Origin of the sequence: Pseudomonas sp. MUP55, from assembly GCF_034043515.1 — a bacterium.
Taxonomy (GTDB): Bacteria; Pseudomonadota; Gammaproteobacteria; order Pseudomonadales; family Pseudomonadaceae; genus Aquipseudomonas.
Map to the genome: position 1 here is coordinate 918,202 of NZ_CP138214.1, position 115,343 is coordinate 1,033,544.

Annotated in this window: 97 protein-coding genes, 5 tRNA genes and 7 pseudogenes (2 of these 109 only partly in view); 49 read left to right on the forward strand and 60 right to left on the reverse strand. The window is 58.7% G+C overall.

From position 1 onward, the window contains the following. On the forward strand, positions 1 to 317 hold the 3' portion of the coding sequence (locus SC318_RS03970; protein WP_320431187.1) for an FKBP-type peptidyl-prolyl cis-trans isomerase. The gene continues 124 nt to the left of window position 1, outside the view; the window shows 317 of its 441 coding nt (coding positions 125–441); its start codon lies off the left edge, out of view; the stop codon is at positions 315 to 317. A gap of 100 nt (positions 318 to 417) precedes the next feature. Then, entirely contained in the window at positions 418 to 1,365 is a 948-nt protein-coding gene (gene ispH, locus SC318_RS03975; protein WP_320429740.1) for a 4-hydroxy-3-methylbut-2-enyl diphosphate reductase, read from the forward strand. A 19-nt stretch (positions 1,366 to 1,384) separates the two neighbouring features. On the opposite strand, the pseudogene SC318_RS03980 reads toward ispH, so the two are convergent. Beyond that, a pseudogene (locus SC318_RS03980) lies at positions 1,385 to 1,900 on the reverse strand (GspH/FimT family pseudopilin); the annotation flags it as partial. Positions 1,901 to 2,103: 203 nt separating this feature from the next. Between SC318_RS03980 and pilV the strand changes: the two are divergent. The 5 genes from pilV (at position 2,104) to thiO (ending at position 5,413) form a co-directional block, all read left to right on the forward strand. Further along, a complete protein-coding gene (pilV, locus tag SC318_RS03985; protein ID WP_320429741.1) occupies positions 2,104 to 2,589 on the forward strand; it encodes a type IV pilus modification protein PilV in 486 nt (161 codons plus the stop codon). Then, positions 2,586 to 3,293: a PilW family protein gene (locus SC318_RS03990; RefSeq protein WP_320429742.1), complete on the forward strand. Its 708-nt coding sequence runs from the start codon at positions 2,586 to 2,588 to the stop codon at positions 3,291 to 3,293. Before pilV ends, SC318_RS03990 begins: the two co-directional genes overlap by 4 nt. Before the next feature lie 4 nt (positions 3,294 to 3,297). Beyond that, positions 3,298 to 3,828: a pilus assembly PilX family protein gene (locus tag SC318_RS03995; protein ID WP_320429743.1), complete on the forward strand. Its 531-nt coding sequence runs from the start codon at positions 3,298 to 3,300 to the stop codon at positions 3,826 to 3,828. An 11-nt stretch (positions 3,829 to 3,839) separates the two neighbouring features. Beyond that, entirely contained in the window at positions 3,840 to 4,241 is a 402-nt protein-coding gene (locus tag SC318_RS04000) for a type IV pilin protein (RefSeq protein ID WP_320429744.1), read from the forward strand. A 62-nt stretch (positions 4,242 to 4,303) separates the two neighbouring features. Further along, complete coding sequence (thiO, locus tag SC318_RS04005; RefSeq protein WP_320429745.1) at positions 4,304 to 5,413, forward strand: glycine oxidase ThiO; 1,110 nt, start codon at positions 4,304 to 4,306, stop codon at positions 5,411 to 5,413. Here the strand turns inward: thiO and SC318_RS04010 are convergent. Together SC318_RS04010 and SC318_RS04015 are read right to left on the reverse strand one after the other, a co-directional pair. Beyond that, complete coding sequence (locus tag SC318_RS04010; RefSeq protein ID WP_124385069.1) at positions 5,400 to 5,633, reverse strand: PP0621 family protein; 234 nt, start codon at positions 5,631 to 5,633, stop codon at positions 5,400 to 5,402. The two genes, thiO and SC318_RS04010, sit on opposite strands and share 14 nt — an antisense overlap. Before the next feature lie 126 nt (positions 5,634 to 5,759). Then, positions 5,760 to 6,785 carry an outer membrane protein assembly factor BamD gene (locus tag SC318_RS04015; protein WP_124356980.1) on the reverse strand — a complete coding sequence of 342 codons (1,026 nt, stop codon included), beginning with the start codon at positions 6,783 to 6,785 and terminating at the stop codon, positions 5,760 to 5,762. 149 nt (positions 6,786 to 6,934) lie between these two features. On the opposite strand from SC318_RS04015, the gene rluD reads away from it, so the two are divergent. The 7 genes from rluD (at position 6,935) to SC318_RS04050 (ending at position 12,125) form a co-directional block, all read left to right on the forward strand. Then, the gene (rluD, locus tag SC318_RS04020; RefSeq protein WP_003188422.1) at positions 6,935 to 7,897 is read left to right on the forward strand and encodes a 23S rRNA pseudouridine(1911/1915/1917) synthase RluD; all 963 of its coding nucleotides are present in this window, start codon (positions 6,935 to 6,937) and stop codon (positions 7,895 to 7,897) included. Further along, positions 7,894 to 8,619: a peptidoglycan editing factor PgeF gene (gene pgeF / locus SC318_RS04025; protein WP_320429747.1), complete on the forward strand. Its 726-nt coding sequence runs from the start codon at positions 7,894 to 7,896 to the stop codon at positions 8,617 to 8,619. Before rluD ends, pgeF begins: the two co-directional genes overlap by 4 nt. A gap of 131 nt (positions 8,620 to 8,750) precedes the next feature. Continuing rightward, positions 8,751 to 11,315 (forward strand): ATP-dependent chaperone ClpB, encoded by a 2,565-nt coding sequence (clpB, locus tag SC318_RS04030; RefSeq protein ID WP_320429748.1) that lies wholly within the window; start codon positions 8,751 to 8,753, stop codon positions 11,313 to 11,315. 302 nt (positions 11,316 to 11,617) lie between these two features. After that, positions 11,618 to 11,693: transfer RNA gene (locus SC318_RS04035), tRNA-Asn, on the forward strand. A gap of 9 nt (positions 11,694 to 11,702) precedes the next feature. After that, positions 11,703 to 11,779: transfer RNA gene (locus tag SC318_RS04040), tRNA-Pro, on the forward strand. 5 nt (positions 11,780 to 11,784) lie between these two features. Next, positions 11,785 to 11,860, forward strand: a tRNA-Lys gene (locus SC318_RS04045). Between the two features lie 188 nt (positions 11,861 to 12,048). Then, positions 12,049 to 12,125, forward strand: a tRNA-Pro gene (locus SC318_RS04050). 169 nt (positions 12,126 to 12,294) lie between these two features. On the opposite strand, the gene xerC is transcribed toward SC318_RS04050, so the two are convergent. Both xerC and mobH read right to left on the reverse strand, forming a co-directional pair. Continuing rightward, positions 12,295 to 13,614, reverse strand: coding sequence for a site-specific integrase (gene xerC, locus SC318_RS04055; RefSeq protein ID WP_320429749.1), 1,320 nt, complete (start codon positions 13,612 to 13,614; stop codon positions 12,295 to 12,297). Further along, a complete protein-coding gene (mobH, locus tag SC318_RS04060; RefSeq protein WP_320429750.1) occupies positions 13,611 to 15,497 on the reverse strand; it encodes a MobH family relaxase in 1,887 nt (628 codons plus the stop codon). Before mobH ends, xerC begins: the two co-directional genes overlap by 4 nt. Before the next feature lie 205 nt (positions 15,498 to 15,702). Between mobH and SC318_RS04065 the strand changes: the two genes are divergently transcribed. Together SC318_RS04065 and SC318_RS04070 are read left to right on the forward strand one after the other, a co-directional pair. Then, the gene (locus tag SC318_RS04065) at positions 15,703 to 16,191 is read left to right on the forward strand and encodes a hypothetical protein (RefSeq protein WP_320429751.1); all 489 of its coding nucleotides are present in this window, start codon (positions 15,703 to 15,705) and stop codon (positions 16,189 to 16,191) included. Positions 16,192 to 16,429: 238 nt separating this feature from the next. Continuing rightward, entirely contained in the window at positions 16,430 to 16,774 is a 345-nt protein-coding gene (locus SC318_RS04070) for a DUF3742 family protein (protein ID WP_122365620.1), read from the forward strand. A gap of 43 nt (positions 16,775 to 16,817) precedes the next feature. On the opposite strand, the gene SC318_RS04075 is transcribed toward SC318_RS04070, so the two are convergent. Genes SC318_RS04075 through SC318_RS04095 form a run of 5 tightly spaced genes read right to left on the reverse strand, consistent with a single transcriptional unit; the run spans position 16,818 to position 21,487 of the window. Then, positions 16,818 to 18,353, reverse strand: coding sequence for a conjugal transfer protein TraG N-terminal domain-containing protein (locus SC318_RS04075; RefSeq protein ID WP_320429752.1), 1,536 nt, complete (start codon positions 18,351 to 18,353; stop codon positions 16,818 to 16,820). Continuing rightward, on the reverse strand, positions 18,350 to 18,730 hold the full coding sequence (locus SC318_RS04080; RefSeq protein ID WP_320429753.1) for a hypothetical protein: 381 nt from the start codon (positions 18,728 to 18,730) through the stop codon (positions 18,350 to 18,352). The genes SC318_RS04075 and SC318_RS04080 overlap by 4 nt, the downstream gene beginning before the upstream one ends. Before the next feature lie 8 nt (positions 18,731 to 18,738). After that, positions 18,739 to 20,100 (reverse strand): integrating conjugative element protein, encoded by a 1,362-nt coding sequence (locus SC318_RS04085; RefSeq protein WP_024073345.1) that lies wholly within the window; start codon positions 20,098 to 20,100, stop codon positions 18,739 to 18,741. Between the two features lie 20 nt (positions 20,101 to 20,120). Continuing rightward, positions 20,121 to 21,062 (reverse strand): TIGR03756 family integrating conjugative element protein, encoded by a 942-nt coding sequence (locus SC318_RS04090; RefSeq protein ID WP_320429754.1) that lies wholly within the window; start codon positions 21,060 to 21,062, stop codon positions 20,121 to 20,123. Then, the gene (locus SC318_RS04095) at positions 21,059 to 21,487 is read right to left on the reverse strand and encodes a TIGR03757 family integrating conjugative element protein (protein ID WP_320429755.1); all 429 of its coding nucleotides are present in this window, start codon (positions 21,485 to 21,487) and stop codon (positions 21,059 to 21,061) included. The genes SC318_RS04090 and SC318_RS04095 overlap by 4 nt, the downstream gene beginning before the upstream one ends. A 208-nt stretch (positions 21,488 to 21,695) precedes the next feature. On the opposite strand from SC318_RS04095, the gene SC318_RS04100 reads away from it, so the two are divergent. From SC318_RS04100 to SC318_RS04135, 8 genes and pseudogenes are all read left to right on the forward strand, one after another. After that, a complete protein-coding gene (locus SC318_RS04100) occupies positions 21,696 to 22,124 on the forward strand; it encodes a LexA family protein (protein WP_320429756.1) in 429 nt (142 codons plus the stop codon). Next, positions 22,114 to 23,412, forward strand: a complete 1,299-nt coding sequence (umuC, locus tag SC318_RS04105) for a translesion error-prone DNA polymerase V subunit UmuC (RefSeq protein WP_320429757.1) — start codon at positions 22,114 to 22,116, stop codon at positions 23,410 to 23,412. The genes SC318_RS04100 and umuC overlap by 11 nt, the downstream gene beginning before the upstream one ends. Positions 23,413 to 23,438: 26 nt before the next feature. Beyond that, positions 23,439 to 24,080 (forward strand): annotated as a pseudogene (locus SC318_RS04110) (SOS response-associated peptidase). 52 nt (positions 24,081 to 24,132) lie between these two features. Next, complete coding sequence (locus SC318_RS04115) at positions 24,133 to 24,369, forward strand: hypothetical protein (protein WP_320429758.1); 237 nt, start codon at positions 24,133 to 24,135, stop codon at positions 24,367 to 24,369. A gap of 127 nt (positions 24,370 to 24,496) precedes the next feature. Further along, a complete protein-coding gene (locus tag SC318_RS04120; RefSeq protein ID WP_320429759.1) occupies positions 24,497 to 24,793 on the forward strand; it encodes a hypothetical protein in 297 nt (98 codons plus the stop codon). A 15-nt stretch (positions 24,794 to 24,808) separates the two neighbouring features. Next, the gene (locus SC318_RS04125; RefSeq protein ID WP_320429760.1) at positions 24,809 to 25,099 is read left to right on the forward strand and encodes a helix-turn-helix domain-containing protein; all 291 of its coding nucleotides are present in this window, start codon (positions 24,809 to 24,811) and stop codon (positions 25,097 to 25,099) included. A 234-nt stretch (positions 25,100 to 25,333) separates the two neighbouring features. Next, positions 25,334 to 26,146 (forward strand): isocitrate lyase/PEP mutase family protein, encoded by an 813-nt coding sequence (locus tag SC318_RS04130; RefSeq protein ID WP_320429761.1) that lies wholly within the window; start codon positions 25,334 to 25,336, stop codon positions 26,144 to 26,146. A 109-nt stretch (positions 26,147 to 26,255) separates the two neighbouring features. Then, positions 26,256 to 27,347, forward strand: a complete 1,092-nt coding sequence (locus SC318_RS04135; RefSeq protein ID WP_320429762.1) for a bifunctional transcriptional activator/DNA repair enzyme AdaA — start codon at positions 26,256 to 26,258, stop codon at positions 27,345 to 27,347. A gap of 103 nt (positions 27,348 to 27,450) precedes the next feature. Here SC318_RS04135 and tnpC read toward each other — a convergent pair whose 3' ends face one another. The 23 genes and pseudogenes from tnpC to SC318_RS04245 form a co-directional block, all read right to left on the reverse strand. Next, positions 27,451 to 29,076 (reverse strand): IS66 family transposase, encoded by a 1,626-nt coding sequence (gene tnpC, locus SC318_RS04140; RefSeq protein ID WP_320429763.1) that lies wholly within the window; start codon positions 29,074 to 29,076, stop codon positions 27,451 to 27,453. A gap of 61 nt (positions 29,077 to 29,137) precedes the next feature. Beyond that, a complete protein-coding gene (tnpB, locus tag SC318_RS04145) occupies positions 29,138 to 29,473 on the reverse strand; it encodes an IS66 family insertion sequence element accessory protein TnpB (RefSeq protein ID WP_320429764.1) in 336 nt (111 codons plus the stop codon). Continuing rightward, positions 29,470 to 29,802, reverse strand: coding sequence for an IS66-like element accessory protein TnpA (gene tnpA, locus SC318_RS04150; protein WP_015372091.1), 333 nt, complete (start codon positions 29,800 to 29,802; stop codon positions 29,470 to 29,472). The genes tnpB and tnpA overlap by 4 nt, the downstream gene beginning before the upstream one ends. Before the next feature lie 267 nt (positions 29,803 to 30,069). Further along, positions 30,070 to 31,698 (reverse strand): methyl-accepting chemotaxis protein, encoded by a 1,629-nt coding sequence (locus tag SC318_RS04155; RefSeq protein ID WP_320431188.1) that lies wholly within the window; start codon positions 31,696 to 31,698, stop codon positions 30,070 to 30,072. A gap of 126 nt (positions 31,699 to 31,824) precedes the next feature. Continuing rightward, positions 31,825 to 33,450, reverse strand: a complete 1,626-nt coding sequence (locus SC318_RS04160) for a methyl-accepting chemotaxis protein (RefSeq protein WP_320429765.1) — start codon at positions 33,448 to 33,450, stop codon at positions 31,825 to 31,827. Between the two features lie 125 nt (positions 33,451 to 33,575). Further along, positions 33,576 to 34,010, reverse strand: a complete 435-nt coding sequence (locus SC318_RS04165; RefSeq protein ID WP_320429766.1) for a hypothetical protein — start codon at positions 34,008 to 34,010, stop codon at positions 33,576 to 33,578. 38 nt (positions 34,011 to 34,048) lie between these two features. Then, the gene (locus tag SC318_RS04170) at positions 34,049 to 35,023 is read right to left on the reverse strand and encodes a helix-turn-helix domain-containing protein (protein ID WP_320429767.1); all 975 of its coding nucleotides are present in this window, start codon (positions 35,021 to 35,023) and stop codon (positions 34,049 to 34,051) included. Positions 35,024 to 36,353: 1,330 nt separating this feature from the next. After that, positions 36,354 to 39,424 (reverse strand): annotated as a pseudogene (locus SC318_RS04175) (efflux RND transporter permease subunit). After that, positions 39,421 to 40,521: an efflux RND transporter periplasmic adaptor subunit gene (locus tag SC318_RS04180; protein WP_320429768.1), complete on the reverse strand. Its 1,101-nt coding sequence runs from the start codon at positions 40,519 to 40,521 to the stop codon at positions 39,421 to 39,423. The pseudogene SC318_RS04175 and the gene SC318_RS04180 overlap by 4 nt, the downstream one beginning before the upstream one ends. A 76-nt stretch (positions 40,522 to 40,597) precedes the next feature. After that, entirely contained in the window at positions 40,598 to 41,212 is a 615-nt protein-coding gene (locus SC318_RS04185; protein WP_320429769.1) for a TetR/AcrR family transcriptional regulator, read from the reverse strand. 972 nt (positions 41,213 to 42,184) lie between these two features. Next, positions 42,185 to 42,940, reverse strand: a complete 756-nt coding sequence (locus tag SC318_RS26965) for a methyl-accepting chemotaxis protein (protein ID WP_413817632.1) — start codon at positions 42,938 to 42,940, stop codon at positions 42,185 to 42,187. A 102-nt stretch (positions 42,941 to 43,042) separates the two neighbouring features. Beyond that, a pseudogene (locus SC318_RS26970) lies at positions 43,043 to 44,323 on the reverse strand (HAMP domain-containing protein); the annotation flags it as partial. A gap of 1,397 nt (positions 44,324 to 45,720) precedes the next feature. Next, a pseudogene (locus tag SC318_RS04195) lies at positions 45,721 to 46,206 on the reverse strand (methyl-accepting chemotaxis protein); the annotation flags it as partial. Beyond that, positions 46,205 to 47,734 (reverse strand): annotated as a pseudogene (gene traD / locus SC318_RS04200) (type IV conjugative transfer system coupling protein TraD); the annotation flags it as partial. The pseudogenes traD and SC318_RS04195, both read right to left, overlap by 2 nt. Positions 47,735 to 47,737: 3 nt before the next feature. Continuing rightward, on the reverse strand, positions 47,738 to 48,148 hold the full coding sequence (locus tag SC318_RS04205) for an HNH endonuclease (RefSeq protein ID WP_320429771.1): 411 nt from the start codon (positions 48,146 to 48,148) through the stop codon (positions 47,738 to 47,740). Next, a complete protein-coding gene (locus SC318_RS04210; RefSeq protein WP_024073354.1) occupies positions 48,108 to 48,392 on the reverse strand; it encodes a hypothetical protein in 285 nt (94 codons plus the stop codon). Before SC318_RS04210 ends, SC318_RS04205 begins: the two co-directional genes overlap by 41 nt. Before the next feature lie 7 nt (positions 48,393 to 48,399). After that, entirely contained in the window at positions 48,400 to 48,699 is a 300-nt protein-coding gene (locus SC318_RS04215; protein ID WP_413817601.1) for an integrating conjugative element protein, read from the reverse strand. Beyond that, positions 48,617 to 48,844, reverse strand: a complete 228-nt coding sequence (locus tag SC318_RS04220) for a DUF2786 domain-containing protein (protein WP_413817602.1) — start codon at positions 48,842 to 48,844, stop codon at positions 48,617 to 48,619. The genes SC318_RS04215 and SC318_RS04220 overlap by 83 nt, the downstream gene beginning before the upstream one ends. Next, the gene (locus SC318_RS04225) at positions 48,841 to 49,599 is read right to left on the reverse strand and encodes a hypothetical protein (protein ID WP_320429772.1); all 759 of its coding nucleotides are present in this window, start codon (positions 49,597 to 49,599) and stop codon (positions 48,841 to 48,843) included. Before SC318_RS04225 ends, SC318_RS04220 begins: the two co-directional genes overlap by 4 nt. 1 nt (position 49,600) lies before the next feature. Beyond that, positions 49,601 to 49,948, reverse strand: a pseudogene (locus SC318_RS04230) (ParA family protein); the annotation flags it as partial. Between the two features lie 224 nt (positions 49,949 to 50,172). Then, positions 50,173 to 51,471 (reverse strand): NAD(P)/FAD-dependent oxidoreductase, encoded by a 1,299-nt coding sequence (locus tag SC318_RS04235; RefSeq protein WP_320429773.1) that lies wholly within the window; start codon positions 51,469 to 51,471, stop codon positions 50,173 to 50,175. 60 nt (positions 51,472 to 51,531) lie between these two features. After that, positions 51,532 to 51,705 carry a DUF3094 family protein gene (locus SC318_RS04240; protein WP_044286631.1) on the reverse strand — a complete coding sequence of 58 codons (174 nt, stop codon included), beginning with the start codon at positions 51,703 to 51,705 and terminating at the stop codon, positions 51,532 to 51,534. 53 nt (positions 51,706 to 51,758) lie between these two features. After that, complete coding sequence (locus SC318_RS04245) at positions 51,759 to 52,388, reverse strand: DUF1780 domain-containing protein (RefSeq protein ID WP_016971624.1); 630 nt, start codon at positions 52,386 to 52,388, stop codon at positions 51,759 to 51,761. A 216-nt stretch (positions 52,389 to 52,604) separates the two neighbouring features. Between SC318_RS04245 and SC318_RS04250 the strand changes: the two genes are divergently transcribed. After that, positions 52,605 to 53,276, forward strand: coding sequence for an energy-coupling factor ABC transporter permease (locus tag SC318_RS04250; protein ID WP_413817604.1), 672 nt, complete (start codon positions 52,605 to 52,607; stop codon positions 53,274 to 53,276). A 63-nt stretch (positions 53,277 to 53,339) separates the two neighbouring features. Beyond that, the gene (locus tag SC318_RS04255) at positions 53,340 to 53,555 is read left to right on the forward strand and encodes a hypothetical protein (protein ID WP_003171680.1); all 216 of its coding nucleotides are present in this window, start codon (positions 53,340 to 53,342) and stop codon (positions 53,553 to 53,555) included. Here the strand turns inward: SC318_RS04255 and yacG are convergent. The 4 genes from yacG to SC318_RS04275 are packed head-to-tail and all read right to left on the reverse strand — an operon-like array spanning position 53,552 to position 56,440. Next, positions 53,552 to 53,752, reverse strand: coding sequence for a DNA gyrase inhibitor YacG (gene yacG, locus SC318_RS04260; protein WP_065887991.1), 201 nt, complete (start codon positions 53,750 to 53,752; stop codon positions 53,552 to 53,554). The two genes, SC318_RS04255 and yacG, sit on opposite strands and share 4 nt — an antisense overlap. Beyond that, the gene (gene coaE, locus SC318_RS04265; protein WP_320429779.1) at positions 53,749 to 54,372 is read right to left on the reverse strand and encodes a dephospho-CoA kinase; all 624 of its coding nucleotides are present in this window, start codon (positions 54,370 to 54,372) and stop codon (positions 53,749 to 53,751) included. Before coaE ends, yacG begins: the two co-directional genes overlap by 4 nt. Beyond that, a complete protein-coding gene (locus tag SC318_RS04270; protein ID WP_320429780.1) occupies positions 54,372 to 55,235 on the reverse strand; it encodes a prepilin peptidase in 864 nt (287 codons plus the stop codon). The genes coaE and SC318_RS04270 overlap by 1 nt, the downstream gene beginning before the upstream one ends. Next, positions 55,232 to 56,440, reverse strand: coding sequence for a type II secretion system F family protein (locus SC318_RS04275; protein ID WP_320429781.1), 1,209 nt, complete (start codon positions 56,438 to 56,440; stop codon positions 55,232 to 55,234). The genes SC318_RS04270 and SC318_RS04275 overlap by 4 nt, the downstream gene beginning before the upstream one ends. A gap of 198 nt (positions 56,441 to 56,638) precedes the next feature. Between SC318_RS04275 and SC318_RS04280 the strand changes: the two genes are divergently transcribed. The 3 genes from SC318_RS04280 (at position 56,639) to SC318_RS04290 (ending at position 57,670) form a co-directional block, all read left to right on the forward strand. Next, entirely contained in the window at positions 56,639 to 57,052 is a 414-nt protein-coding gene (locus SC318_RS04280; RefSeq protein WP_320431189.1) for a pilin, read from the forward strand. A 63-nt stretch (positions 57,053 to 57,115) separates the two neighbouring features. Next, positions 57,116 to 57,191, forward strand: a tRNA-Thr gene (locus SC318_RS04285). A gap of 173 nt (positions 57,192 to 57,364) precedes the next feature. Then, positions 57,365 to 57,670 (forward strand): DUF6388 family protein, encoded by a 306-nt coding sequence (locus tag SC318_RS04290; protein ID WP_320429783.1) that lies wholly within the window; start codon positions 57,365 to 57,367, stop codon positions 57,668 to 57,670. An 80-nt stretch (positions 57,671 to 57,750) separates the two neighbouring features. Here SC318_RS04290 and nadC read toward each other — a convergent pair whose 3' ends face one another. Then, positions 57,751 to 58,599, reverse strand: coding sequence for a carboxylating nicotinate-nucleotide diphosphorylase (nadC, locus tag SC318_RS04295; protein WP_320429785.1), 849 nt, complete (start codon positions 58,597 to 58,599; stop codon positions 57,751 to 57,753). 246 nt (positions 58,600 to 58,845) lie between these two features. Here nadC and SC318_RS04300 point away from each other — a divergent pair, with 246 nt between their 5' ends. The 5 genes from SC318_RS04300 to SC318_RS04320 all read left to right on the forward strand — a co-directional run bounded on the left by SC318_RS04300 (position 58,846) and on the right by SC318_RS04320 (position 65,190). Beyond that, positions 58,846 to 61,002 (forward strand): DUF1631 domain-containing protein, encoded by a 2,157-nt coding sequence (locus SC318_RS04300; RefSeq protein WP_320429786.1) that lies wholly within the window; start codon positions 58,846 to 58,848, stop codon positions 61,000 to 61,002. Positions 61,003 to 61,063: 61 nt separating this feature from the next. After that, a complete protein-coding gene (gene ampD, locus SC318_RS04305) occupies positions 61,064 to 61,627 on the forward strand; it encodes a 1,6-anhydro-N-acetylmuramyl-L-alanine amidase AmpD (RefSeq protein ID WP_320429787.1) in 564 nt (187 codons plus the stop codon). Further along, positions 61,624 to 62,460 carry a regulatory signaling modulator protein AmpE gene (ampE, locus tag SC318_RS04310; protein ID WP_320429788.1) on the forward strand — a complete coding sequence of 279 codons (837 nt, stop codon included), beginning with the start codon at positions 61,624 to 61,626 and terminating at the stop codon, positions 62,458 to 62,460. Before ampD ends, ampE begins: the two co-directional genes overlap by 4 nt. A gap of 1,471 nt (positions 62,461 to 63,931) precedes the next feature. Next, a complete protein-coding gene (locus SC318_RS26975; protein WP_413817633.1) occupies positions 63,932 to 64,636 on the forward strand; it encodes a methyl-accepting chemotaxis protein in 705 nt (234 codons plus the stop codon). Between the two features lie 125 nt (positions 64,637 to 64,761). Further along, positions 64,762 to 65,190 (forward strand): hypothetical protein, encoded by a 429-nt coding sequence (locus tag SC318_RS04320; RefSeq protein ID WP_320429791.1) that lies wholly within the window; start codon positions 64,762 to 64,764, stop codon positions 65,188 to 65,190. On the opposite strand, the gene SC318_RS04325 is transcribed toward SC318_RS04320, so the two are convergent. Then, the gene (locus SC318_RS04325; RefSeq protein WP_320429792.1) at positions 65,137 to 65,913 is read right to left on the reverse strand and encodes a TatD family hydrolase; all 777 of its coding nucleotides are present in this window, start codon (positions 65,911 to 65,913) and stop codon (positions 65,137 to 65,139) included. The two genes, SC318_RS04320 and SC318_RS04325, sit on opposite strands and share 54 nt — an antisense overlap. Before the next feature lie 2 nt (positions 65,914 to 65,915). Then, the gene (gene cra / locus SC318_RS04330; RefSeq protein ID WP_320429793.1) at positions 65,916 to 66,911 is read right to left on the reverse strand and encodes a catabolite repressor/activator; all 996 of its coding nucleotides are present in this window, start codon (positions 66,909 to 66,911) and stop codon (positions 65,916 to 65,918) included. 294 nt (positions 66,912 to 67,205) lie between these two features. Between cra and ptsP the strand changes: the two genes are divergently transcribed. The 4 genes from ptsP (at position 67,206) to SC318_RS04350 (ending at position 74,443) form a co-directional block, all read left to right on the forward strand. Beyond that, entirely contained in the window at positions 67,206 to 70,064 is a 2,859-nt protein-coding gene (gene ptsP, locus SC318_RS04335; RefSeq protein ID WP_320429794.1) for a phosphoenolpyruvate--protein phosphotransferase, read from the forward strand. Further along, positions 70,065 to 70,985, forward strand: a complete 921-nt coding sequence (gene pfkB, locus SC318_RS04340) for a 1-phosphofructokinase (RefSeq protein ID WP_320429795.1) — start codon at positions 70,065 to 70,067, stop codon at positions 70,983 to 70,985. A gap of 11 nt (positions 70,986 to 70,996) precedes the next feature. After that, positions 70,997 to 72,709 carry a PTS fructose-like transporter subunit IIB gene (locus SC318_RS04345; protein ID WP_320429796.1) on the forward strand — a complete coding sequence of 571 codons (1,713 nt, stop codon included), beginning with the start codon at positions 70,997 to 70,999 and terminating at the stop codon, positions 72,707 to 72,709. Positions 72,710 to 72,901: 192 nt separating this feature from the next. Beyond that, the gene (locus SC318_RS04350; RefSeq protein WP_320429797.1) at positions 72,902 to 74,443 is read left to right on the forward strand and encodes an alkaline phosphatase D family protein; all 1,542 of its coding nucleotides are present in this window, start codon (positions 72,902 to 72,904) and stop codon (positions 74,441 to 74,443) included. 72 nt (positions 74,444 to 74,515) lie between these two features. Here SC318_RS04350 and SC318_RS04355 read toward each other — a convergent pair whose 3' ends face one another. Further along, a complete protein-coding gene (locus SC318_RS04355) occupies positions 74,516 to 77,041 on the reverse strand; it encodes a PepSY domain-containing protein (RefSeq protein WP_320429798.1) in 2,526 nt (841 codons plus the stop codon). Between the two features lie 132 nt (positions 77,042 to 77,173). Further along, positions 77,174 to 79,459 carry a TonB-dependent receptor gene (locus SC318_RS04360; RefSeq protein ID WP_320429799.1) on the reverse strand — a complete coding sequence of 762 codons (2,286 nt, stop codon included), beginning with the start codon at positions 79,457 to 79,459 and terminating at the stop codon, positions 77,174 to 77,176. Between the two features lie 206 nt (positions 79,460 to 79,665). Between SC318_RS04360 and SC318_RS04365 the strand changes: the two genes are divergently transcribed. Both SC318_RS04365 and SC318_RS04370 read left to right on the forward strand, forming a co-directional pair. Next, positions 79,666 to 80,346: a Fe2+-dependent dioxygenase gene (locus SC318_RS04365; RefSeq protein WP_320429800.1), complete on the forward strand. Its 681-nt coding sequence runs from the start codon at positions 79,666 to 79,668 to the stop codon at positions 80,344 to 80,346. A gap of 1 nt (position 80,347) precedes the next feature. Next, positions 80,348 to 81,097, forward strand: a complete 750-nt coding sequence (locus tag SC318_RS04370; protein ID WP_320429801.1) for a tetratricopeptide repeat protein — start codon at positions 80,348 to 80,350, stop codon at positions 81,095 to 81,097. Between the two features lie 70 nt (positions 81,098 to 81,167). Here the strand turns inward: SC318_RS04370 and SC318_RS04375 are convergent, their stop codons facing one another. The 5 genes from SC318_RS04375 to SC318_RS04395 all read right to left on the reverse strand — a co-directional run bounded on the left by SC318_RS04375 (position 81,168) and on the right by SC318_RS04395 (position 86,257). Beyond that, positions 81,168 to 82,331 carry a type III PLP-dependent enzyme gene (locus SC318_RS04375; RefSeq protein ID WP_014716890.1) on the reverse strand — a complete coding sequence of 388 codons (1,164 nt, stop codon included), beginning with the start codon at positions 82,329 to 82,331 and terminating at the stop codon, positions 81,168 to 81,170. Positions 82,332 to 82,805: 474 nt separating this feature from the next. Then, the gene (locus SC318_RS04380; protein WP_005784718.1) at positions 82,806 to 83,963 is read right to left on the reverse strand and encodes an osmoprotectant ABC transporter ATP-binding protein OsmV; all 1,158 of its coding nucleotides are present in this window, start codon (positions 83,961 to 83,963) and stop codon (positions 82,806 to 82,808) included. Further along, positions 83,960 to 84,613 (reverse strand): ABC transporter permease, encoded by a 654-nt coding sequence (locus SC318_RS04385; protein WP_034102123.1) that lies wholly within the window; start codon positions 84,611 to 84,613, stop codon positions 83,960 to 83,962. Before SC318_RS04385 ends, SC318_RS04380 begins: the two co-directional genes overlap by 4 nt. 11 nt (positions 84,614 to 84,624) lie before the next feature. Beyond that, complete coding sequence (locus tag SC318_RS04390; RefSeq protein ID WP_320429803.1) at positions 84,625 to 85,521, reverse strand: glycine betaine ABC transporter substrate-binding protein; 897 nt, start codon at positions 85,519 to 85,521, stop codon at positions 84,625 to 84,627. Positions 85,522 to 85,540: 19 nt separating this feature from the next. Then, complete coding sequence (locus tag SC318_RS04395; RefSeq protein WP_124385112.1) at positions 85,541 to 86,257, reverse strand: ABC transporter permease; 717 nt, start codon at positions 86,255 to 86,257, stop codon at positions 85,541 to 85,543. Between the two features lie 331 nt (positions 86,258 to 86,588). On the opposite strand from SC318_RS04395, the gene SC318_RS04400 reads away from it, so the two are divergent. Beyond that, entirely contained in the window at positions 86,589 to 88,172 is a 1,584-nt protein-coding gene (locus SC318_RS04400) for a peptide chain release factor 3 (RefSeq protein ID WP_320429804.1), read from the forward strand. A gap of 212 nt (positions 88,173 to 88,384) precedes the next feature. After that, the gene (locus SC318_RS04405; protein WP_306491591.1) at positions 88,385 to 88,630 is read left to right on the forward strand and encodes a hypothetical protein; all 246 of its coding nucleotides are present in this window, start codon (positions 88,385 to 88,387) and stop codon (positions 88,628 to 88,630) included. Positions 88,631 to 88,824: 194 nt separating this feature from the next. On the opposite strand, the gene SC318_RS04410 is transcribed toward SC318_RS04405, so the two are convergent. The 11 genes from SC318_RS04410 to SC318_RS04460 form a co-directional block, all read right to left on the reverse strand. Next, positions 88,825 to 89,796, reverse strand: a complete 972-nt coding sequence (locus SC318_RS04410) for a peptide ABC transporter ATP-binding protein (RefSeq protein WP_124361269.1) — start codon at positions 89,794 to 89,796, stop codon at positions 88,825 to 88,827. Next, positions 89,796 to 90,764, reverse strand: coding sequence for an ABC transporter ATP-binding protein (locus tag SC318_RS04415; RefSeq protein WP_320429805.1), 969 nt, complete (start codon positions 90,762 to 90,764; stop codon positions 89,796 to 89,798). The genes SC318_RS04410 and SC318_RS04415 overlap by 1 nt, the downstream gene beginning before the upstream one ends. A gap of 10 nt (positions 90,765 to 90,774) precedes the next feature. Continuing rightward, positions 90,775 to 91,686 (reverse strand): ABC transporter permease subunit, encoded by a 912-nt coding sequence (locus SC318_RS04420; protein ID WP_320429806.1) that lies wholly within the window; start codon positions 91,684 to 91,686, stop codon positions 90,775 to 90,777. A 10-nt stretch (positions 91,687 to 91,696) separates the two neighbouring features. Next, on the reverse strand, positions 91,697 to 92,707 hold the full coding sequence (locus SC318_RS04425) for an ABC transporter permease subunit (RefSeq protein WP_124385119.1): 1,011 nt from the start codon (positions 92,705 to 92,707) through the stop codon (positions 91,697 to 91,699). Positions 92,708 to 92,782: 75 nt separating this feature from the next. Then, the gene (locus tag SC318_RS04430) at positions 92,783 to 94,381 is read right to left on the reverse strand and encodes an ABC transporter substrate-binding protein (protein WP_320429807.1); all 1,599 of its coding nucleotides are present in this window, start codon (positions 94,379 to 94,381) and stop codon (positions 92,783 to 92,785) included. Between the two features lie 80 nt (positions 94,382 to 94,461). After that, on the reverse strand, positions 94,462 to 95,856 hold the full coding sequence (locus tag SC318_RS04435) for an OprD family outer membrane porin (RefSeq protein WP_320429808.1): 1,395 nt from the start codon (positions 95,854 to 95,856) through the stop codon (positions 94,462 to 94,464). A gap of 173 nt (positions 95,857 to 96,029) precedes the next feature. Then, positions 96,030 to 97,634: an ABC transporter substrate-binding protein gene (locus tag SC318_RS04440; RefSeq protein WP_320429810.1), complete on the reverse strand. Its 1,605-nt coding sequence runs from the start codon at positions 97,632 to 97,634 to the stop codon at positions 96,030 to 96,032. 306 nt (positions 97,635 to 97,940) lie between these two features. After that, the gene (locus tag SC318_RS04445; RefSeq protein ID WP_306491597.1) at positions 97,941 to 99,569 is read right to left on the reverse strand and encodes an ABC transporter substrate-binding protein; all 1,629 of its coding nucleotides are present in this window, start codon (positions 99,567 to 99,569) and stop codon (positions 97,941 to 97,943) included. 258 nt (positions 99,570 to 99,827) lie between these two features. Further along, positions 99,828 to 101,429: an ABC transporter substrate-binding protein gene (locus tag SC318_RS04450; RefSeq protein ID WP_320429811.1), complete on the reverse strand. Its 1,602-nt coding sequence runs from the start codon at positions 101,427 to 101,429 to the stop codon at positions 99,828 to 99,830. A 96-nt stretch (positions 101,430 to 101,525) separates the two neighbouring features. After that, complete coding sequence (locus tag SC318_RS04455; protein ID WP_320429812.1) at positions 101,526 to 104,957, reverse strand: dermonecrotic toxin domain-containing protein; 3,432 nt, start codon at positions 104,955 to 104,957, stop codon at positions 101,526 to 101,528. 162 nt (positions 104,958 to 105,119) lie between these two features. Next, positions 105,120 to 105,833: an SIMPL domain-containing protein gene (locus SC318_RS04460; protein WP_320429813.1), complete on the reverse strand. Its 714-nt coding sequence runs from the start codon at positions 105,831 to 105,833 to the stop codon at positions 105,120 to 105,122. Positions 105,834 to 106,074: 241 nt separating this feature from the next. Here SC318_RS04460 and SC318_RS04465 point away from each other — a divergent pair, with 241 nt between their 5' ends. The 3 genes from SC318_RS04465 to SC318_RS04475 all read left to right on the forward strand — a co-directional run bounded on the left by SC318_RS04465 (position 106,075) and on the right by SC318_RS04475 (position 109,714). After that, positions 106,075 to 107,337: an ATP-binding protein gene (locus tag SC318_RS04465; RefSeq protein ID WP_057724530.1), complete on the forward strand. Its 1,263-nt coding sequence runs from the start codon at positions 106,075 to 106,077 to the stop codon at positions 107,335 to 107,337. Then, positions 107,330 to 107,890 (forward strand): response regulator transcription factor, encoded by a 561-nt coding sequence (locus SC318_RS04470; RefSeq protein WP_003171731.1) that lies wholly within the window; start codon positions 107,330 to 107,332, stop codon positions 107,888 to 107,890. Before SC318_RS04465 ends, SC318_RS04470 begins: the two co-directional genes overlap by 8 nt. 99 nt (positions 107,891 to 107,989) lie before the next feature. Further along, the gene (locus SC318_RS04475; RefSeq protein ID WP_320429817.1) at positions 107,990 to 109,714 is read left to right on the forward strand and encodes an ABC transporter ATP-binding protein/permease; all 1,725 of its coding nucleotides are present in this window, start codon (positions 107,990 to 107,992) and stop codon (positions 109,712 to 109,714) included. 196 nt (positions 109,715 to 109,910) lie between these two features. On the opposite strand, the gene SC318_RS04480 is transcribed toward SC318_RS04475, so the two are convergent. After that, positions 109,911 to 110,348 carry a Z-ring associated ZapG family protein gene (locus SC318_RS04480; RefSeq protein WP_003171734.1) on the reverse strand — a complete coding sequence of 146 codons (438 nt, stop codon included), beginning with the start codon at positions 110,346 to 110,348 and terminating at the stop codon, positions 109,911 to 109,913. A gap of 146 nt (positions 110,349 to 110,494) precedes the next feature. On the opposite strand from SC318_RS04480, the gene SC318_RS04485 reads away from it, so the two are divergent. From SC318_RS04485 to zapE, 3 genes are all read left to right on the forward strand, one after another. Continuing rightward, positions 110,495 to 111,124: an alpha/beta hydrolase gene (locus SC318_RS04485; RefSeq protein ID WP_320429818.1), complete on the forward strand. Its 630-nt coding sequence runs from the start codon at positions 110,495 to 110,497 to the stop codon at positions 111,122 to 111,124. Positions 111,125 to 111,148: 24 nt separating this feature from the next. Beyond that, entirely contained in the window at positions 111,149 to 112,504 is a 1,356-nt protein-coding gene (locus SC318_RS04490) for a tryptophan--tRNA ligase (RefSeq protein ID WP_320429819.1), read from the forward strand. A gap of 79 nt (positions 112,505 to 112,583) precedes the next feature. Continuing rightward, positions 112,584 to 113,678, forward strand: a complete 1,095-nt coding sequence (gene zapE / locus SC318_RS04495; protein ID WP_320429820.1) for a cell division protein ZapE — start codon at positions 112,584 to 112,586, stop codon at positions 113,676 to 113,678. 125 nt (positions 113,679 to 113,803) lie between these two features. On the opposite strand, the gene SC318_RS04500 is transcribed toward zapE, so the two are convergent. Then, complete coding sequence (locus SC318_RS04500) at positions 113,804 to 114,724, reverse strand: GlxA family transcriptional regulator (protein WP_175538057.1); 921 nt, start codon at positions 114,722 to 114,724, stop codon at positions 113,804 to 113,806. 220 nt (positions 114,725 to 114,944) lie between these two features. Between SC318_RS04500 and SC318_RS04505 the strand changes: the two genes are divergently transcribed. Next, positions 114,945 to 115,343: the 5' portion of an acyl-CoA dehydrogenase family protein gene (locus SC318_RS04505; RefSeq protein ID WP_320429821.1), read on the forward strand. The gene runs 738 nt beyond the window's last position; only the first 399 of its 1,137 coding nucleotides appear in the window; the start codon lies at positions 114,945 to 114,947; the stop codon falls past the right edge of the window.

Here is a 115,343-nt window from a genome sequence, read left to right on the forward strand (position 1 = left end):
GCAACCTGCTGCCGGGTTTTGAGGCGGCTTTGTTTGGGTTCAAGGCCGGGGATAAGCGCAACCTGCAGATCCTGCCGGAAAATGCCTTTGGCCAGCCAAATCCGCAGAACGTGCAGATCATTGCGCGCTCGCAATTCGAAGGCATGGACCTGTCGGAAGGCCTGCTGGTGATTTTCAATGATGCGGCAAATACCGAATTGCCCGGCGTGGTCAAAGCCTTCGATGACACACAAGTGACCATCGACTTCAACCACCCGTTGGCCGGTAAGACACTGACCTTTGACGTCGAGATCATCAGCGTCAAGGCGCTGGTCTAAAATGTGGGAGGGGGCGATCCCCCTCCCACCTTTGATCCCCATTGTCCCTTCGGTCAGCAACAAACCTGACCCTAAGTGGCTGCAAGACACGAGGCACAGCATGCAAATCAAACTCGCCAATCCCCGTGGCTTCTGTGCCGGTGTGGACCGGGCGATCGAAATCGTCAACCGCGCCCTGGAAGTCTTCGGGCCGCCGATTTACGTGCGCCATGAAGTGGTTCACAACAAGTTCGTGGTTGAAGACCTGCGCGCGCGCGGCGCCATCTTCGTCGAAGAACTCGACCAGGTGCCCGATGATGTCATCGTCATCTTCAGCGCCCACGGTGTTTCCCAGGCTGTACGCACCGAAGCGGCCGGCCGCGGCCTGAAAGTCTTCGACGCTACCTGCCCGCTGGTGACCAAGGTGCATATCGAAGTGGCGCGCTACAGCCGTGATGGCCGTGAATGCATCCTGATCGGCCACGCCGGCCATCCGGAAGTCGAAGGCACCATGGGCCAGTACGACGCCAGCAATGGCGGCGCCATCTACCTGGTGGAAGACGAAAAAGACGTCGCCAACTTGCAGGTTCAAAACCCCGAGCGCTTGGCCTTCGTGACCCAGACCACCTTGTCCATGGACGACACCAGTCGCGTTATCGATGCCCTGCGCACACGGTTCCCGGCCATTGGCGGCCCACGTAAGGACGACATCTGCTACGCCACGCAAAACCGCCAGGACGCCGTCAAGCAACTGGCCGATGAGTGTGATGTGGTGCTGGTAGTCGGCAGCCCCAACAGCTCCAACTCCAACCGCTTGCGTGAACTGGCCGAGCGCATGGCGACGCCGGCGTACCTGATCGACGGCGCCGAGGACATGCAGCGCAGCTGGTTCGACGGTGTCGAGCGCATCGGCATCACCGCCGGCGCTTCGGCCCCGGAAGTGCTGGTGCGTGGGGTGATCCAGCAATTGCACGCCTGGGGTGCCATTGGGGCCGATGAATTGGCGGGCCGGGAAGAAAACATTACCTTTTCCATGCCCAAGGAGTTGCGGGTTCGCTCGCTGCTCTGAATCCCGGCGGGTTGGATCAGCCTCGGCATAACGCCTGCTCAGCTTTCTCGCTGCGCAGGCTGATACGCCCGCTGGGCGCCAGCACTACCTGATACAGGCTCTGTGCCTGCTTCGTGTCGCACACGTGCACGGTGCCGGCACGAAATCCCCCGCCGGCAAACACCGGCTCTCCCAGACCGCTGAAACGAACCTGGCTGCTGACCGGGCCATTTCCGGCCACCGGTACACGCCCGCTGTCCTGTCGCTCCAGCAGCACGGTATTGTCCTCATCCAGATGGCCGCGCCCGCTAAGGTCCAATATCACCCGCCAGCCATGACTCCAGTTTTCATCCAATGCATGGATGACCACCGCACGATTGCGTGCGATCGCTTCGGCGCGTGCGTAACGCAGCCCTTCGGCCAGTGACAGGGCCACACTTTGTCGCTGCTGCGACTCCAGCAAACCCTTGAAGTTGGGTATGGCCAGTTGTGCCAGCAAAGCCGTCACGATCAGCCCCAACAGTAGTTCGATCAGGGTAAATCCCCGTTGTGTCATGTGCGCTCCCATCCGTGGATGCCAGTGATCTCAAGTGACAGGCATAGGTATAGCGCTTGGTTTCTGGGGCTGAATGATGGCCTTTGCGTCCAATGTATTTCCCTTTGTTCCGATTGCAGCGCCGTTTAAAAACCGGCGCTAGTCTTGGGCTGCACACAGGGTTTCCCTGTTTTCCACGACCTTCGACAGGGACGACGACGGTAATGCTTTTACGCCGAAATACCTTTTCTCTACGCGTTTCCCGCCGACGCCAATCCGGCATGACACTGGTCGAAGTGCTGGTAGCGGTGTTGGTCCTGGCGCTTGGGATGCTGGGCGCCGCGGCGATCCAGCTCAACGCCCTGAAGTACACCGACAGCGCACGGATGACCAGCCAAGCCAGTTTCATTGCCTACGACATGCTCGACCGTATTCGCGCCAACGCCGGCGCCGATTACGCCTGGGGTCGAACCGAGCGGGCTCAGCCCAGCACTTCGACAGCCAGCGTGCGTGACCTGGACCTGCATGACTTCGAAGCCAACATCATGGGTTTTGCCGGCAAGGACGCCAAGGGTGCCGTAGCGGTCAGCGGTGACGAGGTCACTATCAGCATCAGTTGGGAGGATGCCAGGAGCGCGAGCAGCCCCGGTGCCCGGGAGACCTTCACCCTGACCAGTCGAGTTGCCAATGGGCGAGGGACGTCGCAATGATCCGCCCGGCGCGGGGTTTCGGTCTGGTGGAGTTGCTGCTGGCATTGGCCATCGGGCTTGTCGTGGTGCTGGGTGCAAGCCAGGTGCTGATCAGTTCGCGATTGACCCAGGCCAGTCAGCAGGCGGCCATGGTGCTGCAGGATGATGCGCGGTTCGTCCTGAGCAAGATGACTCAGGATATTCGCCAGGCCGGCATGCTGGGGTGTTTGGCTACCGCCTATATCCACAACGCCCCGGCGGCTTTTGATCGGCCGATCAGTTGGGAGGTATCGGCAGGCGCGAAAGCCCTGACACTGGTGACCGCCCACGCCGGCCACGGTGCTGGCAAACCTGACTGGACGGTGGTGTCCGACTGCAAGGAGGCCGCCCAGGCTTACACCGCAACAGCGCCTGCGACCGCGCCTGGCCAGATTCGTTTTGCCATACGCGAGCTTACCTATACCTACGAAACGGGCCAGTTGAAGATCAGCACGCCCTCGGCACCGGCCAAGGCGGTACTGATGGATAACGTACGGGCATTTGACCTCAGCTTTGGCGTGGCAGCCAGGCCTGGGTCGACGGACGTGGTGGGTTATGAGAGCCACCCGGCCGATCCATCGTTGATCCGCAGCGTGCGCCTGCACATGACCCTGCAAGACCCGACCGGTCGCGTGAAGGATCAGGCTTACAGCGTCGTGGCGGCTTTGCGCAACCGGCTGGAGTAGGACGATGACCATAGTTGTAAGTAGCCAGATGCGGCAGACGGGAATGGTGCTGCTGATCAGCTTGGTATTTTTGCTGATGTTGTCGTTGCTGGGGCTGTCATCGATGCAAGGCGCAATCTCGCAGCAGAAGGCCGCCAGCAGCCTGTGGCAGCGTATCCAATCGTTCCAGGCTGCCGAAAGCGGCCTGCGGCTAGGGGAGGCAGCGGTGCGCAGGGGCGGGCATGCGCTGCCGATTTGTCACTCGGTCATCGCTTGCGCGCCGCCCGATGAAGCGTTTTCGTTGGTGGGCGCCGGGCCCAATCCGGTTTCGGGAGTGACTTGGGTGGCGTTCAAGAGTGGGGTATATGGCGTTCAGTCCCTGGGAGAGGGTATGGGCCAGGCGCATTTGCCGCCGCATGCCCCAGCCACGCTTTTTCGGGTGACGGCCGTCGGGCTGGATGGCCAATCGCGCACGGTGCTGGAGACCGTGTACGCGCGGGTGGAGGAGGGCGGCGGCGAAAGGTTTCGGCGCGTCTTGTGGCGGCAACTTCAATAAGGAGCAACTGAATGGGCATGGATAGCCAGGGTTTTACCCTGATCGAGTTATTGATCGCCGTGGCGATCATTGCGCTGCTGGGCGGCATTGCTTACCCCGTCTACACCAGCCAGGTGAAAAAGGTGTATCGGGTGCAGATCGTCGCGCTGCTGACCGAGCAGGCTCAGCATCTGCAGCGCTATTACACGCGCAACGGCAGTTTTATTGATGCAGGCGGCGTCAGTACGGGCAATGATCACTATAGAATCAGCGCAGTATTGAACCCCCAGGATTTTGCCCTGCTCGCCACGCCTGCCACCGACTCAGTCATGGCGAGCGACGCGTGCGGCCAATTCCGCTTGTCCAGCTCCGGTATGCGAAGCAATCCGGGTGCTGCGCCGCAGATGCCGCTCAAGGCATGCTGGGGGCAGTGATGAGAGTGCTGGATGAATGGGCGCCGGGTGCGCTTCTCCCTTTTTATCGGCTGGATCAAATGATGGCAAAGCAACAGCGAGTAGTGATTGTCGGCGGCGGCGTAATAGGCTTGTTGACGGCATACAACCTGGCAAACCGGGGGCGGGCGGTCACCTTGCTGGAGCGCGCCGGGCTTGGTCAGGAATCGTCCTGGGCTGGCGGTGGGATTGTTTCGCCGCTGTATCCGTGGCGCTACAGCGCGGCGGTGACGGCCTTGGCCCACTGGTCCCAGGATTTCTACCCGCAACTGGCGCAACGGCTGTTCGCCGCCACCGGTGTTGACCCGGAGGTGCACACCACGGGCCTGTATTGGCTCGATCTGGATGACGAGGCCGACGCTCTCGCCTGGGCTGCGCGTGAGGGGCGGCCCTTGAGCAAAGTGGACGTTTCTGCGGCCCATGATGCGGTTCCGGTGCTGGGCAGCGGTTATTCGCGGGCGATCTACATGGCCAACGTGGCCAATGTGCGCAATCCGCGTCTGGTCAAATCACTCAAGGCGGCGTTGTCGGCGCTGCCCGATGTGACGATTCACGAGCAGTGCGAAGTCGATGGATTTATTTTGCAAGGCGACACCGTGGTAGGCGTGAATACGGCTGTTGGCGCCATGCTGGGCGATCAGGTGGTGCTCGCAGCGGGCGCCTGGAGTGGGGAGTTGCTGGGAAAACTGGGTTTGGCGCTGCCCGTGGAGCCGGTCAAGGGCCAGATGATCCTCTACAAGTGTGCGTCTGACTTCCTGTCGAGCATGGTCCTGGCAAAAGGGCGCTATGCGATACCGCGGCGTGATGGGCACATTCTGATCGGCAGCACCCTGGAGCATGAAGGGTTCGATAAAACGCCGACCGACACCGCGCTGGAAAGTCTCAAGGCGTCTGCGGTGGAGCTGTTGCCCGCCCTGGCGGACGCCGAGGTGGTGGGGCACTGGGCCGGGTTGCGGCCCGGCTCGCCGGAAGGCATCCCTTATATCGGCGAGGTGCCGGGCTTTAAGGGCCTGTGGCTCAATTGCGGGCATTACCGCAATGGCCTGGTGCTTGCTCCGGCATCCTGCCAGTTGTTTGCCGACTTGCTGCTGGGGCAGGCACCGATCATCGATCCGGCACCTTACGCCCCCGCCGGTCGACTCAACGCTGAATAGACTTGGGCCCTTGCTGCAGGTGCGCCTGGGTGCAATACCAGGCCTGGCCCGAGCTCAGCGCACGATCCTGCGGCACGTGCACGCCGCAGTGGGCGCAGCGCACCATCAATGCGGCATCTGGCTCGCCGGTGCGGCGTTGGCTGGCAGCAGGGCTTTTAAATTTGCGCCAGAGCCATACCGCGGCGGCAATGACGGCGATCCAGAACAATAGACGAAGCATGATGGGCAGTTTCTCGATAAGGAATGCGCCAGTTTAGCCAAGGTCGTCATGGGCGCACAGCGCAATAAATACTCGCCCATGAAAAAGGGAGCTCCTGAGAGCTCCCTTTTGCGTTGCGTCGAACGATCAGTCGAACACACCGAAGGTCATGTAGCTGAACCACGAGCGGTCCTGGTTGTTGCCCAGGGCTTGCGGCTCTTCTTCTTCGATCACGTCGCCGTTTTCGTCGTGCGGTTTGAGGTCCGAAGGGATCGCGTCCTTGGCGTCCTGGTACTGCTTGATCACGTCCTGGTTGGCACGTGTTTCACCTGGCGGCAGCGGTGGACGGGACTCGATCAGGCCCAGCGTGTACTTGCTCAGCCACGAACGGTTGTCGGCTTCGTCAACCTGAGGCACGAACTGGCCGTCTTTCAGGCTTGGGTGGTCCGGGTAGTTGAGCTTCAGGGTTTCCAGGCTGGTGCTCGCCAGTTCGTCCAGGTGCAAGCGCTGGTAAGCCTCGGTCATCACGGCCAGGCCGTCACCCACCGAAGGGGTTTCCTGGAAGTTTTCCACCACGTAGCGGCCACGGTTGGCGGCGGCCACGTATGCCTGACGGGTCAGGTAGTAGTGGGCCACGTGGATCTCGTAGGAGGCCAGCAGGTTGCGCAGGTAGATCATGCGCTGCTTGGCGTCCGGCGCGTAGCGGCTGTTCGGGTAGCGGCTGGTCAGCTGGGCGAACTCGTTGTAGGAGTCGCGAGCGGCACCCGGGTCACGCTTGGTCATGTCCAGCGGCAGGAAGCGCGCCAGCAGGCCAACGTCCTGGTCGAACGAGGTCAGACCCTTCATGTAGTAGGCGTAGTCCACGTTCGGGTGCTGCGGGTGCAGACGGATGAAACGCTCGGCGGCGGACTTGGCAGCTTCCGGCTCGGCGTTCTTGTAGTTGGCGTAGATCAGCTCGAGCTGGGCCTGGTCGGCATAGCGTCCGAACGGATAGCGCGACTCCAGGGCCTTCAGCTTCGCTGTGGCGCTGGTGTAGCTATTATTGTCCAGGTCTGTCTGAGCTTGCTGGTACAGCTCGACTTCGCTCAGGTTTTCGTCGACGACGTCCTTTGTTGACGAGCAAGCAGCAGTCATGGCGAGGATGGCGATCAGCAGCAGGTGTTTCACTTGCATGGCGGCTTGCGTCCCTATGACGGCCGCTGTCTTGGGCGGGGCCGTCCTGTTATGATGAGCGCCCCGTTGAAAGCCTCGGGGCAAAAGACGCCGTATTTAACCACAAGCGCGCAGCCGAAACCAAAGGCTGTGCCACGCCTAGTCTGAGCATGTCCGATAAAATTGAACTTCGCGCAGAGGTGCCGTCCGAATTGGGCGGCCAACGCCTCGATCAAGTCGCCGCACAATTATTCGCTGAGCACTCGCGCTCGCGCCTTTCCGCCTGGATCAAAGACGGCCGCCTGACTGTGGATGGAGCGGTTATCCGCCCGCGAGACATAGTCCATGGCGGTGCGATTCTTGAGCTGACTGCCGAGCAGGAAGCCCAGGGAGAATGGGTCGCCCAGGACATCGAGCTGGATATCGTCTATGAAGACGACGACATCCTGGTCATCAACAAACCCGCAGGCCTGGTGGTTCACCCGGCTGCCGGGCATGCTGATGGCACCTTGCTCAATGCCTTGCTGCACCACGTGCCAGACATCATCAATGTGCCGCGTTGCGGCATCGTGCACCGTCTGGACAAGGACACCACCGGCTTGATGGTGGTGGCCAAGACCATTCAGGCGCAGACGCAGCTTGTTACTCAATTGCAGAGTCGCAGCGTCAGCCGGATCTACGAATGCATCGTGATCGGTGTAGTGGTGGCGGGGGGCAAGATCAACGCCCCCATCGGTCGCCACGGCCAGCAGCGCCAGCGCATGGCGGTGATGGAGGGCGGCAAGCAGGCCGTCAGCCACTATCGCGTGCTGGAGCGTTTCCGTTCCCACACTCACGTGCGGGTCAAGCTGGAAACCGGTCGTACTCACCAGATCCGCGTGCACATGGCCCACATCAACTTCCCGTTGGTCGGCGATCCGGCCTACGGTGGCCGCTTCCGCATTCCGCCGGCGGCCAGCCAGACCATGGTTGAATCGCTCAAGACGTTCCCGCGCCAGGCGCTGCATGCACGCTTCCTGGAACTGGATCATCCGACGAGCGGTAAGCGCATGAGCTGGGAATCGCCGCTTCCGGATGATCTGGTCTGGTTGTTGTCGCTGCTCAAGCAGGATCGCGAGGCGTTTGTCGGATGAATGACTGGCTGATTCCGGACTGGCCCGCGCCGTCTCGGGTCAAGGCCTGCGTCACCACCCGCGCGGGCGGCGTCAGTGTGGCGCCGTTCGACAGCCTCAACCTGGGCGATCATGTCGAGGACAGCCTTGAGGCCGTTCTGGAAAATCGTCGTCGCCTTACCGATGCCTTCGATATTCAGCCGGCCTGGTTGCGCCAAGTCCACGGGGTCAGCGTGGTCGAGGCCGATCCGGGCCGTATTGCCGAAGCCGATGGCGCCTGGACCAGCACGCCGGGCATCGCCTGCACATCGATGACGGCTGACTGCCTGCCTGCATTGTTCTGCAATCGAGCGGGCACCCGCGTTGCGGCGGCTCATGCCGGTTGGCGTGGGCTGGCGGCCGGCGTGCTGGAGGCCGCTTTTGAGAGCCTTGAGAGCGACCCCGCCGACGTTCTGGTCTGGCTCGGCCCGGCCATTGGCCCGCAAGCCTTTGAAGTCGGCCCCGAGGTGCGTGAAGCCTTCATGCAGCAACTGCCGGCGACTGCCCAAGCCTTCGTTCCCGGTCGCAATCCCGGCAAGTTCATGGCCGACATCTATCAGCTCGCCCGCCTGCGCCTTGCCGTGCGGGGCATTAGCGCTGTCTATGGTGGCGGTTTTTGCACCGTGACCGACCCGCGCTTCTTTTCTTACCGCCGCAGCCCGCGTACGGGCCGATTCGCCTCCCTTATCTGGCTTGAACGCTAGACTGTCCTGACCTGTATCAACCCACAGCTGCTTGAATCCCGCAAAATCCACCCCATCTATAAGGGTATCTGGCAGGTTTCTTCATTCAGGATGTGTTTACAGCTCCGGCCTGCTCAAAAGGAAGGTGACTAATGCGTATTGATCGTTTAACCAGCAAATTGCAGTTGGCCTTATCGGATTCCCAGTCCCTGGCGGTCGGCCTTGACCACCCGGCGATTGAACCGGCGCACTTGATGCAAGCGCTCCTGGAGCAACAAGGTGGTTCTATCAAGCCCTTGTTGATGCAGGTGGGCTTTGACGTCAACAGCCTGCGCAAAGAGTTGAGCAAAGAGCTCGACCAACTGCCGAAAATCCAAAACCCCACCGGCGACGTAAATATGTCGCAGGACCTGGCACGCCTGCTGAACCAGGCAGACCGCCTGGCCCAGCAGAAAGGTGACCAGTTCATTTCCAGCGAGCTGGTGCTGCTTGCCGCGATGGACGACAACAGCAAGCTCGGCAAATTGTTGCTTGGCCAGGGCGTGAGCAAGAAAGCCCTGGAAAACGCCATCAACAATCTGCGCGGCGGCGAGGCGGTTAATGACCCCAATCACGAGGAGTCGCGCCAAGCCCTGGATAAGTACACCGTCGACCTGACCAAGCGTGCCGAAGAGGGCAAGCTTGACCCGGTGATCGGTCGTGACGATGAAATTCGTCGCACCATCCAGGTGCTTCAGCGTCGCACCAAGAACAACCCGGTACTGATCGGTGAGCCTGGCGTGGGTAAAACCGCCATCGCCGAGGGCCTGGCCCAGCGCATCATCAATGGTGAAGTGCCGGACGGCCTCAAAGGCAAGCGCCTGCTGTCCCTGGACATGGGGTCGTTGATTGCCGGCGCCAAGTTCCGTGGCGAGTTCGAAGAACGTCTGAAATCCCTGCTTAATGAATTGTCCAAGCAGGAAGGGCAGATCATTCTGTTTATCGACGAACTGCACACCATGGTCGGCGCGGGTAAGGGCGAGGGCTCCATGGATGCGGGCAACATGCTCAAGCCTGCCCTGGCGCGAGGCGAGTTGCATTGCGTCGGTGCCACCACGCTCAACGAATACCGTCAGTACATCGAAAAGGATGCGGCGCTTGAGCGGCGTTTCCAGAAAGTGCTGGTGGAAGAACCGAGCGAAGAGGACACCATTGCCATCCTGCGTGGCCTGAAAGAACGCTATGAGGTTCACCATAAAGTCGCGATCACCGACGGCGCGATCATTGCGGCGGCCAAGTTGAGCCATCGCTATATCACTGACCGGCAGTTGCCCGACAAGGCCATCGACTTGATCGACGAAGCGGCCAGCCGCATTCGCATGGAGATCGATTCCAAGCCGGAAGTGCTCGACCGCCTGGATCGCCGCCTGATTCAACTGAAAGTCGAATCCCAGGCGCTGAAGAAAGAAGAAGACGAGGCAGCGAAGAAGCGCCTGGAAAAACTCCAGGAAGAAATCGTACGCCTGGAGCGGGAGTATTCGGACCTCGAGGAAATCTGGACCTCGGAAAAAGCTGAAGTGCAGGGTTCTGCGCAGATCCAGCAGAAAATCGAGCAATCCCGCCAGGAACTGGAAGCTGCCCGCCGCAAAGGCGACCTGAGCCGCATGGCCGAGTTGCAGTACGGGGTCATCCCGGACCTGGAACGTAGCCTGCAGATGGTCGACCAGCATGGGCACAGCGAGAACCAGTTGCTGCGCAGCAAGGTGACCGAGGAAGAAATTGCCGAGGTGGTCTCCAAGTGGACCGGTATTCCCGTGTCGAAAATGCTCGAAGGCGAGCGCGACAAGCTGTTGAAGATGGAAAGCCTGTTGCACCAGCGCGTTATTGGCCAGGAAGAGGCCGTGGTGGCGGTGTCCAACGCGGTGCGGCGTTCGCGCGCCGGGCTGTCCGACCCGAATCGCCCGAGTGGTTCGTTCATGTTCCTCGGCCCGACCGGCGTAGGTAAGACCGAGCTGTGCAAGGCCTTGGCTGAATTCCTCTTTGATACTGAAGAGGCGATGGTGCGCATCGACATGTCCGAGTTCATGGAGAAACACTCGGTGGCTCGCCTGATCGGTGCACCACCAGGCTATGTGGGCTACGAGGAGGGTGGTTACCTGACCGAAGCCGTGCGGCGCAAGCCTTACTCGGTGATCTTGCTCGATGAGGTCGAGAAGGCGCACCCGGATGTGTTCAACATCCTGCTGCAAGTGCTGGAGGATGGCCGTCTGACCGACAGCCACGGCCGTACGGTGGATTTTCGCAACACCGTGATCGTGATGACCTCCAACCTGGGCTCGGCGCAGATCCAGGAACTGGTGGGTGATCGCGAGGCCCAGCGCGCAGCGGTGATGGACGCGCTGACCACGCACTTCCGGCCGGAATTTATCAACCGGGTGGATGAAGTGGTGATCTTCGAGCCTCTGGCGCGGGATCAGATCGCCGGTATCACCGAGATCCAGCTGGGACGCCTGCGTGCACGTCTGGCCGAGCGCGAACTGGCGCTGGACCTGAGCAGCGAGGCGTTGGACAAGCTGATCGCGGTGGGTTACGACCCGGTGTATGGCGCACGGCCGTTGAAACGTGCGATCCAGCGCTGGATCGAAAACCCGCTGGCGCAGCTGATCCTGTCGGGCAGCTTCATGCCGGGCACCAGCGTCGAGGCAACCGTGGAGAACGACGAAATCGTCTTCCACTAAGCCCGGCTGGCACTGCTATAAGAGGGGGCCCCGCATTGCGGGGCCTTTTTTTTCGATAGGGCGTTGAACTGTAAGGCAAAGGCTTGTAAAGTGCGCCCCGCAGCAACGTCAGCCCACGGGTTTCTTCTCCCCAAGAAGAAATCAGAAAGAAGCGCAAATCATTGTCTTAAAAGCAATTTAAAGGGTTGACAGGGGTTTTTAAGATTGTAGAATAGCGCGCCTCAGAGACGCTAACGTAGCGATACGGACAGGGTCGAAGAGAAGGTTGTACGCAGTAGAAGTTGTACTTTGAAATATGTAGTTCCGTGATAGCTCAGTCGGTAGAGCAAATGACTGTTAATCATTGGGTCCCAGGTTCGAGTCCTGGTCACGGAGCCAATTTCAAACCGGGGTATAGCGCAGTCCGGTAGCGCGCCTGCTTTGGGAGCAGGATGTCGGGAGTTCGAATCCCCCTACCCCGACCATATTTGGGTCGTTAGCTCAGTTGGTAGAGCAGTTGGCTTTTAACCAATTGGTCGTAGGTTCGAATCCCACACGACCCACCATTTTTGAGACCAGTTAGCGCTGGAATCAAATCTTAGAATCAGAGGTTCTAGCTCTGATAGAGGCGGTTTTACGGTTTTGGAAAGTGTTACAGCACTTAGATATCGCCGTAGACATGCAGCCGTCTGAGGCGAACAGTAGTTTCGGTTCGTCATGATGTCAATGTGCATCGGTTTTGCGATGTGCATTCCGGGGTATAGCGCAGTCCGGTAGCGCGCCTGCTTTGGGAGCAGGATGTCGGGAGTTCGAATCCCCCTACCCCGACCATATTTAATGAAAAAAGGCGCCTTTATGGCGCCTTTTTTTGTGTTTCGAACAAAGTCTTACCGTTCGTCTGAAAAAATCTGAGTCTCGACATGGTGCTTTATTCCGGGCAAGCGAAAGCCTCTGGCCAACCAGAATTCCCTACAGCCAGTGCGCTTCGATTATGAGCGTACTAGGGCGATGCTCGAGAAAATGATGAGCTTCGCATTGAATGCTCAGTTGAGGTGCGTTTCCTGAAGGTGCCGACACCAAGCCCGCTCGCCATTAGCGTCAATAGTAAACTCTGCTCTACTTGATCTACCGGTGGGTCCATGGAGCATGTCATTGACTCGCGATGCAGTTGCGCAGATGCGAGCTCGAGAGCTCTCTGTAGCGCGCTTCGGCCAGTCGACTTGGTCGGCCGGTCAATACTGACCTCTGTGCTGCTAGATTGTTGTGGAGCTGGCAGCTTCTTGGGCTCTGGTTGAGCGGTTTCCTGTGAGTGCACACCTATCTTGGCGGGTAAGGGGGCAGAGGGTGTGCCACTTGGATCAACCCGTCTCACTCGGCTTAGAGCGCCCTGAGCCAGGCTTCGCTCATGCAGAACAGCACGCATATGGTCGTAGTCCGCCTCTATGTAATTCATCGTTGTCGCTAGATTCGAGTGATTCAGCAGGCTTTTCGTGAGATGAATGTTTCGCTCAGGCTGCTTCATCAAGTCTGTTGCTAATGTGTGCCTGAAGCGGTGAGGGGTCATGCGCACGCCGATCTTATCGGTGAGCTTGCCGTACATTGACTCCACCTGGTCAATGTTCATTTCCTTGCCATAGAAGTGACGAGAGAATCTGTTGACGTTGAACAGCTGATCGTCTGGTGAAAAACCGATTTTTTCGGCCTCCCCCAGGATCCTGGATAAGTGTGGAGCGAGTCCTTCCATAATGGGGAGGAAAAACTCCCGATGAGTCTTCTCTGTTTCACCGCGGACCAAGATCATCTGGCTGTCCCAGTCGATATCTTTGTAGCGCAGGCACAGCAGGGCATTCAGACGTATGCCTGTGTAATAAAACATCTCGAAGACGCTGAGCCAGAACCAGGCTGGTGTGATCTGGCTACGTTCATGCGTACAACGTTCTTGGCCTACAAGGGATATGAGCCAGTTGCGTGCTCGTTGGATGGCGTCTCCATTGATTATCTTGCTGGCTCGCTTTGGTGGGATAACGCTGGTTTTCTTGAATGGGTTGATCGTGGTATGGGTCATCAGGCCGTGTTCTATGGCATAGCCCCAAACAGTTCGAAGGTGATTTGAATAGGTGTTCCAGCTGCGTTTGGATAATCCGTTCTCAAGGACTTTTTTTCGCCATGTCAGAACCGCACGATGATCGATCTCCTCAACTGAGGCCGTTCGGAAATGCTTGAGTAGTGCTTTGGTCGAGGCACGATAGATCTTTGCACTGGCAGGCCGCAGATCATGGGCAAAGATGTATTCCTCCGTCAGATTCGAGGGCGTCGTCATTGTGGCGGCTCCGTTGCTTCTGACTTCAAGGACAGGCTGATATTGTCGAAAGGGACCTCAGAGAAGATTGTTCGCGGGTCTAGTAGTAAGTACCCCTTGAGCTGCTTGGATTTTCGAGGTCCAACAACGTCACAGGTCCAAATATTCAAACTCTTATGCGTTTTTCGATGAAGTTTCTGTTTCTCGAAACTACGTTGAACCAGCTGCCAGGCGCTGACTTGCTGTACTTTGGCTTGCTGTTCGATATGGGGGAATTCAAGGACGTAGCGTTTGAAAATTCCAGGCGTTACCAGCATAGCGGTCCCTGCTACGGTATGAACCAGCGCTTTGGTATCGTTGATAATGATGGTCCGGGATGCGATGCCTTTCTTAAGCCATTCAACAAATCCCTGACCGATCTCGGTGTTATTGCTAGGCATCGGAGTGACTTCTTCGATTATTGCTAAAGGCGCACCTCCTTGATTGGAGGTTTGGGAAGGCTGGATTTCATCCAGTTTCGGAGGCGCGGTATGTGCCGCTGAGACCGCTTTGTTTTTGGTGTCTTCTGATGGCTCATTGATGTTACCAAGGAGCGCCAGTAGCTCGTCAAATTCATCGGTACTGCTCGAGGAATGCTGAGGTAGTTCGAACGGTGATGGCTGTGCCGGTGCTAAAGGCGCCGGCACATGGCTGGATTGAATTTCCGAAGGCGACTTTTTGGCCGGTGTGGCGACGGTATTTTCAGCTGCAGAGTCTTCTACCGGGTTGCCAGCTTCTACCTCAAGAATCCCAGCGTAAGCTGTGGGCCGATCACTTGGATCATTCCAGATCAGTGCCGGTGAGAGCTTCAGCAGGGTGAAGGTGTTTCGCCAGCCACGACCATTGTCTATCGTGGCTTTCCAGATTGCTTTGTCTTGGGCATTGGTTTGGATTACCCCCTGATCTTGCAGCATGTTGAAAAAAGGCGCATTCGAACTGGGTACACCTTCAACGCCTTGGGTCAGCAAATAGGCTCGCAATTGATCAGCAATAGGCTTGCTAACCAGCCAAAGAGCATCCTGTGTCAGCCATCCATCTGACGGTCCATCGGGTTGATTCAGTTTGAATGTATCTCGGACCAGGTGACGCAACCCATCTGCTAATTGACGCTGCAAAGACTGTTTGGGCGCGGACAGCGCGCGGGCTGGATTTCCACCGAGTTCCTGTGCGACGGACGCCTGATCGGCCTTGACCACGATCTCTCCCAAAATGCCGGCATGTTCGTACTGACCAGCCAAAATGAAGATTAATTGCGACCACACTTCGGGGAAATTACTGAGCCAATCTAAGATTTCTGAGGAGAGGATCTGCGCGTAGATCAGTGCGGCAGCGGCTCCGTGAAGTTGGTAGTTGCGTCCTTTCACGTAGCGGAATCGATAGGGACGATCGATTGGGCCGTGCCACGGGTGCCAGGTTTTACCTCCTGCCAGCTCGACGTGCACGTCGACGGCGATCTTGCCGAGGTCGTGTATCAGAGCGCCGTAAGCCGCGGCGGCAGTCCAGGCCTCAGCCTGTGCGGATTGAGACTCCGGCGGTGCGCCTATAGGAAGCAGGTAGCTCTGTCGAATTTTCAAGGCATAGGCGACGATTTCAAGCCCGTGATCCAGCATGCCGCCAGGGTGTGCATGATGGTGGTTTTGCGAAGCAGGGAGCTGCTGGACCAACTCCGCGTAGCGCTCAAGTGGACGCCTATAGAGCTCGACAAACTGTGAGCGAGATAACGATGCGCGCTGCCAAATGTTCTCCAGTAGTTTCTGACGGCGCGGCGATGCCAGTAGTGCATGGCTAGAGGCCGGCTGTATAAAACCGTTAGGGGAGGGGCTTTGGGCGGGTAGCGCTTTATTGCGGCGGAAAATAGAGAACATCGCCTGCTCCGTAAATGATTCATGGGGCAGGCTTTTCTCCTATCAAAGGGGGGGCGAGCAAGGGGAAAGGATCACTGGTGGTCTCGGGTATTTCTTTTGGCGAAGAGCCATCTTTCTATGGTGGTGACGGAGAAAGGAATGCAGAATTATCGTCGTTTCGGTCTAAGGGCACGGTGCCGCAGATCGACCATGTGAGGAAAAAATGATGGTTTCACTTCGCTACGCTACGAAATCAACCTCAGATAATGTTTGGGCACTTTGTGATTTGATACGTGACAATAAGTGTGATGAGATCATTCTTTTTGCTAGCGTAGGGAATGATCTTGATGATGAGGAAGCAAGGTGGGACAACAACCTTCCTTTGGTTGTCGCCTTAGCTAAATATATTATTCCTCACGTTGATAGCGTCTTGGTGGTTTTTGATGGAGTGTTTCTAACCGCTGCGCGTTCCGCTCGTTATGGTGAAGTACGTGAACTGCTGGATGTAGCTATTGCGTCTGACAAGGTTTATTACTCTGGGCAGAGAGCCCCACTTACTAGCGAAATGACTCCTGACGAGGCTGTTTCAACTCTTATTAATTTAGGTTCTATCCAACCGTTGACGGTTGAGTCCAGAGCTGAATACTTTTCTTTGCTTAGTAATTTTACAGAAGACGAGTTAGTTGAAATTTATTCGACTCGGGAGATGCGTTGATGAGATTGGACCTTTTTCCCGCTGAAAGCGGCCCTTTCGGGTAAGGCTTTTACCCTTGTGAACCATTCCATTCGCTTCTACAGAACCCTTTACCTTTTGGGCCATTTCTGCAGCGAAAATGGGACGGCGCTAGGTGCCAAGGGTAACGGCCGTTTGTCTCATGATCTTGCGGCAGAGAAAAAACGGTATTATAAGTAATGTCATATCGCCCCTAGGTGGGGTTAGAAGGAGACGCACCATGACCACGCAGACCTCTCAGGGAGTAGCAAGTCGCTTAGGCTATGGCCTGGGTCAGGCTGTGCGCCTCGTTTGGTGCAGTCAGAGCCGCACGTTGCGTTGGGTCAAGCGTCTGGCGGTGGCGTTGGTGCTGTTGTATTTTTCAGTGGGGATGTTTCATTGGATTGCCAGTGTATTCATGGGTGTCCTGGCCACAGTGCTGATTTTACTAGCAATCGTGAAAGGGGATTTTTCTATCCTAGAAGGTCAGCCTGGGGCCGTTGAGTCGGAAGATGGCTTCCGATACGGCCTATCTGGTTATGGTCAATATTCGAACGGTGCACGGATTGACTCTGATGATGAATAGTTGAGGATGCCGCTAACACATCCTCACTAACTTGACCAATCTTCTAAGGTTTTTTGCTTGAAATGTCACCCAGGGCCTGTTTCGCTAGGCCACCTCCTTGGGAGCCAGCTTTTTGAACCCCGTCTGTACCTGTTTGTAGCCCGCCCAGTACCGAGCCTGCCTTAACTCCCGCCCAACCTAGGGCGCCCATCCAAAACACTGGCAGAATAATGAACATTGCTCCCATCACGAAGTTTAAAATTGCATCCTGAGTGGCAGTGTTCAATCCCATTACAGGATCAAATGAAAGATATGGTGATCCTGCTCCATACAATGCGTCGAGTATTGTGCTGTCTACCCATCTTGCTAGTTGAAACCAGAAGTCCACGAAGATCAGGGCAAAAAACATCACGGTCAAGGTCATAGCAACTTGAAGTTGGTAAGCTCCGACTATTAATACCAACGGAATGCAGATCACCATCGCCATTTTCAAAAAAGCCATGACCATCGGTAGCGCTTGGCGAACCATGTCCATCGCTGGGAAATAGGCCATAGTTCCTAATGCAACTCCCAGAGTCCCTGCTGCCCGGGCTGCTCCATTCCACACGGTTCCGTTGATTTGCCCCCCGTAATCCGTATAAACATCCCCTTTCACCTGGTTCGACGGCGAGACCAGTTGCCGAACAAGCGAGTCAGTCACATCTTCCGGGGATAGCCACTTTGCCCATCCGAGCATTTTCGTCATGAGGTCCGGCGACACTTGAGCCTTGATACGATCCCGCAGTCCCACTCCGCTATCCGACCACCATTGTTTGCAAGTTGGATAGCCTCCACCTCCACTCACTTGTGGTAAACCCACATCGCGAGATGAGCTATAGGGCCATGAGGCCCTTGGAGTTTTGGAGTAGTCCGTGTCGTAATATCCCGAGGTGTTCAATAAATAGTGCGAACCAATCCAGCTGAGTTCTTTTGCAAAACGAGGGTCATTCCCTTGCGCTCCCAATTCGGGTTGGCGCATGAATAATCTGGCACGGGAGGGTCCATAGCAATCGTGCGTAAAGTCGCCAATTTCCTGAGCCAATAGCGGGTTGTTGATCTTGGTGTTGCTAACTTCCATGCGTACTTGCCGTAGATCAGTCCCGCAGGGAATTGCTGCTACAGCGCCACTGGTTAATCCCTTTGATAATGCATGCATTAATGCCCACCACATTGGCATCTGGGCACTCTTTCCTGCCAGTGAGCTGAATGTTGTGTTCCAGCCTGTGTCTGTGGGTTTAGGTAAGTTGTATTGACATTGCTGAGCTCTACTCTGGTCAAATGCCAAGGTATCAAAACTCACATTGACGGCTGGTACAGCGAAGAATGCGACTACGATGTAGCCAACGTAGATATTGGTTTCGATACGTGCCAGTGAGAGAACGCCTTTGTTGCCCTCATCGGCCCCCTCACCACGGACTTTCAGCCACTCTCGAATAACGATGATGCAGAAGGGGAGGGCGAATAGACCGGTATCTGAAATCATCGCCCAGATACCATTGTTGATGATCCAACCGACCAACGTCAGGTAGTACTCTAAATAGTCATTGGTGTAGAGCGTCACAGAACACCCCCTGCCTGATACAGCACCTTGCTCAGTTCAACCATCAGAAATAATAAGATCACCATTATCTCGATCTTCAACAGGCCTTTGCGCCGTTTCGAGCGTTCTGAGTTCGATAACCGTGCCTTGAATTTGAACCAGGCAACGGTCAGTGCGATATAAAGCATTAGGCGCCAGGTAAAGAGCGGCCAATATTGGTCGGTGCGCCAGGCTTGCCATTGCTCGGAGCTGTCGAACATGTTCATCAGGACAGCGCTGAGTAGGACTACGAGGGCGGCAGTCGCGAGCAAAACACCCAGAACAAGCAGAATGCTCCTCCCGGTTCGTCGAACCAGCGAACGGTTGGGAGCGGCGACAGGCTCCTGTATTTCGGTCATGGCCTTTCTCACTGTTTGTTCTGGGCGGGTGACTGCAACTGGTCCAATCGATTCGTTTCTGGGGCTCCCGGGGAAACGCCACGAGAGTCTTCTGCCCGTGCTTTGCTGCGTTCAATGATGGTCAGAGGCGAGTTCTTCGCGAGCTGCTGACGCATGTCCAGTTCCATTTTGAGGTTGCCGATCTCCTGTTGCAGCGAGGAGCTCTGCTGGCCGACTGCCTGGACGGCGAGGTCATTAGCCGCGACGTTCGGTTCCCGACTGCCTGCCATCAAGGTGCGCTGTAGGGTCAGAGCTTTCTCCAACACATCGGACAACGCGACTTCGGAGGCAAGCCGGCGAGCGAGTACGTCCTGGTCGCGCTCATCCTTGAGTGCTGCTACAACGCCTCGGGTGATGGGTAACGAGTTGCTGCTCGCTGCTTCCAGGTTTTCTAGCGACAGCGTTTTGCTTCCGCTCAGCAGTTCCTGCAGGGCCTTCAGCTTGGTGTCGTATGTTTCCTGGATCAGCGGCGTGAGGCCGACGCCTGCGGCTGTCACCGTTTTAGGGCAACTGTCACAGGTCTGCTGTTGTTGTTCACCCAGGACACGATTGGCAAAGGTGGTGGCTTCCTGGGGCGATGACCAGACATTACACACCATGCCGTTGTTGCAGTTCGCTTTACTGATGGATGCGGTGTCGCCGGCCGCGCGCTTGTTCAGAAGGTTGTAGCCAGCCTTGGTGACGTCGCCTACGATACGAATTGGCTTCTGACCGGAACCACCTGCTCTATCACCACCAACCCAAGTGACGCCATCGTTTCCACCTTTCTTTTCGACTTGTTCCACCGCCGATACTGCGTCTGTGTTGGATGTTAGCGCCTGACTCATAGCCTGACCTTCAGCAAGCTTGCCCCAGCCCATTTGGTTACCGGCGATATCCGCCATCTTTTCGCCAATGGCGCGGCAGGTGCCTTTGGAGCGGTCGAAGTCCAGGCGGGCCTGCAAAATGCCGTTGGTGATGAGGTTGTATAGCGCCGGGTTCGCACGTTGAAGAATCAGTGCCGGCAGCGAAGCCACGGCGCTGGTGGCGCTCTGTACCACCGAGCTCATGATGTTTTTGAAGCCGGAAGTGGCACCATTCAATTGGTTTTCAAGGGTTGTGCTCAGGCTCATGTTTCCGCAGATTAGATTGGTATTCCAACCGCCTCCCACAGAAATACTATCCATGTTACCTGCGCTCCCCATGGTGACTGCGTTGCCGCCGCCAATGCTATACAGCACGTTGTCCCCAATGACGCTTCCGGAGGATGAGACGTTGATTGGATCAGCAGAGAGCGCTATTGCACTGCTGAGGCTGCAGGCGAGCCCTATCGCCAAGGTAGTGAGTTTCATGCTTTGCTCCGATCGCTGTTTCATTGGAAGTCCGTACTGCCGAGGAAGGTCTGTCCACGACGCTGGCAACACGAATAAGGGCGCCAGAGTGCCCAGGCGTAGCCGCCATCCTGCGCATCGATGTTCGGACCGATGGTGGGAAAGGTTGCGCAAGTCGGGTTGAGGACTGGGGTTAGCTCTTGCCACTTACCAGTGGAGGCGTCACCTTCGCGTAGTGGCCCTGCGGGCCAGTAACCGGGGTAGGGAAGGGCGAGCATCGGCAAGTAGACATGGACCTGGCCTGGGCGGGTAACCACGTCGCCGGCACGCTGCGCAATAACTGCGCCCGTTTTGTAGTCGTCAGTCTGGTTAAGGAAGCCGCTACGCGGGTAGACGTTCCCCCAGCTGCTTGCTGAGAGCAGGCTACCGACTTCGCGCATGCCCGGAATGAGTGCTTCGGGGTATACGGATTCCGGGACGCCGTATCGCCAAGCAATGGGGTCAAGGGTGCTTAGAAAGTAAGGCACAAGCGGTAAGGTTGCGCCTTTGCATACATAGCCCGAGGCGCTGGCAAACTGACTCAACGCCGCACCACCCGGATGGCCGATGACATCGGCTTCCTTAAATTTGATGATGTTGTTCTCGGCAACGTGATTGGTAGTGCCGTCGTTGCCCGCTTGGGCCATCGGATTCGGGGTGCCAAGAGGTGACATCTCTATCCAAGGGTTCATCCCGGTATTCGCATATGCAGACACCACAGCGTCCGGTACGTAGTGACGAACCTTGGTCGAGGTTTTGACTTTGCATCCGAATGGCGTGCAGAGCAGCCAATAGCAGATGCCGACCACTTTGTACTCCAGGCAGGTTAGTGACAGGGTCGAGGCAATAATCGCTGCCGAGTTGATCGCAGCCGATGCACTGAATGACAGGCTGAAAGTGATAGCCAGCGACAAAGGCCGGATCGCAAAACGTGAGCGTCTCATCGTGAAAGGCTCCGCGCTCGTTCAATCAACGCGACGGCTTTAGCTACGTCAGGCTCGCCGTACACGACGTAGCGCCGATCTACGACCACGGCTGGGAGTTTTTCGACTCGCAGGCTCCAGGCGTCTGTGACGCCCTGCTGGGCTTGGGCCAGCTCGTTTTGCAGATGCTTCCCTGCAGGGCTGACCAGGTAGCGTTGAATGGCCGCTTCTGCCTGGCGTGGATCGGCGGGTAGTTGGTTGGAAAGTTGTTCTTCAAGGCGCTGCTGATCATCCAGGAAGATGACGCGAGCGCCAGAAGGTGCGGATACTGGATGTGCTCGGTTTGTAATGACCCACGTCTCCGCGTGGGACGCAGTGGACAAGAGCAGTAGCAGTGAAAACAGCCAGCGCCGCGTTTCGCTAAGGTGGGCAAGGATCTGGAGCATGGCACCGTACCTGATATGGATTCAGGTACAGAAGACCGGATGGCTGTCTTGAGCGCAGTAAGAAATAGGAATTTGGAAGCTTTGGGTATTTGAGAGCGACGAGTTCGTGTGGGTTGGATTAGAGATGGCACTTGGTCGGCTCAAATTGACGACGCAGTGAGTACGCAGTTAACTGGCTATCCATACAGTAACTATTCAGGCCAAGTTTATGAGCGCGACCCTTCTTGGTCCCATCGCTGGCGGTGGTCATTCCCTGCCGATGTACTCCAATCCTGTCTCGGCTGGATTTCCATCGCCGGCGGCTGATCATCTGGAAAAGTTGATTTCGCTGGATGAGCTTTTTGAAATCCGTGCACCACACGTTTACCTAGCTAAGATCCAGGGCGACAGTATGCAAGGGATCGGCATTTTCAGCGGTGACCTGGTGATTGTTGACCGAAGCAAAACGGCCCGTCATGGCGATATCGTTATTGCGGCGCTCAATGCCGAGTGCGTGTGCAAGCGTCTGCACTATCGAGATGGCCAAGTGATTTTGATGGCTGAAAATCCTAAGTATCCCCCCAGGTACGTAATGGAAGGCGACGAGCTTGTGATATGGGGTGTGGTCAACTACAGCGTGCGCGACCATGAACGTTAAGGTCGACCTCAACCCCGCCTTGCCAATTTTCGCGCTCGCGGATTGCAACAGCTTCTACGCCAGTTGCGAGCGTGTCTTCCGACCGGACCTGGCGAGCACGCCCATCGTGGTATTGAGTAACAACGATGGTTGCGTAATCGCACGCAGCTATGACGCGAAACCTTTCGTCAAAATGGGCGCGCCCTATTTCCAGATCAAGGACACGTTGCGACGTCACGGCATCATGGCCTTCAGCAGCAACTACGCGCTGTACGGGCAAATGTCCGAAAGAGTAATGACGCTGATTGAATCGATGGTGAGCGACAGCGAGGTCTATTCCATCGATGAAATATTCTGCGACCTGACCGGTATGCCCGTCGACCTCACAGAATTTGGGCGAAAGATCCGTGCCAAGGTCCTAAAGCACACCGGTATCCCGGTGGGTGTGGGCATTGCCCACACCAAAACCCTGGCAAAACTGGCCAATCACACGGCAAAACGCCTGCAGGCGCAAACCGGCGGTGTCGTGGATTTGTGCGATCCGTTCAAACGCGACTGGGTGTTGCGCAACACCGCCGTAGAAGAGGTCTGGGGCATCGGTCGACGCATGACAGCGCACATGCAGGCCTTGGGCATCCGCACGGCCATGGACTTGGCCAAGGCGGATCCGCTCCTACTCGGCCGCAAATTCAGCGTCGTCCTTGAGAAAACCGTGCGCGAGCTCGCCGGCACTTCGTGCCTGGCCCTGGAAGAGGCGCCGCCGGCCAAGCAGGAGATCTGCTGCAGCAGAATGTTCGGCATGCGCCTGGAGACGATCGAGCCGATAAAAGAGGCGGTGGCCACCTACGCGCAGCGGGCTTCGGAGAAGTTGCGGGCTCAGCATTCACTGTGCAAAAAGATCCGCGTGAGCATCCGTACCGGCATGTTTAACCCCGATGAGGCTCGTTACGCTAACGGCGTGGTCGTGGAGCTACCCTACCCTACCAATGACGTGCGTTTGATCACCAAGGCCGCGACACAGGCGGTGGAACGCCTGTTCCGCCCTGGGTTCCGATACAGCAAGGCTGAGATTTTGTTGATGGACCTTCGTCAACCAGGTGAATTCACCGACGACCTGTTCGCGCACACGCAGCCAGCTGCAGCGGACAAGGTGATGAACGTTCTCGATGAAATCAACAACCGGTGGGGCCGCGGAACGCTGCGCGCTGCAGCGGTGCCGGCGGCGCCGGCCTGGGCGATGCGTCGTGAGTTGATGAGCCCGAACTACACCACCAGGCTTGATCAGCTCTGGATGGTAAATGCCAATTGAGGCGTCAGAATTGAAGGAGTTTCAAAATGTGCAGTCATTACGAAGCACCGGCGCCGCAGCGGGTAGCTGACACCTTCGGCGTTGAACCCTATGAACAGGGCAAGCTGGATCTGTGGCCAGGCTACATCGGGCCCTTCATCCGCCGCGCGGAACACGTCGACCTCGAGGCAGAGTCGCCGGCGCCGAATGAAGTACTCGCCGGTTCGTTCGGCCTGGTCCCTTCCTAGAGCCAAGACACCAAAATCGCACGGAAAACCTACAATTGCCGATCGGAGACAGCGAGTGCTAAGCGGTCTTTTCGCACCGCTTGGCGTCAGTCCCGCCATTGCATTATTCCTGCAGTAGCGATCTATGAGCCTGACTGGCGAACGGGAAAATCCATTCCCACGCGCATAGTTCGGTCGGATGGTGAATTGATGGGAATCGCCGGCCTGTGGGAGAAATGGCACGAACCTGGTACCGACAGGATCCTGCACAGTTTTACGATGCTCACGATCAATGCCGATGACCATCCTTTCATGCGTAACTACCATAAACCCGAAGACGAAAAGCGCATGGTAGTTATCCTGCCCAAGGGGCTGTATGCCGATTGGTTGAGAGCCTCGGCCAGCGATAGCATGGAGTTCATGCGTCAGTACCCGGCAGACCGCATGGCAGTCGCCATGTGAGGCTATACCGCTGCCTACGCTAACCTGAACTGACAAAAACGAGAGTGATTGAATGACCAAAGATGAACTGCGACAACAGCTGCAGGAGCAGTTTGAGCAGCACTTGCAAGCAAACCCCGACGCGGTGACGCTGTATGCGCCAGAGTCGGAACCCGAAACCAAGCCGTGGAAAAAGCATGGATCATTATTCGCAAGGTCATTTGGACGCCTGGGGCCTAGATTGGCAACTGGGCAAGTTGTTGGTTTGCCGGCACTGCGGTATGAAGCAAATGTTCACCACTCCGACTAATCCATTTCCTGGACACAAGTCGGGCTGCGAGGGCAAGCGCGCCAGTAAATACCCATTGCTGGAATTGGCTGAGATTCTTCGCGCGCTACCACCACCTCCCGACCAGCACTGATCAACGGAAAAATCAATGAGCATTCTTAGCATACGGCTACAGAAGGTTGGTGGTGTAGGTCCGACAGCGGCGGCACTGATCATGGCCATAGCTATTGGTGTTGCTACGATTTTGCTTACCCGTTTTGGGCTCAACATCCAAGCAACACAGTTTGCATTATCGCTTTGCGCTGGCTGGGCATTACCAGGTGCCTATGGTGCATCGCTGAAAGAGCACGGCTTGAAGCGCCTGTGGCTTTCGGTCTTGCTCGTAGTGGCACTTTTCTTTTCATCGACCCCCATTCGGTACCTGCTATTGGGTTTCATTGGATAAGTCGAGGATATGTCGATGCCGACCATTGCAGTAAGGCTCAAAAGTGAACGCAAGCGGCTGGAACTCACGCAAGCTGAAATGGCTGAACGTTGCGGCATATCACGGGAGATTTGGTGTCGGTACGAGCACGGTAAGGGGCTTCCAGGTAGCGAAGTGCTGCAAGCCTTCTTGAAGGCGGGAGGCAACGTTCACTTTGTCTTATCAGGAGAATCACCTGCGGAGGAAACGTTGTTGATCGAGCGTTTCAGGGCATGTCCAAAAGTGCTGCAAGACGCCATCTTGCGGGCATTGAAAACAGAACACTGAATTGCAGGAAAACCGTAAGCGTCCGGGGAAGTCATCTACCCATCCCTGCGGTGGCTGAATGTGTACGGCAACGTCTTTCAGCAGTCTTTTGAGAAGGTATTCAGCCCTCCCTAGCCCGCAAAAGCTATATTCGCTAGCTCTTAAATCACTGTCGATTTCTCGGTGGAGACGTCGGTGTAGTCAGCTTACGATAGCGCGCTCTGCATCTGTCTTTTCTCACCGGGGTACCACTGAATGACGCCACTAAGTGCGGTTTTTCGCAACCTTCACCAAGATAATTTGTTGGTACTCGCCAACGTGAGCGATGCTGGCAGCGCACGTATTGTCGAGAGCGTAGGGAGTAAGGCTGTCGCGACCAGCAGCGCCGCCGTTGCTTGGGCACATGGATACCAAGATGGCAATCAACTTCCCCTAAAATTGCTGACTACTACAGTTGAGTCAATGGTTCGAGTGCTTACAGTCCCCCTCACGGTCGATGTCGAAGGGGGCTATTCCGATGACCTTGAGTCGGTTGCTAAAGTTATTGACTGCGTAGTTAGCACTGGAGCCGTAGGCATAAACATTGAGGACGGAACAGGCAGCACCGATCTGATTTTGCGAAAAATCGAAATGGCAAAGAAGGTAGCAAACAAGCATGGAATCGACCTGTTCGTGAACGTACGAACTGACGTTTATCTGCGATGTTTAGTAGAACCAGCGCGACAATTGGCAGAGACCCTCTTCCGTGCATCGCTGTTCGAGCAAGCAGGTGCAGACGGCATTTTTGCGGCTGGAATGGTTGAGGAAAACGACATTGCTACACTGTGCGAGGCAACGCGGCTACCTGTCAACCTGCTTGCCTGGAACGGCCAGCCCAGTATGGATCAATTGAAGAGTCTAGGCGTCAACCGGCTAAGCGCCGGATCCAGCATCGCTGAGTTCTTATACGGTGCCAACAAGGCGATAGCAACGAGCTTCTTGCGAACGGGGAAGCTTTTCGAGTATCCATTGGACGCATATACCTACAGCGACCTGAATAGCCTTATGGCAGCAAAAAAAAACACCTAGGCGAAAAGTAACCTTCGCTCTATCAATCTGTGATTCGCATGAAAATCGCCGCTGTTTCCCGCACCTCGAAAGCGATTTTCACTCCCATTCGAGGACGAGGCTACGGTCTATGAGATCTTACAATCACGCTCTTCCGCCCAGAAGCGAGATGGTGAATGCGATGCTATGCAGCGACACCGCCTATGAGGGCGTTTTTTTCACTGCTGTCAAAACTACAGGTATTTTTTGCCGCCCTACATGTAGTGCACGTAAGCCAAAGCCCGAAAATGTAGAGTTTTTTTCGCAGGCTGACAAAGCGATGGCAGCAGGTTATCGGCCTTGCTTACGATGCAAGCCATTGGATCTCGCGGCTTCCGCGCCAGATTGGGTCAAGGGGCTGCTAGCTTCTATATCTGCATCACCTAACGCTCGCTGGACTGATGCTGAACTAACTACGCGTGGTATCGATCCACTACGCTTACGCAGGTGGTTCAAACAAAATTTTGGCATGACTTTTCACGCATGGATGCGTTCTAGAAGGCTCGGTGTCGCCCTAGGCCGGATCTCTTCGGGCGAAACGCTGGATAACACAGCATTTGACTTAGGGTACGAGTCATTGAGTGGCTTTAGAGATGCTTTCAAAAAAACATTTCAAATTCCCCCTGGTAAGGCAGCTGAAACGCCGCTCCTGCTTTATCGCCATCTGACTACACCGTTGGGCCCAATGATTGCCATGGCAGAGGAACGAGGTTTGGTACTCCTCGAGTTTCTTGACCGCCCGGCCCTAACCGCTGAATTAAACGAATTGCGTGGGCGGCATGGGTATTCAATCGCGCCTGGCGAGCATCTCTTCATCAAGCAGATCGAAGTTCAACTAAAACTTTATTTTGATGGGAAGCTAAAAAGGTTTTCAGTACCGCTCCATATGCCAGGCAGCTCTTTTGACAGGCTTGTGTGGGCAGAGCTTCTAAAAATCGACTATGGAACCATTTCAACCTACGGTGCCATCGCTAGGGGCATTGGTAAGCCAGGTGCAAGCCAAGCAGTGGGCAATGCAAATGGACACAATCGCTTATCTATTGTTGTCCCCTGTCACCGTGTCATAGCGACAAATGGTTCACTCGCCGGATATGGCGGAGGACAGCCCCGGAAAGAGTTTTTACTGCGTTTGGAGAAGACTGCTTTGCAAATGACTCAACAGAACGAATTTCTGTTGAATTAGTTGCTAATAAAAATATACGCAGACACAACGACTCTCAGCGCGTCCTTTTTAAAGATCCGAGGGCACTTATTGGCTAGCTGAACCAACGATATGTGTCCGCGCATCACGCCTTGCGTAATTCCACTGGCTGCCACTTATGCGGCAACAACTGATCAATCTCACTCGCCCGCTGTGTCGGTAGGCGCGTCAGAACATCCTTTAAATAGGCGTATTGGTCATGACCATTCAGCCGTGCTGACTGGATCAGGCTCATAATCGCCGCAGCTCGTTTGCCGCTGCGCAACGACCCTGCAAAGAGCCAGTTCTTGCGTCCAAGCGCCCAAGGCCGGATCTGGTTCTCTGCCCAGTTGTTGTCTATGGGTACGGCCCCGTCATCAAGGTAGCGCGACAGCGCTGCCCAGCGTTTCAGGCTGTAATCGAGTGCTCTGCTGATGGCTGAGCCTTCGGGCACGAGGTCACGCTGGGCGATCATCCAGGCGTGCAGCATGTTCATCACAGGTACAGCTTTTTCTTGCCGTATTCTGCGCCTTAAATCCGGCTCCAGGTCGCGGACTTCACTTTCAATTTCGTACAGCAACTGGATATAGCGCAGGGCTTGCTCGGCGAGCGTGCTTTTATTCGTAGCGTGCAGTTCGAAGAACTTGCGCCGTGCATGAGCCATGCAGCCGATCTCGGTCACGCCGAGTTCAAAGCTGGCCTTGTAGCCGCCAAAATCGTCGCAGACCAGCTTGCCCCTCCAGTCTTGCAGGAAGTTGCGAGCATGCTCTCCGGCGCGGCTGGGGCTGAAGTCGTAAACCACCGCTGCCACATCTGAGAACTGGGTGGTGGCATAGGCCCAAACATAGGAGCGGTGGGTTTTCTTCGTTCCCGGCATGAGCATCTGCACCGGTGTTTCATCGGCATGAATAACCTGCTGCCCGAGTACCACGTCGCGCAGCGCATCAACCAGCGGCTGCAACTGAACCCCGGTCACGCCAACCCATTGAGCCAAGGTTGAGCGTGGAATCGCCAGGCCCGCTCGGCCAAAGATCGATTCTTGACGGTAAAGCGGCAGGTGGTCGGCAAACTTGGCAATCATTACGTGGGCCAGCAGGCCCGCAGTCGGGATGCCCTTATCAATAACCTGCGCCGGAACAGGTGCCTGGATCAGCGTTTCGCAGTCATCGCAGACCCATTTGCCACGCACATGGCGTTCAACGGTAAATACGCCGGGCGTGTAGTCCAGCTTCTCGCTGACGTCCTCGCCGATGCGCTTGAGGGCACAGCCACATGGGCAGTGAGTGTTGTCCGGTTTGTGATGGATCAGCGTGCGTGGAAATTCAGCCGGTAATGCGGTGCGCTTGGGCTTCTGATTTTTCTCGGCTGGAGTTATCACTGCCTGCAAGCTTTGAAGCTCTGCTTCAATCGCTGCAATATCGGTATCGATCAGGTCATCGAGCAAACTGGCCTGCTCGGGATTCATCTGCTCGCTGCGTTTGGCAAACTTCAAACGCTTGAGTTGCGCGATCTCGTGGGTCAGTTTCTCGATCAGCGTTTGATCACGTTTGATCTTCTTGCCCATCGTCTCAACGGTTTTACCCATCGTCTCAACTTGTTGGTCGAGCGTTTCTACCGTCTTGCCCAGCGTGTCGACCTGGTGGTCGAGTGTCTCGACACGCTGTATCAACTGCGCCGCCAAGGCGCGCAGTTGTTCAGGGGTCAAGTGATCAAGATTGGGTAGCGAAGTCATGGGGCCGATTTTGCCAAAGCAGGCAATTCCCGGCGATAGACCGATAGGCTAATGGCAGCCGTTAAAGCAGTGTGATCGGGCCTCCAGAACCTGCGCGTTGCCATGGCAGACCCAGCACTAATGCCTGAAGTTGCTCGGTATTCAGCTCCATCTCAGAACCGTGGCGAATGCCTGGCCAGTGGAACTTGCCTTGGTTTAATCGGCGCGCCGCTAGCCATATTCCGAAGCCGTCATGCACCATCACTTTCATGCGATTGGCGCGGCGGTTGGCGAACAGATAAGCACAGTGCGGCTGCGCCGCACCGAACACGGCGATCACCCTGGCTAATACCGTCTCGGTACCGGCGCGCATGTCCATCGGCTCGGCGGCGAGCCAGATGGAGTCGATGCGAATCATCGCAGGAGGTCTCGAAGAAAGGTCGCGCAGGCAGCAGCATTTTCAGTGGGCCAGTTCACTTTGACGGTGCCACGCGGGTGCTGTATCTCAACGCAGATGTTCGATGATGACGGATGGGATTTTGCGCCAGCCAGCGACACGGGTAATGGAATAAATGCAGGTTGCAGCGCTGTGCTTTTCTGCGATTGCAGCCGAATCCATTTGTGGACGAGGTTTGCGTTGAGGTTATGGCTGAGTGCGATGCTGGCAATCGAAGCACCGGGCTGAGCACACTCTTGAATGACTTGGGCTTTGAAGGACTTGGAATAAGAACGGCGTGTTGGCTGCATGAAATACCCGCTTAAAAGGCTAGAACTGGTGCCCACTTAAATTTAAGTGCACACCATGTCTTGGCTTTGCGGGGCTGGGTAGATGACTTGGCCGGACGCATACGGAAAACCTATGGCCATCTATGAAGAAATGCAGTCTCAGCTCCAGGAACTTGTTGACCTGGTGAAGCTTGACGAACAGTACACCGCAGCAGTTGCCTACGGCGCTGAAAAATGTGTTGGACAGTAGGAGTAGTAAGGCACTACCCCTATTGGATTTGCTAGCGATCAAATTTTGAAGCGGGCAACTACCTCGTTAAGTTGCAGCGCCAGCGTGGCGAGTTCTGCGGTTGCGACGGAGGTCTGTTTTGACCCGTCAGAGCTTTGATTTGATAGTCCCCGGATGCGGACAAGGTTAGTATCAACCTCTCGTGCAACCTGTGCTTGCTGCTCGGCTGCTGTGGCAATAAGAACATTGCTATCATTAATGAGGCCTACCAAATGAGCAATTTCGCGCAGAGCTTCCCCAGCAGCACTGGCACACTCGACAGAAATGGCAGCTTGCTGAGATGTATGCTGCATGGCGAGAACAGCGCTACGACTTCCGCGTTGGATGCTGTCGATCATATGATCAATTTCCTGTGTCGACTGTTGCGTCCGTTGAGCTAAAGCCCTGACCTCGTCAGCAACGACGGCAAAGCCTCGCCCAGCATCACCTGCACGAGCAGCCTCAATTGCGGCATTCAAGGCAAGCAGATTGGTTTGATCAGCGATGGACCGGATCACCTCCAATATCGCGCCGATGCTCGTCGCGTGGTCGGCGAGCGTTTGGACTTCTAACGATGAACTCTGCACTCGGCTCAGCATATCGTTAACCGCCGTGATGGTCTGGTCGACACGTGCTCTCCCATCCTCAGTCGATAGTTTAGTGTTCTGGGCGGCCCCCGATGCGCGGACGGCATTACCCGCTACCTCATCTACGGCCGCACTCATCTGCGTGACTGCAGTCGCGGCCATCTCAACCTCGCTGTTTTGCTGGTGCAATCCCCGAGCGGCATCGTCAGTGACCGCTTGGACCTCTTCACCTGCCGCAGCGAGCTGGTATGAAGATTGCGCTATCTGACCAACGATTTCTCGTAAGTTTGTTTGCATTTGCTTAAGTGCGTCAATGAGCTGCGCGGGCTCATCACTACCTGAAGTGACTATTTCTCCTACAAGATCGTTTGCCGCGATTCGCCTGGCTATCGCGACTGATTGTTGCAGAGGTTGCGTTATGCTCCTAGTGAAACGCCAGGCAAGCAGAACAGTCGCGAGTATGGAAACGGCGATGAAAATAGAAACGATTTTCACAGTTTGGCTATAAGTTGCCGCTGCTCTTTGTCCGGCGCTCGCCGCATTTTTCTCGTTCAGACTACGCAGATTTTTGAGAGCCAGGTTTACGTCGTCACCCGCCGGGCTTAACTCGCTGTTACTGAAACTTATGGAAGCCTCAATCTGATTCGATTTAATAAGATCTACAACCTTATCCTGAGCATCCCAGTAACGTTGCATAGTTGACTTTAACACGTCGAAACTAGCTTGCTCTTCGGGGGTGTTCATTAGTCCATCTAGTTGGCGAGTTGCATCATTAGCGGTTTTTCGGGCCGAAATAATTGTTTTAAGTGCGCCCTCCTTGCGTGATTCCGACTCCAGTGGGTTTCGCAATCGTGCATTGCTAGTGCGGACCTCGTTGAATGAAAGGGCAGTGATGCCGAGCCGCGTGACGCTGGGCAAGATGATATTTTCAACGTATTGCTCTGCCTCATTTAGTTGAGAGGCTTGGCGCAGGCTAGCAAGGCCCAAAAAGATAATCAAGACGCAAAAAATGCCGAAGCAAATCATTGCACGCGATGCAATGCTAAATTTTCTTAAGTGCATGATATTCCCATAAGGTTCAGCTGCAACGTTAGGAACGCTGTCGCCTTTCATTGTTGGATTTGACACAACGATGTTCTTATCAAAGGCCTCCTTGCTCTTCTAGATAAAAACTATTATCCCGATTTGCTAGATCCTGAACCTTTTGACCATTTGGCTTAGGTCTAGAGCTAGGCGCGCTAACTCCTGACTAGAGGCGAATGTCTGGCTGGCCGCTGCGGACGTTTGCACTGATAGATTCCGGATGTTTATGAGGTTACGGTCAACTTCGCGCGCGACCGTTGCCTGCTGCTCGGCCGCGCTGGCGATCACCAGGTTGCGTTGAGAAATTTCAGCGACGCTTAGCGTGATACTCTCAATTGACTCGCCTGCCGCTTTAGCCACCTCAAGTGTGAGCAATCCTCGATTGCTGCTGTTATTCATGGCCGCGACTGCTTCAGCGCTGCCATGTTGAATTGTACTGACCATCGCTTCAATCTCCTGTGTAGATTTTTGCGTGCGGTGAGCAAGGGCTCTAACCTCGTCGGCCACCACCGCGAAACCCCGGCCGGCTTCACCAGCCCTGGCAGCTTCAATGGCGGCGTTGAGAGCCAACAAGTTGGTTTGCTCAGCAATACCTCGAATGACATCCAATACTTTTCCAATGTCATTCGTCTGCTCAGCCAATAGACGCACATGGCTGGACGACTCTGTCACGTCGTGGCTCATTTGTGCGATTGCCGAAATGGTTTCACTCACACGCTGTTGACCTTCCGTGGCCGAGAAGGCCGATCTTTTCGACGCTTCAGCCGTGTCGACTGCATTTCCTGCAACTTCCTCCACCGCAGCTGTCATTTGATTAACAGCCGTCGCCGCCATGTCAATCTCAACGTTTTGTTGGAGCATGCCGCGAGAGCCCTCATCTGTGACAGCTGTGAGTTCTCCTGAGGCTGACGCTAACTGAGTTGCAGAGTTGGAGATATGGACGATCGTGTCACGAAGTGTAATTTGCATAGTGCTTAATGCGCGTTGTAATTTTGAGACTTCGTCGTTTCCATCCACGACAATAGGGTTTCTTAAGTCACTCGCAGCCACCAGCTCGGCTGCTTTGACTGCCCGATCGAGTGGCTGCACAATGCTGCGCGTCAGTACAGTCGCTAGCAATATTGTCAATAAGGTAACGATAATCAGTACTCCAACAACGACGTCTCTTCCATCTTCATATATGCCTTGTGAGTCTCCAACGCTCTCGGCGGCACCTTTTCGATTGAACTCTATAAGGCTGCTCAGAAGGGGGTCAACTTGGTCAGAGTACAGCTTAAGTTCGCCGTTAATTAGATTGGATACTTGTAGCTCATCTCTGGCTAAGGAGGCAGTACGCAATTTATCGAGGCCGGCAATATACTCTAGAATTTTGTCTCGGAGGGGGTCAAATAGCGTTTTTTCATCGGAATCAAATATTGTGACGTTATAACTCTCTAGCAACTCTTTAGCCCGCTTGCTCAGCGCATCAATTCGAAGATTGGCTTTCTCAATGTCGGCTGCGCTGCGGTTAATAAATGTGTAATAGGACATTGTGCGAAAGCGTGCCATAGTATCAGCAAGCTCCCCTAGGATCAGCGTGCTTGAAAGGCGATACTTGCTAATTGAGATCGTATTTTCATTCAAACCTGACATTTGCCTTAGGCTCATAGCGCCCAAAATCATCACCAATAATGCGATCAAGCAGAAGCTGACTGTGGAGCGCAAAGCAATGCTGTATTTTCGAATGTACATAGGTGCTGTCTCGGCGAACGTTAGTTGAGTTGCTTAATACTGCAAAGTAGCTGAGGCTGAGCAGGTAAAGTTTTAGCTGATAAGACCAATTGCGGTGATACTGTTTTCAGCAATTAATTGCTGTGCTACTGTCTCAGCTCCGACAAGCTCTTGTTAATAATTAGAAAAATTTTGCAAATCGCAATGTCGTCTTCCTGACTTAACGCTTCGGTTTTGCTTAGTTTCGTTGCTGTCTGCATTACGTTTTCAATCAGTGCAAGGCCCGAAGCTATCATGTTCAGTTTCAACTCAATTAATGCAGAAAGCAACTTTGTCATCTCTTTATGTAGTATGCTCTGCATTAGACCGAAATCTACAACCCCAGCGCTCGCGACGGGCGCTAGGGAAGTGTTGATAAGGGCCCCTATTTCCTCGCTGACCTCATCGAGTTCATTAATGCCTATTTTAATTGACCTTACCTGGCTCAAAAGCTTGTGCGCCAGCATTTCTGTACTTAGAATCAAGTTCTTGCGATCATTTTTCTTATGCAAAGTAATATCCCACCATCCGTGATTTGACATGTAAATCATCACTAGTGCAGCTGTATTTTACAGATACGCTAGCTTCGCCGTAGTAACGAGTTTCTAAATGTATCTATCGGCTGCTCATGATGCCTTGCACTGTAATAACGAGTGAACAAGTAATAGCTGTTAAAGCCGCACTCTTTGGCTACGAACTTTATGTTGTCTTGATACTGCCCCGAAATCAAAAGCTGTCGCGCATGCTGCAGCCTAATGTCACGCAGGTATGCCATAGGCGTGATATTTTTGAACGTTTTGAATCCTAGCTGTAACGACCTGATGCTTATTCCTGCGCAGCCCGCGAGTTGAGCTACGGTGATATTTTCTTTGTAGTTATTATCGATGTAGTTTGCTACTTGTCGAATGCAATAAGGACTTGGCCGTAAAGTCTGACTTTGATCATGTATTACATTGGAATAGTTGTTTTCTAAATTGTAGAGCGTGTAGCTGATCAAAGATTCCTTTAGGTGCGACAGGATTCTGCCGGATGTAGAAGGTGCATCTTTCGATATGTCTAGTAAACATTTTGCTATGCTGGTTAGGCAAGTCGCCACGTTTGTGGTGGCGGAGGGATTGTTGAAGAATATTCGCGATTTTGGTGGTTCTCCCAGGATTAACGCAAGATATCTATGCATATCTAAATGATCAATATATAAGGTGGTGTAATTCACGTTTTCAGAATACTCCGCAGAAACAACCTCCCTTTGATCACCGAGAAACACCAAATTCTCTTTAGACTGAAATGTACTTTTATTAGTTTTCCATGTGATGTGACCTACATGAGGTATCGTAATCAAGAACCCATCTTGCTCGCCTTTCGTCTCATAACCCCAGCCGCTAGGGCTTGATGATGTGCTTGCAAATGATGCTCCAAGCAGGCATATCTTTGATGAATACTCAAGTTTTCCACTTGGCCCGGCTGTCACTTTCAAATTGCAGCAATAACTATCGAAGTGCTCATCTGCCGCGTTTTGGTCTTTTACAAAAACAGATGAGTAATAGAAATCAGTCATCACTGTTATTCCATTTATACGCTTTATAGCGCGCTTTTATAAATCAGTTTGCTTTTAAGTGTCAAACTATTTGGCGAAATGTAATGCTGCATTAAAAGAAAACGAATTGATATTGAAATTGCGCAATTAATATTCGCTGGTTACATTTTTTCACTTGTGAATCCCTTGCTAGACGGTTTATTGCAGTGTTGCGTAGACCTGAACCGCTGTTGATATTTCTGGATCCCATTCTGGCTTCTGGGATTGTCGCGCAGTAATGGGCCTGCGTACTGCCTGCCCTGTTCAGGTAGCGGGCATCAACGACTCGGACATTCCCACGGTTAAAGTCAATGACTTGTGCTGCGCGGATGAAAATTTGATGAAGTCTGATAAATATTCGTTTTTGCATGTATTGGCGCCAGTACCGCTACGGCGCTGGGAAGCTTGTTCTACCGGCGATTTTTTTTCTAAGCCCACGGAGGTTTATTGGTATGCCACAAGAGAGCACGACTTTGTGAGATTTTTGGTCCAGTGATTGCGTGCTGCATTAAAAGATAGAGCTCGGTGTTGTGTTGGGCCAACATCTTTTGATGGCCTGGCGTCAGCAATGTAGACTGCTAGCGTAGGGCATTCCTGAGGTCCTGGGGTTGCAACGCGGTTGTTTTCTAATGAATCCCTGTTTCATGTTGTTGGATGAAATGCTACACGGTGGCACCAGCTAGTGCGGCTACGGCAAATACACGTAAGCCCACGGTTAGGGCGAATGCACCGGGATTTGCCACGAGTCGGGCCGGCGTGATGACTGGCGAATTCTTTGATTACGAAATGGTAGAACGCTCAAGCACAACGCATGCATCGGATCAATGCCTTGAGCAGTCCCTCAGATCCATAGCACGGACGCTGAGGGACCTAGTCGAATTGACGATGAGGTTCACACGCTCAAGACTCACTTATCAATGGAGGCGGGGAAGGGCACCGTTCGAGTTGGCACAGGTCGGGCTTCAGACCTGGTCTTCCGAGCAAGACAACGCACGCTTTCTCAAAGGCAAGCGGACCGCCTCCCGTATGCTTGTTCAGAGTTCAGTTCTGAACAGCCTGCGTACGACTGAAATCACCGTCCATTGCACGCAAACCAGGAGTCAGGATTTTCATGTGTGGTCGGCGGGTTTATATGACTTGAGTAAGCGATTGGATCACTAGAACCGTTTTCCTGTGACAGCTTCACGCTTAGAACAGCCGAGGGCCCAGCGGAGTCAAAATTAACTGTTTGAGTCTGCTATTGCGCGGCGGCAGCGTTGTGGTCTCTGGAGCCTGGTGCAGCTCGATCACTGCTTACCTTTAAGGCTTCCGATTATGTACTAGACGCATTCGTCGGGCGAATTCTGAACCAAATCGCGTACATGGCCGGCAGGAAGATCAGGGTTATGACGGTTCCTCCTAGAGTACCGCCTATCAACGTGTAGGCCAGGGTGCCCCAGAACACTGAATGGGTCAGCGGGATGAATGCCAGGATCGCCGCCATTGCCGTCAGCAAGACTGGCCGTGCCCGGTGCACCGTGGCCTCGACTACAGCGTGAAACGGATCAAGACCCTGCTTTTCGTTGTGGTCGATCTGTCCGATCAGGATCAAGGTATTGCGCATCAAAATGCCGGACAGAGCGATCAGCCCGACCAGGGCATTGATGCCGAAAGGTTGGTTGAACAACAGCAAGGCTGGCACCACACCGACCAGACCGAGCGGTGCTGTTAGGAAAACCATCACCATCGCCGACATGGACCGTACCTGGAGAATGATGATCAGCAGCGTGACGGCAACCATGATCGGAAACAGCGGCAGTAACGCCACGGTGGCCTTTGCCGACTCCTCGATAGAGCCTGCCTGCTCGATCCGGTACCCGTCTGGAAGGCTGGCGATGATGGGCTGCAACTCTTTCGCGATTGCAGAAGAAACATCAGGCGGCTGCAAGTCTTCTGCAATATCGCCGCGCACCGTAATGGTTGGCACGCGGTCACGTCGCCGGAGGACGGGATCTTCCATGCGCACACTGACCTCACCTATCTGAGAAAGCGGGATACGCTGACCTGCCGACCCCACCAGCGTGAAGCCCTCGATCTTTGCAGGATCGAGCCGGATACCGCCTGCTGCCCGGCCCATCACCTGCACCGAACGAATATTTTCACGGACAGCGGTGATGGGCACACCCGAGAGTAAAAACTGCAACTGCCCCGCAACTGCGCTGGACGTCAGCCCGACGGCCTGCAACCGGTCCTGTTCCAGCGAGAAATGCAGCGTCGGCACCCGTGGTCCCCAATCGGTATTGACCGTACGCATCATCGGGCTTTCCTGCATGACGGTCTGCACTTGCCCCGCGATCTCACGCAATGTATCCGGATCCGGTCCCGACACGCGGTAGGCGACAGGAAAGGGTGAATAAGGACCGAAGACGAGCTGAGTGGCGCGAACGCGCGCTTCAGGTGCGAGTCCGTCGGCGACCGCTTCCCGAATACGCGACTTGAGCGCTTCGCGCGCCTCCTGGCTGTCCGTGAGCACGACAATCTTCGCAAACGATGGATCCGGCAACTCCGGGGCCATTGCCAGGTAAAACCGCGGCGAACCCTGGCCGATATAGGACGTTATGATTTTCGCGTCATTCTGGCGCTGGAGCCAGGTTTCGATTTTCGCCGTTGTTGCACGGGTCTGTTCAATCGAGGTGCCATAGGGCATTTGTACCTCGATCAAGACCTCAGGCCGATCAGAGGTCGGGAAGAACTGCTTTTTGACCAGCCCCATACCCACAATGGCCACGGCAAACAGCAAGATCACGCCGGTCGCCACCCACCATTTGTGCCCGATCACGCGGGTCAAAACCCGCCGAAAACGGTTGTAATGCCGCGTGTCATAGATCGCCGCGTGCCCCCCTTCTACAGGTTTGATCGCGGGCAGCATCTTCACCCCCAGATAAGGCGTGAAGACCACCGCGACGAACCAGGAGGCAATCAGAGCAATGCCTACGATCCAAAACATGTTGCTGGTGTATTCGCCGGCCGTTGACTGTGCGAAACCGTTGGGCATAAAGCCAACCGCCGTGACTAACGTGCCGGCCAGCATGGGCGCTGCAGTGTGGCTCCAGGCGTACGCCGATGCCTTGATGCGGTCGTAGCCCTCTTCCATTTTCACCACCATCATCTCGATAGCGATGATCGCGTCATCCACCAGCAGACCAGCGCCAGAATCAGTGAGCCCAGGGTAATCCGGTCAAAATTCTTGCCCGAGGCTTCCATGACCACAAACACGATCGCCAGTGTGAGCGGCACTGCGGCGGCCACCACGACACCCACGCGCCACCCCATACTGAGGAAGCACACCAGCATCACCACCAGCAGCGCGACGAAGAATTTGATCATGAACTCGTCAACGGCCGAGCTGATGTTCACGGATTGGTCGGTGACCTTTGAAAGCCCCATCCCCAGAGGCATGCCTTGGTTGATTTTGGTCGTTTCGGCATCCAGCGCCTTGCCAAGGTCCAGCCCGTTCCAGCCATCGCGCATGACGATGCCCAGCAACAAGGCAGGCTCACCCTGATTGCGGACCATAAAGGTGGCGGGGTCCTCATACCCACGCTCAACGGTCGCCACGTCCGACAGCTTCAAGGTTCGAGCCTTCAGGACAATCGGGGTATTGCGGATATTTTCAAGCGTGTCGAAAGCCCCCTCCAGACGCAGAAGCACCTGGGGCCCGCTGGTTTCGATTGAACCGGCAGGGGTCAAGGCGTTCTGGCTGTTCAGTGCGGCGAAAAAATCCTGGGGAGCAATACCCAACGTCGCCAGGCGCTCATGGGAGAACGACACGAAAATGCGCTCGGTCTGCTCGCCGATAATGTTGATCTTTTTGACGCCCGGTACATGCAGCAGACGCTGGCGCAGGGATTCTGCGTCGCGCACCAATAAACGTTGGGGCTCGCCTTTGGCTTTGAGCGCAAACAACGCGAAAGTCACGTCCGAGAACTCATCGTTGACCATCGGGCCTATAACGCCGGCAGGCAACGTTTTGGCCGCATCGCTCAGTTTTTTACGCGCTTGATAGAACTCTTCCTGCACCTCGGAGGGCGGGGTTTTGTCCAACAGGGAAACCAGGGTGAACGCCATGCCTGGGCGGGTGTACGTCTCGCTGCGGTCATACCATTTTAATTCCTGCAGGCGTTTTTCAAGGGGCTCGGCCACTTGGTCCTGCATCTCTTGCGCGGTCGCACCCGGCCATAGAGAGATGACAGTCATCTGCTTGACGGTGAACGGCGGGTCTTCCGCCCGACCCAGTTTGAAAAAAGAAAGCGTCCCCGCGACGCCGATCAACAGAATGAGGAACAGCGTAATGGACCGTTCGCGAACGGCCAGAGCAGAAAGATTGAAACGGGACGCGCTCATGGTCGCTCCCCGCTGATACCGTTACCAGGCTGCTGGACCCGCACTTGCTCACCTTCGTGGAGTAAATGCGCTCCCAGGGCAACGATCTGTTCGCCCGGCTTGACGCCGCCACTCACCGTCGCCGCGTCATCGCTCAAACCCAGCAGTTGAACCGCACGCCATGAGACGGTCGCCGGCGTTCCCGCAACCACCCAAACGCCAGGGCCCTTGCCCGGGTCGTAAATGGCTGCCATGGGAACCGCGAGCGCAGGCTGGGCAGCCTTGCCGTCCGAGAGACGCAGCGTAACGGTAGATCCCAGCGGCGCGTTGGCGTCGTCAAGCACATACCGTGCTTCGAACGTACGCGTGAGCGGATCGGCTGCGTCAGACAGCAGTCTGAGCTTCGCAGGAATGACCTTCGCATCGCTGCCGTAGAATTTGGCCTGGGCCATGTCGCCCAGGACGGGCCGCACTGTTTCGGGCAAGTGGATAATGGCCTCGCGAGGCCCCGCCTTTGCCAGCCTCACGACAGGCTGACCTGAGCTCACAACTTGCCCGGGCTCTGCCAGCGTTTCTATCACCACACCGTCAGCGTCGGCCAGCAACGTGGCGTAGCCCGTAGCATTGCGGGCGACATTGGCCTGGGCTTGCGCGGCATTGAGTTCCGCCTTGGACGTGTCGGCCAGGGCCTTAATCCTGTCGTATGCCGACGCGGAGATCGCGCCAGCGGCAACGAGATTTCGATTACGTGCTTCGTCATCTGCCGCTTGTTTAGCGCGTGCAGCGGCGGCGGCAACCGCCTGGATTTGGGCCTGAGCCTGAAGACCAAGGTCAATGGGGTCCAGACGCATCAGGGTCTGCCCGAGCTTTACTTCCTGCCCCGTGTCAACCAGACGCTCCGATACCTTTCCCGACACACGAAAGCCCAAATCGCTCTGAACGCGAGCGACAACTACACCGGTAAACGACCGCGACGCCCCGTTGGCGCTCGCAACAATGGCGGCCCTTACCAAGGGTGGCTGTATTCGCGGATCGCGTTCGCTCGACGACTCATCACACGCAGTCAAAACGAACGGAAACAGGCAAATAGCAACGGCTGCATATCTAAAGCGGCGCATGGGACCCCTGACTCGTATCAAGTGGACAGGGAACCAATTCTCTGCACTGTGACCAAATTAGTCAATGGTCACAAAATCATGGCGCCAGGCTTCTCAGTATCAGCGCGGACAGATGCACGGGGGCTGTGGTGACAATGTCCAGGTTGTATTGCAACTGGACCGGGCTGATGTAAGGACGCATCACCAGATGGATCGCCTGAACGGCGTCATCCAACGGGGTCTTGCGTTCGAACTCCCCGGACTGTCGCCCTTCCAGAACAATGTCTCGAACCAACCTTGCGAGGCGCTCGTCGTGTGCCACAGCAGAGGGCCACTGTTCGCGCCCCGCCACCGCGGCGATGTCATAGAGCTTTCGGTCATGAAAAAACAGATCACTGCCGGCCTCTACAATCGCGCGAAACATACGTCGCAGCTTCTCGGAGGCCGTTGGCGCATCCGAAATCGCCGACTCTACGACGGCCATGATCATCGCCAGCCGATTAGCGCAAATCACTTCACCGATAGCCTGTTTGGAGTCAAAGAATTTGTAGATATAGGCTTTGGAGAACCCAATGGCTTTGGCCAGATCGGAGACAGTAGTCTTCTCATAGCCGTAGTGACCAAAGTGCTGAGTGGCCGCTTCCACGACTTGGTCACGTACGCTGTGGTCGGAGGGTCCGCGATGGGGTGTAGTTTTCAATTGATTAGTCATATTTCCAGCCTAGTCCACAAGCCCTGATTGACAACGAGTGACCATATCATGATGTTGTCACGGCTGATCGTAGATCAGGGAACATTCAATGCGCACGCTCTCCACTACACACTGGTCATGAATACCAGCCACTGGCGAGCAGCGCAGAGGGCCCGGATTGTTTGAGTCCACAAGCACCGATCAAAGACCGTTACCCGACGCAACCCGGCATCGAAACCAATATCAAAGTGGTTTCTTCAGGCAATGTCGTTTGGTGGGAGGGTTTCGGTGTTCCTTTGCTCAGCGATCTGGTTACGCAGGCGCTTTCAAAAAATCTCACCTGGCTAAATCCGACGCACTACTCACCCAAGCACGGGCACAGCTCGGATTTGCGACAGCGGCGCTTCTGCCTTCGGGGCGGCGGTCGCCTAGGGGTCTGGAATTTCGGGTTTTGGGGTCACGGCTGGACAAGTATGAAAACTGACGGCCTCTAAGAAACCAATCGCTCAAGTCCAAGCGGTCCCCAAGATCGTCGCACTCTTGGAGAGTAAACCATCTGACAGTGACTAAGTGGCTGACCGATGGATCAAGGCTTAGGCTGTGGTTGATTCGTACATCGGCGCGGTTCAGGCGAGGTCAACGAAACCAGATCGCCAATAGCTTGGTGAGGCATGCTCTTGCCTGTTGTCCGTGGTCAGCCTACTAAGCAACGGCGACAGTCCGAAGCTTATTCGCGACTGGTTTGGGATCTTTTGCGATTAATCATCGGCCTGGGAATTGCTAGTTTACGCCAAGCCTCTCAGTTGAACGAAGCAGAGCAATACATGGAAGATAATATCTCTGGCCAGCATCACGAGACTCGATATCGCGAGGCTTTCGTTCAACGAGGAATGAGTTACACCTGGATCAGGTTTGAGTATCCGCGAAGAAGGGCTGCCCCATAGCGTGAGTAGGTGCTATAGGGATTCTCTCACAGTCGCCCTTTGTGGTTATTCAAACTTTGAACTGATCCATGAGTTTCATCTGCTGGTTAGCCAGGGCATTGAGCTGGCTACTTACAGCCGCCGACTCGGTGGCCTGGCCGGTAAGGGTTTCGGTCACGGTGCGGATCGCCGAGACGTTACGATTGACCTCTTCCGCCACCGCGCTTTGTTCTTCGGCGGCGCTTGCGATCTGCAGGTTCATGTCGCTGATTACCGTTACAGCGTCGCTGATCTTGCTCAAGGCCTTTACCGCTTCGTGGATCTGCCCGGCATTGCTTTGCGCTTGTTGCTGGCTGGAATGCATGGTCGCCACCACGCCCCGGGTGCCATTCTGGATACGTTCGATGACTAACCGAATTTCCTCTACCGAATCCTGGGTGCGTTTGGCCAAGTTGCGCACCTCATCGGCCACCACTGCAAAACCGCGTCCGCTTTCGCCGGCACGTGCCGCTTCGATCGCCGCGTTCAGCGCCAACAAGTTGGTCTGTTCGGCAATGCTGAGGATCACTTCCAGGACTGATCCGATCTGCTCGCTATTTACAGCCAATTCCTCGACTTCACCGACAGCCTTGGTGACTTCCCGGGCAAGCGAGGTGATATCTCGGGTGCTTTGTTCGATAATCGACATGCCTTCACGTGCCGACCGATCCGCGCCGCGTGCCGCGCTGGCAGCATTGGATGCGCTGTTTGCGACGTCATGGGCGGTTGCGCTCATTTCATTGGACGCGGTGGCCACCTGATCTATCTCGCGAAACTGCACCTGCATCCCTTCGCTGGTCTGGCGCGCAATGGCCGAAGACTGATCTGCCGTACCCCGCGCTTCGGTGATGCTTTGTTTGATCTGCGAGATGGTAGGTTGCAGTTTGTCGAGGAAGCGATTGAACCAGCCCACGAGTTCGCCCAATTCATCCTTTTTTGTGTATGCAAGGCGCTGAGTGAGGTCCCCGTCGCCGCTGGCTATGCCCTTAAGCATGGCGGCTACGCTGTTGATCGGACGTGTCACGCCCGTTGCGGTGAGCCAAATCAGAAGCAGTCCGATTAGGCCGGCGGCTGCGCCAACCAATAGCGCTTTGAGGGTGCCGCTGGCTTGAGCTGCGTCGAGCACGGCTTGAAGCTTTACGCTGTCGGAGAGCATCTCGTGTTTGGGCAGTTTGATGATTACGCCCCAGGCTTTGGCATCAGCAATAGGCTTGACTGGGTAAACCGCGCTCACAGTATCGTCCTGTTCGCGGTTGACGTAGATGCCACTGGCGAGCAACTGCACGATCTCCTTGCCTTGTTCGCCGATGGTGTCGATTAGGTTTTTCCCAACCTTGGCTGGCTCGCCACTGTAAGCCGCAATAAGGCCCTTGCTGGAAACGATTTCCAGCTGCGCCGCACCTTCGAACAACTCTTTTTGCGCGGCGTCCGCGGTTGCTTGCAGGGTGTTGAGGGCGATATCAACACCAACTGCGCCTATGAATCTACCATCCACGATCAACGGCAAGGAGATTGTGGTCATGATAACCGGTGTGCCGGTCGCGGTGTCTTCGTAAGGTTCCAGTAAGCAGACGCTTCGGGTGTCTCGGGGGCAAGTGTACCAAATGTTGTACGGCGTTCCGCTAAGGTTGAGTGCGGTCTTGTTCAGGTCTTCGTCAGGCAGGATGGTGTTTAAAGCCCCATTGCCAGGGCGGGTCCAATAGCTAGCAAAGCGGCCATTTTCATTGGATGCACGGGCCTTGTCATTGACGAACTCGCTGTCGTTGTCGCCGAGGCCATCGGGCTCGAGTACCAGCCAGATACCAAACACTTCGCTGTTGCGTTCGAAGGTGTTTTTTAGGCTCTGGTTGAGTTCTTCACGCAGGGCTCCGGCATCCAGTGAGCGCTTGGTGGCTAAGTTGTGCAGGTCTTTAACCTGAGCGGCAAAGGCCGTTATCAGAGTAAGATTTTCACTAGCGGTTTTCTGCAGCAGGAGGGCTTGCTCGGCTGCTTTGGCTTGCAACAGGTTGTGCACGTTGCTGGTGAGCATCCGCGAGCTTGAGTCGCCGACCAGCCTGTTGTTCTGATTGGCTTCGTAGAGGTTGATGCTGATGATCAACGCTATTACGCCCAGCAGACATAACCCAGACAGCAGTACGATTTTCAGGCGTATCGATAGGGTGTCGAACATAGGTTCACTCACTTATGGGAGTCTAGAAATGCATGCACTGAAAGGCCGAGTCCATTCCCCCTTTGTGACCTACATCGGCGCAATCGGCCAACTGGTGAAATATAAGCGACGAGCGGTAGTGAAAGCTCCAGCAAGCGTGGTAGGGGCGTCCTCTATTCGTAAGCGTCTCCAGAAGGCACCTTGTCCAGGCTGAAGTATCCAGTCCTCTGGAAGGTGGTCGCATCTTCATGAGTAACTGTTGTTGGAGCCACTCCAGTTGCGCATCGACTTCATCGAAACAGTATTTAGCTTTCCAGCTTCGCGGAGGCCAGCTTGAGGCCCAAGTCTGCCTTTTACATGTCAAACTGGAAGTGCCGGCTAAGGCTTATCAATGAGAAAAACGTGTGGTGAATCTTTTTGATTCCAAGAAAATAATACTAAATGCCATAAGCCCGGCGCTTTCCTCGAAGTGTCAATAAGTCCTTTAGCGCCGGACGCCTCAAGGCGATCACGAACTGCGCACGAGCTCGGCACTGCACCTGCTGCTAACACGTCCTGCCATGGAGCGATGGATTCTTCGATGTGAACTCCCAACGACTTCAAAGCTGACGAATCACGTAGATCAAAAATGTGTTTTCCAACAACACGCACATAGACAATCTCGAGCTGAGCATTGCGGCACGCTTGTGAGATTGCATCGCGGCATCTACACCTTCTCGCGATGAGCTCAAGTACAGCGTAGGTTGATTGCTGCGTCAGTAGCGCCCAGCCGTTCTAGAACCGCAAAGCGCGGAGGTCCGGTAGTTAGGATCTACAGCGCGATAGAAAACCCCATTAACTTCGGCGAACATCGTGCGGACCTTTCCTGCCACGAATTGCCAGACCATTGTGGCAATCCATAAGCATCGCTTTGCGTAAAACCTCGGCTCACCCAATGGTCTGCGTGTGCTAACTGTGATGTGCGATAGCCGTTTAAAAGACAGAATCCAGCGATGAGAAACGTTTGTGCTCTGGGGTAGGCCAAGGCGACGCTGGATCTCGAAACCGTCTCGGCCATCCTGGATGAAGCAGGCTTCATCTAGGATGTGAATGCGCTGTTTGAGAAAAGGCCGTTTTCACTCAAGCTGAATCGGCCGAGCGTGCCTACGTGATTTGAGTCCCTCTGAGCTGCACGCCGAGGTCCATCAGCGTCGCGCATGGGACCTTGTGCCTGTGCAGCCACGACGGTCGACATGTCTGTCTACAAGCGATGGTGATGCCTTACTCGGGCGAGAGCGGATGTGTCGACCGGATTCCTGTTAAATAGGCTCCGGACATTCCAACAGTCCGGGGGCGCATTTTTGTTCATTTCATTCTGGAGAATGCGTCCGTTCCGGCAGGATCCGCATCGGTTAATCAGGAGCACCCTCGGGCACAAATCAAACGCGGAATCGACGAATCTGCTCGTTGAGCTGCACCGCCAGTTCAGAAAGCTGCTGGCTAGCCGCTCGTGTCTGCTCCGCACCGGCGGCAGTTTGCACCGAGAGATCTCGGATTCGCACAAGGTTACGGTCAACTTCCCGAGCCACCATGGCCTGCTCCTCGGCAGCGCTCGCGATTACCAGATTTCGTTCATCAATGCCCGATACTGATTGGGCAATCGCAGCTAGGGCAGTACTGGCCGACTGAGCCTGCTCCCGTGTGTGCCGAGCCTGGTCAGCACTGGTCACCAGGGCATCCACCGTCTGGACGGTGCCCTGCTGAATGCTGCCAATCATACTTTCGATTTCGCGGGTGCTCTCACCGGTGCGGTGAGCCAGGGCTCGAACTTCGTCGGCAACCACCGCAAAACCTCGACCTGCGTCGCCTGCGCGTGCTGCCTCGATTGCAGCGTTGAGAGCCAACAAGTTGGTCTGCTCGGCGACCCGCAACTGACACCAGGTCGCTGAACATCGAGTTGCCCACCGCTGCAGCTACCTCTGTATCAGATAAAGCGTCCAGGCCGACATAGACCACTGCCCGTTTGCGGATGATCTGCATCCAGTCAAAGATTGGACGTGGGTCCTCAAGATCCATGTAGTCGGGAGATAGCAGCTCTGCAATCCGGCCTGTGGTCAGTTTTTCCAGCAATGGCAGAAGGCTGGCCACGATTTTGTCGAAATAGGTTTTGTCATAGCGTACGGCTGATCGCAGACCCTCCATCACTGGGTCGGAGATGCGTTGCTGAGTGAGGTACATGTCCAGTGCCACCACGCGTAGCGGTCGATCCTTCATGGCGAAACTGAGGTTCTTACGATCGATCTTTCCTTCCAGCTCAACGATGGTTTGCCAGGCTTTGGGATCATTTTCAGCAAAGTGCTTCTGCGCATACTCGATAAACAGCGCGTCAATGTTTGTCACATGCTTGAGGATCTGTTCATAGTCAGGCCGACGTCCCAGTGCCACGAGGGCGCGCGCGATGATGTTGACGAAACGCCAGGCGAATTCCCGGAATGCCGCGGAATTGCCTTCCCCCGAAAGTTGGCCGGCTATGCGGGTGGCAACCTCCGAGATCCGACCAAACCGGCCGACGGCGTTGTAGCGAGCGGAGTGATCGGGCCAGCCTAGGTGGAACACGTAGAATTCCTCCAGTCGGTTTGCGCGCTTGCATTCGATGTACATGCGCTTCAGGAGGTCTGCGTCGCCTTTAGGATCGAAGACAATCACCACTTCGCGGTCCAGGTCCATTTCTACATTGCGCTGGCTTCGATGAACGGGTTGCACGCGGCGCCCCATATGAACGCGGCGCCGGGGGCTACGGCGGGTACGCCTGATGTCTTGGGTGATAAACAACTCTGCCAGGCGGGTTTTTCCAACACGAGTAGTCCCCAATACAAGGGAGTGTCCAACCCGCTCACCCAGTGGCAGGCTGACATCCGCTTCGTTCGGCTCTATGCCGTGTAAGCGCGGTAGCCCCCCGACTGGAGGAAGTGGACGCGCCGGGTTAAATGGCACATCCCACGAGGTAGCCTTTGACAGCAATTTGAGTGGAAAGGGCGCGAACTCCAAACGCTCCTCAATTCTGCGAGCAAAGGTATAGATAGACGTGGGCTCGACATACTCGGCGTACTTTGGGAGGTAAGTCTCCATCAACCGCTGAGTATGTTTTTGGGTCCAGCGAAAGCCTTTACCGATGAATAGCCGCTCATTGCTGACCGGCATGTCTTTGCTGGTCATGGTGTAGTGGGGTAGGCGCCGAATATTGCGCCGGTAACGCAGCACCACCAACGCTTGTTTGAGGCGGACGAACCCTAGACCCAGAAAGCCTGTACCGGCAACCATGCCGAATAAAGGCGTCAGAGCAACCGCCCAGGGCGCGAAAATACAGAGCAACGCCGCAGCGGCACATACGCAAACTGTGTACAGCTCAACAGCAGGGCGTAGTAACGACTCAATGGTGTAGGAGGTGGCCATGGATCACTTCCTATGAGTGAAAGGGGACAGTGGCCCCACTGTTTCGAAATGGAAAACGACTGGCTTGCCTGTCTCAGCGATCAGCCCATAGGACTTGGCCAGGCGGTATATGGGGTGGTAGCTGTTGAGGGAGTCGACGTGTCCAGCAATGCGCTCTCGCCAGACTTCTAGTGGCATCGCTGCCTTGCTCAAATTACACGGCACGCACGCGGGCATCATGTTGCTGATGGCGTGGTTCTCTGGCCGCCCCAAAATGATGGCACCGGAGTACTTGCCGTCCACCCTCTCTGGTTCTCGCCATACTGCTTCCTTGTGGTCCGCATGCCACCGGTCACCCAACAGCACACCGCAGTATGCGCAATGGCCCGCGAATTTAGCGTGAAGCTCGCAGCGTTGCTTCTTGGTCAGCTTCATGGGGCCGGGATCCTCCTTTCATGCGTGATGATGAATTGGCCAACTCTTGCCTCGCTTGCTCAACTGCCTCGGGCAGGCGTTCTTTTAGCCGCTGACATAGCTCCACCTCGTCACCAGGTACGCGGGCGATGACGGTGCCGCCATAGAGCTTGGCGACATAGGTGACCTGTTCAAAAAGCAGTTGGCCTGCTCGTGGGTCATCTGGTTGCTTGATGACCAAGGTGATGTGCGTAAGAGAGGCCATACCCTGGTTACTGCTGGATCGTTGTGGCAGTGATCAACAGGGGGTAATGCTGGACTCCCAGGCGCTGTGCCAGATCATTTGATGGTGCCGGGACCAACTGTAGATTTCCTGCCCATCGTTGGATTTCGGCAAACCGCTCGGCGCTTGCCACGTTAACCACAAGGCCAACTGCCTGCAGTTGCTGTAACTGATCGCGGCGCTGTGATAACCACTTTCTGGATTTTTCATCGTCGCCTACAAGAAACAATGGTTGCAGGCCAGGTGCATCGATTACCCACAATGGATTCTTCGATTGTATGGGCAGCAACTTCGGTGTGTTCCAAGTTGTACTGCTTCATCAAATGGCGAGCTTGACGAAGTGCAATTTCCACTTCGTTTGGGGCAGCGCCTTGTGACTTGGCCAGCGCCATGAGTTTGGCGACCTTGCTGAGGACTTTTTGCTTGTCCATCATTCACCCCCTTCCTGTTGAAGACGGGGGGAGAGCGCCTCAGACCACAGGCGAAGTGTTTCTTCCTCATCAGCAGATAGGTGAGTCCGGGCAAGACAGTCCGCAACCTTCTGTTTCAAGGCATCAAGACGGTCTTGAACACTTGAGCCATCGTCGTAAGCAATCTCTTGCTCAACAGTTTGCACAACGTCATTACGCAGAGAGAGAACCGTGCTTATCCAAAAGGCACTTGGGCTGGTCCAGCCAATAAGCTTTCGAGTTCTGGCAGGCGACAGGTAATCACGGAGCCTGAGATTGAACTCCCTAGGTGAATAACCATTCCTGAAAACGTCTGCGCGATTGAGCGTCAGCGCTGTTTTAAGAATATCTAGGAGAGGGTCCAAAGCCGTTGACTCAGGAACAAAAGGTTCTAGATATGTTTCAGCTACCAGGCGTTTGGCTTCGGCATATCGACTTTGCTGACGGCGTTTGGCTTGGCTTTCGTCGCGGCCGCGCTTTTCCTTCGCGTGCTTTATGTTCGAGTTCACTGACTCGATTAGCTTCGCGGCGTCTTGCAAAAGCTGAATCTGTTCAACGCTCAACTGGGCGCCAATCCGACCGGGTAGATGGCAACCGCTTGTCAGGGCTCTGATTTCTCGTGCGGTTCCACTGAGCTTGGCTTGCAAGCTGCGCAATTGCTGAGCGCTGTAGTACTTGCCAACCTCTAGGATGAGATCTGCAGTAATACTGCGGGCGTCGGTAATGGAGGGCTTCGCCATTTCAACGACCCTCCCTCACCAAGTTGGCTACCTTTTCCTCGGTCATGGCCTCGAAGCGGTCACGCCATTCTGGGAAAAGCTCAATGGCCAAACGGCGGATGACGACTAGGGCTGCCGGGGATATTCGGTTTGAAGGCTGTCGGTATTCCAGGCGGTGTACTGGGACGCCCAGGGAAGAACCGCTACGAAACACCACTGCGCTGGGGACGACGCTATCCAGAACGTTGATTTCGTCATTGTCCTGGAAAATTTCCCGTACCGACTGCTCGATCATTTGCGCGTCGGTGGTTTGGTCGAGATTGTTGACGACGATCCGCACGGGAGGGATTTTCATGCCTAGGCGCCCATAGCGCGCCTGCTTTGGGAGCAGGATGTCGGGAGTTCGAATCCCCCTACCCCGACCATATTAAAAATCCTCGTATCGAAAGATACGGGGATTTTTTTTGCCTGCAGAAATTCCCAAAGCACCACCAAACAAATGTAGGAGGGGGCTTGCCCCCGATAGCAATGTGTCAGCCACTCATCACCTGGCTGACCCACCGTCATCGGGAGCAAGCCCCCTCCCACCATTTTTTAGTGCAGTTTCAGGCGCGGCTCGGTACCACGTCCGATCTTGCTGCCCAGCATCAGCATCGCCGTGCGGAAAACGCCATACAGCGCCATCTGGTGCATACGGTACAGCGATACGTAGAACATCCGCGCCAACCAGCCTTCCAGCATCACACTGCCGGTCAGGTTGCCCATCAAGTTACCCACAGCCGAAAAACGCGACAGCGAGATCAGCGAGCCGTAGTCGGTGTACTTGTAGGCCGGCAGCTCCTTGCCTTCGATCCGCAGCTTCAGCGATTTGGCGAGCAATGAGGCCTGCTGGTGAGCGGCTTGCGCACGTGGTGGCACATTACGGTCAGTGCCCGGTTGCGGGCAGGCGGCGCAGTCGCCAAAGGCAAAGATGTTTTCGTCGCGGGTGGTCTGCAGCGTCGGCAGCACCTGCAGCTGGTTGATGCGGTTGGTTTCCAGGCCGTCGATGTCCTTGAGAAAGCCCGGTGCGCGAATCCCGGCGGCCCACACTTTGAGGCTGGCCGGGATCACTTGGCCGCTGCTGGTGATCAGCGCATCGGCGGTCACTTCGCTGACGGCCGAGTTGGTCAGCACGGTCACGCCGAGCTTCTCCAGGGTTTTATGCACAGGCCCGCCGATCCGCTCCGGCAGCGCGGGCAATACCCGTGGGCCGGCTTCGATCAGGGTGATGTGCATGTTTTCCGGCTTGATACGGTCCAGGCCGTATGCGGCCAACTCATGGGCGGCGTTATGCAGTTCAGCGGCCAGTTCCACGCCGGTAGCGCCAGCGCCGACGATGGCGACGCTGATCTGCTCAATCGTGTCGGTTTGCCCGGCGTGAGCGCGCAGGTAATGGTTGAGCAACTGCTGATGGAAGCGCTCGGCTTGTTTGCGGGTGTCGAGGAACAGGCAATGCTGCGCCGCGCCCTCGGTGCCGAAATCGTTCGTGGTGCTGCCCACTGCAATTACCAGGCTGTCATAGCCCAGTACGCGCGCAGGCACCAGTTCGCGGCCTTCTTCATCGAGGGTGGCGGCCAGTTGGATTTTTTTCTGCTCGCGGTCGAGCCCGCTCATACGCCCCAGTTGGAACTCGAAGTGGTTCCATTTCGCCTGGGCGACGTAGTTGAGTTCGTCTTCCGAAGAGTTCAGCGAACCGGCTGCTACTTCGTGCAGCAGCGGTTTCCAGATATGCGTCAGGTTGGCGTCCACCAGCGTGATGCTGGCTTTGCCGCGTTTGCCCAGGGTCTTACCCAGGCGGGTCGCTAGCTCCAGACCGCCGGCACCGCCGCCGACGACAATAATACGATGGGTCATGGGAGTATCTCGCAAGGCTAAAAGAAATCGGAGCAGTTACCCCCGCGAGCGCCAGGCAGCTCATAGCGTCAGGTAACTCAAAAGGCGGCTCAGCAGACCAAGCCCGATCACCACCACCAGCACCACACCCAGGAGCAGCCAGGGCCTGAAAGGCTTGCGCTCGACTCTGTGTTGGGAGAGTTGCAGATACTCTTCGACATGCTGTTGGTCATCGGGGTTCAGGCGGCTGGTCATAAAGGCCTCGTCAGGTAGACGTTGCAAAAGGGCGCCACGTTACAGCGTGGGCATCACAGGCTGATGCCCACGTCGAACACTATGCTGCGGCCCAGGTTGTTGCGCAAGAAATCCGGCGCGTCCGGGTGTGCGAACAGTACCCGCGCAAAAGTCGGCCCCACCAGCGACAGTGAGCGCCAGCCCTGGCGCAGATATTCGGTGGGCGGTGGAAAGTGGCTGTTGAGGTCCAGCACTTCGCGCTTGAGGCTGGTGAAGGCGATGAGGTCCAGCTCACCCAGCTCTATTCCGCGCTCTTTGTAGTTGTGCGCTTTTTTGCGCAGTGTCGGTGCCAGGCGCAACAGGAACTCATGGGCGGGGATGCGCCTTGGCTTGGCTTCGCGTCGCACCAGTTGGCTCAGGGAGAAGGCGCTGCGCCTGCGCAGCAGCTCGTCGCGCCATTCGTCGTTCAGGCGACGGCCTTCGTCCAGAACAAAGAACACTTCAAAGCTGGCGTCGCGAAACAGCACGTCGGGCGGCTCCTGGCCGGCGGCGTGGAACTCTTCGGCGCGATAGGGCACGTTCAAGCCTTGCAACAGGCGCTGGCAGACCCAACGCTCACGCTCCCATTTGCGGGCATTGGACAGGAACGCGTTGGCTTGTTCGGCTGCTACGGTGAGCAGGCGCAAATAATCTGAGTCATCCATAGGCGTAGCTTAGCGTTCAAATGATGACCGCAGGAAGACTTGCTGCGGTTCCAGCCTTGCAACAGGCTACGCTGCAACTTGGACCTTGGCGATGTAGTCTCGAGTATCCACCAGCGACTCCGGGAACGAGGCGTTTATGTACAGAATCAACGCAACCAGCCCCATCACGGGCTGCGAGGCGGCGAGGCAGGTGAAGCGGTGATCGGCGCGCAGGTCATGACATCACCCACCCTGGGCACTGGCTGGCTGTTGTACGTCCCAGTGCTGGTGTGGGCGATCTTGCGCGCGCCTTGGGTCGAGTTGTTTGCCGACCGACGGCGCCAGCATTTGCTGTTCGGTACCGTGTTCGCGCTGTTCATGTTGTGGCTGGTGCGGCGGGATTTCGATACCGGCGTGTCTTACCACTTTGTCGGCATGACCGCCGTAACGCTGCTGCTGGACTGGCCGCTGGCAATCGTCGGAGGGTTTGCCGCGCAGTGGGGGTTGGTTTGGCTGGGGCGCCAGGACCTTGCTGCTGTGGGCGTCAACGGTCTGCTGCTGGTCGTGCTGCCGGTGCTGGTAACCGAGACCTGCGCGGTACTGGTAGAACGGGCGCAGCCGCGCAACCCCTTCGTGTACATCTTCTGCTCCGGTTTTTTTGCTGCCGCTTTGTCGGCGTTACTGTGCCTGCTCGCCGGCCTGGGGCTGCTGTGGTTCGATGGGCGATTCGCAATGCCGGAATGGCTTGAGGACTTCGTAGGTTACCTATGGCTGATCATCTTTCCCGAAGCCTTTATCAACGGCATGGTGATCAGTGCCCTGGTGGTGTTCTGCCCGGAATGGCTGGAGACGTTCAACCGCACCCGCTACCTTTCGGCACCGTGGAAGGACGACGATTCGCAGCGTTGATCCAGGTCAAAAAGCGGATGACCCCACAGGCCCATGCTCTGCGAAATTTCAGGAGCGTGAATCATGAGTGTGTACGAATGGGCACGGCAGGAACTGCGCAGAAGCCAGGATGCAGCACAGGAAATCGGTTTTGATCCGGGCCTGACCCTGCGCGCCATGCTCAGCGCGGTGGTGCAGCAGAGCAAGGGTGTGCGCAGCTTTGAAGACCTGGCCGACGAGTTGCAATACCTTGCTGAAAACCTCGACGACCAGCAGGAGTACGCCTTTATGCGGCCTTAGTGGCGCGGCGGCAGGTCTTCGGAAAACAACTCGTCTTCGGCATCCGGCGCTACTGGAATTTTGTGTTCTTCAGCGGCCCAGGCGCCCAGGTCGATGAGCTTGCAACGGTCCGAGCAGAACGGCCGGTTGAGGTTGTCGGGTTTCCATTCCACGGGTGCACCGCAGGTTGGGCAATCGACGGTCAAGGGTTGGCTCATGTTCGGCCTCCACGCAAAGTAAGGTAAAAGTGGTGCAGTCGCTCGACCTCGCTGTGCAACCAGGCAAGGTCCTGGTCATTGACCAGTACGTCATCGGCATGGTTCAGGCGGTCTTCGCGGCTCGACTGAGCCTTGAGAATGGCCTGTACCTGTTGCTCGCTGATGCCGTCGCGCTGCAGGGTACGCTGAATCTGCAGCGATTGGGGCACGTCGATCACCAGGATGCGCTGGGTCATGCTGTACTGGCCGGACTCGATCAGCAGCGGTGACACCAGAATCGCGTAAGGCGACCGGGCGCGTGCCAGGTGGTCGCGAATCTCTTCGGCGATCAGCGGGTGCAACAAGCCTTCCAGCCAGAGACGTTCCTGAGGGACTTCAAAGATCAGTTTGCGCAACGCGGCGCGGTCCAGCTGGCCGTCCGGCTGCAGCACGCCGCCGCCGAAATGCTCGGCAATGCGCGCCAGCGCCGGTCGACCGGGCTCGACCACCCAGCGGGCGGCATGATCGGCGTCCACCAGGTCGACACCCAGGCGAGTGAAGTGCTCGGCCGCAGCGCTTTTACCGCTGCCGATACCGCCCGTGAGGCCTAGGATCCAGGGTGTTGCAACAGGAGTGGTCATCAGAAACCGACAGACTGCAAATAGAAGTCGGTTATTTGACCACCCCAGAGCAAAGCAATCCAGCCGGCAATTGCCAGGCAAGGCCCGAATGGCATCGGTGTGGACACTCGCGTCTTGCGCCAGCGCATCAGCAGCAACCCGGCGAACACGCCAAGCAGTGACGCCATCAGCAGCGTCAACGGCAGTATCTGCCAGCCACCCCAGGCGCCCAGCAGTGCCAGAAGCTTGAAGTCTCCGTGACCCATGCCGTCCTTGCCAGTGATCAGCTTGAACAGCCAGAACACGCTCCACAGGCTCATGTAGCCAGACACCGCCCCCCATAACGCATCGGGCAATGTCGCCAGCAGGCCCATGCTGTTGACGATAAGCCCCAGCCATAACAGCGGCAGCACGATGACATCCGGCAGCAGCTGGTGGTCCATATCGATCAGGCTCATGCCCAGCAACCCGCAACTGAGCAGCATCACCGCGCCCGCCTGCCAACTGAAACCGAAGTGCCAGGCGACGATGGCGCAGACCAGCGCGCATGCCAGTTCGGTGACCGGGTAACGTGCGTTGATGGTCCCATGGCAGTGGGCGCAACGCCCCTTGAGCATCAGGTAGCTGAGCAGCGGAATGTTTTCCCAGGGGCGAATCCGCTGGTCGCAGCATGGGCATCTGGAGCCGGGACGCATCAGGTTGTACACAGGCCCCGCTGGCTCGGGGGGCAGGTCGAGGATCTCATGGGCCTGGGCGCGCCATTCGCGCTCGAGCATTTTGGGCAGGCGCCACACCAGCACATTCAGAAAGCTGCCAACGATCAGGCCCAGCACCAGCGCCAGGCCAATAAACGCCCAGGGCTGCTCGTCCAATAGCGCGTTCAAAATGCCGAACCTAATTGAAATACCGGCAGGTACATGGCGATCACCAGTGCACCGACGATGCTCCCCAATACGACCATGATCAGCGGCTCCATCAGACTGGTGAGGTTATCGACAAGGGTTTCTACGTCAGCCTCGTAATGGTTCGCGACCTTTTCCAGCATGTGCTCCAGCGTGCCGGACTCTTCGCCGATCGCCGTCATCTGGATCGCCATGCCTGGAAACAGTCCGCTGCTGGCCATGGACTGATTCAACTGCATGCCTGTGGATACATCGTGGCGCATATGTTCGATTGCCTGTCTGAAGGGGCCATTACCGACGGCACCGGCCACTGAGCCCAGTGCCTGTACCAGGGGGACACCTGCTGCAAAGGTGGTTGAAAGCGTGCGGGCGAAGCGGGCGACGGCAGCTTTATTCGACAGTTTGCCTGCCAGGGGAGCTTTCAACAAACCCGCCTCCAGAGCGTGGCGAAAACCCGGCGAAACACGGTAGGCATGACGCAGCCCGCCTAGTCCCGCACCCAGGCTCAGCGCCAGCACCCACCAGGCGCGTTGCAGGAAGTCGGAGAGGGCGATGACCCCCAAGGTAAAGCCGGGCAATTGGCTGCCGACCCCGGCAAACAGGGTCTGGAACTGCGGCACCACCTGCATCAACAACACTGCGCTGACTAGGCTGGCCACCACCAGCACTGCAATAGGGTAAGTCATGGCCTTCTTGATTCTGGTCTTGAGCCGTTGGCTTTTTTCCAGCTGAATGGCCACGCGCTCCAGCAGTGTTTCCAGAGCGCCGGCCTGTTCACCCGCGGCGATCAGGTTGCAGTAAAGGTCATCGAAATAACGGGGGAATTGGCGCAGCGTGCTGGCCAGGCTATTGCCGGCGGCGACCCGTTGTTTCAAACCCTTGATCAGTTCACGCAGTTGCCGGTTTTCGGCACCTTCACCGATGATATCGAAGGCTTGCAACAGCGGGATGCCCGCTTTCAACAGCGTCGCCAACTGGCGGGTGAAAAGGGCGATGTCAGCGTCCAGTATCGGCGGAACCAGGCTTGGCAGGCCTGACGATTTCTTGCGCACCCGCTCGGGGCAGATCCCTTGCTGGCGCAGTTGTGCCTTGACCCGTGCAAGGTCATGCCCCGTGGTTTGTCCGCACACCCTGCGGCCTTTGCGGTTGATGCCTTGCCAAGTATAGATCGTTGAGGTGTCGTTCATATCGCGTTCGCACAGGCCGGTTGGGAATTGATAGCTTAGTCAGGCGGCGGATGCGGGCAGGCGGGTGTTGAGCGATAAAATGTCAGATTGTGCGTCTTGTATGCGATTGGCCGCGCAGGGATGAGTACACTGGCGCCGCTGTACAACACGGGGCGCAGGACGCGCCTTGTCATGGTTCTATTCTGGAGAGTGAAAGTGATGCATCAGAAAGGCTTTACCTTGATCGAATTGTTGATCGTCGTGGCAATCATCGGCATTTTGGCCACGATTGGCCTGCCCATGTACACCAAGCACCAGGCCAAGGCCAAGTTCACCGCGGGGTTGGCTGAAATCAGCGCGTTGAAGGCCGGCTACGAGGACGTCATCAACCAGGGCACCGCGCCCAGGCTCGATCTGATCGGCGGCAACAGCCCCACCGCCAACTGCAAAATCGATGTGACAGGAGACGTCGCCACGGGCAGCGGCTCCATCAGCTGTGAAATCCTCGATGCGCCTGCGCCCGTGCTGGGCAAGACCATCACCTTGACGCGCAGCGCCACCAGCGGCTGGACCTGTGCTACCACGGTCGATGCCCAATACGTCGCCAAAGGTTGTGGCGCCAACGGCGCGTGACGCTATCGGGCGGTGAGCGAGCTGGTTGCCGCATGCCCGATGCGGTGCTAGCTTTAGCCCACCGCCCGTGTAGCTCAGCCGGTAGAGCAGCGCACTCGTAACGCGAAGGTCGCAGGTTCGATTCCTGTCTCGGGCACCAAGGCAACACTGTTTCAAAGGCCTGTTTCAAAGGCCTGTTTCAAAGGCACTGTTTTCAGATGATCCCAGAATGGTTCTGAAGGCCAGACGAGCCGGCATTCGCGCCTGCTCTTTTGTATCTGCGCAACCTTGATGACCCAGATGCATCCCCATTCCTCGATCTAAGAGAACGACATGACCACGACTGAGATGACCCAGGAAGTTCGGCACCAAGCAGCCCTCGACAAATACCTCGAGGCAACGCCGCAGCTTAAAGAAGAGATCAAGGACCTGAGCGCTGACGACCAGCGCGACCAGATTCAGTGGGCATTCGAGGACGAGGCGGAGAGCCAGAATCTCCAGCCTTGGGAACTGACCCTCAAGTACACCTCCACACCGGAAGAATTCGAAACCGCACGCCTGGCCTTGCACAAGGAGGCCGCCGAAGTGCTGGGTGTCGAATGGGAAGAGTACTGCGAGATGAACAATCTTGTAGTCTGAAAGCAGCTGTTAGCTGCAAGTTCCAAGCTGCAAGGGGCGCGCAACCCACTTGCAGCTTGAGGCTCGACGCTTGCAGCTTTTCAAATACTCAACCGCATCGACAAATCCACGGCCTTCACATCCTTGGTCATCGCGCCGATGGAGATGTAGTCCACGCCGGTCTCGGCGATGGGCAGCAGGGTGCTTTCATTGATCCCGCCGCTGGCTTCCAGCTTGGCCTTGCCCGCGTTCAGCCGCACCGCTTCGCGCATGTCTTCCAGGCTCAATTCATCGAGCATGATGATGTCGGCACCCGCCGCCAATGCTTCGCGCAACTCTTGCAGGCTTTCCACTTCGATTTCCACCGGTTTGCCCGGGGCGATCTTGTGGGCGGTGTTGATTGCCTGGGCAATGCCCCCGCATGCGGCGATATGGTTTTCCTTGATCAGGAACGCGTCATACAACCCGATGCGATGGTTGTGGCAACCGCCGCAGGTGACTGCGTATTTCTGTGCCAAGCGCAGGCCCGGCAGTGTCTTGCGGGTGTCCAGCAGCTTGACCTGAGTGCTGTCGACGAAATCCGCCAGGTACTGCGCGCGGGTGGCGACGCCTGACAGCATCTGCAGGAAATTCAGCGCACTGCGTTCACCGGTAAGCAGCGAACGCGCCGGTCCCTCGAGGTGAAACAGCGGCTGGTTGGGACTGACGCGTTCCCCATCGGCCACCTGCCAATGCACGGCGACGCGCGGGTCCAGTTGGCGGAACACCGCATCCACCCAGGCGGTACCGGCGATAACCGCCGTATCGCGGGTAATGATCGTGGCCTTGGCCAGCCGTTCGGCCGGGATCAACTGTGCGGTGATGTCACCGCTACCGATGTCTTCCAACAGGGCGCGGCGCACGTTGGCTTCGATTTCGGCGGTGAGATCGGCAAGACGCAGGTTCGGCATAACAGGCTCCACAGACAAAGTGCCGCGATTATAGGGGCTGTGTGCATCTGAACCCAGACGCCTCGCTCATTTATCGCGCGGGGGCAGAGTTTGCTGGCGCAACCCCCCTCATTTGCCAGATAATCTCGCGCCTTGCAATTGGCGTCATAGCTTTGACGTCCTGATGGTGACCGGGTATTCGCAGCGCCCAGATGGCCTGCTTGCGGTCAATGCCCATCTCAACACCCGCCGTTTCAGGAGGCCAGGATGCACAATGACGGGAAGGTGGTGCCTATCAAGCAGGCACAGGCCACGCCATCGCCGCTCGCACGCCTACCAGTGGTGGTTTTGCAGGTGCGCGACAAAGCGGCGCAGCAGTTGCAACAGGGGTTGCAGGAACTGTTCGATAACGCCGACGACACCCTGTTCGAAATGGCCGACAAGGCCCGTAGCACCGTCGACCAGCATATTTTCTTCGAGGCCATGCGTGACCTGCGCCTCAAGCGCAAGAACTTCGAGCGCGTGTTCATGGAACAACTGTTTGCCGCCTTCGCCAATCTGGGCCTGGCCCATAGCGACGAGTTGCATCCGGTGCCGGTGGTGTCCTATGAGGTGCCTTGCAGTACGCAGGCCGATGAGCGGGAAAAGGCCGTGGCTCTGGAAGCGATGCTCGGTCGGGTGCAGCACCGTGACGGTCTGGCACTTGGGCAATTGAACATGCGGTTGAGCGAAGTGTTGGGCCGGCACATGAACGATCAGCAAAACCCACTGGGCCCCGCGTTGCTTTGCCGGTTTTTTCTGCAGGCGGGCCGCAGCCTGGGGGTGGAGATCCGGGTCAAGCTGATCATGCTCAAGCTGTTTGAAAAGTACGTACTCAGCGATGCCGACCAGCTCTATGGCGAAGCCAATCAACTGCTGATCGCGACCGGGGTGCTGCCTGAACTCAAGAGTGTGCCGTCCCGTCGTGCGGGTGGGCGCGCGGCGCGCGAGCTTGAGCGCCAGGCCCATCCGGCGGCGGCCGAACCGGCGTGCGACGAAAGCGGTCAGCAAGCCTTTGCCGCGTTGCAGGCATTGCTCGTCGCGGTGCGCGGCAGCGTCGCGCCGACCCTTGAAGCCAGCGCCCAACCGCAACCCATCTCTACCCGGGACCTGCTGCGCCTGCTTTCGCATTTGCAGCAATACGTCCCGGAGCCTGAGGCCGAGGACGATTTCGACCTGCGCAACCAACTGGAACAGCTGCTGACCCGGGTCAGCGTCAAGAGCGGCAAGTCGCGGGTGGTGGAGACGGCAGACGAGGACGTGATCAACCTCGTCGCCCTGCTTTTTGAGTTCATCCTCAATGACCGCAGTGTGTCTGACGCCTTCAAAGCCCTGATTGCCCGCTTGCAGATCCCGATATTGAAAGTCGCCGTGCTGGACAAGAGCCTGTTCAGTTGCCCCGGGCATCCGGCTCGACGCCTGCTCAACGAAATCGCCAGCGCCGGCATGGCTTGCAGCCCACAGAGTGACCACCAGCAGGACTGCCTGTACCTGCATATCGAACAGGTTATCCAGCGCCTGTTGAATGAGTTCGGTGAAGATCCGGCCATTTTTTCGCAACTCCTGGCGCAATTCAGCGCATTCATCAACGAAGAGCGCCAGCGCAGTGAGTTGCTCGAACGGCACACCCGTGATGTCGAGGAAGGCCGTCTGCGTACTGATGTGGCCCGCCAGCGTGTGGCCCAGGTGCTCAACCGACGATTGCTGGGCAAAGCCTTGCCGCCGTTCGTGGTGCAATTCGTGCAACACACCTGGAGCCAGGTACTGCTGCTGGCCCATCTCAAGCACGGCGAACAATCGGTGCAATGGCAGACTGGGCTGCGCACCCTGGATGAATTGATCTGGAGCGTCGGCCTGCATGAAGACACCGAGGCGGGCCGGCATTTGCTGGAGCAGTTGCCGGGGCTGCTCAAGGCGTTGCGCGACGGGTTGGCCAGTGCCGCGTTCGATCCTTTCAGCACCCGCGAATTCTTTTTGCGCTTGCAGGCCGTGCATGTCCAGACAAGCGAAGGCGACGGGGGCGATGGGCTGATTGAAGTCCGCGAGCCGTTAGTTCTCAGCGCCAGCTTGTCGGGCGCGCTCGAAGACCTGCCGCAGGATGACCCGGACGTGCGCAAGGTTCATCAGTTGCGGATCGGCGGTTGGGTGGAGTTCCAGCAGGACGAACACACGGCGCTGCGGTGCAAGCTTACGGCGATCATGGCGCCTGCCCATCGCTACATTTTTGTCAGCCGCACGGGGCTCAAGGTTCTGGAGAAAACCGCCGGCCAATTGGCCATGGCGTTCAAGCAGGGCGCCCTGCGCCATGTGGACGAGGGGTTGCTGTTCGACCGTGCGCTGGCTGCTGTGGTGGGCAACCTGCGTCAACTCAATCACGGCAAGTGATCGCAACCGCAGGGCGGAACGCGGCATACTGGTAACACTTCGTCTCACTCAAGGAGCCTGTATGCAGTTGGACCCCGTCAGCGGTTGGTTCGAGGGCATCCGCCATTGCCCTTCGCCCAACTTCAACGAGCGCCCGGCAGGCGAGATATCGCTGTTGGTGGTACATAACATCAGCTTGCCACCGGCGCAGTTCGCCACCGGCAAAGTCCAGGCGTTTTTCCAGAATCGCCTGGATGTTTCGGAACACCCCTACTTTGAAGGGATTGCCAGCCTACGGGTGTCTGCGCATTTTCTGATTGAGCGCGACGGCACGATCACGCAATTTGTGGCCTGCCAGGACCGGGCCTGGCATGCAGGTGTGTCCAGCTTCGACGGGCGCGAAGTGTGCAATGACTTCTCACTGGGGATCGAGCTGGAAGGCACGGACGAGTTGCCGTTCACCGATGCCCAGTACGAGGCGCTGATTGACCTTACCCGTCAATTGCTCGCCGCCTACCCGGCGATCACCCCCCAACGCATCTGCGGTCACAGCGACATCGCCCCAGGCCGCAAGACCGACCCGGGCCCGGCTTTTGATTGGAAGCGCTTTCGCAGCGCGCTGCAGGATGGAGGACACACACAATGAGTTTCCTGGTGCTGGTACTGGCGGTGTGGATCGAGAAGTTCTCGGCCCTGCGTCAGCGGTTGCAGCGTGACGGCGGGTGGCTGCGAGAGCTCGCCAAGCTTGAGTCGAGCCCGCGCATGGGCAAGCGGCCCTGGCTGATCCTGTTGATACTGGTGGCACTGCCCGTGGCGTTGCTGGGCTTGTTGCTGCTGGTACTGGAGCCGGTGGCCTATGGTTTGCTGGCACTGCCGGTGCACTTGCTGGTGGTGATTTACAGCCTGGGCCGTGGCGATCTGCTGGCAGGGCTGGGACCGTTTCGTGACGCCTGGCGCCGTGGCGATCTGCAAGCCGCCGAGCACGTGGCCGAACGTGACCTGAAGCTGGGTGCCGACAGCGGCGAACAACTGCTGGAACGTGTTCAAGGCCATCTGTTGTGGCAGGCGTACCAGAGCTTTTTTGCAGTGATTTTCTGGTATTTCCTGCTCGGTCCAGTGGCCGCTCTGGCCTACCGCCTGCTGGCGCTGGCCAGCGAACACAGCCAGAACCCCCTGGTGTCCGAGCGCGCCACGCAATTGCGGCATGCCTTTGACTGGCTACCGGTGCGCCTGCTGGCGGCGAGCTTTGCCCTGGTGGGTAACTTCGTCGCGGTCAGCCGGGTGATGCTCCACGAATTGCTGAGCTGGGATATCAGCGCTGCGCAGTTGGTGGAGAAAGTCGGCCTGGCCGCCGCGGAGATACCGCCGCCAGTGGTGGGCGCGGAGGGCATTGTCAGTCTCGATCGCTTGTGGGAGCTGCTGCTGCGCGCGGCGGTGCTGTGGTACGCCGGGTTTGCGATCTGGACCGTGTTGCCCTGAGCACTTCGGCAGGGGCCACACCCCTGCCGTTAACCTTACGTTACAAAACTCCCTTTCAAATTGAGCTATACAGGCGGAGCGCCAAATAGTGGCTATCTGCCGCCGCCCTGCGCCTCAATAAAAATAAAAGAAAGGGAGATCGCCCGTGAAGAGCTTGCTCTATCCCGCTGTCGCGCTGATGAATCGCCTGAGTTTCGGCATGAAGTTCAGCCTGATCAGCGTGCTGTTCCTGCTGCCGATGCTGGCGACCAACTATTTTCTGGTGCGTGACGCCTGGGCTGAGTTCCAGGGCACCCGCATCGAACTGCAAAGCCTGGATCTGCTCGGCAGCAGCCTGGTGGTGCGGCGCGAGCTGGAAGCGCTGAATAACCAGGTGCAGATCAATGCGACCCTCGGCCAGTCGGGCAAGGCCGGCGACCTTGAAGCCAGGATCGGCGCCCTGGAGCAGAACGTGCTCAGCCGCGTGCAAGGGCTCAGCGCGATGACTACCCAGCCCGAGCAGGTGGCGGCCTTCGACACCAAGCGCGACGAACTGATCGCCGCGTTCAAGGCTCAGCAGCAGGAAACCTCACTGCTCAACAAAAGCGCGTTGATCGGCAAGTTGCTCAACCAGGCCCAGATACTCAGCCAGATCATCGCCAGTCAGTCCGGCTTGAGCCGTGACTCGCAGAGCGACCTGCGCCAGCTCAGCGACCTGATCACCGCCGTCACTCCACAGGTCACTCAGCTGTTGGGGGAGGGCCGTGCGATGGGCGCGTATTCCCTGGGGCAGGGCTTTATCAATTCTTCCTCCAGCACACGGTTTGACGAACTGTTACAACAGCTGGAAAAACTCCAGGGCGAATATGCCTTGAAACTGCAGGATGCGCTCGGCGCCAGCCATGCCGCGCAGGCGGCACTCGACAGCGCGGCGCAGGCCAGCCGGACCAGCCTCAAGCAGGGCGCAGAGGTGTTCGAAGAACAGGTGGTGGTGGCTGAGACCCTGGACACACCCTGGCAGGGCTTCTACGACACCGTCAGCCAACTGATGGCCAAAACCTATCAACTCGACGACGCCACCCTGACATTCCTCAAGCAGCAACTGGAGCAACGCCTGGCCCAAAAGCGCCTGCACATGGTGCTGCTGGTCACGGCGCTGGCCGCGGTGTTTGCCCTGATTTTCTATCTGTATGCCGGCTTCTACGCCTCCACGCGCAGCACCTTGCGCAGCCTCGGGGCGATGATGGACAAGGTGGCCGCTGGCGATATGACGGTCAGCTTCGTTGCCCAAAGCCGCGATGAGCTGGGTGATCTGGGCCAGGTATTCAATGGGACTGTAGCCAGGATCCACGACCTGATCGAACGCGTCGGGCACACCGTCTCCCAGGTCGAACTGCAAGCCGGGCAAGTTCAGGCTGTTTCAGCACAGAGCAATCAGGCGGTGTCCGGCCAGCGCAGCCAGATCGAGCAAGTGGCGACGGCGATGAACCAGATGTCGTCCACCGCCCAGGAGGTCGCGCGCAGCGCCGCGGCCGCCGTCAGCAGTGCCCGCAGTGTCAACGACGAAACGGTCAGCGGCCGTGGGCTGGTGCAGTCCCAGCAGGGCAGCATCGCGCGCCTGGCCTCGGAAATCGATGAATCGGTGCGCGTGATCAACCAGCTCGCTGCCGACAGCCAGTCCATCAGCGGCGTATTGGAAGTCATCAAGAGCATCGCCGAGCAAACCAACTTGCTGGCCCTGAACGCGGCGATCGAGGCCGCGCGTGCCGGTGAGCAGGGGCGTGGATTTGCCGTGGTGGCCGATGAGGTGCGCACCCTGGCTCGGCGTACCCAGCATTCCACCGAAGAAATCGAACAGATGATCGGTCGCTTGCACAGTGGCGTCGGCGCAGCGGTAAAGGCCATGGGCGCCAGTCATGACATGGCCAATGGCACGGTAGGGCAGTCGGAAAAAGTCCAGCAGGCCCTGGAGAACATCCTGGGTGCGGTAGGCATGATCGTCGATCAGAACCAGCAGATCGCCGCCGCCGTGGAGCAGCAGACGGCCGTCGCCCATGAGATCGATCAGAACATCGTCGCCATCAATCGTGCGGGTGAACATGCGGCGCAGGGTGCCGACCAGACCGAAGCGGCCAGCCATCAGTTGTCGCAGCAGGTCAGGGAATTGAAGCAGCTGATTGGCGCGTTTCGCGTGTAGGAATTATCGTTCGGATAGGATCCGGTTCGGCGTGGTGTTTGTCCTGATTTCGCAGGCGGCCTTTCAATGCACCGTGGATAGGCGACAATTTTGTCACCTGGTCACGGTCTCAAGGAGGCACGGCGATGGCCGCTGTAATCGGCATCAAAGGGCATTGCGCCCAGTGCGACATGACGTTTGAACTCAAGCCCTGGCAACTGAACGCCATTGCCATCGATGAACCCTTTGTCTGTACGTATTGCCATGCCTGCCTGCAGCTGTGTTGCCAGAAACAGCTGCGTCAATTCCGCGCCCTGGACCATTGGGCGTTGGTGCGGCCAAGCATGATCATGCTGACCTGCGCGACCCTGCTGGGGGCGCTGCTGGCTGAGTGGCTGGGGCTGATCAGTGTGATCGGGCAGTTCAATATTTCGCTGATGACGCTGCTGATCCACTTTCTGGTGCTGCGCTACACCCGTCATCGGCAAAAGATGACATTGAATCTGCAAGCCGTCAGCCGGCTACCACTGGAACAACTCGCACGCGTTGCGTGTGCTCGCCTCAGCCAGCCGTGAAGCACTGATGTCCATCCGCTCGGCCAGGGCGGCGCAGATAGCCGGCAAGTGCTGCGGGCTGTTGCGCTGGCCCGGGTACATGGCCGGGGCCATATCCGGCGCGTCGGTTTCCAGCACCACGGCGTCCAACGGTAATTGGGGCAGCACCTTGTGCATGCGCAGCGCCTGCGGCCAGGTGGCGGCGCCGCCCAGGCCCAGCTTGAAGCCAAGCCTGATGTACTCGAAAGCTTCCTCCCGGCTGCCGGCGAACGCATGGATGATGCCGCCCCGCGGCACCCGAATGCGCTTGAGCGTGGAGATCACCGCCGCGTGGCTGCGGCGTACGTGAAGCAAGGCCGGTAGCTGGAAATCCACTGCGAGTTGCAACTGAGCCTCGAACAGCGCTTGCTGGCGTTCACGGTCCAGGTGCTGCACAAAGTAATCCAGGCCGATTTCGCCCACGGCGCACAGTTGTCGGTGGCCATGCAGGCGCGTCAGCCAGTCGCCCAACTCCAGCAAATCGGCGGGGCGGTGCTCATCGAGATACACCGGGTGCAGGCCGAAGGCGGCGAACAAGCCTTTATCCGCCGTCACTAAATCCCACAATCGTTGCCAATTGCGCTGATAAACACCGAGCACCACCATGCGCCGCACACCGAGTTCACGGCTGTGGGCGAGGACCTGCGCACGATCACTGTCGAAGTCGGCAAAGTCCAGGTGCGTGTGGGTGTCGATCAGCTCCACGCTCAGGCCTCGTGAATGCGCTGCTTGAAGGTTCGGCTGATCCCGTGCACGCCGGGCTGGTAGTGTTCTTCTTCGATGGCGGCCAGGGCCAGGCGCAGCGCGGTCTCGGCGATCAGTTGATGCTGCTGGGCCATGGCATTGACCGGCAGCGGCAGGAAGTCCAGCAACTGGGTATCGCCGAAGGTGCCCAGGCGCAGGGGACGCGACTTGAGAGGGAAGTCGTGCAGCGCGTCGAACACGCCTTGCAGCAGCACGTAGGAAGTGGTCACCAGCGCGTCAGGCAAGTGCCCCAAGCGCTGCAGTAATTGCTCCATCAGCTGTCGGCCGCACTCTCGGCTGAAGGCTTCGCCCTGTTCGATGATCACCTCACCGGTGAAACCATCCAGGGCTTCACGGAACCCCGCGGCACGTTCCTGGCTGATGCTCAGCTCCGGGCGTGCGCCGATCAGTGCGATTTGCTTGGGCAGCGGTTGCAGCAGGCTGCTGGTGAGTTGCTGGCAGGCCTGGCGGTCGTCGCTGACCACCGAACAGAACTGGCTGGGCTCCATGACCCGGTCGATGGCGATCACCGGCAAGCCTTTGGCTTGCAGCTCGCGATAGCTGTCGTCGCTGTCCGGCAGGCAGCTGGCGACAAACAGCGCATCGCAACGCCGCGCGCGGAACAGTTGCAGCAGCTGGCGCTCGCTGTCGGCCTCATCATCGGAGCTGGCGATCAGCAATTGGTAACCGCGCGCCCGCGCCCCTTGTTCGAGCAATTTGGCAATCCGTGCGTAACTGGGGTTTTCCAGATCCGGCAGGATAAAGCCCAGGGTGCGCGTGTGCCGGCTGCGCAAGCCGGCGGCTTGTGGGTTAGGCGTAAAACCATGGGCTTGAACCACGGCCCGCACGCGCTCCACCGTCGCGTGACTGATGCGCTGTTGTTCGGCCTTGCCATTGATGACATAGCTGGCGGTGGTTACGGACACACCGGCCAGGCGTGCGATATCACTGAGTTTCAAACCGGGTTTTCCTTGTTTTTTAGAGCGTGCCCCGACATTTTGTCCAATCCTAACCGATTCCAGCCTGCGACCAATGTGCCACAGCAGGCGCCGAGTGGCCCTTCAAGCTTGCGCAATTACCGCGTAATCTGCCATAAATTCTAGATTAAACGTTTCAGCAAGCGTATTTTTACGATGTTCGCCGCTGAGTGGCTACTGCCAATTGACTGCTCAGTCAGTTGTTTTCGAACACCGCTAAGCTGATTTATTCAAAACAATACCTAGTGCGCACCTCGCACTAACTAGGAGAACGGCATGCTCGAGCTCACTGTAGAGCAGATATCCATGGGCCAGGTGGCGGTGGATAAATCTGCTGCCTTGCACCTGCTCGCTGACAAACTGGTGGCCGATGGGCTGGTCGCCGACGGCTATCTCAGTGGCTTGCAAGCCCGCGAAGCCCAAGGCTCGACCTTTCTCGGCCAAGGCATCGCCATTCCACACGGCACCCCGGAAACCCGCGACCAGGTATTTTCCACCGGCGTGCGCCTGCTGCAATTTCCCGAAGGTGTGGACTGGGGCGACGGCCAGGTGGTGTACCTGGCGATCGGCATCGCCGCCAAATCCGACGAACACCTGCGCCTGCTGCAACTGCTGACCCGCGCCCTGGGTGAAACCGACCTCGGCCAGGCGCTGCGCCGTGCCGGTACCGCCGAGGCCTTGCTCAAACTGCTGCAGGGCGCGCCGCAGGAGCTGGCCCTGGATGCGCAGATGATCAGCCTGGGTGTGTCGGCCGATGATTTCGAGGAACTTGTGTGGCGCGGCGCGCGCCTGTTGCGCCAGGCCGATTGTGTAAGCAACGGGTTTGCTGCGGTGTTGCAGCAAGTCGATGCGCTGCCCCTGGGCGATGGCCTGTGGTGGCTGCACAGCGAGCAGACGGTCAAGCGTCCGGGCCTGGCGTTCGTCACGCCGGACAAACCCATGCGCTATCTGGGCCAGCCGCTCAATGGCCTGTTCTGCCTGGCCAGCCTGGGCGAAGCGCATCAGGCGTTGCTTGAGCGCCTGTGCGCCTTGCTAATCGAAGGGCGCGGCCAGGAATTGGGCCGCGCCACCAGCAGTCGCGCAGTGCTTGAAGTACTGGGTGGCGAACTGCCGCCTGATTGGCCCAGCGCCCGCATCACCCTGGCCAACGCCCACGGTCTGCATGCGCGCCCGGCGAAGATCCTCGCCCAACTGGCCAAGGGCTTTGACGGCGATATCCGCGTACGTATTGTCGACGGCCCGGTCGGCGCAGTGTCGGTGAAAAGCCTGAGCAAACTGTTGAGCCTCGGCGCACGACGCGGCCAGGTGCTGGAGTTTATCGCCGAGCCGACCATCGCTGGCGATGCGCTGCCTGCCCTGTTGGCTGCGGTTGAAGAAGGCCTGGGCGAAGCGGTCGAGCCGTTGCCGACGGTAAGCGCCCAGCCTGCCAGCGTCGATATCGAACCGGTGATCAGCGCGCCGCCGCCGGGCAGCCAGATCCAGGCGATTGCCGCCGCGCCAGGGATCGCCATCGGCCCCGCGCACATCCAGGTGCAACAGGTCTTCGACTACCCCTTGCGCGGCGAGTCCTGCGCCGTCGAGCGCCAGCGCCTGCACAGCGCGCTGGGTGAGGTACGTCGCGACATCGAAGGCCTGATCGCACGCAGCACCTCCAAGGCCATCCGCGAAATTTTCATCACCCACCAGGAAATGCTCGACGACCCGGAACTCACCGACGAAGTCGACACCCGCCTCAAGCAGGGCGAAAGCGCTGAAGCCGCCTGGATGAGCGTGATCGAAGCCGCCGCCAGGCAGCAGGAGTCGTTGCAGGATGCCTTGCTCGCCGAGCGCGCTGCCGACCTGCGCGACATTGGTCGTCGTGTATTGGCGCAACTGTGTGGCGTCGACACCGCTCAGGAGCCCGATGAACCTTACATTCTGGTGATGGACGAAGTCGGCCCGTCGGACGTCGCACGCCTGGACCCGGCTCGCGTCGCCGGGATCCTCACGGCCCGTGGCGGCGCCACGGCCCACAGCGCCATCGTCGCGCGTGCCCTCGGCATTCCGGCATTGGTTGGTGCCGGGGCAGGGGTGTTACTGCTCGACGCCGGCACGCCGTTGTTGCTCGACGGCCAGCGCGGGCGCTTGCACGTCGACCCCGACGCCGCCACCCTGCAACGCGCCACGGTCGAGCGCGACACCCGCGAACAACGCCTGCAAGCCGCGTCAGCGCAACGCCACGAACCGGCGCTGACCCGCGACGGCCATGCCGTGGAAGTGTTCGCCAACATCGGTGAAAGCGCAGGCGTTGCCGCTGCGGTGGAGCAGGGCGCCGAGGGCATCGGCCTGCTGCGCACTGAACTGATTTTCATGGCCCACCCGCAAGCGCCGGACGAAGCGACCCAGGAAGCCGAATACCGCCGCGTGCTCGACGGCCTCGACGGGCGGCCGCTGGTGGTGCGCACCCTCGATGTGGGCGGCGACAAACCGCTGCCGTATTGGCCGATTGCCGAAGAAGAAAACCCCTTCCTCGGGGTGCGCGGCATTCGCCTGACCCTGCAACGCCCGCACATCATGGAAGCGCAATTGCGCGCACTGCTGCGTTCGGCCGATAACCGCCCGTTGCGCATCATGTTCCCCATGGTCGGCAGCGTGGATGAATGGCGCGCCGCCCGCGACATGACCGAGCGCCTGCGCCTGGAAATCCCGGTGGCGGACCTGCAATTGGGGATCATGATCGAAGTGCCGTCGGCCGCGCTGCTGGCGCCGGTACTTGCCAGGGAGGTCGACTTTTTCAGCGTCGGCACCAACGACCTGACCCAGTACACCCTGGCCATCGACCGTGGTCACCCGACATTGTCGGCCCAGGCCGATGGCCTGCATCCGGCCGTGCTGCAGCTGATCGACATCACCGTGCGCGCCGCCCATGCCCATGGCAAATGGGTCGGTGTGTGCGGCGAGTTGGCGGCCGATCCGCTGGCGGTGCCGGTGCTGGTCGGCCTGGGGGTGGATGAGTTGAGCGTGTCGGCGCGCAGCATCCCCGAAGTGAAGGCGCGGGTGCGTGAGTTCAGTCTGAGCCAGGCCCAGGGCCTGGCGCAAAAAGCACTGGCGGTGGGTTCTCCCGCCGAGGTGCGTGCTTTAGTGGAGGCCGTGTAAATGGCAAGGATTTTGACCCTGACGCTGAACCCGGCGTTGGACCTCACGGTACGCTTGGCGCGCCTGGAACCCGGCGACGTCAACCGCAGCGAAACCCTGCTCACCCATGCCGCCGGCAAGGGCGTGAACGTGGCGCAGGTGTTGGCGGACCTCGGCCATCAGGTGAGTGTCGGCGGCTTTCTCGGCGCGGATAACCCCCAGGCGTTCGAGGCGCTGATCGCCAGCCGCCAGTTTGGCAACGCCTTCATCCACGTGCCGGGCGAAACCCGCAGCAACATCAAGATCGCCGAGCAGGATGGCCGGGTGACCGACATCAATGCACCGGGGCCGCTGGTGAGCGAGCAGGCGCAAGATGCGCTGCTCCAATTGATCAGCGCCATTGGGGGCGAATTCGACGCGGTGGTGGTCGCCGGCAGCCTGCCGCGCGGCGTCAGCCCGCAGTGGTTTCAGCATCTGCTCGAACTGTTGAAACGCCTGGGTCTGAAAGTGGCCCTCGACACCAGTGGCGAAGCACTGCGCGCCGGTTTGAAGGCCGGCCCCTGGATGGTCAAACCCAATACGCAGGAACTCGCCGAAGCGCTGGACAACGCCCCGGATGCCATCCGCCAGTTGCATCAACAGGGTGTGGAACATGTGGTGGTCTCCGACGGCGCAGCAGGCGTGACCTGGTACCGCTCGGGTACGGCCCTGCATGCCACGCCGCCGACGGTGACGGTTGCCAGCACCGTAGGCGCCGGCGATTCATTGCTGGCCGGCATGCTGCACGGCTTGCTCAGTGGCGACACGCCCGAACAGACCCTGCGCCGCGCCACGGCGATTGCCGCGATGGCGGTGACGCAAATCGGTTTTGGCATCAGCGATGACGCGCAGTTGACGCGCCTCGAAAGCGGCGTCGATGTGCGCCCGCTGACAGAACAATAAGAGGGTTTGTGATGAAATTAGCCATTGTTACCGCATGCCCGAACGGCATGGTCACCAGTGTGCTGTGCGCCCGCTTGCTGGACGCCGCGGCGCAGCGTCAGGGCTGGAGCACCAGTGTTGAAGTGGTGGATGTGCAACGCCCGCAGAGCCAGCTGTCCCAGGCGACCATCGATGACGCCGAGTGGGTGTTGCTGGTCAGCAGCACGCCGGTGGATATGCAGCGCTTTGTTGGCAAGCGTGTATTCCAGAGCACCCCCGCTCAGGCGTTGGCGGATGTCGACGCGGTGTTGCGCCGGGGCGCCGAAGAGGCGCAAGTCCAGGTGGCGAGCCAGGCAACTGCCCAGCAGGCGCCGCGCATTGTTGCCATTACGGCTTGCCCTACCGGCGTGGCCCACACGTTCATGGCCGCCGAGGCCTTGCAGCAGACCGCCAAGCGCCTGGGCTATGACTTGCAGGTCGAGACCCAGGGCTCGGTCGGTGCGCGTACGCCGTTGAGCCCGGAGGCCATCGCCAACGCCGACGTGGTGCTGCTGGCGGCAGACATCGAAGTGGCCACCGAACGCTTCGCCGGCAAGAAAATTTATCGTTGTGGCACCGGCATCGCCCTCAAGCAATCCGAAGCCACGCTGAACAATGCGCTGGCCGAGGGCGCGGTGGAAAACGCGGCCAGCGGTGCGGTGGCCAAGTCGGAAAAAACCGGGGTGTACAAACACCTGCTCACCGGGGTGTCGTTCATGCTGCCGATGGTGGTGGCGGGCGGCTTGTTGATCGCCTTGTCCTTCGTGTTCGGCATCCATGCCTTCGAGGAAAAGGGCACCTTGGCGGCGGCGCTGAAAACCGTCGGCGACCAGGCCTTCATGCTGATGGTGCCGCTGCTGGCGGGCTATATCGCGTACTCGATTGCCGACCGTCCTGGCCTGGCGCCGGGCATGATCGGCGGCTTGCTCGCGGGCACACTGGGGGCCGGTTTCATTGGCGGGATCTTCGCCGGTTTCCTGGCCGGCTACAGCGTCAAGCTGATCTCACGCGCGGTGCGATTGCCGCAAAGCCTGGAAGCCCTCAAGCCGATCCTGATCATTCCGTTGCTGGCGAGTCTGTTCACCGGCCTTGCGATGATCTACCTGGTGGGCCCTCCGGTGGCGCGGCTGCTGACGGGGCTGACGGATTTTCTCAGCACCATGGGCACCACCAACGCGGTGCTGTTGGGCATCCTGTTGGGCGGCATGATGTGTGTCGACCTGGGCGGGCCGATCAATAAGGCGGCGTATGCGTTTTCCGTCGGGCTGCTGGCAGCGTCGAGCGGTGCGCCGATGGCCGCGACCATGGCGGCCGGCATGGTGCCGCCGATCGGCATGGGCATCGCCACCTTCCTGGCCCGGCGCAAGTTCGCCCAGACTGAACGCGAAGCCGGCAAGGCCGCGATGATTCTCGGGCTGTGCTTCATTTCCGAAGGTGCCATTCCGTTTGCGGCCAAGGACCCATTGCGGGTGATCCCGGCCAGCATTGCCGGGGGTGCGCTGACGGGGGCGCTGTCGATGTACTTCGGTTGCAAACTGGCTGCGCCTCACGGTGGGTTGTTTGTGCTGGTGATTCCGAATGCGATGAACCATGCGCTGCTGTACCTGCTGGCGATTGTGGCCGGCAGTGTGCTGACCGGGTTGGTGTATGCGCTGATCAAGCGTCCGGAAGCGGCGGAACTGAAGGTCACTGCTGCCACTGTTTGATGAGGTTTGAAAATGTGGGAGGGGGCTTGCCCCCGATAGCGGTGTGTCAGCTACCCATAGGCTGGCTGATACACCGCCATCGGGGGCAAGCCCCCTCCCACATTTGATCTTTGGTGTTTGTTGGGTCGGTGTCATAACTGTTTCATCGCCGCATGCTTAAGTGGCCCTTTTGATACTCAAGAGGGCACCCGCATGAGCCACTTCGACCTCGGCCGTCGCCGTGTAATGCAAGCTGTCGGCGCCGGCCTGCTGCTGCCGGGCCTGGCGCCGGCGGTGATTGCCTCGGTCAAGGACCGCCCGCAGCTCACCGACGGTGTGCAGTCCGGCGACCTGCTGGGCGACCGGGCGATGATCTGGAGCCGCAGCGACCGCCCGGCGCGGATGGTGGTGGAGTGGGACACCCGCAGTGTGTTCAGCAACCCGCGCCGATTCGTCTCGCCCCTGGCCGATAACCGCAGTGATTTCACGGCCCGCGTCGAACTCACCGGGCTGCCCGCCGACCAAGCGATTTTCTATCGTGTGCATTTCGAAGACGCCCAGACCGGCATCGCCAGCGAGCCATGGTTCGGCCACCTGCGCAGCGTGCCGCAACAGCGTCGCGACATTCGCTTTGTGTGGAGTGGCGACACCGTCGGCCAGGGCTTCGGCATCAACCCGGACATCGGCGGCATGCGCATCTATGAGGCCATGCGCCTGCGCCTGCCGGACTTCTTTATCCACAGTGGCGACACCATCTACGCCGACGGCCCGGTGCCGGCGCAACTGACCACCGAGGGCGGGCGCATCTGGCGCAATATCACCACCGAAGCCAAGAGCAAGGTCGCCGAAACCCTCGATGAGTATCGTGGCAACTACCGTTACAACCTGCTGGACGAAAACGTGCGGCGCTTCAATGCCGAGGTGCCGCAGATCTGGCAGTGGGACGACCACGAGGTGATCAATAACTGGTCATCGAGCAAACAGTTGGACGAGCGTTACCAGACCCGCGACATCAATACCCTGGTCGGCCGGGCACGCCAGGCCTGGTTGGAATATTCGCCGATGCGCCGACAAAGCGCCGACGGAGGCGGGCGGATTTATCGCAAGCTCAGCTATGGGCCGCTGCTGGATGTGTTCGTGCTGGACATGCGCAGCTATCGCGGGCCTAACGACGACAACCTGGGCGGCGAAAAACCCTTCCTTGGACGCGAGCAACTGGACTGGCTCAAGCGCGAACTCAAGGCCTCCCAGGCGCAGTGGAAGGTGGTCGCGGCCGACATGCCGATCGGGCTGGGTGTGCCGGACGGTGAGGTCAGCCCTGGCGTGCCACGCTGGGAAGCCATCGCCAACGGCGACCCCGGCGCGGCCCAGGGGCGTGAGCTGGAAATCGCCGAGCTGCTGGGGTTCCTGCGGGTGCACAAGGTGCGTAACCATGTGTGGCTGACCGCTGACGTGCACTATTGCGCCGCGCATCACTACCACCCGGATCGGGCGGCGTTCCAGGATTTCGAACCGTTCTGGGAGTTTGTCGCGGGGCCCTTGAATGCCGGCAGCTTCGGGCCCAATTCGCTGGACAAGACCTTTGGGCCGCAGGTGATGTTCGAGAAAGCGCCGCCTGCGCAAAACACCTCGCCGTTTGCCGGGTTTCAGTTTTTTGGCGAGGTGCAGATTGATGGGCAGACGGCGGAGTTGACGGTGATCCTCCGAGACTTGGACGGCGTCTCGGTGTTCGAACAAAAACTGCAGCCCGTCTGACTTGGAACACTGTAAAAACTGTGGGAGGGGGCTTGCCCCCTCCCACATTTGATCTTCAGTGGCTGTGAGGGATCAGTACACATCCCGGCGATAGCGGCCTTGTTCGATCAGGCGCTCCACCGCTTCACTGCCGAGGATATCCATCAGCGCCTGGTCCACACCGGTGGCCATTCCCTGCAAACTGCCGCACACATAAATCGCCGCACCCTCGGCCAGCCATTTGCGCAACACATCCGCTGACTCACGCAGGCGATCCTGCACGTAGATTTTTTCGGCCTGATCCCGCGAGAACGCCAGGTCCAGCAGGGCCAGGTCACCGCTGGCCAGCCAGCCTTGCAGCTCTGCCTGGCACAGGTAGTCGTGGGCGATATGTCGCTCGCCGAACAGCAGCCAGTTACGCTGCTGACCGTCGGCAATGCGCGCCTTGAGCAAGCTGCGCAGGCCGGCCAGGCCAGTGCCGTTGCCCAGCAGGATCAGCGGCACCGGCGCGTCGGGCAGGTGGAAGCCGCTGTTGCGGCGCAGGCGCAGGCTGATGCCCGCGCCGATGGCGGCGTGTTCGGTCAGCCAGCCGGAACCCAGGCCGAGGCTGCCGTCCGCGTGCCGCTCCTGACGCACGATCAGCTCCAGCACGCCGTCGCTGGCAATCGAGGCGATGGAGTATTCCCGCTGGCTCAGCGGTATCAGCGCATCGACCAGGGCCTGGGCGTGCAGGCCGACCAGGTGCGTACGGTTCTCCGGCAGTTGGCGCGTGGCCAGGGCCTGGTTGAGCGTTTGCGAAAGGCCTTCGATCAATACGCCGTCGCTGCCCGCAAGGCCAAGCCCTTCCAGGAAGTGTTCGACGGCCTGCGGGCCATTGCGCGGCAGGATTTCCACCAGGTCGCCGGCCAGCCAACTGACCGGTGCGGGCGGCGTGAGGCCCAGCAGGTACACGGGGGCGCCGACGCTGCCAGGGTTGAGCAGGCTGCGTTGGCTCAGGGTCCAGGTTTCAAACCGGGCCGCTTGCCAGGCCGCAGCCGGCGCGTGACCGGTAAGCTGGCCGAGCTGTTGTTGCCAGGTCAGCAAGGCGTCGGTATCGCCGCTGTCGACCTCCACTGGCGCAAACAGCGGGTTGCCACCCTGGTGGGTCAGCCAGAAATGCAGGCGCCGGGCAAAGCCGCAAAAGTGCTCGTACTGCCGGTCACCCAAGGCCAGCACCGAGTAGTTCAAACCCTTGAGCGACACATCCTGACCCAGCACGCTGCGTTCAAAGCCACGGGCGCTGTCCGGCGCTTCACCGTCGCCGAACGTGCTGACCACGAACAGCGCATTTTCCGACTGGCTCAGGTCGTGCTGGCTAAGACTGCCCAGGGGCTGAACCTTCACGGGCAATCCTGCCGCCTGCAACTGTCCGGCCGTCTGCCAGGCCAATTGTTCGGCGAAACCGCTCTGGCTGGCAAAGCCGATCAACCAGGCCGGGGCATCGCTTGCGTGGGCTTCAAGACCCTTGCGCGCGTCCCTGACCTGGCGTTTCTTGCGGCGTCGATCAAGGTAGAGCAACCAGCCGGTAATGAAGAACAGCGGCATGCACAACGCGCTCACGGTGAGCACAATCCGTCCCACCAGGCCCCAGTAGCTGCCGGTGTGCAGGGCATAGACGCTGGTCAGCAACTGCGCCTTGTAGCTTTTGCTGGCGTAGCGTTCATGGGATTTGACCTCGCCGGTGGCCGGGTCCAGGTTGATCTGGTTCAGCGCACGGTCATGGGGCGAGTCTTCCAGCAGGTAAAACACCGTGGCCGGTTGCCCGGCGACGGCCGGCATGCGGATGTTGTAGGCGCTCAAGCCCGGGCCGGCGTTGCTGTAGATGCTGCTCCACATCGCTTCGTAGTTGGCCACGGGTGCCGGGCCTGCGGGCGGCGGGCCGCGCTTGCGCATGCGCTCGTTCTGCGGCGCATCGGAGAGCAGTTGGGTCACGCCACGGTTGAACCAGTCATAGGACCAATACAGCCCGGTCAGCGCGGCCAGCACGTAGAACAGCAGGCACCAGGTGCCGAACACCGAGTGCAGGTCCCAATTGAAGCTGCGGCCCTTTTTGCGCCAGTCCAGGGTCAACCACACGCGCCAGTTGGTGACCTGGCGCGGCCAGCGCAGGTACAGGCCGGAAAGGCAGAAGAACAGCAGGATCAGGGTGCAGGCGCCGGTGATGTTGCGGCCGGTGTCGCCCATGGCGAGGAAGCGGTGCAACTGCAGGATAAAGCCGAAGACATCCTGGCCGACGGCGTCGCCCATGTAATCGCCGGTATACGGGTCGAAGTAGCGCATCTGGCCACGGCGCTCGCCCGGTGGCGGGGTGAAGGACACACGGCCGGCGTTGCCGCTTTCGCTTTCCACCCACAGCATCGCGACGGTCTTGCCTTCGGTAGCTTCCAGCTTACGTACCAGCTCGGCGGGCGGCAGTACACCCGCCTCACGTTTTTGCACGTTCAAGACCGTGGGGTTGAGCGCCCGCAGGATTTCATCCTGGAACGAGTACGCAGCCCCGGTGACCCCCATCAAGGCCAGCACCAGCCCGGCCGTGATGCCGAAGAACCAATGCAACTGGAACAGGGTTTTCTTCAACACGTCGGAGCGCCTCGCTTAGCTGATATCTGGGTCACGGCGCGCATTATGCCGTGGGTTATCAAGAAAAATTCTGTTTTACACACAAAAGCCCCACGCATCCGATGCGTGGGGCCTGGCGAGCATTGACTGCTTTTAGAAGTGGAAGCTGGTGGTCAACAGCGCCGTGCGACCGGCCGCCTGGTTGGCGAAGTGCGTGGAGAAGGCCTTGTCGTAGTAGGTTTTGTCGGTCAGGTTCTGCACGTTCAACTGCAGGTCGACGTTCTTGGTCAGCTTGTAGCTGGCCATGGCGTCGTAGCGGGTGTAGGACGGCACGTACACGGTGTTGCCCGCATCGCCGTAAACCTCGTCGACATAGAAGGCGCCGCCGCCGATGGTCAGCTTGGGCGTGAGGTCGTAGGTGGTCCACAGGCTGAAGGAGTTCTTCGGCGTGTTGGGCATCTGGTTGCCTTTGTTGGAACCGGCGCTCACTACACCGTTACGCCCGTTGAGACCGGATTTGACCAGTTCGCTGTCCAGGTAGGTGTACCCGGCGAACACTTGCCAGTGCTCGGTCAGCTTGCCGCTGGCGGACAACTCAACGCCATCGACCTGGGATTCACCGGCGTTCTCGTAGGTGAGGGCATCGACCAGCACGCGGGTGTTTTTCTTCTCGGTACGGAACACGGCAGCGGTCAGGGACAGGCGGTCGTGGAACAGGTCCCACTTGGTGCCCAATTCGTAGTTGACGGTTTCTTCAGGCTGCAGGTCGCTGGTGGCGGCACCGGCAGACAGCGGGTTGCCGTCGGAACCTTCGCCCACCAGGCCGCCAGCTGGCGTGGCTGATGTCGCGTAGGAGGCGTAGATGCTGCCATTGTCCAAAGGCTTCCACACCAGGCCTGCCTGCCAGTTGAAGAACTGGCTGTCATCCTTGATTTTGCTGCGCCCGGTGGCGGCGTTGGTGTTGGCTTCGGTGTCGAAGGTGTCGTAGCGCAGGCCCACGTTCAACAGCCATTTCGGGTCCAGCTCGATGGTGTCGAACACATAGGCCGCGCGGCTGGTGGCCTTGGTGTTGGTGCCGTTGTAGTTGCGCGCGACGCTGCCGTTCCAGGCATCGTCCGGGTTCGGGTTGCTCAGCGAGGTGCACTGGCCGCCCAGGCTGCCCTTGGCCACGGTGCAAACCGGGTTGGCGTTGGGGCTGACGGTGTAGCCGCTGACACGGGTTTCTTCACCGGTGAATTCCAGGCCGGTGGAATAGGTGTTCTTGAAACCCAGCGCCTGGAAGCTGCCGAACAGGTCGGTCTGGTTGGTGGTCGTGGTGGTGGTGGATACACGGCTGTTGGCGCGGCGCCACACGGTGCCGAACTTGTTGACGTTGAGCTTGCTGTCATCGGGCTGGGTGAGCACGTAGTCTTGGCCGGTGCTGCCGTGGCGCAGGGTGTTCTTCAGCGTCATGTTGTCGTTCAGGTCATGCTCGATGGAGAAGGTGCTGATGTCGGCGCGGGTCTTGCGGAAGTCGCGGCTCTTCAACCCGTAGAAATTGTTGCTGTCGCCGCCGTCGTTGGGTTTGTCGTGCACGTGGGCGGTGGCGGTCGCCGAACCGTAGCCATAGGGAACACCGGAGTCCGGCAGGTCGTCGCTTTCCATGTGGTAGTAGCTGAGGTTGACGCGGGTCGGTGTGCCCAGGCCGAAGGTCAGCGACGGCGCCACACCCCAACGGTCATAGTTCACCGCGTCGCGGCCGGCCACGTTCTGTTCGTGGCTCATCAGGTTCAGGCGGAACGCGGCGCTGTCGTCGAGGAACTGGCGGTTAACGTCCAGCACATAGCGGCGGGTCTGGTCGGAACCGTAGGTGAAGCCGCCATTGGTGAAGTCCCGCGCTTGCGGGGTTTTGCTCACCAGGTTGAGGCTGCCACCGGCTGAGCCACGCCCGCCGAAGGACGAGTTCGGGCCCTTGCTCACTTCGATGGACTCGATGTCGAAGATCTCACGGCTCTGGCCGCCAGTATCGCGCACGCCGTCCAGGTAGGTGTCGCCCTGGGCGTCGAAACCGCGGATGAACGGACGGTCGCCCTGGGGGTTGCCGCCTTCACCGGCGCCGAAGGTAATGCCCGGTACGGTGCGCAAGGCATCCTGCAGCGAGGTGGCGGCGGTGTCCTTGAGCACTTGCTGCGGGACAACGGTGACCGAGCGCGGTGTGTCTACCAGCGGTGCGGTGTATTTCTGCGAAGAGGCTTTTTCCACTTGGTAGGAGGGGGTTTCCTGCTCCTGACCGGTAATGTTGGTGGCGCCGAGGGAAATAGGAGTGCGCTCGCCTTGTGGTTCGGTATTTTCAGCCGCCTGCGCCAAATGGGCGGCAGAGCTGGCGCTGAGGGCAACGCCGATGGCCGAAGCCAGCATGCGTGGTGAACTGGCGGTTGTTGTTGGTTTAGTGCGCGACATGACGTGTCCTTTCCCCAAGGATGTGAGGTCGCGGAATATAGGGGTAACAAGACTTTCTATCAATTGCGATACATTGCTATTCGCATTGAATTTACATTCTTTACACTTTTGGCTTACGGTTTTTGCGCGCTGGTTCGTCCCGGCGTTTTACAGGGAGGATAAGAATCAATACCATTGGCGCCTCTCCGATCTCAGGTATTGCCCCCATGTTGCTGCACATTCCCGGCCTGTTCTCTCGCGAGGAGGTGCAGCGCATTCGCCAAGCCCTGGAAGAAGCCGAATGGGCCGACGGCAAAGTCACCGCCGGGCACCAATCGGCCAAAGCCAAACACAACCTGCAATTGCCCGAGGGCCATCCGTTGGCCAAGGAAATCGGCGCGGCGATGCTCGAGCGCCTGTGGAGCAACCCGCTGTTTATGTCAGCGGCGTTACCGCACAAGGTGTTTCCGCCATTGCTCAACTGTTACACCGCGGGGGGGAGTTTCGACTTTCATATCGACAACGCCGTGCGCCAACCCAAAGGCAGCCACGAGCGCGTGCGCACCGACCTGTCATCCACGCTGTTCTTCAGCGACCCCGACGAATACGACGGCGGCGAACTGGAGATCCAGGACACCTTCGGTCTGCAGCGCGTCAAGCTGCCCGCTGGCGACCTGGTGCTGTATCCCGGTTCCAGCCTGCACAAGGTCAATGCGGTGACCCGCGGTGCGCGCTACGCCTCGTTCTTCTGGACCCAAAGCCTGGTGCGTGAAGACAGCCAGCGCACCCTGCTGTTCGAAATGGACGGCGCCATCCAGCAACTGAGCCGCGACGTGCCCGACCACCCGGCGCTGATCCAGCTCACCGGCACCTATCACAACCTGTTGCGTCGCTGGGTCGAGGTCTGAGATGGGGTTCCTGCTGCGTCGCCAGGAAGTGCTCAATGTCGAGCAGCTGCAATCGATGCTCGACGATTCCCCGGTGCGCGCTGCCCAGGCGATCCTGATCGCGGCGCGGGAAGGTGTGGTGGACGCCCAGGCCCTGCTCGGGCAGATCCTGCTGGAAGGACGTGGCATCGCCCGCGATGAAGCGCTGGCGCTGCGCTGGTTTCGTATTGCCGCGCAGGGCGGGCACTTGATGGCGCGCAATATGGCTGGGCGTTGCCTGGAGCACGGTTGGGGCTGCGCGGCCGATGAAGCGGCGGCTGCGCGGGAATATCGGCTGGCAGCAACGGCCGGGTTGGATTGGGGGCAGTACAACTATGCCAATCTGCTGGCAACCGGTCGCGGAGTCGCTGAGGACCAAGTTCAGGCACTGGCGCTGTATCGCCAGGCCGCCGAGCAGGGCCACGCCAAGTCGATGAACCTGCTTGGGCGTTACCTGGAAGACGGACAGCATTGCGCCAAAGACCTCGAGGCGGCTGTCGAGTGGTATCGCCGTTCAGCCCACGCTGGGGATTTCCGCGGGCAATTCAGCCATGCGGCGGTGCTGGCCGACAGCGGCCAGATCGACGCGGCGCTGGAGTGGTTGCACAAGGCGCTGGCAGGCGGGAATCGCACATTCCTGCGAACGGCACACAAGGCGTTGGCACTGGCGGATGATCCGCGAATTCGCGCCATGGCCCAGGCCTACCAACAACGAGCCGCGGCCTTTTCCTGAGCCATAAAAAAGCCCATGACAGGTCATGGGCTTTTTCTTGCAGCTTGCAGCTTAAAACTTAGCGCTGCTCTTAAACATAAAACGATTTCAACGGCGGAAACCCGTTGAACTCAACCGCGCTATAGCTGGTGGTGTAGGCACCGGTCGACAGCCAGTACAAACGGTCACCGATCGCCAGGTTCAGCGGCAGGCCGTACTTGTAGTTTTCGTACATGATGTCGGCGCTGTCGCAGGTCGGGCCGGCGATGACCACTTCTTCCATCTCGCCTTTCTTCTCGGTCCAGATCGGGAACTTGATGGCTTCGTCCATGGTTTCGATCAGGCCGGAGAACTTGCCCACATCCGTGTACACCCAGCGCTCGACGGCGGTGCGCGACTTACGCGCCACCAGCACCACTTCGCTGACCAGGATGCCGGCGTTGGCGATCAGCGAGCGGCCGGGTTCCAGGATGATTTCCGGCAGGTCGTCACCGAAGTCTTCCTTGAGGAAACGGATGATTTCTTCCGCGTAGGTTTCCAGGCTGTTGGTGCGGGTGATGTAGTTGGCCGGGAAGCCACCGCCCATGTTGATCAGCTTCAGGTGGATGCCGTCTTCTTCCTTCAGGCGTTCGAAGATCACTTTGACCTTGGCGATCGCCGCGTCCCACACGCTGATGTCGCGCTGCTGGGAACCGACGTGGAACGAGATGCCGTAAGGCACCAGACCCAGGTCACGGGCAAGGATCAGCAGGTCCATGGCCATGTCGGTCTGGCAGCCGAACTTGCGCGACAAAGGCCAGTCAGCCGTGGTCGAGCCTTCGGTGAGGATGCGCACATAGACTTTCGAGCCCGGCGCGGCCTTGGCGATGTTGCGCAGGTCGGCTTCGGAGTCGGTGGAGAACAGGCGCACGCCTTTCTCGTAGAAGTAGCGGATGTCCTTGGATTTCTTGATGGTGTTGCCGTAGCTGATACGGTCGGCGCTGACGCCGCGGTCCATGACCTTGTCCAGCTCGTAGATCGACGCGATGTCGAAGCTCGAACCCTTGTCTTTCAACAGGTCGATGATCTCGACGGCCGGGTTGGCCTTGACCGCGTAATACACCTTGGCGAATTCGAAACCGGCGCGCAGGTCATCATAAGCCTGGCTGATCATCGCGGTGTCGATCACCACGAACGGGGTTTCCTGTTTGTCGGCGAACGCCTTCATTTTGTCAAAAGTGGCGCGTGCGAAGTAGTCTTCGACGTTGATCGACATGCTGGGAACTCCTAAGGGCAAACTGTAATTAGCAATGGGTGCAAATGAACGTCCTCCGTATCCCCACTTTGGTTCGCCTACTTCCCAAGGCATGTCGCCGAAAGCAAAAAGGCCATGGGCTACGCTGCCCTTGGCCTTGCTGTCTCGTCGTCAGTACTTGAGCCGGATGGATCGTTTCCAGCATGGACGTTCGGCGCGAACTTTAGGGCTTGACGGGCGTGGGATCAACTAAAAATGTCGCGTTTTTGCACGCGTTCGTCGCGCGACCGCGTGCAGCTCCTTATGTAACCGACCGGTGTGACGGATTGATGTTCCCCGCAGGGGGGAAATTGGGAGTACCTACTTGATTCACCACAGGGCAAATGTGGGAGGGGGCTTGCCCCCGATAGCGGTGTGTCAGCCAATACTTCAGTGACTGGCCCGCCGCAATCGGGGGCGAGCCCCCTCCCACATTTTTAACCTCTGGGTGTCAGGTCAGGCCAGGGCGGTCTCGGCAGGCGAAACGATACTGGTCTTGCCCCCACGCGACTTGCCGGAGCTCAAGTACTCGGCAATCGACTCCTGGGTCACTTCACCCAGAAACACCCGCTCGGCATCCATCACCGGCAACCACGAACGGTTGAACTCGTACATGCGCGACAACAGGATGCGCAGGTGTTCGTCATACGCCGCCGTGGCGTTGAACTCACGCAGATACTGGCCGCAGGTACCGGTCTGACGGTGCAAGTCACGACGGCGTACATAGCCCAGCGCCTTGTTCTCGGCGCAGGTGACCACCACATAGCGGCGGTCGTGCTCGTCCATCAACTCCAGTGCATCGGCCACCGGCGTTTCCGGGCTCACCGACGGCGCGTTGTCTGCCGCATCTTCGGCCTTCACCAGCAGCAGGCGTTTGAGGGTGCTGTCCTGGCCGACGAAGTTGCTCACAAACTCATCCGCCGGGTGGGCCAGCAGCGTATCGGGATGGTCGATCTGCAGCAGCTTGCCGGCGCGGAAGATCGCAATCTTGTCGCCCAGCTTGATGGCCTCGTCGATGTCGTGGCTGACCATGATCACGGTCTTGTTCAGCGCACGCTGCATCTCGAAGAACTCGTTCTGGATCATCTCGCGGTTGATCGGGTCGACCGCGCCGAACGGTTCGTCCATCAGCAGCAAGGGGGCATCCGCCGCCAGGGCGCGGATCACGCCGATGCGCTGTTGCTGGCCACCGGACAGTTCACGCGGATAACGGTGCAGGTACTGCTTGGGCTCCAGCTTGATCATGCTCATCAGTTCGCGAGCGCGGTCGTGGCATTTCTGCTTGTCCCAACCGAGCAGCTTGGGCACCACCACGATGTTCTCTTCGATGGTCATGTTCGGGAACAGGCCGATTTGCTGGATCACGTAGCCGATATTGCGGCGCAGGGTCACTTCGTCGAGGTCGGTGGTGTCTTCGCCGTTGATCAGGATCTTGCCCGAGCTTGGCTTGATCAGGCGGTTGATCATTTTCAACGTCGTACTCTTGCCGCAACCCGAAGGGCCGAGGAATACGCAAATTTCGCCTTCGTTGACGGTCAGGCTTACATCGTTGACGGCGGTGACAGTCTTGCCGTTGCTTTGAAAAGTCTTGGACAGGTTTTGAAGTTCGATCATTTGAGCAATCCTTTTGGAGTCAGCGAGCGTTGCAGCCATTGCAGGAGCAGGTCGGCGAAAATGGCCAGGAGACTGACCAGCACGGCGCCGACGATCAGCATCGACATGTCGCTGCGGCTGATGGAAGCCAGAATAAGTACACCCAGGCCACCGGCGCCGATGGTGGCGGCGATGGTCATCACACCGATGTTCATCACGACGGCGGTGCGCACGCCGGCGAGGATCACCGGCACGGCAATCGGCAGTTCGACCATGCGCAGGCGCTGGCCAAAGGTCATGCCGATGCCCTTGGCGGCCTCGCGAATACCCGGTTCGACACCGGTGAGCGCCAGGTAGGTGTTACGCATGATTGGCAACAGCGAGTAGAGAAACACGGCGGTGATCGCCGGCATCGGTCCCAGGCCCTGGCCGAACTTGGAATAGAACGGCAGCAGCAGGCCGAACAGCGCGATGGACGGTACGGTCAGCAGCACCGTGGCACTGGCCTGCAGCGGGCCGGCCAGGGTGGGGAAACGCGTCATCAGGATGCCCAGGGGCACGCCGATCAGGATCGCGAGGATGACCGCGATGCCAACCAGGGTGATGTGCTGCCAGGTCAGGTGCAGGACTTGGGCCCAATCAAGGTGGGAAAAGGCGTTCAAAAATTCCATGTCTTTTCCTCTTATTGATTGATCGGATGCTGGCGCAGGAAATCTGCGGCAACAGCGGACGGGCTTTCATGGTCAACGTCGACCCGCGCATTCAGCTGGCGCATGGTTTCGTCATCGAACAGCGCGGCCAGCGGCTTGAGCTCGGCAGCCAGTTGCGGGTGCTGGTCGAGGTATTCCTGGCGGATCACCGGGGCGGCGGTGTAGTCCGGGAAGTAGTGCTTGTCGTCTTCCAGCAACTTCAACTTGAAGGCGTTCAGGCGACCGTCGGTGGTGTAGACCAAACCGGCAAACACTTGGCCATTGCGCAGCGCGGTGTAGACCAGCCCCGCGTCCATCTGCCGGGTGTTTTTGCGCGTAAGGTTCATGTCATACAGCTTGACCATGCCGGCCAGGCCGTCGGAACGGTTGGCGAACTCGGTGTCCAGGGCGACCAGGCGATGTTCCTGGGTATCGGCGGCCATGGCGCGGGTGAGGTCACTGATGCTGTTGATCTCGGGATGTTCCTGCGCGACTTTCTCCGGCAATGCCAGGGCGTAGGTGTTGCTGAAGCGCGACGGCGACAGCCAGACCAGGCCTTTTTTCGCGTCGAGTTCCTTCACCCGCGCGTAGGACTGGGCGCTGTCGAGTTTCTCGTCGATGTGGTTGTACGCCACCAGCGACACGCCGGTGTATTCCCAGATCAGGTCCAGCTGACCGCTTTCCTGAGCACTGCGCGCCAGGTTACTGCCCAGGCCACCGGTCACCTGGGCGTCGTAGCCCTTGGTGCGCAGGTACTGGGAGGTGATTTCGGCCAGCAGGGTCTGTTCGGTGAACACCCGGGCGCCGATGCGGATCAGCGGTTTTTCAGCGGCTTGCGCAATACCTGCAAACAGCAGGACGCAGCCGAGTACCAAGCTTAGTTTTTTCATGTCGATTCCTTACCAGGCCTTAAGACGGGCGCAACCCGCGTTCCAGCCAGAGGCGGCTGGCCAGGGTCACCAGGCCATCGAGCAGCAGTGCCAGCAGTGCGGTGCACGCGGCGCCGAGCAGCAGTTGCGGCTGATTGTTCAGGGCGATGCCGGGGAAGATCAGGCTGCCGAGGCTGTTGGCGCCGATCAGGAATGCCAGCGGTGCGGTACCGACGTTGATCGCCAGGGCCACACGCACGCCACCGATAATGATCGGCACGGCGTTGGGCAATTCCACGCGAAACAGCACCTGGCGCGGCGTCATGCCAATGCCGGTGGCGGCTTCCTTGAGTGAGCCCTGCACATTTTTCAGGCCCTCGTAGGTGTTACGCACGATGGGCAGGAGGGAGGCGAGGAACAGCGCGAAAATCGCCGGGCCGCTGCCGATGCCGAGGACGCCGAGGGCGATGGCCAGTACGGCCAGGGGAGGGACGGTGTTGCCGATGTTGAAGATCTGCATGAAACGTTCTGCGCGCCCGACCATGTTCGGTCGGCTGAGCAGGATGCCAGCGGGGAGGCCCACAATCAGGGCGGCCAGCATGGACACTAAAACCAGAATCAGATGAGCTTGCAGGTAAAACAACAAATCGTCGCGGTACAGTTCGATCGTGTTGATGCCGATCCAGTGGACCAGCAGGGCCAGGAGCGCGACGACAACCGCGCCTCCTATCAGCCCTTTGCCATAGCGAATAGCCACAGGCGGACTCCTTTTTTCTTTTGTCGGCGAACACATTTCCGAGCGGCAATGCCATTCCTGGCTGTCGGCAATGAGTTCGCGAAAAGCAGCTCGCCGATACTGGCAAATGCAGTATGCGATCGAGCCATGAGCGCAGCCTCGTCAGGCTAACTTGCTGATTTTTCAGCCCCTGTTCCGAGTGCGTTAGCAGGGGAGTGGACGTCTCGACCTTTTAAAAGGTTCCACACTTGGCACCATTTAGCCACCCCCAATCGGGTGAACGGTGGTCCGGCGCCTGGGGTTTGCGCTATACTCGCCGCCCTTTTTTGACTCACCTGCCAGGCGATTTCCCATGACCCACCAGGCCGCCGAAGTCGCGAAACGCCGCACTTTCGCCATTATTTCCCACCCCGATGCCGGTAAAACCACCATCACCGAAAAGCTCCTGCTGATGGGCAAGGCAATCGCGGTGGCCGGCACGGTGAAGTCCCGCAAGTCCGACCGCCATGCCACGTCCGACTGGATGGAGATGGAGAAGCAACGGGGTATTTCCATTACCACGTCGGTCATGCAGTTCCCGTATCGCGACCACATGATCAACCTGCTCGACACCCCGGGCCACGAAGACTTCTCCGAAGACACCTACCGCACCCTGACCGCGGTGGACTCGGCGTTGATGGTCCTGGACGGCGGTAAAGGCGTCGAGCCACGCACCATCGCGCTGATGGACGTGTGCCGTCTGCGCGACACGCCGATTGTCAGCTTCATCAACAAACTCGACCGCGATATCCGCGACCCCATCGAGCTGCTGGATGAAATCGAAGCCGTCCTGAAGATCAAGGCCGCGCCGATAACCTGGCCGATCGGTTGCTACCGCGACTTCAAGGGCGTGTACCACCTGGCCGATGACTACATCATTGTCTACACCGCCGGCCACGGCCACGAACGCACCGATGTGAAAATCATCGAAAAGCTCGACTCCGACGAAGCGCGTGCGCACCTGGGCGACGAGTACGACCGTTTTGTCGATCAGCTGGAACTGGTGCAGGGCGCCTGCCATGAGTTCAATCAGCAGGAATTCCTCGACGGCCAGTTGACCCCGGTATTCTTCGGTACTGCCCTGGGCAACTTCGGTGTTGACCATGTGCTCGACGCCGTCGTGAACTGGGCGCCAAAGCCCCTTGCCCGTGTCGCCAATGAGCGCACCGTCGAACCGGTCGAAGAGAAATTCACCGGCTTCGTGTTCAAGATCCAGGCGAACATGGACCCAAAACACCGCGACCGTATCGCCTTTATGCGCATCTGCTCCGGCAAATACGAGAAAGGCATGAAGATGCGCCACGTGCGCACCGGCAAGGACGTGCGCATCGGCGACGCGCTGACGTTCTTCTCCTCCGAGCGTGAACAGCTCGAAGAAGCCTACGCCGGCGACATCATCGGCCTGCACAACCACGGCACCATCCAGATCGGCGACACCTTCACTGAAGGCGAAGCGCTGGGCTTTACCGGTATCCCGCACTTCGCCCCGGAACTGTTCCGCCGCGTACGCCTGCGCGATCCGCTGAAATCCAAGCAACTGCGCCAGGGCTTGCAGCAATTGGCGGAAGAGGGGGCCACCCAGGTGTTCTTCCCCGAGCGCAGCAACGACATCATCCTCGGCGCCGTGGGTGTGCTGCAGTTCGACGTGGTCGCCAGCCGTTTGAAGGAAGAATACAAAGTGGAATGCTCCTACGAGCCGATCACCGTGTATTCAGCGCGTTGGATCGATTGCAGCGATAAGAAAAAGCTCGAAGAGTTCTCCAACAAGGCCGTGGAAAACCTGGCCGTGGACGGCGGCGGTCACCTGACCTACCTGGCCCCGACGCGGGTCAACCTGGCGCTGATGGAAGAGCGCTGGCCGGATGTGAAATTCCGGGCGACCCGTGAGCACCATTAAGCGCTGAGCGGTAAAGAACAGAGCGTCGCAATACTAAAAATGTGGGAGGGGGCTTGCCCCCGATGGCAGCGTGCCAGTCGACAGATGAATGGACTGGCCCACCGCTATCGGGGGCAAGCCCCCTCCCACATTTGGGTCTTCATTACGCCATGAATTGGCGAGAACTCGGCTTCGGGTCTAGCGTTTACCCACCGACCGTAAAGGAGACTACCGTGCGAAACGCTCAAAGTGCCATCATCCTGGTGTTGCTGGCCGCCCTGGGGCTGACAAGCTTTCCGGCATGGGCCGACGCCGGAGCGCCCCAGTGGAAGGACACCGGCCCGGTCACCAAGAGAAAGCAGAACGAGGTCAACTCGGGCAGTTGGCAACCCCAGCCCCAGCCCACCGATGTCAAAGACCCGGAAAACCCCATCAACGAAGGGGAAGACAGTGTGACCTTCGATGACGGCGAAACCTGATGAGTGCGCAAAAAAAGAAGCCCCTCCCACCCGGCTGATGCGCAACCTGGCGGGAAGGGCTGTAGAACTCGGATGACCTCGGTGATCGTTCCCGCGCTCCGCGTGGGAATGCATCCCCTGACGCTCCGCGTCACCTGAAGGGCGGGACGCGGAGCGTCCCTGGCGGCATTCCCACGCAGAGCGCGGGAACGATCTCAGGCCACAAATTGCTCCGCGTAGTGGCAAGCCACCTGGCGGTTATCCAGCGGTCGCAACAGCGGCTCCTCGGTGCTGCAGCGTGCCGTTGCATACGGGCAGCGCTTGTGGAAAGCACAGCCAGACGGCGGGTTCAGCGGGTTGGGCAACTCGCCGACGATCTTGATCTTCGGCTTGTTCGGGTCCGGGTGGATGGTCGGGGTGGCCGACAGCAGCGCCTGGGTGTACGGGTGCAGGGGGCGGGCGTAGATGTCTTCCTTGGGACCCACTTCCACCGGGCGGCCGAGGTACATCACCATCACGTCGTCGGCAACGTGCTGCACCACCGCCAGGTTGTGGGAGATGAACACGTAGGCCGTATTGAATTCCTGCTGCAGGTCCATGAACAGGTTGAGCACCTGGGCCTGAATCGAAACGTCCAGCGCCGAGGTCGGTTCATCCGCCACCAGCACTTTGGGTTGCAGCATCATTGCCCGTGCCAGGGCGATACGCTGACGCTGGCCACCGGAGAACATGTGCGGGTAGCGCTGATAGTGCTCGGGGCGCAGGCCCACTTGCTTCATCATTGCCTGCACTTTCTCGCGGCGTTCGGCGGCGGACAGGTTGGTGTTGATCAGCAACGGTTCGCCGAGCTGGTCACCGACCTTCTGCCGTGGGTTCAACGAAGCGTACGGGCTCTGGAACACCATCTGCACGTCTTTGCGCAATTGCTTGCGCTGGGCCTTGTCGGCGCCGGCCACTTCCTGGCCGGCGATTTTCAGGGAGCCTGAGGACGGTTCTTCGATCAGTGTCAGGGCGCGGGCCAGGGTGGACTTGCCGCAACCCGACTCGCCCACAACAGCGAGGGTCTTGCCGGCTTCCAGTTCGAAGGACACACCATTGAGGGCACGCACGGTGGCGTGGCCCTTGAACAGGCCACGGGACACTTCGTAGTGACGGGTCAGGTCGCGGGCGGTAAGAACGACGGCCATTACGCCACCTCCTGGTTCAAGGGGTAGAAGCAGCGCGCGAGGCTGTTGGTTTTCGGATCAAGGCCTGGACGCTGGGTGCGGCAGTTGTCCTGCACGTACGGGCAGCGCGGCGACAGCAGGCAACCTTGCGGGCGGTCATAGCGGCCCGGCACGATGCCCGGCAGCGTGGCCAGCCGCGTGGCGCCCAGGCTGTGTTCCGGAATCGCCTTGAGCAGCGCTTCGCTGTAAGGGTGCGCCGGGATGTCGAACAGTTGCGGCACCTGGCCCACTTCCACGGCTTGGCCGGCGTACATCACGCAGACGCGCTGGGCGGTTTCAGCCACCACCGCGAGGTCGTGAGTGATCAGCACCAGGCCCATGTTCTGTTCTTTCTGCAAGGCCAGCAGCAGTTCCATGATCTGCGCCTGGATGGTCACGTCCAGGGCAGTGGTCGGTTCGTCGGCGATCAGCAGTTTCGGCTCGCCGGCAATCGCCATGGCGATGGCCACGCGCTGGCTCATACCGCCGGACAGCTGGTGCGGGTAGGCATCCATACGGCTGGCGGCGCCAGGGATTTCCACCTTTTCCAGCAGTTCGATGGCGCGCTTGCGTGCTTGCTTGCCGGACATTTTCAGGTGCAGGCGCAGCACTTCTTCGATCTGGAAACCCACGGTGTAGCTGGGGTTCAGCGCGGTCATCGGGTCCTGGAACACCATCGCCAGGTCTTTGCCGACGATCTGGCGGCGCTGACGGTTGCTCAGCTTGAGCATGTCCTTGCCGTCAAAGGTCAGCGCATCGGCGGTGACGATGCCGGGGTGTTCGATCAGGCCCATCAGCGCCATCATGGTCACGGATTTACCCGAGCCCGACTCGCCAACGATCGCCAGCACTTCGCCCTTGTCGACGGAGAGGTCGAGGCCATCGACCACCGGCACGGCGGTCTTGTCGCCGAAGCGAACGTTGAGATTCTTGATTTCTAACAGTGACATGGGAATCTCCTCAGGCGGCGTTCTTGAGTTTCGGGTCCAGCGCGTCGCGCAGGCCGTCACCCATCAAGTTGATTGCCAGCACGCTGAGCAAAATGGTCAAGCCAGGCAGGCTCACTACCCACCAGGCGCGTTCGATGTAGTCGCGGGCCGAAGCCAGCATGGTGCCCCACTCCGGGGTTGGCGGTTGTACGCCAAGGCCGAGGAAGCCCAGGGCGGCGGCATCGAGAATTGCCGACGAAAAGCTCAAGGTCGCTTGGACGATCAGCGGCGCCATGCAGTTGGGCAGCACGGTGATGAACATCAGGCGCGGCAGGCCGGCACCGGCCAGGCGCGCAGCGGTCACGTAGTCTCGGTTCAGTTCGCCCATCACCGCGGCGCGGGTCAGACGCACGTAGGACGGCAGCGACACGATGGCGATGGCGATCACGGTGTTGATCAGGCCAGGGCCGAGGATTGCGACGATGGCTACAGCCAGCAGCAGCGACGGCAGGGCCAGCATGATGTCCATCAGGCGCATGATGGTCGGGCCCAGCACGCGCGGGAAGAACCCGGCGAACAGACCCAGCAGGATGCCCGGGATCAGCGACATCACCACCGACGACAAACCGATCAGCAGCGACAGGCGCGAGCCCTGGATCAGGCGCGAGAGCAGGTCGCGGCCCAGTTCGTCGGTGCCCAGCAGGAACTGCAGTTGCCCACCTTCCAGCCAGGCCGGAGGGGTCAGCAGGAAGTCGCGGTACTGCTCGCTGGGGTTATGCGGGGTCACCCACGGGGCGAAGATCGCGCAGAACACGATTACCAGCATGAACAGCAGGCCGGCAACCGCGCCTTTGTTCTTGGAGAAGGCTTGCCAGAATTCTTTGTACGGGGACGGGTACAGCAGGCTTTGATCGACTGCTGACACTTGAGTAGGTGTGGTCATGGTCATGATCTCAGCGCTGGTGACGGATGCGTGGGTTGGCGAAGCCGTAGAGGACATCCACGACGAAGTTCACCAGGATCACCAGGCAGGCGATCAACAGGATGCCGTTCTGCACCACCGGATAGTCCCGCGCGCCAATGGCTTCGATCAGCCATTTGCCGATGCCGGGCCACGAGAAGATGGTTTCGGTCAGTACCGCACCGGCCAGCAGGGTGCCGACTTGCAGGCCGACCACGGTGAGCACCGGAATCAACGCGTTGCGCAGGCCGTGAACGAAGACCACGCGTGCCGGCGACAGGCCTTTGGCCTTGGCGGTACGGATGTAGTCTTCACGCAATACTTCGAGCATTGAAGAACGGGTCATCCGCGCAATCACCGCCAGCGGGATGGTGCCGAGCACGATGGCCGGCAGGATCAGGTGGTGCAGGGCGTCCCAGAACGCGTCCGGCTCGTCGGCCAGCAGCGTGTCGATCAGCATGAAGCCGGTGCGCGGCTCGATGTCGTAGAGCAGGTCGATACGCCCGGAAACCGGGGTCCAGCCCAGGCTCACCGAGAAGAACATGATCAGGATCAGGCCCCACCAGAAGATCGGCATCGAATATCCCGCCAGGGAGATGCCCATCACCCCGTGGTCGAACAGGGATCCTCGTTTCAAGGCCGCGATCACCCCGGCCAGCAGGCCCAGGATACCGGCGAACAGCAGGGCGGCCATGGACAGTTCCAGGGTCGCCGGGAAGAGTGCGGTGAACTCGGTCCACACGCTGGTGCGGGTACGCAGCGATTCGCCAAGGTCGCCCTGGGCGAGCTTGCCGACGTAATCCAGGTATTGCGCATACAGCGGCTTGTTAAGGCCAAGGCGCTCCATTGCCTGTGCGTGCATCTCGGGGTCGACGCGGCGTTCGCCCATCATGACTTCTACGGGGTCGCCGGGGATCATGCGAATCAACGCAAACGTCAGCAACGTGATGCCGAAGAACGTGGGGATCAACAACCCCAGTCGGCGGGCAATAAAACTAAACATCTTGGTGTGTACCTCAATCAGCCGGTTAGGCAGGTTCGGCGCCGTCAGGATCGACGGCGCCGAGCGTTTTTCTTATTACTTCACCTGGGTGGTGGCGAAGTTATTGGTCCCCAGAGGGCTTTGGGTGAAGCCTTCTACGTTCTTGCGCATGGCGGTGAACAGTTTCGGATAAGCCATGGGCAGCCATGGTTGGTCCTTATCGAAAACATCCTGTGCTTGTTCATAGAGTGCAGCGCGCTCGGCCGGTTCAGCGATGGCGCGGGCTTTGTCGATCAAGTCCTGGAACTCCTTGTTACACCAGCGCGCGTAGTTTTCGCCGTTTTTCGCTGCATCGCAACTCAGGTTTGGCGTCAGGAAGTTGTCAGGGTCGCCGTTATCACCGACCCAGCCCGCCGAAACCATGTCGTGCTCGCCGTTTTTCGCACGCTTGAGCATTTCGCCCCATTCCATGACCTTGATATTGATCTTCAGGCCAATCTGCGCCAGATCCGCCTGCATGCGCTGGGCGCCGAGCATCGGGTTGGGGTTGGTCGGGCCGCCGCCGTTACGGGTGAACAGGGTGAATTCGGTGCCTTCCGGTACGCCGGCTTCCTTGAGCAGGGCGCGGGCCTTGTCCAGGTCGCGCGGTGGGTTCTTCAGCTTGTCGCTGAAACCCAGCAAGGTCGGCGGATACGGGCCGGTACCCACCACCGCGTTGCCTTTGCCGAACAGGGCTTCGGTATAGCCTGCCTTGTCGAACGCGATGTTGATCGCGTGACGCACCCGCGCGTCGCTCATGTATTTGTGGGTCGTGTTCAGCGCGGTGTAACTGGTGGTCATCGCCGCCAGTTCATCGACTTTCAGGTTAGGGTCTTTCTTGATGCTGGGAATGTCATCCGGCTTGGGGAACAACGCGATCTGACATTCATTGGCCTTGAGCTTCTGCAGGCGCACGTTGTTGTCGGTGCTGATCGCCAGGATCAGCGGGTCGACTGCCGGTTTGCCGCGGAAGTAGTCGGGGTTGGCCTTGAAGCGCGCCTGGGCGTCTTTCTGATAACGGGTGAAGATGAACGGGCCAGTGCCGATAGGCTTGGCGTTCAGATCCTCGGTCTTGCCGGACTTGAGCAACTGGTCGGCGTATTCCTTCGAATGGATTGAAGAGAATGCCATGCCCAGGTCGGCCAGGAACGGTGCTTCAGGACGGGTCAGGGTAAAGACGACGGTGTGATCGTCGATCTTCTCTACGCTCTTGAGCAGTTCCTTGAAGCCCATGCTTTCGAAGTACGGGTAGCCCACGAGGGACTTTTTATGCCAAGGGTGATTCGGGTCCAGCTGACGCTGGAAACTCCAAAGCACGTCGTCGGCATTCATGTTGCGCGTGGGTTTGAAATAGTCGGTGGTGTGGAACTTGATGTCTTCACGCAGGTGGAACGTGTAGGTCAGGCCATCGGCGCTGATTTGCGGCAGGTCCTTGGCCAGGGCCGGGACCACTTCGGTGGTGCCGGGCTTGAAATCCACCAGGCGGTTGAACATGGTTTCCGCAGCGGCGTCAGCGGTCACGGCGGTGGTGTACAGGACCGGGTCAAAACCCTCGGGACTGGCTTCGGTGCAGACCACCAGCGGTTTGGCCGAAACGCCGATCGCCACGCTCAGCAGCGCAGCGGCCATGGCAGCTTGTAACGGGAGCATTTTCATTCAGAGCCCTCTGCAATCGATGGAGCCAGAAACACGTAGACGGCGGGCTCGTCCTGAGCCCGCCGTCTGCCTGGCGCTAATTAAAGAATGTTGAACGGGATGGTGGTGACCAGACGGAACTCTTTGATGCTGCCGTCGGACTGGAACTCGCTGCCACGGTGCTCAACATAGGTTGCGCGCACGGTGGTGGCTTTGAGTGGGCCGCTTTGCAGCGCGTAAGAGGCGCCTACACCGTATTCCTGGTGCTTCTCGCCGTCCTGGGACTGGATACCGTCGTAGGCGAACTTGGCCCGGCCATTGTTGCCGGTGTAGTGGGTACCGTCGATGTCCCAGCCGCGCGCCGAGTAGGCGTTGAACTTCAGGCCTGGCACGCCGTATTCAGCCATGTTGATGGCATAGGCGATCTGGAAGGACTTCTCGTTCGGGCCGTTGAAGTCCGAAGTCAGGGAGTTGGCCAGGTAGATGCCGTTGGTTTCGTGCAGGTAGTCGAAGTACTCGTTACCGTTCACTTGCTGGTAAGCGAAGGTCAGGCTGTGTGCCTGGTGAGTCAGGCCCAGGGAGAGGGAGAAGGTATCGTTGTCGATTTCCCCCATCTCTTTTTTGCCTTCATCGACGGTTTTGTAATAGTTGAAGCCGGTGGTCAGGCCCAGCTGCTGAGCATCGCCCAGCTCGTGGGTTGCGCCGAAGTAGTACTGGTTCCAGAAGTCCTTCACGTTGGCGGCGAAGAAGCTGGTCTTCAGGCTTTTCAGCGGCTGGTAGTTCACACCCAGGGTCGACACTTTGTCGGTTTCTGCGCCATTGCCGTACTCAGTGCGGAATTTCGACAGGCTCTGTTCGGTACGCGGCGAAACGCGGTCGAAGATACCGCCCTGGAAGGACAGGTTGCTGAACTCTTCGCTGTTGAAGCTCACACCCTGGAAGCTGGAAGGCAGCGCACGGTTGCCGATGGTGTCGACGATGCCGCTGCTGAAGTTCTGGCGACCGGCGGTCAGCGTGGTGTTGGACACGCGGAACTGCACGTTGGCCAGGCCCAGTTTGCTCCACTGGTCTACGGCGTTGCCGTCGGAATCGGCCAGGGTGCGGTTGGAGCCGCCCTTGATATCACGCTTGCTGCGGTCCAGCACCAGTGCGTTGTACACCGCCACTTCGGTCTTCACGCCAACGGTGCCCTGGGTGAAACCCGAGCTGGCGTTGAGGATGGTGCCCTGTACCCAGTTGGTACGGTTGCGGTCGGTACGGGTTTCGCCGTGCTTCTGGTACGAGAAGGTGCCCCCACGGTACTTGCTTTCGTGGCCGTACCAGTTACGCGTGGTGCCGCCCAGGCTGAAATCTTCGATAAAGCCTTTGGCCTCGCTTTGGGCGCTGGTGCCGGCCAGGGTAGTCGGAACGAAGTCCTGGCTCTGCGTTTCAGCGTAGGCGGTGGCCGTGATGCTGCTGATGGCCAAGGCCAGAAGCGCTTTGCTGCTCAGTTTCATGGGTGAAGCTCCTTTGGTTCTCTTTTTTATGCCGGCCTTTTTTAGGTGAACCGGCTATTGGGTGTGTAACTCGTTCAAGCTGTTGCAAACGTTTGGCGTAGGAAAAATCCCAACAAAAGGCTGCACGTTTGCCCGGGAGCCAACTTCGCTCCCTGCAATCCGGTTATTTTTTCTTATGGGGTGATACTGACGCCCGAAAACACGTTGCGGCCGAAGGGGCTCACCTTGAAGCCTTCGACTTTGGCGCTTAACGGCTGGTTGACCGTCGAGTGGGCGACTGGCGTGATCGGCACCTGCTGCTTGAGCAGTTGCTGCGCCTGTTTGTACAGAACAGTCCTTTGTTCACGGTCGGTCACGACCTTGGCTTGCTTGATCAGCTTGTCGTACGCCGGGTCGCACCACATGGAGTAGTTGTTCCCGCCGATGGCGTCGCAGCTGTAGAGGGTGCCCAGCCAGTTGTCCGGGTCACCGTTGTCACCGGTCCAGCCGATCAGGCTGACATCGTGTTCACCGTTCTTGGTGCGCTTGATGTACTCGCCCCATTCGTAACTGACGATCTTCACTTTCAGGCCGATCTTGGCCCAATCGTTCTGCAGCATTTCGGCCATCAGCTTGGCGTTGGGGTTGTACGGACGTTGTACCGGCATCGCCCAGAGGGTGATCTCGGTGCCTTCCTTCACACCGGCGGCCTTGAGCAGTTCCTTGGCTTTTTCCGGGTTGTAGGCGGCGTCCTTGATGCTGTCGTCGTAGGACCACTGGGTCGGCGGCATGGCGTTGACCGCCAGTTGCCCGGCGCCCTGGTACACCGCATTGAGAATGCTCTGCTTGTTGACCGCCATGTCCAGCGCCTGGCGCACTTCGAGCTGGTCGAACGGCTTGTGGCGCACGTTGTAGGCGATGTAGCCGAGGTTGAAGCCGGGCTTGGTCAGCAGTTGCAGGTTCGGGTCGGCCTTGAGCGCGTCCACGTCGGCAGGGCGCGGGTGCAGGGTGACCTGGCATTCGCCGGCCTTGAGCTTCTGCACACGTACGGAAGCGTCGGTGTTGATGGCGAAGATCAACTGGTCGAGCTTGACCCGGCTCGGGTCCCAGTACTGTTTGTTCGCCACGTAACGGATCTGCGAGTCTTTCTGATAACGCTGGAACACAAACGGGCCAGTGCCGATTGGCTTCTGGTTGATATCGCTGGGTTTGCCTTCCTTGAGCAACTGCTCGGCATATTCGGCCGAGAGGATCGCTGCGAAGCTCATGGCGATGTTTTGCACGAACGCGGCGTCGACCGTGTTCAAGGTCATTACCACGGTGTACGGGCCGGTTTTTTCGACCTTGGCAATGTTCTTGTTCAGGCTCATGCCGTTGAAGTACGGAAATTCGGTGGGGTAGGCCTTGCGAAACGGATGCTCGGGGTCAAGCATGCGGTTGAAGGTGAACAGCACGTCGTCGGCATTGAAGTCGCGCGTGGGCTTGAACTCCTTGCTGCTGTGGAACTTCACCCCTTCACGCAGGTGGAAGGTGTACGTCAGGCCGTCTTCGGAGATATCCCACTTGGTCGCCAGCCCAGGCACTACGTCAGTCGCACCTTTTTCGAACTCGACCAGGCGGTTGTACAGCGGCTCCGCGGCATCGTTGTCGGTGGCGGTGGTGTATTGCGCTGTGTCGAAGCCTGCCGGGCTGCCTTCGGAGCAGAACACCAGGCTCTTCTTGTCGGCGGCCTGAGCGGTCGTGGCCACAGCCAGCAGGCTGGTGGCAAACATTGCGGATAGAACGAGGGTATGGCGCATGACGATTCCGATCCTTGTCTGTAGTTATCAACAGCGAGCAATCCCTCAGGCGTGTAGCCAGGGGGACAACGCTGGTTCCCACATGCGGTAAGTGCCTTTCCCAACTTGGCGCCTCTGCAGTCCTACGACGTTATGGGTCGCGGACTTCGCAGTAAATGCGCCAAATCAGACTGACCCTGTAGGCAACGGAGCCACGAAGCGCAGTTCATTGCTGTAGGACGGCAATGCTTACGAATGTGGTCTGTTTCCTACGGGCCGGGCAGATGCAATAACGGCGACGTTGTGAAACGTCGCCGTCAGTGACTCTTACTTGCCGCTTACGCTGACGCCGTAGAAGGAGTTCAAGCCAAACGGGCTGATCTTGAAGTCCTGCACGGTGTTGCGCATGGGTTGATACACCGTCGAGTGCGCGATAGGTGTCATCGGAACTGCATCTTTGAGTACATGTTGCGCCTGCTTGTACAGCTCGGTGCGTTTGGCGACATCCGAAGTGGCCTTGGCTTCTTTCACGATGCCGTCGAATTTCTTGTCACACCATTTGGAGAAGTTGTTACCCGACAGCGAGTCGCAGCCGAACAGCACGTTCAGCCAGTTGTCCGGGTCACCATTGTCGCCGCTCCAGCCAATGATCATGGCCTGGTTCTCGCCGCCCTTGGAGCGCTTGATGTACTCGCCCCACTCGTAGCTGGTGATCTTGACCTTCAGGCCGATCTTGGACCAGTCGTTCTGCAGCATCTCGGCCATCAGCTTGGCGTTCGGGTTGTACGGACGCTGAACCGGCATGGCCCATAAGACGATCTCGGTACCTTCCTTGACGCCGGCTTCCTTGAGCAGCGCCTTGGCTTTTTCAGGGTTGTACGCCGCGTCCTTGATCGTGGTGTCGTAGGACCACTGGGTCGGCGGCATGGCGTTGACGGCCAGCTGACCGGCGCCCTGGTACACGGAGTCGATGATCTGCTGCTTGTTCACCGACATGTCCAGCGCCTGACGGACGCGCAGGTCAGCCAGAGGATTCGGCTGATCGCTGCCCTTGACCTTGTCCATCACGTTGTAGGCAACGTAACCGAGGTTGAAGCCGGCCTGGTGGGGCAGCTTCAGGTCTTTGTCTTCGCCCAGCGCCTTCAGGTCGGCCGGACGTGGGAACAGGGTGACCTGGCATTCGTTTTTCTTGAGCTTCTGGATACGTACCGACGGGTCGGTGGTGATGGCGAAGATCAGGTTATCGATCTTCACGTCTTCAGGTTTCCAGTAGTCCTTGTTGCCGGTGTAACGGATGTTCGAGTCTTTCTGATAGCTCTTGAATACGAACGGGCCAGTGCCGACCGGTTTCTGGTTGATGTCGGCGGGTTTGCCTTCCTTCAACAGTTGGGCTGCGTATTCGGCGGACTGGATCGAGGCGAAGCTCATCGCCAGGTTCTGGATGAAAGCGGCGTCCACGGTGCCAAGGGTGAACTTGACGGTGTGGTCATCGAGTTTTTCGATGTTCTTGATGTTGGTGTCCATCCCCATGTCCGTGAAATACGGGAACTCGGTGGGGTAGGCCTTACGGAATGGATCGTCTTTATTGATCATCCGGTTAAACGTGAACAGTACGTCGTCGGCCGAGAATTCACGAGTCGGCTTGAAGTACGGGGTGGTGTGGAACTTGACGCCTTCGCGAAGGTGGAAGGTGTAGGTCAGGCCGTCCGGGGACACGTCCCAGCTGGTGGCGAGGCCAGGAACCACGGCGGTGCCGCCACGTTCGAACTGGCTCAGGCGGTTGAACATGGTTTCGGCCGAGGCATCGAAGTCTGTTCCGGTGGTGTACTGGCCTGGGTCAAAACCGGCCGGGCTCCCTTCGGAGCAGAACACCAGGTTAGTTGCCGCTTGGGCAAAAGGGGCTGCGGCCATAAGGCCAGCGCTCACTAATAACGGAAGGACTGCGTGTTTAAGCATGTTGGCCTCATGATTTGTTGTCATTTTTGGTGGTGAGGGCGACCTCGTGAGTCGGCCTGCGGATACTTATGCAGGCGCCATACCCATTGCAAGATGTTGAACGGTCGCGAGCGCCAAACAGTGGGACGGGCGTACAAGAATGTCGCATTTATGAAAGTTTGGACATAAATGCGTCAGTTTGGCGGGTTTTTTCGGTGCGCGGCGCGCACCGAAAAAGCCCAATCGAGGTGTCTAGCGCACTCGATTGGGGCATGGTTGTTACTTATCTAGACTTACGCCGTAGAACGGTGTGAGCCCAAACGGGCTGATCCTGAAATCGCGAACTTCCTTGCGCAGGGGTTGGAAAACCGTCGAGTTCGCAATAGGCGTTATAGGTACTTGTTCCTTAAGGATTTGTTGCGCTTGCTGATACCACTTGATGCGCTGCTCGCGGTCGTTGCTGACCTTGGCCTGCTGCACCAGCTTGTCATACGCCGGGTTACACCATTTGGCGTAGTTGCTGCCCTTGACCGCGGCACAACTGTAGAGCACGCCGAGCCAGTTATCCGGGTCGCCGTTGTCGCCGGTCCAGCCGTAGATCATCGCGTCATGTTCGCCATTTTTGGCGCGCTTGATGTATTCGCCCCACTCATAGCTGACGATATTGGCCTTGATGCCGACCTTGGCCCAGTCCTGCTGAATCATCTGCGCGGACATGCGCGCGTTCGGGTTGGAGGCGCGCTGCACGGTCATTGCCCACAGGTTGATGGTGCTACCTGGTGCAACCCCTGCTTCTTTTAGTAGCGCCCTGGCCTTGGTCGGGTCATGGGGGGCGTCCTTGATGTTCGGATCATAAGACCACTGTGCAGGCGGCAGCGCGTTCTGCGCCAATTGTCCGGCACTCTGGTAGACCGCCTTGATGATGGCCGGTTTGTCGATGGCCATGTCCAAGGCCTGGCGCACCTTGAGCTGGTCCAGCGGCGGATGGGTGACGTTGTACGCCAGGAAACCCAGGTTGAAACCGGCCTGCTGCAACACGCGCAGGTTTGGGTCCTGCTTCATCACTTCGATGTCGGAGGGGCGCGGGTAGCCGCTGACCTGGCATTCACCCGCCTTGAGTTTCTGCAGGCGCGCAGCGGCGTCAGGGGTGATGGCGAACACCAGGTTGTCGAGTTTCACGTCCTCGGGTTTCCAGTACTGCTGATTGGCGACGTAGCGGATCTGCGCGTCTTTCTGGTAGCGCTTGAACACGAACGGGCCGGTGCCGACCGGCTTCTGGTTAATGTCCTCGGCCTTGCCTTGCTTGAGGAGCTGGTCGGCATATTCGGCCGATTGCACCGAAGCGAAACTCATCGCCAGGTTCTGCACGAACGAGGCGTCAACGTTGTTCAGGTTGAAACGCACGGTGTGGTCGTCGAGCTTGTCGATGTGCTTGATCGTGGTGTTCAGGCCCATGTCGGTGAAGTAGGGCGATTCGGAAGGGTAGGCCTTGCGAAACGGACTCTCGGCATCCAGCAGGCGATTGAAGGTAAACAGCACGTCATCGGCGTTGAAGTCGCGGGTCGGGGTGAAGTAATCGGTGGTGTGAAACTTCACCCCGTCGCGCAGGTGGAAGGTATAGGTCAGACCGTCGTCGGACACCTCCCAGCGGGTGGCGAGGCCGGGCTCGACTTCGGTGCCGCCGCGTTTGAACTGGGTCAAACGGTTGAACACGGTTTCGGCGGAGGCGTCAAAATCGGTGCCGCTGGTGTACTGGCTGGGGTCGAAGCCGGCGGGGCTGGCTTCGGAGCAGTAGACCAGGGTGCTGGCGGCGTGGGCCATCGGCATGAAAGCCAGCAGGCCGGCGGCGAGGAGCATTGGTTTGAAGGTGATTCTGTCCATGGAGACCCCTGGGAACGAAAACGGCGGTGACCGAGGTTACCGCCGTTCAGGTTTGTCAGGTAGGGGAGAGTCACTTCACTGCGAAGATCGTCTCAATCACACAACGGTTGGCGTCGATACTTCCATTTTGGTGGGGGCCGATTTATCGATCTCGTAGCCGTCGCTGTTCAACTCATTACTTCTACGTATCGTGAAAGTCCTTGAACTCTTTATGTCCATATCCCGGCTGGTGATCAGGCCATCTTCCGTTTCATGCCTCAGGCGCCAGTTGGTCTCGGCGATGACCGTGTGTGTGTCACCGGCGGGGTTATAGTTGATGGTAAACGTCTTGTTGCCGGCGGCAACGCTATAGCCTTCTTTCAATACAGGCGGACTTAGCTCCATGAGTGCTGGAAACGAAGAGCCTTGATGGGCGACTTCCGAGATCCGTGCACGCAGCGCCATGTCGGGAATGGCGTCCTCAAACTGCTCTACTCTTTTTAATCTTTTTTCAAATTCAGAGTCCGAGGTGTAATCCAATTCGGTATTGATTTCTACACCTTCTTGTCTGGTGATCACGCGGTAGCGTTCACGAGTCAAGTCAGGCAGGAAGCTGGTGGAGTATTCACTTTGGGAAGCGGACGCTTCCCACGGTACGGCTGTTTCACCTGGGGTGACAGCGAACTTACCGTCATCAATTTTCCAGGAGGTTGTCAGCTTTCTCTTCACGGCTGATCCGTCCTGATACAGCGTGTTGTTGAACAGATAGTCGGTGTTTTCCTCTAAATTCAGGTAGTCGTCGAATTTTTCGGCGCCCGCGGTTTTTGAACCATCCGATTCGAGGAACCGCTCCGAAATCTTTGGCGTGGTCGAGGATGTGTCGCTGCCCGTTGGCGACGCAGGGCGTTTCCAGGGCCAGGAAAACCCGCCTCCATCGCCCGGAGCCCTTACCCATTCCCCGCCGCGACCAGGATTGATCGTCATCATGCCTCTGCCGGTCTGCGGGCTGATAATGCGGGCACTGGCAGCGCCCGTGCGGTAACGGCTTTCGATTTCAAACACCTTGCTGATGCCCGTTTCGTCGGTGTACCGAACAAACTGACGGTATAGGCCAGTACTGTCCTTGATTCGATAAACGCCCAGTGCATCGGGTGAGACGCCGGCGATCAGCTGCTCGCCTCCGGGTGTGGCGTAGGGACTCATGGGAAAGAGTGGCTTTGATGTTGGCGCAGGCAGGGGTGACCCTTTACCCACAGGGCTGCCGGATGAGGGACCGGGTTGCGCTTCATCAACCGTGCTGGTCTGTGGCTCGGGCGTGTCGACGACCCCCACGGGGTCTGACGGCTTCTCACGGGGTGACACCACCGGGTCTTCGCCTGCGCCGCCTTTGGCCCCAACTACCGCGAACAAGGTATTGAGTGTTCCATCAAAGGTCTTGCGTCCCCCGTCGGCGCGCTCTTTTTCAGTGTCGCCCGAGACGGCCTTCTCAGTGCCCAGGACGGTTTCTGCAAGGCCGGTCACTGCGGCCAATCCGACTACGGCGGGTTCGGCAATGGGCGCAAACTTGGCCAGCAGGCCTGCCGCGGCACTTAGGTCGTTGAGCCAGGTATCGCGGGTGACTTCGCTATTGGATTTGATGACCACGTCTGCGTCACTGCTCATTCGTGCCTGGGCGGCGTCCTTCATGGTGCTGAAAACATCGCCTTTGATGGCGAAGTTACCGCGATCAATCACTGTGCCTTCCAGGTTGTCCCGGGCGCCTGTGCCCAGTTGCTTGAGCGAGGTATCGACCCCCTCTTTCGGGCGGCCCTCACCGGCGAGCATCGTGAGAGGTGAAACAAAGTGCAGGACGGATTTCCAGAAGCTGCCGCTGTCATGGTCCTGACGATCTGCCTTGGCGAAATGCGAGGCCAGCGCTTCGCGTTTTTTCGCGTCCTTGCCTTGGTCGGCCACCCACTGGTCGAGTTTTTCAAATGACTCGAATTTCAGAAAGGCCGGTACGTTGCCTGGGATATAGAGGATTTGAGTGCCATCCCTTCGACCCTTGAGGTATTCATATTTGCCGTCATCCTGTGCAGTAAAACGCACGATATCGCTGGATTTAAAACCATTGATGTCGAAGGCGTGCGCCCGGACAACCCCTTTTACGGGTGCCTGCTCCTGGAGTTGCGCGACGGTCAGCGGTGCGTTTTCGTCGAGGGGCAAATTGCAGACCGCGCCCATGACGATTCGATAGTCTTCACGGGTGAATGTGTGCTCGGGTGCCTGCAGTGCTTGCTCGGCCGGGCTTTTTGACTCAAATGCCTTCAGTTGTTGACGGGCCTGGCGGGTGAATTCGCCCTTGAGCATGGTTTGGTAATTGGCCCCCTGGTCTTTCCAGAACTGATCGATCTTGTCCGTGATCTGCGACTGGAAGTCGGTGTTCCAACTCTTGTGCATGACCGCAGAGGGCGCCAGGGGGAATTCATTATGGGCACCGTATCCGCCCTTTTGGCTTTGTCCCGTTCCGTCTTTATAGAGGCCCGCCTCCAGGTCCAGGTTGCCTGGTATCCAGTCGTGCTCTGGAAAATTGTTCAGCAAGGCATCCGGCAAGCGGAGCGAGGACGAAGGTTCCTCTCTCATGTGCTCCCAGCCGGTCGCGGTTGCGCCGCTCTGTGCCTCCTTGAACCGGTTCAAAAACACAGTATCGGAATCGATGGGTGTCTTGGTCAGCTTCAGAAGCAAGTCATCGGCCCATTTTTTTGCCTCGTCGCGAACGTTTGGCAAGGCATTGCTGACGTCGACCGTCAGTTTTTTATACGCCAGGGCCTGCGGAGCTCCGAGGTAAAACGTCGCTGCGGCTTGTCGCTGTTGCTCAAGGGCCTGGGCCGAGCGGCTGCTGGCCGGGCGTAGGCGGTCGTTGGGGGGAATGGGATCGAAGGCTTTATTGCGCTCCAGGCGCCGGGCCTGGGATGCGCCATCGGCGCGCTTGGCAGGCAGTGGTTCACCATGAAAACTGGTCACCACGGTTGCGCTGACTTCTATGACCGGCGTATCAAAGCGACCTCGCAGCTTCTGGCCGGCCACGGGGGCGATGACTTTGCCCGCGGCCAAGAGGGGCCCCGATACTTGGCCCCAGCCTGAATCGTCGGTGAGTGAAAAGGTTTTGTATTCGCCGTCTGCCTTGGCGGTCATCACGCCGGTGGTGGGTATGACTGACAGGGTGGTCGGATCAATGTGCTGCGTGCGCATCCATTCCTTTACAACCGGATGCTCCAGTTGTTCGCGATACAGCTCCAACCATTGCCCCAGCGTAGTTTCAGCGGGAACCTTGATCAGGTTGGATTTGTTCGTCAGGAGTTTGGCCTGCAACGCGGCGATGTAGGCCTCGACCAGTGTCGCCTCCTGAGGCGCCGCGCGGAGGTCGGTAGCTGGCGCTTGGGCGCTTTTGGCGGTCGGGCTGGTGGGGGTGCTGGTAGCGTCTGACAATTTGACGCTGCCGGGATGAAAGCCCGTCGGGGGGGTGTGCGATATTCTCATGGGTGCGGATCTCGGTAGTGGTTTAGACATACCCGCAGCGCGTTCCTTGTCATTCGGGGCACTGTGTCTGTATCGAAAAACCGGCTATCGATTCCAGCGGCAATAGTGATAAAGGATTTCAGGACCTTCACGCAGGCGTAAAAAACGGCGTAGGCCCTCAGGCCACGCCGTCTCTGATATCGCCAGCGAGCTTTACTGAAGTACTTCAATTACCCCGTCTGCGCTCATGTTGACCTTGCTGGTGCCGGCCTCCACTTCAGGTGTTGGCGCTGAATCGGCCATCGCCGCTTTCATCATCATCGTGTTGCCGCGCTCGTAGGGCATCGGGTAGCCGTTGGTGTTGAAGTTCAGGTTGACGATCTTGTAACCCTTGCCGCCCAGCGCATCGGTGGCCAGTTGCGCGCGGGCCTTGAACGCGGCAACCGCGTCCTTGAGCATCGCGTCTTCGCTGGCCTTGCGCGTGCTGTCGGCGATGGCGAAGTTCATGTTGTCCATTTTCAGCGAGTTCAACAGCTCGCCGGTGAGTTTGGACAGCGTCGGGAAGTCCGCGCTTTCCAGGCGCAGTTCGGCGCGCTCACGCCAGCCGGTGATTTTCTGGTTCTTGCTGTCGTAGATCGGGTAGCTGTTGCGGCTGCCCTGGCTCAGGGTCACGGCCTTGACTTCGCGCGCCTGACCCAGCGCCGTGTTCATCGTATTGGTGATCTCGGCGGCAAGCTTGGCCGGGTCCGAGTTCTGCGATTCGGTGTAGAGGGTGACGATCATCTTGTCGCGCGCCACTTCCTGGCTGACTTCGGCGCGCAGGGAGATCTGGTTGTAATGCAGTTCGTCGGCGGCCATGGCCGGCAGGCTGGCCAGGGCGCTGGCGCCGAGGGTGAGAACGGCGGCACTGCGAGTGAAACGAGACATGAAAGCTCCTTGAGATTGTCGTGTTCGGTATGACTGTAGACGGTGGCATCGGGTTCTTCGGGTTTAAGCATTAGAAAAAAGTTTCAAGCTGCAAGCCGCAAGCGGGGCTCTTTCTTGTGGCTTTGAGCTTGCGGCTCGTGGCTGCAGCGCCCACTGCGTCAAAGAGCCACACACCCAATGCCCAGGCGCTGCTTCGTTTATACTCGTGCCGATCCGCCTGCAGCGCTCATCGGGAGAGCTCATGCTCGCCGCCGTAAAACTGACTTCCGCCACTCGCCAGAACCTCTGGCGCCTGACGTTCATCCGCACCCTGGTACTGGCCGCACAGGCCGGTTCCGTCGGGCTCGCCTATTGGTTCGACCTGCTGCCGCTGCCCTGGCTGCAACTGGCGGTAACCCTCGGGTTCTCCACCGTGCTCTGTGCGTTTACCGCCATCCGCTTGCGCACCACGTGGCCGGTCACCGAGCTGGAATATGCCCTGCAATTGGCCTGCGACCTGTTTATCCACAGTGTGCTGCTGTATTTCTCCGGGGGGTCCACCAACCCGTTCGTTTCTTATTACCTGGTGCCGCTGACCATCGCCGCCGTGACCTTGCCGTGGCGCTATTCGGTGGTGCTCTCGGGCATCGCGCTGACGCTGTACACCCTGTTGCTGGCGCAGTTCTATCCGTTGCAGACGTTTCCCATCGCCCGGGAGAACCTGCAGATCTACGGAATGTGGCTGAGCTTTGCGCTGTCCGCCGCCGTGATCACCTTTTTTGCCGCGCGCATGGCCGAAGAACTGCGCCGCCAGGAAGAACTGCGCGCCATTCGCCGTGAAGAAGGCCTGCGTGACCAGCAGTTGCTGGCCGTCGCCACCCAGGCGGCCGGTGCCGCCCATGAGCTGGGCACGCCGCTGGCGACCATGAGCGTACTGCTCAAGGAAATGACTCAGGACCACCACGATCCGGCGTTGCAAGATGACCTCAGCGTGCTGCAGGAACAGGTCAAGCAGTGCAAACTGACCCTGCAGCAGTTGGTTCGCGCCGCCGAGGCCAATCGGCGTCTGGCCGTAGAGATGCAGGATGTCACCCAGTGGCTCGACGAAGCGCTGAACCGCTGGCACCTGATGCGCCCCGAGGCCAGTTACCGCTTCAGCCTGTTGGGCCAGGGCAGCGTGCCGCGCATGGCGCCGCCGCCAGACCTGACCCAGGCCTTGCTCAACCTGCTGAACAACGCGGCCGACGCCTGCCCTGAAGGCCTGGGCGTGCAGTTGGACTGGGACGCGGAAAACGTCACCATCAGCATTCGTGACCACGGCGCGGGCGTGCCGCTGGCCATTGCCGAGCAGATCGGCAAACCGTTCTTTACCACCAAGGGCAAAGGCTTCGGCCTGGGCCTGTTTTTGAGCAAGGCCAGCGTGACCCGCGCGGGCGGCTCAGTGAAGCTCTATAGTCATGAGGAAGGTGGCACGCTTACCGAGCTGCGCCTGCCCCGTGTCGCACGAGGAGATATCGATGAGTGACGAGATCCAAGTCGAAGGCGAAGAACTGCCGCATTTGTTGCTGGTAGATGACGACGCCACCTTTACCCGCGTGATGGCCCGCGCCATGAGCCGTCGCGGCTTTCGCGTCAGCACCGCAGGCTCGGCCGAGGAAGGCCTGACCATCGCCCAGGCCGACCTGCCGGACTACGCCGCGCTCGACCTGAAAATGGACGGCGACTCGGGCCTGGTGCTGTTGCCCAAGCTGCTCGAACTCGACCCGGAAATGCGCGTGGTGATCCTCACCGGCTATTCCAGCATCGCCACCGCGGTCGAAGCTATCAAGCGCGGTGCCTGCAACTACCTGTGCAAGCCGGCGGACGCCGATGACGTGCTCGCCGCGCTGCTCTCCGAGCATGCCGACCTCGACACCCTGGTGCCGGAAAACCCGATGTCGGTTGACCGCCTGCAGTGGGAACACATCCAGCGCGTACTGACGGAGCACGAAGGCAACATCTCCGCCACCGCCCGTGCCCTTGGCATGCACCGGCGCACGTTGCAGCGCAAACTGCAGAAGCGTCCGGTACGGCGCTGAACGAACACTGAACAATCCGCTTCAGGCTGCACGGAGCCCTGAACCGATCGCCTATGATCGGTTCAAACGCCTGCCATAATTCCCTGACGAGCCTGAACAATGAATCAGAACGCTGAATATTCCGCGGTCAACGATGCGGTGCACGGGCAATTCTTTCGTCGAACCTGGGCGATGATCACGCCGTATTGGCGCAGTGAAGAGAAGGGCAGGGCCTGGTTGCTGCTGGCTGCCGTGATTGGTTTATCGCTGTTCAGCGTGGCAATCTCCGTGTGGATAAACCACTGGTACAAGGATTTCTACAACGCCCTGCAGAAAAAGGACACGGTCGCCTTCTGGCAGTTGATCGGTTACTTCGGCGGCATTGCGGCCGTGGCGATCCTCGGCGCGGTGTACCGCCTGTACCTGACCCAGATGCTCACCATCCGCTGGCGTGCGTGGCTGACCGAAAAGCACTTTGCGCGCTGGCTCGCCCACAAGAACTATTACCAGCTGGAGCAGGGCGGTTACACCGATAACCCTGACCAGCGGATTTCCGAAGACCTCAATACGTTCACCTCCAGCACCTTGAGCCTGGGCCTGGGGCTGCTGCGCAACGTGGTCAGCCTGGTATCGTTCTCGATCATCCTGTGGGGCGTGTCGGGCAGCATCGAGGTGTTTGGCATCACCATTCCCGGCTACATGTTCTGGTGTGCGCTGTTGTATGCGGCGGTGGGCAGCTGGCTGACGCACCTGATCGGGCGTCGCTTGATCGGCTTGAGCAACCAGCAACAGCGCTTCGAAGCGGACCTGCGTTTTTCCATGGTACGGGTGCGCGAAAACGCCGAAAGCATCGCGCTGTACAACGGCGAACCGAACGAAAAGCAGCGCCTGAGCTCGCGTTTCGGCAAGGTCTGGCACAACTTCTGGGACATCATGAAAGTGTCCAAGCGCCTGACGTTCTTTACCGCCGGCTACAGCCAGATAGCGATCATCTTTCCGTTTATCGTCGCCGCGCCACGTTACTTCACCGGCAAGATCGAACTGGGCGAGCTGATGCAAATCAACTCGGCGTTCGGCAATGTGCAGGAAAACTTCAGCTGGTTCATCAACGCCTACTCGGAGCTGGCGTCGTGGCGTGCCACCAGCGATCGTTTGCTGAGCTTCCGTCAGGCCATGACCGACAATGAGCAGCGCGCGCCGGCCATCGATGTGCGCCCCGAAGGTGAGCGCCTGGTGGTGCAGGGCCTGGGCATGGACCTGGCCGACGGCCGTCACTTGCTCACCGACGCCGACATGAGCGTGGAGCCAGGTCAACGCGTGATGCTCAGCGGGCGTTCCGGCAGTGGTAAAAGTACGCTGCTGCGCGCAATGGGGCATTTGTGGCCGGCGGGGCATGGCAGCATTCGTCTGCCGGCGGCGCGTTATCTGTTTCTGCCGCAAAAGCCTTATTTGCCGATTGGCACGTTGAAAGCGGTGTTGAGTTATCCACAAGAGGACAGCGTCTATCCGGCACAACGTTATGCACAGGTGCTGGAAACCTGCCGCTTGCCGCATCTGGTCAACCGTCTTGATGAAGCCAACCATTGGCAGCGCATGCTCTCGCCGGGCGAACAGCAGCGCCTGGCCTTCGCCCGCGCCCTGTTGTTCGCGCCGCAGTGGCTGTACATGGACGAAGCCACCTCGGCGATGGATGAAGAGGATGAGGCAACGTTGTACCAGGCGCTGATCGATGAACTGCCGGGGCTGAGCATCGTCAGCGTCGGGCATCGCAGCAGCCTCAAGCGCTTTCATGGGCGGCATGTGCGGATCGAGGCTGGACGGTTGCAGGAGCAACCGCTGGCCTGAGGACAAACATTGGTCAATGTGGGAGGGGGCTTGCCCCCGATGGCGGTGGACCAGTTGATACCTGTGCCGGCTGACACCCTGCTATCGGGGGCAAGCCCCCTCCCACAATGGGATCTGCGCGCTTCTGACGAACTGAGCCCAATAAAAAGCCCGGCTGATCATCGATCAGCCGGGCTTTGTGTTACTGGAAACTGACTTACTTTTTCAAGCCGTAGTGCTCATCCAGCATGCCTGGGGCGTTCGGCGTTTTTGGCGCGTAGTCCCGTGGCGGTTCCTGGTTTTCCCGAGGCGGGGTCAGGCGTTCGCGGGGTGTTTGCGGTGCATCGGAATGCAGCGCGGCCAGCAGGCGCTGGCGGGTGATGTCGTCGAGGGCCAGGCGGTTAGCGCCATCGGCGAGATGATCCTGTACTTCCTGGTAGCTCTGGGTGAGCTTCTTGACCAGGGTCGCGGTGCTGTTGAAGTGGGTAACAACCTCGTTCTGATAACTGTCAAAACGTTCCTGAATGTCATCCAGCTGACGCTGCGTGCGGTTAGGCGCGGCATTGGGCAGCAGGCGGGCAACCAGGAAACCAATGGCGACACCGGCAACCAGGGCAAGAGTCGGCAACAACCAAACTAAGAGCGAGTGTTCCACGAGTCCTTCCTCTATAAACGGCTTTGCTTTACGTTAACGGCTCAAACCTGCGCTGTATACCGCGATTAAGCTCGCAATGATGCCATGCACAGACTTTTAGCTAGACGAGTCGACCCCTTGAGAGGTCACGGAGTTCATCCTTGCTCATGCGTGAAACCCCTGTTTTGATCGATGGCCCGGTGGGTCAACTGGAAGCCCTGTACCTGGATCACCCCGAACCACGTGGCCTGGCGCTGATCTGCCACCCTAACCCGGTGCAGGGTGGGACCATGCTCAATAAAGTGGTATCGACCCTGCAGCGCACCGCCCGCGATGCCGGTTTGATTACATTGCGTTTCAACTATCGTGGCGTCGGTGCGAGTGCCGGTAGCCATGACATGGCTACCGGTGAAGTCGACGATGCCGAAGCCGCCGCCACCTGGCTGCGGGAAAAACACCCTGAGCTACCGATGACGCTGCTGGGCTTCTCGTTTGGTGGCTATGTGGCCGCCAGCCTCGGTGGACGCCTGGAAGCCAAGGGTGAAAAGTTGGCGCACCTGTTCATGGTGGCTGCCGCGGTGATGCGTCTGCGTGATTCGGATGTTCTGCCACAGGATTGCCCCTTGACCCTGATCCAGCCGGAAACCGACGAAGTGGTCGACCCGCAAGTCGTCTACGACTGGTCCGCCGCCCTGAAACGCCCCCATGAGCTGCTGAAAGTGGCAGAATGCGGACACTTTTTTCACGGCAAGCTCACCGATCTGAAGGATCTGGTGCTGCCGCGCCTCTCGAATTGATAGCAGTCTGATAAGCGATTACCCATGACGACGCGTACCCGTATCCTCACCGGCATCACCACCACCGGCACGCCGCACCTGGGCAACTACGCTGGCGCGATCCGCCCGGCGATCCTTGCCAGCCAGGACGCCAACGCCGATTCCTTCTACTTCCTGGCCGACTACCACGCCCTGATCAAGTGCGATGACCCGCAGCGCATCCAGCGCTCGCGCATGGAAATCGCCGCGACCTGGCTGGCCGGTGGCCTGGACGTGAACCGGGTGACCTTCTATCGCCAGTCCGATATCCCGGAAATCCCCGAGCTGACCTGGCTGCTGACGTGCGTGGCCGCCAAGGGCTTGCTTAATCGCGCCCACGCCTACAAAGCCTCGGTGGACAAAAACGTCGAAGCCGGCGAAGACCCGGATGCGGGCATCAGCATGGGCCTGTACAGCTACCCGGTGCTGATGGCGGCGGACATTTTGATGTTCAACGCGCACAAGGTGCCGGTGGGTCGCGACCAGATCCAGCACGTGGAGATGGCGCGTGACATCGGCCAGCGCTTCAACCACCTGTTCGGCAACGGTAAAGAATTCTTCACCATGCCCGAAGCGTTGATCGAAGAAAGCGTCGCCACCTTGCCGGGCCTGGATGGCCGCAAGATGTCCAAGAGCTATGACAACACCATCCCGTTGTTCACCAGCGCCAAGGACATGAAAGACGCGATCTCGCGGATCGTCACCGACTCGCGCGCGCCCGGCGAGGCGAAGGACCCGGACAACTCCCACCTGTTCACCCTGTACCAGGCGTTTGCGAGCAAGGACCAGGCAGAAGCGTTCCGCAGTGAACTGTTGCAAGGCCTGGGTTGGGGCGAGGCGAAGAACCGTCTGTTCCAGTTGCTGGATGGCCAGTTGGGTGAAGCACGTGAGCGTTACCATCAACTGATGTCACGCCCCTCGGACATGGAAGACCTGCTGCTGGTCGGCGCCAAGAAGGCCCGTGCCGTCGCGGCGCCCTTCCTGGCACAGCTGCGCGAAGCAGTGGGTCTGCGTTCGTTCGTCAACCAGGCTGCGGCGCCGGTCGCCAGCAAGAAAAAGGCCGCGAAGGCCGCCCGCTTCGTGAGTTTCCGCGAAGACGACGGCAGCTTCCGCTTCCGCCTGCTGGCGGCCGATGGCGAGCAACTGCTGTTGTCGCGCAACTTCGCCGACGGCAAAGCGGCGGGTGCGGTGACCAAGCAATTGCAAAACGGCGACGCGTTGGACGTACGCACCGAGGCCCTGAGCTTCAGCGTATGGCTGGACGACGCTGCCGTGGCCGACAGCGCCGAGTTCGCCGACAGCGCCTCCCGTGATGCCGCTATCGCCGCCTTGCGCGTCGCGCTGACCCCTGCGCAGGATTAACCCGACCAAGGGTTGATTGCCATTATCCAGGGCCGTCGTTACAGTGACGGCCCGTTTTTGTTGCCTTGCTAACGAAATTATGACGCCCCTAGAACGATATCAAGCTGATCTGAAACGCCCTGACTTCTTCCATGACGCGGCCCAGGAAAATGCGGTGCGTCATTTGCAGCGCCTGTACGAAGACCTGGTCGCGGCCTCGCAAACCAAGCCGGGGATGTTCAGCAAGCTGTTTGGCAAGAAAGACCACACACCGGTCAAGGGCCTGTACTTCTGGGGTGGCGTCGGCCGGGGCAAGACGTACCTGGTGGACACCTTCTTCGAAGCGCTGCCCTTCAAGGAAAAGGTCCGCACTCACTTCCACCGCTTCATGAAGCGCGTGCACGAAGAGATGAAGACCCTGCCGGGGGAAAAGAACCCGCTGACCATCATCGCCAAGCGTTTCTCCGAAGAAGCGCGGGTGATCTGCTTCGATGAGTTCTTCGTCTCCGACATCACCGATGCCATGATCCTGGGCACCTTGATGGAAGAGCTGTTCAAGAACGGCGTGACCCTGGTCGCCACCTCGAACATCGTGCCTGACGGTCTCTACAAGGACGGCCTGCAGCGTGCACGCTTCCTGCCGGCCATTGCACTGATCAAGCAGAACACCGACATCGTCAACGTCGACAGCGGTGTCGACTACCGTCTGCGCCACCTTGAGCAAGCGGAGCTGTTCCACTTTCCGCTCAACGAAGCGGCCCATGACAGCCTGAAAAAAAGCTTCCGCGCGTTGACGCCGGAATGCACTCAGGCGGTGGAAAACGACAAGTTGATGATCGAGAACCGCGAAATCATTGCCTTGCGCACCTGCGATGACGTGGCCTGGTTCGACTTCCGCCAACTGTGCGACGGCCCGCGTAGCCAGAACGACTACATCGAATTGGGCAAGATCTTTCATGCCGTGATCTTGAGTGGTGTGGAGCAGATGGGCGTGACCACCGACGACATCGCGCGGCGTTTTATCAACATGGTCGACGAGTTCTATGACCGTAACGTGAAGCTGATCATCTCGGCGGAAGTCGAGCTCAAGGACCTCTACACCGGTGGTCGCTTGAACTTTGAATTCCAGCGCACCCTGAGCCGCCTGCTGGAAATGCAGTCCCACGAGTTCCTGTCCCGCGGGCACAAGCCCTAAGACCTACACAGTAAATGTGGGAGGGGGCTTGCCCCCGATAGCGGCCTGTCAGTATCAGATGTATTGACTGACACACTGCTATCGGGGGCAAGCCCCCTCCCACATTTGTCCTGTATAAAACCTGCTTACGCGGCCTGCTGGAACTGCTGCCGGTACTGGTTCGGTGACAACTCCGTGTGCTGCCTGAACAACCGCGCAAAGAAACTCGCATCGTCGTAACCCACCTCATAGCTGATGGTCTTGATGCTCTTGCGGCTGCCCGACAGCAGGCCCTTGGCCGTCTCGATGCGCAAGCGTTGCAGATAATGCAGTGGCTTGTCGCCCGTGGCGGTCTGGAAGCGGCGCATGAAGTTACGGATGCTCATGCCGTGTTCCCGCGCGACGTCTTCGAAGCGGAACTTGTCGGCAAAATGCTCTTCGAGCCAATGCTGGATCTGCAGGATGATCACGTCCTGGTGCAGCTTCTGCCCGCCAAAACCGATGCGCCCCGGCGAATAGCTGCGTTGCACTTCATACAGAATGTCGCGGGCCACCGCCTGGGCGATGTTGGCGCCGCAGAAGCGTTCGATCAGATAAATGTAGAGGTCGCAGGCTGAAGTGGTGCCGCCGGCGCAATACAGGTTATCGGCGTCGGTCAGGTGCTTGTCCTGGTTGAGCTGCACCTTGGGGAAGCGTTCGCTGAAGGCGTTGAAGAAGCGCCAGTAGGTGGTCGCCTCCTTGCCATCGAGCAGGCCGGCTTCGGCCAGCCAGAACACCCCGGTGGCTTCACCGCACAGCACGGCGCCGCGTGCGTGCTGTTCACGCAACCACGGCAGCACCTGGGGGTAGCGCGTGCACAAGGCGTCGAAGTCGTCCCAGAAGGCCGGTAATACGATGATGTCGGCGTCTTCCAGGCCGCCGTCCACCGGCATGATCACATCGCTGAAACTGCAGACCGACTGCCCGTCAGGGCTGACCAGGCGGGTTTCAAACGCAGGGGTCAGGCCCAGGCCTTGTTGTTTGCCGTAACGCAGGCTGGCGAGATGGAAGAAGTCCTTGGCTTGCATGAGGGTTGAAGCGAATACCCGATCAATGGCCAGAACGCTGACGCGCCGCAAGGGCGTGGAGATTTGGTTAGACATAATTTCATTTATTCTTATAGGGGAAAGTGGTCACCAGACGGCTGGATCGTCTTATTTTTTGTCGCATGTGTCCAGTGTCCCGTGACGTCTTCGCGGCATAGGCTCTGTGGGCTCGTCCTTGTCCGACAATCCATGCAGGTGACTCATGATTCCCAGAACCTTGTTCAGCCCCGAGCACGAACTCTTCCGCGAAAGCGTGCGCACTTTCCTTGAAAAAGACGCGGCGCCGTTCCATGGGCAATGGGAGAAACAGGGCTATATCGACCGTAGCCTCTGGACCCGGGCGGGGGAGGCGGGGATGCTGTGTTCGCACGTGCCGGAAGAATACGGTGGGCTGGGCGCGGATTTCCTGTACAGCGCGGTCGTGATTGAGGAGATCAGCCGACTGGGCTTGACCGGCATCGGTTTCTCACTGCATTCGGACATCGTCGCGCCGTACATCCTGCATTACGGCAGCGAAGCGCTGAAACACAAATACCTGCCCAAGTTGATCTCCGGCGAGATGGTCACGGCCATTGCCATGACCGAGCCGGGGGCCGGTTCC

Coding starts and splice junctions, on each gene's coding strand:
- SC318_RS04320 (WP_320429791.1), top strand. CDS start 64,762: ATGGCCGCTGTAATCGGCATCAAAGGGCATTGCGCCCAGTGCGACATG.
- SC318_RS26965 (WP_413817632.1), bottom strand. CDS start 42,940: ATGCAGGTGCAGTTTCGCGAGATAGATCAGGTGGCCACCGCGTCCAAT.
- SC318_RS04015 (WP_124356980.1), bottom strand. CDS start 6,785: ATGCAAGTGAAACACCTGCTGCTGATCGCCATCCTCGCCATGACTGCT.
- SC318_RS04430 (WP_320429807.1), bottom strand. CDS start 94,381: ATGAAAATGCTCCCGTTACAAGCTGCCATGGCCGCTGCGCTGCTGAGC.
- SC318_RS04115 (WP_320429758.1), top strand. CDS start 24,133: ATGACCAAAGATGAACTGCGACAACAGCTGCAGGAGCAGTTTGAGCAG.
- SC318_RS04455 (WP_320429812.1), bottom strand. CDS start 104,957: ATGTCTAAACCACTACCGAGATCCGCACCCATGAGAATATCGCACACC.
- thiO (WP_320429745.1), top strand. CDS start 4,304: ATGGCAAAGCAACAGCGAGTAGTGATTGTCGGCGGCGGCGTAATAGGC.
- ampE (WP_320429788.1), top strand. CDS start 61,624: ATGAGTTTCCTGGTGCTGGTACTGGCGGTGTGGATCGAGAAGTTCTCG.
- SC318_RS04165 (WP_320429766.1), bottom strand. CDS start 34,010: ATGTCAAATCACGGATGGTGGGATATTACTTTGCATAAGAAAAATGAT.
- SC318_RS04345 (WP_320429796.1), top strand. CDS start 70,997: ATGAAATTAGCCATTGTTACCGCATGCCCGAACGGCATGGTCACCAGT.
- SC318_RS04065 (WP_320429751.1), top strand. CDS start 15,703: ATGGTTTCACTTCGCTACGCTACGAAATCAACCTCAGATAATGTTTGG.
- SC318_RS04210 (WP_024073354.1), bottom strand. CDS start 48,392: ATGGCCTCTCTTACGCACATCACCTTGGTCATCAAGCAACCAGATGAC.
- SC318_RS04080 (WP_320429753.1), bottom strand. CDS start 18,730: ATGACCGAAATACAGGAGCCTGTCGCCGCTCCCAACCGTTCGCTGGTT.
- SC318_RS03990 (WP_320429742.1), top strand. CDS start 2,586: ATGATCCGCCCGGCGCGGGGTTTCGGTCTGGTGGAGTTGCTGCTGGCA.
- SC318_RS04205 (WP_320429771.1), bottom strand. CDS start 48,148: ATGAAGCTGACCAAGAAGCAACGCTGCGAGCTTCACGCTAAATTCGCG.
- SC318_RS04500 (WP_175538057.1), bottom strand. CDS start 114,724: ATGCAAGCCAAGGACTTCTTCCATCTCGCCAGCCTGCGTTACGGCAAA.
- SC318_RS04465 (WP_057724530.1), top strand. CDS start 106,075: ATGCTCGCCGCCGTAAAACTGACTTCCGCCACTCGCCAGAACCTCTGG.
- SC318_RS04385 (WP_034102123.1), bottom strand. CDS start 84,613: ATGGAATTTTTGAACGCCTTTTCCCACCTTGATTGGGCCCAAGTCCTG.
- SC318_RS04485 (WP_320429818.1), top strand. CDS start 110,495: ATGCGTGAAACCCCTGTTTTGATCGATGGCCCGGTGGGTCAACTGGAA.
- SC318_RS04180 (WP_320429768.1), bottom strand. CDS start 40,521: ATGCGCCGCTTTAGATATGCAGCCGTTGCTATTTGCCTGTTTCCGTTC.
- umuC (WP_320429757.1), top strand. CDS start 22,114: ATGAACGTTAAGGTCGACCTCAACCCCGCCTTGCCAATTTTCGCGCTC.
- SC318_RS04390 (WP_320429803.1), bottom strand. CDS start 85,521: ATGAAAAAACTAAGCTTGGTACTCGGCTGCGTCCTGCTGTTTGCAGGT.
- SC318_RS04300 (WP_320429786.1), top strand. CDS start 58,846: ATGCACAATGACGGGAAGGTGGTGCCTATCAAGCAGGCACAGGCCACG.
- SC318_RS04280 (WP_320431189.1), top strand. CDS start 56,639: ATGCATCAGAAAGGCTTTACCTTGATCGAATTGTTGATCGTCGTGGCA.
- SC318_RS04235 (WP_320429773.1), bottom strand. CDS start 51,471: ATGACCCATCGTATTATTGTCGTCGGCGGCGGTGCCGGCGGTCTGGAG.
- SC318_RS26975 (WP_413817633.1), top strand. CDS start 63,932: ATGTCGTCCACCGCCCAGGAGGTCGCGCGCAGCGCCGCGGCCGCCGTC.
- tnpC (WP_320429763.1), bottom strand. CDS start 29,076: ATGACTTCGCTACCCAATCTTGATCACTTGACCCCTGAACAACTGCGC.
- SC318_RS04000 (WP_320429744.1), top strand. CDS start 3,840: ATGGGCATGGATAGCCAGGGTTTTACCCTGATCGAGTTATTGATCGCC.
- SC318_RS04245 (WP_016971624.1), bottom strand. CDS start 52,388: ATGGATGACTCAGATTATTTGCGCCTGCTCACCGTAGCAGCCGAACAA.
- nadC (WP_320429785.1), bottom strand. CDS start 58,599: ATGCCGAACCTGCGTCTTGCCGATCTCACCGCCGAAATCGAAGCCAAC.
- SC318_RS04125 (WP_320429760.1), top strand. CDS start 24,809: ATGCCGACCATTGCAGTAAGGCTCAAAAGTGAACGCAAGCGGCTGGAA.
- SC318_RS04360 (WP_320429799.1), bottom strand. CDS start 79,459: ATGTCGCGCACTAAACCAACAACAACCGCCAGTTCACCACGCATGCTG.
- clpB (WP_320429748.1), top strand. CDS start 8,751: ATGCGTATTGATCGTTTAACCAGCAAATTGCAGTTGGCCTTATCGGAT.
- SC318_RS04085 (WP_024073345.1), bottom strand. CDS start 20,100: ATGAAACTCACTACCTTGGCGATAGGGCTCGCCTGCAGCCTCAGCAGT.
- pilV (WP_320429741.1), top strand. CDS start 2,104: ATGCTTTTACGCCGAAATACCTTTTCTCTACGCGTTTCCCGCCGACGC.
- coaE (WP_320429779.1), bottom strand. CDS start 54,372: ATGACCACTCCTGTTGCAACACCCTGGATCCTAGGCCTCACGGGCGGT.
- SC318_RS04380 (WP_005784718.1), bottom strand. CDS start 83,963: ATGATCGAACTTCAAAACCTGTCCAAGACTTTTCAAAGCAACGGCAAG.
- tnpA (WP_015372091.1), bottom strand. CDS start 29,802: ATGCAGCCAACACGCCGTTCTTATTCCAAGTCCTTCAAAGCCCAAGTC.
- SC318_RS04370 (WP_320429801.1), top strand. CDS start 80,348: ATGGGGTTCCTGCTGCGTCGCCAGGAAGTGCTCAATGTCGAGCAGCTG.
- SC318_RS04475 (WP_320429817.1), top strand. CDS start 107,990: ATGAATCAGAACGCTGAATATTCCGCGGTCAACGATGCGGTGCACGGG.
- SC318_RS04440 (WP_320429810.1), bottom strand. CDS start 97,634: ATGCGCCATACCCTCGTTCTATCCGCAATGTTTGCCACCAGCCTGCTG.
- SC318_RS04155 (WP_320431188.1), bottom strand. CDS start 31,698: ATGCACTTAAGAAAATTTAGCATTGCATCGCGTGCAATGATTTGCTTC.
- yacG (WP_065887991.1), bottom strand. CDS start 53,752: ATGAGCCAACCCTTGACCGTCGATTGCCCAACCTGCGGTGCACCCGTG.
- SC318_RS04490 (WP_320429819.1), top strand. CDS start 111,149: ATGACGACGCGTACCCGTATCCTCACCGGCATCACCACCACCGGCACG.
- SC318_RS04445 (WP_306491597.1), bottom strand. CDS start 99,569: ATGCTTAAACACGCAGTCCTTCCGTTATTAGTGAGCGCTGGCCTTATG.
- tnpB (WP_320429764.1), bottom strand. CDS start 29,473: ATGATTCGCATCGACTCCATCTGGCTCGCCGCCGAGCCGATGGACATG.
- SC318_RS04420 (WP_320429806.1), bottom strand. CDS start 91,686: ATGACCACACCTACTCAAGTGTCAGCAGTCGATCAAAGCCTGCTGTAC.
- SC318_RS04460 (WP_320429813.1), bottom strand. CDS start 105,833: ATGTCTCGTTTCACTCGCAGTGCCGCCGTTCTCACCCTCGGCGCCAGC.
- SC318_RS03995 (WP_320429743.1), top strand. CDS start 3,298: ATGACCATAGTTGTAAGTAGCCAGATGCGGCAGACGGGAATGGTGCTG.
- SC318_RS04450 (WP_320429811.1), bottom strand. CDS start 101,429: ATGGACAGAATCACCTTCAAACCAATGCTCCTCGCCGCCGGCCTGCTG.
- SC318_RS04095 (WP_320429755.1), bottom strand. CDS start 21,487: ATGCTCCAGATCCTTGCCCACCTTAGCGAAACGCGGCGCTGGCTGTTT.
- SC318_RS04290 (WP_320429783.1), top strand. CDS start 57,365: ATGACCACGACTGAGATGACCCAGGAAGTTCGGCACCAAGCAGCCCTC.
- mobH (WP_320429750.1), bottom strand. CDS start 15,497: ATGTTCTCTATTTTCCGCCGCAATAAAGCGCTACCCGCCCAAAGCCCC.
- SC318_RS04090 (WP_320429754.1), bottom strand. CDS start 21,062: ATGAGACGCTCACGTTTTGCGATCCGGCCTTTGTCGCTGGCTATCACT.
- pfkB (WP_320429795.1), top strand. CDS start 70,065: ATGGCAAGGATTTTGACCCTGACGCTGAACCCGGCGTTGGACCTCACG.
- SC318_RS04100 (WP_320429756.1), top strand. CDS start 21,696: ATGAGCGCGACCCTTCTTGGTCCCATCGCTGGCGGTGGTCATTCCCTG.
- SC318_RS04375 (WP_014716890.1), bottom strand. CDS start 82,331: ATGTCGATCAACGTCGAAGACTACTTCGCACGCGCCACTTTTGACAAA.
- SC318_RS04130 (WP_320429761.1), top strand. CDS start 25,334: ATGACGCCACTAAGTGCGGTTTTTCGCAACCTTCACCAAGATAATTTG.
- SC318_RS04470 (WP_003171731.1), top strand. CDS start 107,330: ATGAGTGACGAGATCCAAGTCGAAGGCGAAGAACTGCCGCATTTGTTG.
- pgeF (WP_320429747.1), top strand. CDS start 7,894: ATGAATGACTGGCTGATTCCGGACTGGCCCGCGCCGTCTCGGGTCAAG.
- SC318_RS04365 (WP_320429800.1), top strand. CDS start 79,666: ATGTTGCTGCACATTCCCGGCCTGTTCTCTCGCGAGGAGGTGCAGCGC.
- ptsP (WP_320429794.1), top strand. CDS start 67,206: ATGCTCGAGCTCACTGTAGAGCAGATATCCATGGGCCAGGTGGCGGTG.
- SC318_RS04010 (WP_124385069.1), bottom strand. CDS start 5,633: ATGCTTCGTCTATTGTTCTGGATCGCCGTCATTGCCGCCGCGGTATGG.
- SC318_RS04410 (WP_124361269.1), bottom strand. CDS start 89,796: ATGGCCGTCGTTCTTACCGCCCGCGACCTGACCCGTCACTACGAAGTG.
- SC318_RS04240 (WP_044286631.1), bottom strand. CDS start 51,705: ATGACCAGCCGCCTGAACCCCGATGACCAACAGCATGTCGAAGAGTAT.
- SC318_RS04070 (WP_122365620.1), top strand. CDS start 16,430: ATGACCACGCAGACCTCTCAGGGAGTAGCAAGTCGCTTAGGCTATGGC.
- SC318_RS04120 (WP_320429759.1), top strand. CDS start 24,497: ATGAGCATTCTTAGCATACGGCTACAGAAGGTTGGTGGTGTAGGTCCG.
- xerC (WP_320429749.1), bottom strand. CDS start 13,614: ATGACGACGCCCTCGAATCTGACGGAGGAATACATCTTTGCCCATGAT.
- SC318_RS04250 (WP_413817604.1), top strand. CDS start 52,605: ATGACATCACCCACCCTGGGCACTGGCTGGCTGTTGTACGTCCCAGTG.
- SC318_RS04220 (WP_413817602.1), bottom strand. CDS start 48,844: ATGATGGACAAGCAAAAAGTCCTCAGCAAGGTCGCCAAACTCATGGCG.
- SC318_RS04350 (WP_320429797.1), top strand. CDS start 72,902: ATGAGCCACTTCGACCTCGGCCGTCGCCGTGTAATGCAAGCTGTCGGC.
- SC318_RS04225 (WP_320429772.1), bottom strand. CDS start 49,599: ATGGCGAAGCCCTCCATTACCGACGCCCGCAGTATTACTGCAGATCTC.
- SC318_RS04170 (WP_320429767.1), bottom strand. CDS start 35,023: ATGACTGATTTCTATTACTCATCTGTTTTTGTAAAAGACCAAAACGCG.
- ispH (WP_320429740.1), top strand. CDS start 418: ATGCAAATCAAACTCGCCAATCCCCGTGGCTTCTGTGCCGGTGTGGAC.
- SC318_RS04400 (WP_320429804.1), top strand. CDS start 86,589: ATGACCCACCAGGCCGCCGAAGTCGCGAAACGCCGCACTTTCGCCATT.
- SC318_RS04185 (WP_320429769.1), bottom strand. CDS start 41,212: ATGACTAATCAATTGAAAACTACACCCCATCGCGGACCCTCCGACCAC.
- rluD (WP_003188422.1), top strand. CDS start 6,935: ATGTCCGATAAAATTGAACTTCGCGCAGAGGTGCCGTCCGAATTGGGC.
- SC318_RS04255 (WP_003171680.1), top strand. CDS start 53,340: ATGAGTGTGTACGAATGGGCACGGCAGGAACTGCGCAGAAGCCAGGAT.
- SC318_RS04160 (WP_320429765.1), bottom strand. CDS start 33,450: ATGTACATTCGAAAATACAGCATTGCTTTGCGCTCCACAGTCAGCTTC.
- SC318_RS04425 (WP_124385119.1), bottom strand. CDS start 92,707: ATGTTTAGTTTTATTGCCCGCCGACTGGGGTTGTTGATCCCCACGTTC.
- ampD (WP_320429787.1), top strand. CDS start 61,064: ATGCAGTTGGACCCCGTCAGCGGTTGGTTCGAGGGCATCCGCCATTGC.
- SC318_RS04135 (WP_320429762.1), top strand. CDS start 26,256: ATGAGATCTTACAATCACGCTCTTCCGCCCAGAAGCGAGATGGTGAAT.
- SC318_RS04435 (WP_320429808.1), bottom strand. CDS start 95,856: ATGAAACTGAGCAGCAAAGCGCTTCTGGCCTTGGCCATCAGCAGCATC.
- SC318_RS04275 (WP_320429781.1), bottom strand. CDS start 56,440: ATGAACGACACCTCAACGATCTATACTTGGCAAGGCATCAACCGCAAA.
- zapE (WP_320429820.1), top strand. CDS start 112,584: ATGACGCCCCTAGAACGATATCAAGCTGATCTGAAACGCCCTGACTTC.
- SC318_RS04415 (WP_320429805.1), bottom strand. CDS start 90,764: ATGTCACTGTTAGAAATCAAGAATCTCAACGTTCGCTTCGGCGACAAG.